At 71.6% G+C, this 96,376-nt stretch carries 80 protein-coding genes and 1 pseudogene (1 of these 81 running past the window's edge); 38 read left to right on the top strand and 43 right to left on the bottom strand.

Annotation, left to right across the window (positions count from 1 at the left end; translation table 11 throughout):
* Positions 1–505 precede the first annotated feature (505 nt).
* The 7 genes from OG242_RS32815 (at position 506) to OG242_RS32785 (ending at position 10,299) form a co-directional block, all read left to right on the top strand.
* Positions 506–3,001 carry a Helicase associated domain protein gene (locus tag OG242_RS32815; protein WP_405901458.1) on the top strand — a complete coding sequence of 832 codons (2,496 nt, stop codon included), beginning with the start codon at positions 506–508 and terminating at the stop codon, positions 2,999–3,001.
* A gap of 169 nt (positions 3,002–3,170) precedes the next feature.
* Positions 3,171–3,386, top strand: coding sequence for a KTSC domain-containing protein (locus OG242_RS32810; RefSeq protein WP_405901805.1), 216 nt, complete (start codon positions 3,171–3,173; stop codon positions 3,384–3,386).
* A 52-nt stretch (positions 3,387–3,438) separates the two neighbouring features.
* A complete protein-coding gene (locus tag OG242_RS32805; RefSeq protein ID WP_331738744.1) occupies positions 3,439–5,295 on the top strand; it encodes an AAA family ATPase in 1,857 nt (618 codons plus the stop codon).
* A 792-nt stretch (positions 5,296–6,087) separates the two neighbouring features.
* A complete protein-coding gene (locus OG242_RS32800; protein ID WP_405901459.1) occupies positions 6,088–7,611 on the top strand; it encodes a Mu transposase C-terminal domain-containing protein in 1,524 nt (507 codons plus the stop codon).
* Positions 7,601–8,377: an AAA family ATPase gene (locus OG242_RS32795; protein WP_136207106.1), complete on the top strand. Its 777-nt coding sequence runs from the start codon at positions 7,601–7,603 to the stop codon at positions 8,375–8,377. Before OG242_RS32800 ends, OG242_RS32795 begins: the two co-directional genes overlap by 11 nt.
* Positions 8,377–9,408, top strand: a complete 1,032-nt coding sequence (locus OG242_RS32790) for a hypothetical protein (protein WP_331738754.1) — start codon at positions 8,377–8,379, stop codon at positions 9,406–9,408. Before OG242_RS32795 ends, OG242_RS32790 begins: the two co-directional genes overlap by 1 nt.
* A gap of 297 nt (positions 9,409–9,705) precedes the next feature.
* The gene (locus OG242_RS32785; RefSeq protein ID WP_405901457.1) at positions 9,706–10,299 is read left to right on the top strand and encodes a hypothetical protein; all 594 of its coding nucleotides are present in this window, start codon (positions 9,706–9,708) and stop codon (positions 10,297–10,299) included.
* A 135-nt stretch (positions 10,300–10,434) separates the two neighbouring features.
* On the opposite strand, the gene OG242_RS32780 is transcribed toward OG242_RS32785, so the two are convergent.
* From OG242_RS32780 to ltrA, 6 genes and pseudogenes are all read right to left on the bottom strand, one after another.
* On the bottom strand, positions 10,435–12,690 hold the full coding sequence (locus tag OG242_RS32780; RefSeq protein ID WP_405901456.1) for an ABC transporter permease: 2,256 nt from the start codon (positions 12,688–12,690) through the stop codon (positions 10,435–10,437).
* Positions 12,690–13,394 (bottom strand): ABC transporter ATP-binding protein, encoded by a 705-nt coding sequence (locus OG242_RS32775; RefSeq protein WP_331739125.1) that lies wholly within the window; start codon positions 13,392–13,394, stop codon positions 12,690–12,692. Before OG242_RS32775 ends, OG242_RS32780 begins: the two co-directional genes overlap by 1 nt.
* Positions 13,395–13,611: 217 nt before the next feature.
* Complete coding sequence (locus OG242_RS32770) at positions 13,612–14,259, bottom strand: IS3 family transposase (protein WP_331739150.1); 648 nt, start codon at positions 14,257–14,259, stop codon at positions 13,612–13,614.
* 1 nt (position 14,260) lies between these two features.
* A pseudogene (locus tag OG242_RS32765) lies at positions 14,261–14,530 on the bottom strand (IS3 family transposase); the annotation flags it as partial.
* Positions 14,527–14,835: a transposase gene (locus tag OG242_RS32760; RefSeq protein WP_047471432.1), complete on the bottom strand. Its 309-nt coding sequence runs from the start codon at positions 14,833–14,835 to the stop codon at positions 14,527–14,529. The pseudogene OG242_RS32765 and the gene OG242_RS32760, both read right to left, overlap by 4 nt.
* A 66-nt stretch (positions 14,836–14,901) precedes the next feature.
* Positions 14,902–15,759, bottom strand: a complete 858-nt coding sequence (gene ltrA, locus OG242_RS32755) for a group II intron reverse transcriptase/maturase (protein WP_331739124.1) — start codon at positions 15,757–15,759, stop codon at positions 14,902–14,904.
* A 726-nt stretch (positions 15,760–16,485) separates the two neighbouring features.
* Between ltrA and OG242_RS32750 the strand changes: the two genes are divergently transcribed.
* From OG242_RS32750 to OG242_RS32735, 4 genes are all read left to right on the top strand, one after another.
* Complete coding sequence (locus tag OG242_RS32750) at positions 16,486–16,980, top strand: hypothetical protein (RefSeq protein WP_405901455.1); 495 nt, start codon at positions 16,486–16,488, stop codon at positions 16,978–16,980.
* A gap of 412 nt (positions 16,981–17,392) precedes the next feature.
* Positions 17,393–18,034 (top strand): hypothetical protein, encoded by a 642-nt coding sequence (locus tag OG242_RS32745; protein WP_331739122.1) that lies wholly within the window; start codon positions 17,393–17,395, stop codon positions 18,032–18,034.
* Positions 18,035–18,064: 30 nt separating this feature from the next.
* Positions 18,065–18,475 (top strand): hypothetical protein, encoded by a 411-nt coding sequence (locus OG242_RS32740; protein WP_331739147.1) that lies wholly within the window; start codon positions 18,065–18,067, stop codon positions 18,473–18,475.
* Positions 18,476–19,158: 683 nt separating this feature from the next.
* Positions 19,159–19,497, top strand: a complete 339-nt coding sequence (locus tag OG242_RS32735; protein WP_331739120.1) for a hypothetical protein — start codon at positions 19,159–19,161, stop codon at positions 19,495–19,497.
* Here the strand turns inward: OG242_RS32735 and OG242_RS32730 are convergent.
* Entirely contained in the window at positions 19,473–20,357 is an 885-nt protein-coding gene (locus tag OG242_RS32730) for an IS3 family transposase (RefSeq protein ID WP_331739117.1), read from the bottom strand. The two genes, OG242_RS32735 and OG242_RS32730, sit on opposite strands and share 25 nt — an antisense overlap.
* Positions 20,354–20,659, bottom strand: a complete 306-nt coding sequence (locus OG242_RS32725; protein ID WP_331739115.1) for a transposase — start codon at positions 20,657–20,659, stop codon at positions 20,354–20,356. The genes OG242_RS32730 and OG242_RS32725 overlap by 4 nt, the downstream gene beginning before the upstream one ends.
* A 530-nt stretch (positions 20,660–21,189) precedes the next feature.
* On the opposite strand from OG242_RS32725, the gene OG242_RS32720 reads away from it, so the two are divergent.
* Positions 21,190–23,547: a BTAD domain-containing putative transcriptional regulator gene (locus OG242_RS32720; RefSeq protein ID WP_331739113.1), complete on the top strand. Its 2,358-nt coding sequence runs from the start codon at positions 21,190–21,192 to the stop codon at positions 23,545–23,547.
* 31 nt (positions 23,548–23,578) lie between these two features.
* On the opposite strand, the gene OG242_RS32715 is transcribed toward OG242_RS32720, so the two are convergent.
* Positions 23,579–24,793, bottom strand: a complete 1,215-nt coding sequence (locus OG242_RS32715; protein ID WP_331739111.1) for a cytochrome P450 — start codon at positions 24,791–24,793, stop codon at positions 23,579–23,581.
* A gap of 198 nt (positions 24,794–24,991) precedes the next feature.
* On the opposite strand from OG242_RS32715, the gene OG242_RS32710 reads away from it, so the two are divergent.
* Entirely contained in the window at positions 24,992–26,206 is a 1,215-nt protein-coding gene (locus tag OG242_RS32710; RefSeq protein ID WP_331739145.1) for a cytochrome P450, read from the top strand.
* On the opposite strand, the gene OG242_RS32705 is transcribed toward OG242_RS32710, so the two are convergent.
* A complete protein-coding gene (locus OG242_RS32705) occupies positions 26,161–26,916 on the bottom strand; it encodes a 4'-phosphopantetheinyl transferase superfamily protein (protein WP_331739109.1) in 756 nt (251 codons plus the stop codon). The two genes, OG242_RS32710 and OG242_RS32705, sit on opposite strands and share 46 nt — an antisense overlap.
* Positions 26,913–28,574 (bottom strand): AMP-binding protein, encoded by a 1,662-nt coding sequence (locus OG242_RS32700; protein ID WP_331739107.1) that lies wholly within the window; start codon positions 28,572–28,574, stop codon positions 26,913–26,915. The genes OG242_RS32705 and OG242_RS32700 overlap by 4 nt, the downstream gene beginning before the upstream one ends.
* Before the next feature lie 149 nt (positions 28,575–28,723).
* Here OG242_RS32700 and OG242_RS32695 point away from each other — a divergent pair, with 149 nt between their 5' ends.
* From OG242_RS32695 to OG242_RS32665, 7 genes are read left to right on the top strand one after another with little or no spacing between them, the layout of a single operon-like run.
* Positions 28,724–30,388, top strand: coding sequence for an AMP-binding protein (locus OG242_RS32695; protein WP_331739104.1), 1,665 nt, complete (start codon positions 28,724–28,726; stop codon positions 30,386–30,388).
* A 46-nt stretch (positions 30,389–30,434) separates the two neighbouring features.
* Entirely contained in the window at positions 30,435–30,704 is a 270-nt protein-coding gene (locus OG242_RS32690; RefSeq protein WP_331739102.1) for a hypothetical protein, read from the top strand.
* Positions 30,705–30,757: 53 nt separating this feature from the next.
* A complete protein-coding gene (locus tag OG242_RS32685) occupies positions 30,758–31,696 on the top strand; it encodes an ATP-binding cassette domain-containing protein (RefSeq protein ID WP_331739100.1) in 939 nt (312 codons plus the stop codon).
* Positions 31,693–32,508: an ABC transporter permease gene (locus OG242_RS32680; RefSeq protein ID WP_331739098.1), complete on the top strand. Its 816-nt coding sequence runs from the start codon at positions 31,693–31,695 to the stop codon at positions 32,506–32,508. Before OG242_RS32685 ends, OG242_RS32680 begins: the two co-directional genes overlap by 4 nt.
* A complete protein-coding gene (locus OG242_RS32675) occupies positions 32,505–33,335 on the top strand; it encodes an ABC transporter permease (RefSeq protein WP_331739095.1) in 831 nt (276 codons plus the stop codon). Before OG242_RS32680 ends, OG242_RS32675 begins: the two co-directional genes overlap by 4 nt.
* A 2-nt stretch (positions 33,336–33,337) precedes the next feature.
* Positions 33,338–34,702, top strand: coding sequence for an FAD-dependent oxidoreductase (locus tag OG242_RS32670; RefSeq protein WP_331739093.1), 1,365 nt, complete (start codon positions 33,338–33,340; stop codon positions 34,700–34,702).
* A gap of 21 nt (positions 34,703–34,723) precedes the next feature.
* Entirely contained in the window at positions 34,724–35,608 is an 885-nt protein-coding gene (locus OG242_RS32665; protein WP_331739092.1) for an alpha/beta hydrolase, read from the top strand.
* A gap of 66 nt (positions 35,609–35,674) precedes the next feature.
* Here OG242_RS32665 and OG242_RS32660 read toward each other — a convergent pair whose 3' ends face one another.
* The gene (locus tag OG242_RS32660; protein WP_405901801.1) at positions 35,675–36,850 is read right to left on the bottom strand and encodes a class I SAM-dependent methyltransferase; all 1,176 of its coding nucleotides are present in this window, start codon (positions 36,848–36,850) and stop codon (positions 35,675–35,677) included.
* Between the two features lie 5 nt (positions 36,851–36,855).
* Positions 36,856–37,206 (bottom strand): VOC family protein, encoded by a 351-nt coding sequence (locus OG242_RS32655; protein ID WP_331739090.1) that lies wholly within the window; start codon positions 37,204–37,206, stop codon positions 36,856–36,858.
* A 160-nt stretch (positions 37,207–37,366) separates the two neighbouring features.
* On the opposite strand from OG242_RS32655, the gene OG242_RS32650 reads away from it, so the two are divergent.
* Positions 37,367–38,746 (top strand): FAD-binding oxidoreductase, encoded by a 1,380-nt coding sequence (locus OG242_RS32650; RefSeq protein WP_164640689.1) that lies wholly within the window; start codon positions 37,367–37,369, stop codon positions 38,744–38,746.
* A 69-nt stretch (positions 38,747–38,815) separates the two neighbouring features.
* Here the strand turns inward: OG242_RS32650 and OG242_RS32645 are convergent, their stop codons facing one another.
* Genes OG242_RS32645 through OG242_RS32615 form a run of 7 tightly spaced genes read right to left on the bottom strand, consistent with a single transcriptional unit; the run spans position 38,816 to position 55,725 of the window.
* Positions 38,816–39,454, bottom strand: coding sequence for an O-methyltransferase (locus OG242_RS32645; protein ID WP_331739087.1), 639 nt, complete (start codon positions 39,452–39,454; stop codon positions 38,816–38,818).
* Positions 39,451–40,242: an alpha/beta fold hydrolase gene (locus OG242_RS32640; protein WP_331739085.1), complete on the bottom strand. Its 792-nt coding sequence runs from the start codon at positions 40,240–40,242 to the stop codon at positions 39,451–39,453. Before OG242_RS32640 ends, OG242_RS32645 begins: the two co-directional genes overlap by 4 nt.
* Positions 40,239–41,315, bottom strand: coding sequence for a Gfo/Idh/MocA family oxidoreductase (locus tag OG242_RS32635; protein WP_331739083.1), 1,077 nt, complete (start codon positions 41,313–41,315; stop codon positions 40,239–40,241). The genes OG242_RS32640 and OG242_RS32635 overlap by 4 nt, the downstream gene beginning before the upstream one ends.
* Entirely contained in the window at positions 41,312–42,454 is a 1,143-nt protein-coding gene (locus tag OG242_RS32630) for a saccharopine dehydrogenase NADP-binding domain-containing protein (RefSeq protein ID WP_331739081.1), read from the bottom strand. Before OG242_RS32630 ends, OG242_RS32635 begins: the two co-directional genes overlap by 4 nt.
* Complete coding sequence (locus OG242_RS32625) at positions 42,451–47,847, bottom strand: amino acid adenylation domain-containing protein (RefSeq protein ID WP_331739079.1); 5,397 nt, start codon at positions 47,845–47,847, stop codon at positions 42,451–42,453. Before OG242_RS32625 ends, OG242_RS32630 begins: the two co-directional genes overlap by 4 nt.
* On the bottom strand, positions 47,844–54,431 hold the full coding sequence (locus tag OG242_RS32620) for an amino acid adenylation domain-containing protein (protein WP_331739077.1): 6,588 nt from the start codon (positions 54,429–54,431) through the stop codon (positions 47,844–47,846). Before OG242_RS32620 ends, OG242_RS32625 begins: the two co-directional genes overlap by 4 nt.
* The gene (locus OG242_RS32615) at positions 54,421–55,725 is read right to left on the bottom strand and encodes a condensation domain-containing protein (protein WP_331739075.1); all 1,305 of its coding nucleotides are present in this window, start codon (positions 55,723–55,725) and stop codon (positions 54,421–54,423) included. Before OG242_RS32615 ends, OG242_RS32620 begins: the two co-directional genes overlap by 11 nt.
* A gap of 192 nt (positions 55,726–55,917) precedes the next feature.
* On the opposite strand from OG242_RS32615, the gene OG242_RS32610 reads away from it, so the two are divergent.
* Positions 55,918–57,864, top strand: a complete 1,947-nt coding sequence (locus tag OG242_RS32610; protein ID WP_331739073.1) for an amino acid adenylation domain-containing protein — start codon at positions 55,918–55,920, stop codon at positions 57,862–57,864.
* A gap of 104 nt (positions 57,865–57,968) precedes the next feature.
* Here OG242_RS32610 and OG242_RS32605 read toward each other — a convergent pair whose 3' ends face one another.
* The gene (locus tag OG242_RS32605; RefSeq protein ID WP_331739071.1) at positions 57,969–59,210 is read right to left on the bottom strand and encodes a cytochrome P450; all 1,242 of its coding nucleotides are present in this window, start codon (positions 59,208–59,210) and stop codon (positions 57,969–57,971) included.
* Positions 59,211–59,447: 237 nt separating this feature from the next.
* On the opposite strand from OG242_RS32605, the gene OG242_RS32600 reads away from it, so the two are divergent.
* The 4 genes from OG242_RS32600 to OG242_RS32585 all read left to right on the top strand — a co-directional run bounded on the left by OG242_RS32600 (position 59,448) and on the right by OG242_RS32585 (position 62,990).
* The gene (locus tag OG242_RS32600; RefSeq protein ID WP_405901800.1) at positions 59,448–60,206 is read left to right on the top strand and encodes a thioesterase II family protein; all 759 of its coding nucleotides are present in this window, start codon (positions 59,448–59,450) and stop codon (positions 60,204–60,206) included.
* A complete protein-coding gene (locus OG242_RS32595) occupies positions 60,203–60,961 on the top strand; it encodes an SDR family oxidoreductase (protein WP_331739067.1) in 759 nt (252 codons plus the stop codon). The genes OG242_RS32600 and OG242_RS32595 overlap by 4 nt, the downstream gene beginning before the upstream one ends.
* A gap of 71 nt (positions 60,962–61,032) precedes the next feature.
* Positions 61,033–62,274, top strand: coding sequence for a pyridoxal phosphate-dependent aminotransferase (locus OG242_RS32590; protein WP_164641867.1), 1,242 nt, complete (start codon positions 61,033–61,035; stop codon positions 62,272–62,274).
* A complete protein-coding gene (locus OG242_RS32585; RefSeq protein WP_331739063.1) occupies positions 62,271–62,990 on the top strand; it encodes a tryptophan 2,3-dioxygenase family protein in 720 nt (239 codons plus the stop codon). The genes OG242_RS32590 and OG242_RS32585 overlap by 4 nt, the downstream gene beginning before the upstream one ends.
* Before the next feature lie 55 nt (positions 62,991–63,045).
* On the opposite strand, the gene OG242_RS32580 is transcribed toward OG242_RS32585, so the two are convergent.
* Positions 63,046–63,555, bottom strand: coding sequence for a winged helix-turn-helix domain-containing protein (locus OG242_RS32580; protein ID WP_331739061.1), 510 nt, complete (start codon positions 63,553–63,555; stop codon positions 63,046–63,048).
* A gap of 434 nt (positions 63,556–63,989) precedes the next feature.
* On the opposite strand from OG242_RS32580, the gene OG242_RS32575 reads away from it, so the two are divergent.
* Complete coding sequence (locus OG242_RS32575; RefSeq protein WP_331739059.1) at positions 63,990–65,186, top strand: NAD(P)/FAD-dependent oxidoreductase; 1,197 nt, start codon at positions 63,990–63,992, stop codon at positions 65,184–65,186.
* 72 nt (positions 65,187–65,258) lie between these two features.
* Here OG242_RS32575 and OG242_RS32570 read toward each other — a convergent pair whose 3' ends face one another.
* The 10 genes from OG242_RS32570 to OG242_RS32525 all read right to left on the bottom strand — a co-directional run bounded on the left by OG242_RS32570 (position 65,259) and on the right by OG242_RS32525 (position 73,567).
* Complete coding sequence (locus OG242_RS32570; RefSeq protein ID WP_331739057.1) at positions 65,259–65,639, bottom strand: VOC family protein; 381 nt, start codon at positions 65,637–65,639, stop codon at positions 65,259–65,261.
* Positions 65,640–66,226: 587 nt separating this feature from the next.
* Positions 66,227–67,816, bottom strand: a complete 1,590-nt coding sequence (locus OG242_RS32565; RefSeq protein WP_331739055.1) for an amidase family protein — start codon at positions 67,814–67,816, stop codon at positions 66,227–66,229.
* A 132-nt stretch (positions 67,817–67,948) separates the two neighbouring features.
* Positions 67,949–68,716 carry a hypothetical protein gene (locus tag OG242_RS32560; protein WP_331739053.1) on the bottom strand — a complete coding sequence of 256 codons (768 nt, stop codon included), beginning with the start codon at positions 68,714–68,716 and terminating at the stop codon, positions 67,949–67,951.
* A 35-nt stretch (positions 68,717–68,751) separates the two neighbouring features.
* Complete coding sequence (locus OG242_RS32555; protein ID WP_331739051.1) at positions 68,752–68,925, bottom strand: hypothetical protein; 174 nt, start codon at positions 68,923–68,925, stop codon at positions 68,752–68,754.
* A gap of 10 nt (positions 68,926–68,935) precedes the next feature.
* The gene (locus tag OG242_RS32550; RefSeq protein WP_331739049.1) at positions 68,936–69,142 is read right to left on the bottom strand and encodes a hypothetical protein; all 207 of its coding nucleotides are present in this window, start codon (positions 69,140–69,142) and stop codon (positions 68,936–68,938) included.
* 78 nt (positions 69,143–69,220) lie between these two features.
* Entirely contained in the window at positions 69,221–69,682 is a 462-nt protein-coding gene (locus OG242_RS32545; RefSeq protein WP_024494953.1) for a cupin domain-containing protein, read from the bottom strand.
* A 14-nt stretch (positions 69,683–69,696) separates the two neighbouring features.
* Positions 69,697–70,650: a helix-turn-helix domain-containing protein gene (locus OG242_RS32540; protein WP_331739036.1), complete on the bottom strand. Its 954-nt coding sequence runs from the start codon at positions 70,648–70,650 to the stop codon at positions 69,697–69,699.
* Between the two features lie 1,188 nt (positions 70,651–71,838).
* Positions 71,839–72,180: a hypothetical protein gene (locus OG242_RS32535; protein ID WP_405901799.1), complete on the bottom strand. Its 342-nt coding sequence runs from the start codon at positions 72,178–72,180 to the stop codon at positions 71,839–71,841.
* Between the two features lie 256 nt (positions 72,181–72,436).
* Positions 72,437–72,607, bottom strand: coding sequence for a hypothetical protein (locus tag OG242_RS32530; protein WP_203593332.1), 171 nt, complete (start codon positions 72,605–72,607; stop codon positions 72,437–72,439).
* A gap of 12 nt (positions 72,608–72,619) precedes the next feature.
* Complete coding sequence (locus OG242_RS32525) at positions 72,620–73,567, bottom strand: LysR substrate-binding domain-containing protein (protein WP_331739031.1); 948 nt, start codon at positions 73,565–73,567, stop codon at positions 72,620–72,622.
* A gap of 98 nt (positions 73,568–73,665) precedes the next feature.
* On the opposite strand from OG242_RS32525, the gene OG242_RS32520 reads away from it, so the two are divergent.
* Together OG242_RS32520 and OG242_RS32515 are read left to right on the top strand one after the other, a co-directional pair.
* Entirely contained in the window at positions 73,666–74,031 is a 366-nt protein-coding gene (locus tag OG242_RS32520; RefSeq protein WP_331739029.1) for a nuclear transport factor 2 family protein, read from the top strand.
* Positions 74,032–74,084: 53 nt separating this feature from the next.
* A complete protein-coding gene (locus OG242_RS32515; RefSeq protein ID WP_331739026.1) occupies positions 74,085–74,489 on the top strand; it encodes a hypothetical protein in 405 nt (134 codons plus the stop codon).
* Between the two features lie 15 nt (positions 74,490–74,504).
* Here OG242_RS32515 and OG242_RS32510 read toward each other — a convergent pair whose 3' ends face one another.
* The 6 genes from OG242_RS32510 to OG242_RS32485 form a co-directional block, all read right to left on the bottom strand.
* Positions 74,505–75,194, bottom strand: coding sequence for a helix-turn-helix domain-containing protein (locus OG242_RS32510; protein ID WP_331739024.1), 690 nt, complete (start codon positions 75,192–75,194; stop codon positions 74,505–74,507).
* Positions 75,191–76,423, bottom strand: coding sequence for a fumarylacetoacetase (fahA, locus tag OG242_RS32505; RefSeq protein WP_331739022.1), 1,233 nt, complete (start codon positions 76,421–76,423; stop codon positions 75,191–75,193). The genes OG242_RS32510 and fahA overlap by 4 nt, the downstream gene beginning before the upstream one ends.
* Before the next feature lie 30 nt (positions 76,424–76,453).
* On the bottom strand, positions 76,454–77,302 hold the full coding sequence (locus tag OG242_RS32500) for a hypothetical protein (protein ID WP_331739020.1): 849 nt from the start codon (positions 77,300–77,302) through the stop codon (positions 76,454–76,456).
* A 172-nt stretch (positions 77,303–77,474) separates the two neighbouring features.
* The gene (locus OG242_RS32495; RefSeq protein WP_405901798.1) at positions 77,475–78,029 is read right to left on the bottom strand and encodes a hypothetical protein; all 555 of its coding nucleotides are present in this window, start codon (positions 78,027–78,029) and stop codon (positions 77,475–77,477) included.
* Between the two features lie 244 nt (positions 78,030–78,273).
* Positions 78,274–78,930: a maleylpyruvate isomerase N-terminal domain-containing protein gene (locus OG242_RS32490; protein ID WP_331739016.1), complete on the bottom strand. Its 657-nt coding sequence runs from the start codon at positions 78,928–78,930 to the stop codon at positions 78,274–78,276.
* 76 nt (positions 78,931–79,006) lie between these two features.
* A complete protein-coding gene (locus OG242_RS32485) occupies positions 79,007–79,837 on the bottom strand; it encodes a helix-turn-helix domain-containing protein (protein WP_331739014.1) in 831 nt (276 codons plus the stop codon).
* Between the two features lie 93 nt (positions 79,838–79,930).
* Between OG242_RS32485 and OG242_RS32480 the strand changes: the two genes are divergently transcribed.
* Positions 79,931–80,770, top strand: coding sequence for an alpha/beta hydrolase (locus OG242_RS32480; RefSeq protein WP_331739012.1), 840 nt, complete (start codon positions 79,931–79,933; stop codon positions 80,768–80,770).
* 121 nt (positions 80,771–80,891) lie between these two features.
* Here the strand turns inward: OG242_RS32480 and OG242_RS32475 are convergent, their stop codons facing one another.
* Positions 80,892–82,115, bottom strand: a complete 1,224-nt coding sequence (locus OG242_RS32475; protein ID WP_331739010.1) for an aminotransferase class V-fold PLP-dependent enzyme — start codon at positions 82,113–82,115, stop codon at positions 80,892–80,894.
* 410 nt (positions 82,116–82,525) lie between these two features.
* Here OG242_RS32475 and OG242_RS32470 point away from each other — a divergent pair, with 410 nt between their 5' ends.
* The 4 genes from OG242_RS32470 to OG242_RS32455 all read left to right on the top strand — a co-directional run bounded on the left by OG242_RS32470 (position 82,526) and on the right by OG242_RS32455 (position 88,712).
* Positions 82,526–82,729 (top strand): hypothetical protein, encoded by a 204-nt coding sequence (locus OG242_RS32470; protein WP_331739008.1) that lies wholly within the window; start codon positions 82,526–82,528, stop codon positions 82,727–82,729.
* Positions 82,730–82,880: 151 nt separating this feature from the next.
* On the top strand, positions 82,881–83,204 hold the full coding sequence (locus tag OG242_RS32465) for an acyl carrier protein (protein ID WP_331739006.1): 324 nt from the start codon (positions 82,881–82,883) through the stop codon (positions 83,202–83,204).
* 745 nt (positions 83,205–83,949) lie between these two features.
* Complete coding sequence (locus tag OG242_RS32460) at positions 83,950–88,089, top strand: AMP-binding protein (RefSeq protein ID WP_331739004.1); 4,140 nt, start codon at positions 83,950–83,952, stop codon at positions 88,087–88,089.
* A 269-nt stretch (positions 88,090–88,358) separates the two neighbouring features.
* On the top strand, positions 88,359–88,712 hold the full coding sequence (locus OG242_RS32455; RefSeq protein WP_331739002.1) for a beta/gamma crystallin domain-containing protein: 354 nt from the start codon (positions 88,359–88,361) through the stop codon (positions 88,710–88,712).
* A gap of 59 nt (positions 88,713–88,771) precedes the next feature.
* Here OG242_RS32455 and OG242_RS32450 read toward each other — a convergent pair whose 3' ends face one another.
* Positions 88,772–89,227, bottom strand: a complete 456-nt coding sequence (locus tag OG242_RS32450) for a VOC family protein (RefSeq protein WP_331738999.1) — start codon at positions 89,225–89,227, stop codon at positions 88,772–88,774.
* Positions 89,228–89,376: 149 nt separating this feature from the next.
* Between OG242_RS32450 and OG242_RS32445 the strand changes: the two genes are divergently transcribed.
* Together OG242_RS32445 and OG242_RS32440 are read left to right on the top strand one after the other, a co-directional pair.
* The gene (locus tag OG242_RS32445) at positions 89,377–90,069 is read left to right on the top strand and encodes an RNA polymerase sigma factor (RefSeq protein WP_331738996.1); all 693 of its coding nucleotides are present in this window, start codon (positions 89,377–89,379) and stop codon (positions 90,067–90,069) included.
* Positions 90,066–91,127 (top strand): CU044_5270 family protein, encoded by a 1,062-nt coding sequence (locus OG242_RS32440; RefSeq protein WP_331738994.1) that lies wholly within the window; start codon positions 90,066–90,068, stop codon positions 91,125–91,127. Before OG242_RS32445 ends, OG242_RS32440 begins: the two co-directional genes overlap by 4 nt.
* Positions 91,128–91,638: 511 nt before the next feature.
* Here the strand turns inward: OG242_RS32440 and OG242_RS32435 are convergent.
* The gene (locus OG242_RS32435; RefSeq protein ID WP_331738991.1) at positions 91,639–92,922 is read right to left on the bottom strand and encodes a helix-turn-helix domain-containing protein; all 1,284 of its coding nucleotides are present in this window, start codon (positions 92,920–92,922) and stop codon (positions 91,639–91,641) included.
* Between the two features lie 240 nt (positions 92,923–93,162).
* Positions 93,163–93,834 carry a response regulator transcription factor gene (locus OG242_RS32430; protein ID WP_331738988.1) on the bottom strand — a complete coding sequence of 224 codons (672 nt, stop codon included), beginning with the start codon at positions 93,832–93,834 and terminating at the stop codon, positions 93,163–93,165.
* 260 nt (positions 93,835–94,094) lie between these two features.
* Between OG242_RS32430 and OG242_RS32425 the strand changes: the two genes are divergently transcribed.
* Positions 94,095–94,562 (top strand): DUF2871 domain-containing protein, encoded by a 468-nt coding sequence (locus OG242_RS32425; protein ID WP_331738985.1) that lies wholly within the window; start codon positions 94,095–94,097, stop codon positions 94,560–94,562.
* 19 nt (positions 94,563–94,581) lie between these two features.
* Here the strand turns inward: OG242_RS32425 and OG242_RS32420 are convergent, their stop codons facing one another.
* Entirely contained in the window at positions 94,582–95,172 is a 591-nt protein-coding gene (locus tag OG242_RS32420; RefSeq protein WP_331738982.1) for a TetR/AcrR family transcriptional regulator, read from the bottom strand.
* 162 nt (positions 95,173–95,334) lie between these two features.
* Between OG242_RS32420 and OG242_RS32415 the strand changes: the two genes are divergently transcribed.
* Positions 95,335–96,376, top strand: the 5' portion of a protein-coding gene (locus OG242_RS32415) for a condensation domain-containing protein (protein ID WP_331738979.1). The gene runs 485 nt beyond the window's last position; the window shows 1,042 of its 1,527 coding nt (coding positions 1–1,042); its start codon is at positions 95,335–95,337; its stop codon lies off the right edge, out of view.

The raw sequence follows: 96,376 nt of genomic DNA, 5'->3' as shown, positions 1-96,376 counted from the left end.
ATCGCTTCGCGATGGGAAAGCGAAACGAAACCGCTTCGCGGTTCGTGACGAAGTGTTTGGAAAGCCGCTTCGCGCCTTTCGGATTTCCGCTTCGCTCCAATCCGCGGGCTTCCGCTCCGCTCCAGCCCGAACTGCGGGGCGGGTCCGCTTCGCTCCCCCGCCCGGTTCCGGCTCCGCCGGAACGGCTGGCTACACGATGACGGTGCATCATTGCTGTTCTGTGTAGTATCCCGAGAAAACGGCCACCCCCGAACCGTGACACTCCATCATCCTGGCCCGAGTGCCGGCCCCGGGCCGTGGGTGCGGATTCCGCTTCGCTCCCCCGCACCAGACAGGCCATCAGTCGCTTCCGGGGGTGACTCCAGCGCCGGGACGAGGTGGCCTGAAACTCCCCCTGGGTACCATCGTCCCGCTACGATGGTACCTGTGCATCACCCGCATGTGCATCGCATCGTGCGTCACTGATGTGCTGTGTAGTATCCCGAACAGATCGCCACTTCCTCTGATGGCCACCTGTTCATTCCTGGATTTCCGGAGATCCGATATGCCGAGTACAGAGAAATTCACGCTCCGACCTCACCAGATCGAGGCCGTTGACGCTGTCGTGCGCGGCCTTGATATCCCTCCGGGGAAGAAGATCCCACGGGCCGGTCTGAGGGCCACCGTGGTGGCGGCCTGCGGCACGGGGAAGACGTTCATCGCCGCGCACTCCGCGCTCCGTCTGGCCCGTAACGGGCGGGTCCTGGTCCTGCTGCCGACTCTCGATCTGCTGACGCAGACCGTGCGGGAATGGCGGGCCGCCGGCCACCACGGACCCGCCGTCGCCGTCTGCTCGCTGGAGGACGACCCGCACCTGTGGGACCTCAAGGTCCGCTCCACAACGTCCGCACCGCAGCTGGCCCTGTGGCACGGACGCGGACCGGTAACCGTCTACGCCACCTACGCCTCCCTGCCCGTCCTCGCGGAAGCCCACGAGGGCGCATACGGGCTGCCCATGGACGTCTTCGACCTCGTGGTCGTCGACGAGGCCCACAGAACAAGTGGCTCGGCAGGAAAGGCGTGGGCCGCGGTTCACGACCAGGACATCATCCCTGCGATGCGCCGGCTCTACATGACCGCGACGCCCCGCATCTGGAAGGAGCGGCCGCCCCGGCCCTCCTGGGCGCAGCGGCAGGCCGGGGCCGGTCAGCTGTGGGACCCGCTGCCGCAGGACATGGCCTGCTCCATGGACGATCCCAAGGTCTTCGGCCCCGTCGTCTACGAGCTGTCACTCGCATCAGCCGTCTCCCGGGGCCTGCTGGCGCGGTATCAGATCGTCGTCGTGGAACTGACGGACCCGGTCGTCACCCCAGCCCGGCTCGCCAGACCGGAGAAGCGGGACGAGGACGTCCGCGGCGAACGCATGGGCGCGCTCCAGGCCGCACTGCTGGAGACCATGGCCGAACACGGGCTGCAGACCACCATCACCTTCCACCACCGCACCATCGAAGCAGCCGCCTTCGCCGGAGGGCTGGGCCGGGTCGCGAAGCGGCTCCACGCCGCAGACTCCGAGCGGTATCCAAAACGGGTGTGGGCGAACTGGCTGTGCGGGGACCACGAGCCCGACCACCGCCGCCAGGTCCTCGCCGACTTCGGCCGCCGCGCCGGACGCGCCGTGCTCTCCAACTGCCGCGTCCTGGGCGAAGGCCTCGACATCCGAGCCGTCGACTCCGTCGCCCTCCTCGACCCCAAGGGATCAGCCGTCGACATCGTCCAGGCCATCGGCCGGGCACTGCGGCAAAAACCCGGACAGGGGAAAATGGCGACCCTGATCGTGCCCGTCTTCCTCGCACCGGATGAAAAGCCCGAAGACATGCTCACCTCCAACTCGTATCGGCCCTTGGTGAAGGTTCTGGAGGGGCTTCGGGCACACGACGAGCGTGCTATCGAGCTGCTGGCCATTCCTCAGGAACAGCGGAAGGCGGTCGTTGATCCGTCGCCTCCGATCGGTCCCCCGCCGGAGGAGGGTCAGGAGGACACGCGGCCGCTGCTGCGGTTCGCCGCCCCCAGGGATCCGGTGGTGATCGCGAAGTGGGTACGGTTCAACGTCATCAGCACCGAACGCCAGGACTGGCAGCGCGGCTACGACGCCGCCCGCCGCTACTACGAGCGCGAAGGCGACCTGGACGTGCCCTACGAGCACACCGAGGGCGCCTACCCGCTCGGGAGGTGGCTGTCCGACCAGCGGCGTGCCTACCGCGCCGGGACCATGAACGGCGAGCGCGCCGACGAGCTGGAGGAGCTCGGCATGGTGTGGGACACCGCCGACGCCGCCTTCGAAGAGAATCTCGCCGCCGCCCGCGCCTACTTCAAGGAGGCCGGCACCTTGGCCGCGCCCCGGCACGCCACCGCCCTCGACCGGCATGTCGGGCAATGGCTCACCAACCTCCGCCGGCCAGGCGGACTCGGGAAGGACACCGGTCGGGCGCAGCGGCGGGCGGAGCAGCTCGCCGCGATCGATCCGGACTGGAACCCGCGGCTCCTCGGATGGACTGTGGACTGGCAACGCTGCTACGTCGGCCTGGCCGCCCTCCTGGACGCCGGGAACACGCTGGAGAACGTCCAGCCCGGCGTGACCTACCGGGGCGACGACATCGGCCGCTGGGCCACCCGACAGACACGGGACTGGGCGCAGCTGAACGCGGAGCAGCGGCGGCGACTGGAGGAGCTGGGTGTAAGGCCACGGGCGGTTGTACGAGCGCAGAAGGCCCCCGCGCGGGGTGCGGCGAAGGCTGGGGCTGGGAAGGGCTCCGAAGCCTTCCAACGGGGCGTACAAGCCCTGCAGCAATACATCGCACGGGAAGGAAAGACCACCGTCGGAAGGCAGCATGTCGAAGAGCTGCCGGACGGGACGTCGGTGCGCCTGGGCGTATTTCTCAGCAACCACAAGAGCCGGCGGGACCGACTGAGCGACGACCAACTCACCACCCTCGCCGGCTTGGGGCTGGAGTGGGCGGCGTAGGGGTGGAGACGGACTGTACTGCTGGTTCTCAAGCGGTGAGGTGCAGGTCTGGGCAGCCCTGCTGTTCTACGAGAACGAGAGGCTTCGGAACCTCGCTGGCACAGCCGAGTACCGCGCTATCATTTCGGTCAATCGTGCAACGCTTGGCACGTTAGCTGTAGGAGGCGCCTTGTTGCATGAGCCGGTCCGCTCCTCCAACCTCCGATCGGTGGGCTACGACCAGGCGGAGCGTGTGCTTGAGGTCGCCTTTCACGGTGGAGGGTTGTATCGCTACGAGAACGTGCCCGCAGAGGTGCACGTGGCGTTGATGATGTCCTCCGGTAAGGGCGGTTACCTAGCCCAGTTCGTGAAGGGCCGATATCGGTACCGTTTGATTTCGGGCTGACAGCCCGGTAGTTGTTCCAAAACCGCTCCATCGTTGTCGAGTCGAGGCATGCGTGCAGATCTGCTCCGTTTCTGTTGAGGGCTTCCGCTGCCTGGCGAACATCAACAATGTTCCTGTCCTGCCGCAGACGGTTCTGACTGGTCAGAACGAGGGTGGGAAGAGTGCTCTGCTGGACGCGCTGGACTTCCTGCTTCATGGGACTGCGCTGAGCGAGCGCGATCTCACCTATGTCAGCGATGGGGTCGTGCAAGAACCGGTGCACAGCGAGGACGCGGTCGCGCCGCACGCGCGGGTGCCTCAGACCACCGTGATGGGCGATTTCACCCTCAGCGCCAACGAGCAGCAGCATTTCGCCCTGCCTGAGCGGGTACAGATTCGCCGTCGCTTCCGCCCGGAAGCGGGTGCGTTCCTGGAGATCCGCCGCCGCGTCTGCCGGATCCCTGAGCTACGCGACTTGGAAGCGGTGAAGCTGGCGGGCCTTAGGGAACTCGCAGCTACCCACGGGGTCGAGCCCGTCGGGCAGTTGAATGCGCGGAACAGTTGGGAGCAGCCCCTCCGGGAGTTGGCCCAGCGGATGGAGCAGGTCGATGCGTGGGTGGCGGCGGACTCCGAGGTAGCTGCTGCGATGCCGTCCATGGTGTATTTCAAGGGCGACTCGGTCCAGGCGCCTGAGGCTGTGGTCCAGAGTCTGCTCAACTCCCGGCTGCGCGAGTACACGCGCGCCGATGAGGTGGCTAAGCGAGTGGCGGATCTTGAGGGCTATCTTGCCGAGTCGCTGACACCCGACATCGACAGCATCCGCGGGCACATCGCGCAGCGGTGTGCCCTGCCTTCGGTGGAACTGGACCCTCAGGTGCAGGTGCGTCCTGCGCTAGTCGGGGTGGAACTGAACATTGTGGACTCGCAGGGGAGGCGGTTTCCGCTCTCGTCGGCCGGGACTGGTCGCTCGCGCCGTATCTCGCTGGCCTTGTGGGAAAGCAGCAACGACCTGGGACAGGACCAGGCGCAGGAAGGACCTGCCTCGGATGTCGTGTTCGTTTACGACGAGCCTGACACCCACCTGGACTACTCCCACCAGCGGCGGATCATGGCATTGATCCAGTTGCAGTCGTCACGGCCGAACGCGCGCGTCATTGTGGCGACGCACTCACTCAACCTGATCGACGGAGTCGACATCTCGTCCGTGGTGCACCTACGCACCCACGAGGGGCAGGTTCGGGCGGAAGTCCTGAGCGAGGACAGCGCAGACATTGATGTGCGCCGCCACCTGTCGACAATCGCGACCACGCTGGGGTTCCGCAACAGTGTTCTGCTACACGAGCGGTTCTTCGTCGCGGTGGAGGGGGTGTCCGAAACATCCGCGTTCCCGATCTTGTTCCGCAAGCACGCCGGGTACCCCATTCAGTCCGCTGGTATCTGCCTGTGGGCTGGGGGAAGCAATGAGGGTGCCTTGCGATTTGCCAAGTTCCTCAAGGAACACGGCCGCGACGTTGCGTTCGTCGTCGACAAGGACAGCCGTGCGAACCAGAAGCACGTCTTCCGGGACGCCAAGCTCAAAGAGCATGGCTTCGACCCCACCGAGGAGTGCTTCTACCTCGGTTCCCCCAACGAGCTCGAAGACCTGTTCACCGACGGCGACTGGGCCGATACGGCCAACGCGCTGTGGAAGCCGAACACCGAGCGCGAGGCTTGGCAGCCTGCGGAAATCGAGGCACTGCGGTCCGGAAAGTTCAGCTCTCAGCTGCTGGGCTTGTTCAAGGCCGGCTCGGACGATGGACCTCAGAACAAGGAAGACCTCATGGTAGGCATCGCCGCGCACCTTGGTAAGGACCGCATCCCTGCTGCGCTCTCAGCAATCTTCAACTCCCTGATCGATCGCGCGCAGAACGCGGGGCCGCATCTGTGGTAGACGTCGCGCTGCCAGCCTGACGTGCCGCGCGCCGTACCTTCATACGCTTGAGTCGTTGTTCACGCGTCGGCGCCTCCCACGTGTGCAGGCCGACCGAAGCTACCCACTGTGAGCCGTGATGGCCCTGGTCATCGCCACACCAGCGGCATCCGTCAGGGGAAGGCAGGTCCTTGCGATGTACGCGTATCGTCCGCCCATCACCCATGGAACACCGCCCATATGCGTCGGAATGCCTTCGATATGAATACTTCCCCCGGAAGGTCATGCTCAAAGATTCCCACATGCCACTGACAGTCCTACGGCCCAATCCGGGCTGCCACAAGCACTGTGCCGCTGGCGGGCCAAGGTACTGGTAATTACCGCAAGCACCCTGCTGCTCGCCGGACACGATGCTGCAGACGAACTCGTTCTCCACGCGCTCCCACTAGGGCCTTCATCCTGCTCTGACCAGCGGAGATGCGAACCTGAGCAGCAACGGCGTGCCGAGCCATGATGCCGTGGCATTCCAGTGCCTCGGTCGGTCTGTCGAATGCGGAGCGATCTGCCAGACGGCTCCAGCGGTCGGACGCGGCTTCGCAACGGCGCGGCCGTAACGGATGGCAACGGTCGCTGTCAGCCGTATGCCGATTCCGGTCAGCCCGGTACCGAGGAGCTGGGATACCTGGGTCCAGGACGGCGGGGTGCCGTCTCGGACTCGGCAGAGAGGGGCCGTACATGCGGGGAAGCCGTGGTGAGATTCCCGCGGACGCCTCGATGGCCGTGTTCCCGCCCGCGTCGGGGCGTGCTGCGGCCATGCCCCGGCTGCTGGACCTCGACGGGCGTGGAGAGCTGACGGCCGCGCATGTGCGCCTGGTGGCGCAGGCGTTGGGGAAGTCGGAGCGGACGGTATGGCGGTGGCTGGCCGCTGCCCGGAAGGATCACCGTCTCGCTCGGGTGGAGTCGTCCCGTTTCACGGTCACCACGGAGGTCCGGCGGCTGCTGGCGCTGTGGGGCGGGAACGCCTCCCGGGTCCATGCCGAGCTGGCACAGCGGGCAGCCGAGGATCCGGACGCGCCCCCAGTCCCGTCGCTGTCCACGTTGCACCGGGCGATCCGGCGGGACCTGACCCGCGGGGAGCGGGCCGGACTCAGGAGCGGGGAATCCGCCCGGCGCGCGCATGACGTGTTCGGACAGCGGCCGGCCACACACCGCAACGCGGTATGGGAGGGCGACCACAAGCACGTACCCGTCGAGGTGGACGTCGAGGGTGAGCTGGCCACTCCGTGGGTGACCTGGTTCATCGACTGCGCCACCAGGGCCATCACCGGGGTGGCCGTCACCGCCCACCCTCCGAGCCGGGACGCGGTGCTGGCCTCCCTGCGCATCGCAATCACCCGCAGCGCACCGTTCGGCCCCCTCGGCGGACTGCCGGGACAGATCCGGGTCGACCGCGGCAAGGAGTTCCTGTGCCGGGCGGTCACCGCGGCGATGGGCGCGCTCGCCGTCCCCGTCACCGACCTCCCCGCCTACACCCCACACCTGAAAGGGACGATCGAGGCGCTGAACGACGCGGTGGAGGAGATGTTCCTCGTCTCGCTCCCCCGCTACACCGGCCGGCAGAAACTCACCGGCGGCCGGACCGCCGACCCCGAAGCCCCGCCCCTGACGTACGAGGCGTTCGTGGGACTGCTGCTGGACTGGGTGACCTGGTGGAACACCCGCCACCAGCCGTCCGCGCTGCACGGGCAGACCCCCCTCCAGGCGTGGCAGGCCGACGCGACTCCGCTCACGGATGTGTCCGCGGGGCAGCTGGCGACGTTCGTGCTGGAGGACAACGGGCGCACGTACACGATCAGCACGTCCGGGGTGCGGTGGCGCCGGCGCGACTACCTCGCCCCGTGGATGAACGGCCGCACAGGCACCAGAGTCTCGGTACGGCACCTGCCCCATCACGACGACACCATCGAAGTCTTCGACGCCGATACCGGCCGCCATCTCGGTTCGGCGTTCCTGGCCGCCGCGGCGAGCCGTGAGCAGATCCGCTCCGTCCAAGCCGCACGTACCGCAGCAGCCCGGCGGCTCAAGGCTGATCTGAAAGCCGCGGAAAAGCTGCGCCGCCGGCGCTTCGAAGCCTCCACCACCGCAGCCCCACCCAGGGCGCTCACCTCTTCGACCGCTGCGCAGGCCGAAGAGGAGCTCGGTGCGGCGGCTCAGACGGACCGCCGTGCGCTGGCTCGTCCCGATCTCGTACCGCACGGCCCAGCGCCCGACACCTGGGCCCGTCCCAGGCCGCCACGCACACCCACTCCTGACAAGGACCGAGCCGATGATCACTGAGCTGGACTACGGGCTGCTGCCCGACGAGAGCGAAGACCACTTCCTGGGCCTGGAGCAGGCGCAACTGGTGGGCACCGATACGCTCCTGACCACCCGGGACAACATCGAAGCCGTCATCGAGGCCAAGGCCATGATGTGCGTCTACGGGCCGGCCGGATCCGGCAAGACGATGTCGGTGAACTCCGCGCTGCGCCACCTCGCACCGGACATCACCCACCGCCTGGAACTGCGGGCCGGACCGACCCCGCGAGACATTCGGCACGGTCTCTTCCAGGCACTGGGACTGCCCGGTGAGCCGCCGGCCCGCCCGATCGAGTTCGACACCCTCCTCAAAGAGGCACTCGCCGAGGAATTCAGGGTCCTGGTCTGTGACGAGGCGCAGTGGATGAAGAAGACCGGGTTCGAGTTCTGGCGCCACCTGTGGGACGACAAGCGCACCAACATCGCGGTGATCTTCGCCGGGGGCGACGGCTGCTACAAGGTTCTGCGCCGCGAGCCGATGCTGGCCTCCCGGATCTTCATCTGGCAGGAGTTCACCCGCATGTCCAAGGACGAAGTGAGGGAGACGATTCCCGCCTTCCATCCTGTCTGGGCCGATGTGGACACCGCGCTGATCGACGCGATCGACAAGCAGGCCGCCCATGGCAGCTTCCGCAACTGGGCCAACATCACCACCCACATCCTGGCCGGCATGAAGAAACTGCACCTCAATAAGGTCGACGAAGACCTCGTGCGCTGGGTCTACAGCAAAATCGGCGGCATGTAATGACAGCCGGCAGTCTCCCAGCCGTCACCGTCGTCATCGACAAGCACGACCACCCCGACTGGACGACCGCCGCTCACCACGCGCATCACCCGGGCCTCGGACGCCTGACCATCGACCCCAGCCCCGCCAACGGAGCACCCGCCGCCCTCGCCCACGACCTTCTCTATGCCCTGGGCAAACGACTCCCCCCAGGCGGAGAAACGTACGGGACGTGGGCCGACTCCCAGCGCCCCGCCTGGGACGCCGTCGCCACCTGGATCCTCACCCACCACATCGGACACCTCATCGTCTGCCGCACCGACCGCCTCACACACGCCCGCCGGCAACAACTCCTCGCCCTGCGGGAACAATGCGGCATCCGCCTCACCCTCCTGTGGCACCGCCCCGTCACCCCCGCCCTGACAACACTCCTCGAAGCCACCCCATACCGACTCATCGACGCCCTCCCCCGAGCCCGGAACGCGCTGACCCAGACCGGGCATTCAGCGTCCAGCACCAGAAACACGGGACACTGGCACCACCGGCACATCAAGGACGACGGACAGTGGATCACCCCACCCGCACCGTCCAACGGCACGGTGACAGGCCGTCCGAAACGGGCGCAGTGCCAGGGCGCCCCCGTACTCGCCCCGACAACGAACAACGCACCACCCGCGCGAGAGCGTCACCACCTACCAACGGACGCCCTCGTCGCACGGCTGGCCACGGTGGCACACCCCCTGCACGCAACAGCGCTGACCATCCACGCGGTCACCGGAGCAGACCTCACCCGGCTCGCTCTCATCCGCGGCATCGACATCAACGAAGCAGCAACCGCTGTCAAAGTCCACGACAGCACCGCCCACCGCAGATGCCAGGTCCACCCACTCCCCACCTGGACACACCAGCTCATACGCGCCGCCGGCATTCACGGACACCTCAAGGGCCGTACCGCCGACAGTCCGCTCTTCCCACTCATCACAGTCCAGAACGGCGAACAACTCACCCGCGCCGCAACAGGGATCCGCTACCACCTGAAACCCATGCCGTAAAAGGCCATGCCTACCACCTTCGGCCAGCAACGCCCCGGCACCGCCGCACGGCCGTGACCAGCAACAACACCCACCCATCTGTACCAACCGGCAACAAACTGACCCGCACCATCACCAAAAACGTCAGCACCGGATCGGCATTCCTGACAACAACCGAGCCACCCACAACAACCCACAGAGCAGCAGAGAGCCCGCTACTCACCCACTGACATCAAAACGCCGAACCACCACCGACAAAAACTCGCAGATCATCAACCACCGACAAAAACTGGCAGATCATCAGTCAGAAGTCCCTACTTGCCGCCACTGCCGCAGCGGGATGTTTCCGCAGCGGTGCACAAGGTACGCAAGATCCTGCGTAAGGATTCACGAGGGCGAACCACCGTCCTGGACAGCCCCGAAGTCAGGGCGGACTTCGCCGCAGCGTTGGACGTCGCACGGGACACGCTGCTGGTTTCCGAAGTGGCCCGCGCTGAAGCTCTCCTCGCCCGTTGGAACACGCCGCCTCGCCGTACCTTCAACGAGGCCCCAGGTCTGAGTCCCCAAACGCTCAAAACTGTGGCCGTCGCGGTGCGCGGAGCGCTCAAGAAGGCCGCGCGGGAGCAGCGAACAACGAGCTGGGAAGGCCTGAAGCGTCAGCTCGGTTCTGCGCTCCCTTCAATGACTGCGGCCGAGCGCACCAAGGTACTGACGCTGGTCGATGAGGGCTCCGCCTCAGCCGACCAGCCCTTGCTGTCCGTACTCGTTGCGATGAACTCCCCCGCCCTGGCACAGACCTATCGTCAAGTCGCTCTGAACCTCGGTCTCGAGATGCCCAGCGACGACGACGGCCTTGCTGACGTCATCCGGGCGGACAGCGAACACCTTCATCGCTACTGGCGGGACAGGTAGCGCGCGGCGGGGTGGCTCAGCGAGTGCGAAGGGACGCCAGGCGTCGGTGCCACGCACAAGGCCATCGCTGAGGTTGGCCAGTCCTGCCTGCAGCCTTCGGCACGACTGGCCCATCGTTGCTAAGCGTGATCCTCGTCAGTCCCCTCGCGGGCGCCAGCGGCGGGCTTGCCTTACCGAGACGGTGTTGGCCCATGCCCACATGAGGATGCCGATGGCCAGGACTGTTCCTGCGGCCGCGAGGGTCAGGTCGCGTGTGAGGAAGGCGTCGTCGCTCTCGGAGACGGGGTCGGCGAGGCCTGATGCGACGGCGCTGCCCGCAAGTGCTGCCAGGACGAGTGGCATGAAGACGGTCCATGCGGCGCTGGTGCGGAAGACGTGGAGTCCGCCGGTGAGTACGGACAGCGGTGCCAGTGCCCGTCCGTGGCGGAGGAACTCTGCCATGGCACTGATGCCGGCAGTGAGGGTGAGGACGGTGACGCCGAGGAGGCCGAGGAGGGTGCTCCAGCGGCCCTGGTCTCGGTTGGGGATTCCCGCGGTCAGTTCGTCTTCGCCGGGGGCGCTGGCGCGTGCGCCGCGTGGGAGCACTTGGTGGGCCAGCTTTTTGATGGCGGCGGCGGAGATGGCGTGTCCGTCGTTGCGGACGAGGACGAGGGCGGATTCTTCGGTCGAGGAGGCTGTGCGGTGGGCGAGGGCGGGCCCGGTGGTGCGGTGGGTGTCCATCTGTAGGGGTCCGTGTGGTGTCCACCTGACCATTTCTTGCAGTCTGGGGTCTTGGGGCGGTCCGGTGAGGCGGGCGGTGCGTGAGGGGCACTTCAGGTGGAGGGCGATCAGGGCGGGGCAGTCTCCGTAGAGGCGCATGGGGGCGCTGCTGCCCGGGCCGTCGGCCGGGCCTGCCAGGAGGACGGCTTGGGTGTTGTCCGGCAGGCGGTGAAGGAATGCGGTCATGTCGGCATCCGAGACCTGGCCTCTTACGCCGACGGACAAGGCGCTGGTGCCGATGCGGTCGAGGGTGCGCTGCGCGTCGTTGCTCTGGGCTCCGAAGAGTCCTTGCCAGGCGACTGCCTGCATGAGGACGATGAGGGCCACGGTGACGCCGGTGACCAGGCGGGCGGTGCTGCCGGGATAGGTGCTGGTGCGGCGCCCGGCCACCAGGGTTCCGGCCAGGCCGCGCGACTGTCCCCAGCGGGTGAGGACCGGGCCGGCGGCTGCGATCGCGGTCGCGATCGCGGCGGGCAGGGTCAGCACGGTGCCTGCGATGCCCACCCAGCCGACAAGGGTGCGCTGTCCCGAGTCGGAGCCGACGAAGTCGGGGCCCCGTACGGCGATGAGGAACATGACGGGGAACAGACCCGCGATGCGGGGCAGCCAGCGGGATGCGCTTGGGCTGTGAGGCCGGGTGCCCGTGCCACTGCGGCGGGGGGCCAGCTCGGCCACAACAACAGTGGCGCAGACCAGGACGAGAGCAGCGGCAGGTGTGAGCCCGACCAGCCAACCGTGCTGGCGCAGGTACTCGCTGGAGAGGATGTAGTGGGTGAAGGGGATGCGGAGGTCGGTGAGCAGGGCCGGTGCAACAGCCGTGGCGCCGAGCAGGGCGCCGAGCAGGACTGGCTGTGCTGCTTCGCCGAGTGCGACCAGGGCGCGGTCGGTGCGGCGGCCGCCGAGTGCGGCGATCAGTGCGGTTCTGCGGTCGCGGGCGTGAGCCCCTGTTCGCACGGCGATGACGAGTAGGGCCAGAGCGGGCAGGCCGAGCAGGCCGGCCACAGCGATCTGGAACATCCACTCGGCTTTGTCGTCGTCCCGGCCCGATCCCGGTTCCAGGCCTGGGGCGAAGATGCCCTGGGTCGCCGGGCCGAAGCCGGCGATGACATTGGTCGGCGCTTTGTCGCTGATGCCGTCGCGTGGGCGGACATAGGCGAGCCATTCAGATGGTTCGTCGAGTCCGGAGGGCTGGATGACACCGGCCAGGCGACCGTAGCGGTGGTCGATGTCCTCGCTCGCTCCCGCCTTCCGCAACTCGGGCGAGAGCACAGCTTCTCCCGGGGCCGGCCAGTGGTCCACGCCGGGAGGCAGCGGTGCGTCGCCCTCGTGGGGGGCCAGGAAGACGAGGTGGAACCGTCGCTTGTTCTGCAGCGAATCGGAGGCCACCAGCCAGGTCGTGGAACCCTTGTCGCTCGCCCGGTCTTGCACGACCGGGGTTCGCGCAATCCGGTGTTCCTCCTTCCCCGCGTACATGGCGTGGACGGCTGCCAAGCCGGCCAGCACGACGGACAGAACGGCAGTGGCGAGGAGCAGCGCCACTACCCGGATACCGCCAGCCTCCGCCCGGCGGCCTGCGCCTCGCCCGATGCCCAGGAGTCTGCGCGTCAGCTCCCCTGCGCCTGTTGCAGCCATCAGACGGCACCTCCGGCGGCAGCGGGCTCCAGGATCCCGGCCGACAAGTGGAGTGCGCGGTCGGCGCGGGCAGCGATTCCCGGATCATGGGTGACCACCAGCAGGCCGCACGCGTACCGCCGCGGCACCTCGAAAAGCAGATCCGCGGTCCTGTCCCGGGATTCGGCGTCCAGGGCCCCGGTCGGCTCATCCGCCAGCAGCAGCGCCGGCTCGTTGATGAGTGCGCGGGCCACCGCTGTCCGCTGGCGCTCCCCGCCGGAAAGTTCCTGGCTCGTCGCAGCCGGCGGAACCCCGAGTTCCTCCAGAAGGCGCTGTGCTCGCCCCCGCGCTTCATGGCCGCGGCCGTTACGTGCCAGCAGGGCAGCCAAGTACACGTTGTCCAGAGGGCTGAGTTCCGGGAGAAGCTCGCCGAACTGGAAGACCATACCGATCGACTGTGCACGCAAACGAGCCAGCTTGGCCTGCCGCAGGCCGGATATAGGTGTGCCGGCGACTTCCACTGTTCCGCTGTCGGGTTTGATCAGGCCGAGTACGCAGGACAGCAACGTGCTTTTCCCGGAACCGCTCGGTCCCGTTACCGCAACCGACTCCCCCGCACGCAGTAACAGAGAAAGGCCGTCGAACAAAGTCCGTCCGCCGATCCCGTAGCCGAGATTCGAGATCTCCAGTACCGGCCGCGCTTCCGCCGTATCGCCCTGTGCCATGCTCACTTGTCCTGTCCTCACCGTGCTGTCCCGCGCGGCATGCAAAACGCGGTGGGGCGCCGCCGGGGCACCCCACCGCCTTAAGGTTCTTAGCGTCCGTCGCCGGGCGAGTCCGTCGGACCGCACCGGTCAGGCTTGTTGTTGAGATTGACGCAAGCCTGCACCGATGTCACGTAGTTGGTGGTGTGAGGTTCCCCCGTTGCTCGGGAGGTGCTGATCAGCTGGTCAGGGCGGGTTGGCGGGGTTTCAGGTTCGCTCGTTCGGCCGTTGCCTGCTCGGCGTAGTGCTTCTCCTCGAACTCGATCGGGCTGAGGTAGCCGAGCCGCTTCTGGATGCGCCGGCTGTTGTAGAAACCGTCGAAGTACTCGAAGAGCGCGAGGTTCGCCTCGGCCCTGGTGGCGAAGACGCGACCGCGGACGCACTCGGTCTTCGTCAGCATCCACAGATTCTCCGCGAGGGCGTTATCGTAACTGTCGCCGACCGAGCCCATCGACGCCTCAATTCCCGCTCTCACCAGGCGAGTTGTCAGCTTGATGGATGTGTATTGGCAGCCGTGGTCGGCGTGGTGGATGAGCTTGCCGGGCTCGATCTCGCGGGAGGCGAGCGCGTACTCCAGGCTGGACAGGACCAGGTCGGCGTCCGCGCGGGCGGAGGTTTCCCAGGCCACGACCCGGCGGGAGAACGCGTCGCGGATCGCGGACAGCCACAGCGGTCCCTCGGCGGTCGGGATCATCGTCAGATCGGTGACCCACAGACGGTTCGGCCCCTGAGCGGTGAAGTCCCGGTTGACGAGGTCCGGGGCGAGCGCGGCCCTGGGATCCCGGCGCGTGAAACCGCTCCGGCGCGGGGTTGAGACCCGCCAGATCGGCCTCGCGCATCAAACGCTCGACGCGTTTGCGGCCCACGTGGACGCCCTCGCGTTTCAGCATGGCGTGCACGCGCGGTGACCCGTAGATGCCACCGGACTGGGTGTGGATCGCCTTGATCTGCCCGGTGAGCTCGACGTCGCGACGCCGCCGCTCGCAGGGCTCCTTCTCGGCGCGGCGCCAGCGGTAGTAGGTGGAGGAGGCGATGGAAAGTTCCCGGAGTACGCACTCGACTCCCAGGTGTGGATGCTCGTCGAGGAGCGCGGTCACCTGGGCCGGGTCGGGTCGAGTTGCGCCGCGAAAAACGCCGAGGCCGTCCGCAGTACGTCGTTCGCCCTCTTGAGCTGGGCGTTCTCCTTCCGCAGTGCCACCAGCTCGGCGTGTTCGTCGGTGGTCAGCCGGTCATCACGCTCGCCGGCATCGGCCTCGGCCTGACGGATCCAGCCCCGCAGGGCCTCGGGGTGGACGCCGAGGTCGACGGCCAGCTTCTTGATCTGCGGCTTCGGATCCGAGGTGCGATACATCCGCACCGCACGCTCACGCAACTCCAGCGAGTATTTCCTGGGGGCAGCCATGGTCGATGTTCCTCTCATGAGAACCATCTGACCCTCTGTCATCGACTTCCGCATCTCGGGGGAACCTCAATCAGCCAGCAGACACGTCAGCTGCTCCAAAGCAGCTTCGGCCTGCGCGCGGGTCGCGCACATCACCACAGCGTCATCGGCATAGCGGACCAGCACCCCATGCTGCCGTGTCTCCCACGCCCGGTCGATCCGGTGCAGAAAGACATTGGCCAGGAGCGGGGAGACAACCCCGCCCTGAGGAGTACCGGTGACCGGCCGGCGGACCTGCCCGTCTTCCATCACTCCGGCCCGCAGCATTGCGCGCAGAAGCTTCAAAACGGACTGATCACAGACACGTTCCTCGACCGCGTGCATCAACTTCTCATGGTCAATGGCCTCAAAGCAGTTGGCGATGTCCGTCTCGACGACCCATCGCCGTCCCCGCCAGGACTCATCGATCAAGACCTGCAGGGCATCATGTGCGCCCCTCCTGGGCCGGAACCCGAAAGAGCACGGCAGCATGTCCGCTTCGAAGACCGGTTCGAGCACGATCTTCAGCGCCGCCTGCACGATGCGGTCGCGAACTGCCGGAATGGACAAGGGCCTTTGCTCCGACGTACCGGGTTTGGGAATGAACACCCGGCGAGCCGGAAGCGGCTGCCACCTGCCGTCCTTCAACTCCGCGACCAGCTCACCGAGAAGCCGGGTGACCCCGTACTCCTCGACCTGCGCGAGATCAACCAAGTCGATGCCCGGGGCGCCGTTGTTACGACGCACCGTCAACCATGCACGCGCCAGGACATCCCTGCGGTGGACTTTGTCCCCCAGCGCGTGGAACCGTCGTCCGGGACCGGCCTTGGCCGCCCGGTAGAGCGCATGCTGGAGGGCACGGACCGGATCCGAGGGAGAACGTCCCCCGACGGCGGGACTAGCCACGCGGGCACTCACCGGGCCCCTCTACTTCAGCAGTACACATCGACGAAGCAGCGGCCCTTCCTCCACCGGCGGTTATGTTGTCCGCCCGGCTCAAGCAGTACTACGGCCGCCTCCGACGCCCACCCGGCCCGCTTTCCCTTCCCGGGGCACCCCCGGTTATAGGTCGCGATGCTTCCGACAGCACTCCTGCCGCAGGCTGCCGGGCCGGGGAGGGCCTCCCCAGTTCCCGCCGTCACCTTCGAAACGTTCCATGCCCCATACGCCGGGGAGTCCCTCGCGGCTGCCCATCCAGGATCTTCACCGCTTCCATGGCCTTCGCCCTGATTTCGGGGGCTCGGCTCTCCCTGTCCCCACCCTCACGAGCAGGCCTCCAACGACGCCGCAGACTTCGCGTGATGCTACGGACCGCTTCTTCGCTCCCCCTTCACAGGGCTTTCGACGCTGGACTTCGACGCTGGGCGTTTCCCCCCGACACCGCCAGCCTGCTACCGGGCCTCCTGGCAGCTACCCGGACCGGACTCACACCGGCAGGCGACGACGAGCTTACGAACCACGATCAACCACCTACATGGCCAACCTCCAAGTTCTGCTGGGCGTACGAAAGCGCGAGGCTAGGGATTGAAGGTATCAAAGCGATCCGCCAAGATGCTCAATAGTCGGCAGGGCAAGGGGCCCTGGGTATCCAACTATTGGGGGCGGACCATGATCCACATTACGCTCGGCCGAATGCGCTACGTCAACCCGCAGGAGGACCAGCTGGGCCGCGAACACGTCGGCTGGGACCCGAGCATGGGCGACGAAGCCCTCTTCCGCGCCAACCGAGGCTGCTGGGTCCTCGGCGAGCGGGCGGAGAAGGAGCAGTACGCGCTGCTCTCCTACGAAGGGGAGGTGCGTATGGCCATCGAGATCGACAGGCTGGTTCCGGTGGCCGGAGGACGCAAGGCGATGGAGGGCAGGTTCCTCAAGCCGGGCGACGCGGTCTACGACGCCTACGTCGGCGGGAATCCTCCCGTGGAGTCGGCCCGTAACCCGATTACCTACTTCGACTCCCCGCACGACAGCCGCTTGTGCGGGTGCGGCTGTGGTGAACCGGTCGCCGGCGGCTGGTTCCTGGCCGGACACGACCAGAAGGCCCTACATACCCGAGTCGCCAAGATCGGCACTGTCCGCGAGTTCATCGACTGGTTCGACAACACCTACGTCGAGCCGACGACCGAATAGCCGCTCAGTTCTCGTCGACGGACCAGCACCCTCCCCTCTGAGGCCCGCCACCCGATGGCGGGCCTCAGTTCGTCTCCCGCTCGATGAACGGCACGCAAGGTGCACACAAGAGCCGCCATACAGATAGTGCCGCGGCCGGAAGGGGTCGGCGATGGTGAGTCGGATCTGACCTGCGATGACCCGGGGGTAGGGCGCTGATCAGCTGCCCACGCGGCATGGAAGACTGGGCCCGCCCGCCGCGCCCTGGCGGGCGGATTCTGGGAGGGCGCCGAACATGGCGAGCTGGAGAAGGCGCGCGGCGGTACTGTGCGCCGTTGTCGCGGTAAGTGGACTGGCGGGTTGCGGCGGGACCGACGAAGAGGCAGCCGAAGCCAAAGCGTCCCCGGCGCCGCCCGTGAGCGACGCGCAACGCATGACCGAGGCGCTGGAGACGTTCAAGGCTTACCGCTCGTTCGGCTTGAAGGGGGAGGTCAGGGACGAGGGCGGCACCTCGATCGATTTGCACGTCGACCGTGAGGGCCACTGCACCGGCACCTACACCCGCGCCCATGCGGTAACCCGCTTCGTCATCATCGGCGACCGGGCCTGGTCGGCATACGACGACGCGACGCTGAACGACTCCATCGTGGTCGCGCAGATTGTTGGACCCGAGGCGGTGGCCGCGGCCAAGGACGCCATCGCGAAGGCGCGCGGTAAGTACGTGGAGTCATCTGCCGCCGAGCTGACCGCTCAGACCGCCCTTTCGCTGTGCCGGATGGACACCGCCTACGCAGGAGTGCCCGCCTCTGTGACCACCGCCGAGCACAGCAACCCCCGCGTAGTGGACGGGGAGCAGCGCGTCACGCTCACGCACGCGGTCAAGGCCGGCGAGGTGGTCGTCCACGTACCGGAATCGGGCAGGCCGACACCCCGCGGCATCGAGTTCGAGATCGCGGACACCCCCGTAGTGGTCGACGTCTACGACGCCGACGTGCCGGTCGATCCGCAGAAGCCTGATGCCCCTGACGTGGTGAAGGCCAAGGACGTACGCGGGCTTTACCCCTTCCCGAAGTGACCCGCGAACAGTCTGGACGATGATCTCGTGATGTTCGATCGTCTGGAGATCAAGGCGTTGCCGCACGAACCTCGGTTCCCTGCCCAGCTGCGGTTCTGGGTCAACGGCGAGGACGTGGTCGAAGCGACGGTCGGCGAAGGCGGCCGCGGCCCGTACGCTGCCGAGGCGCTGCCGGCTGGTCTCCCCAGCCCTCTACGAGCGACCGGCGAGGCGCGCCGCCTGGAGCTGGGAGAGCCGGACTGCACCGGTGGCTGCTGCGGCTTCCTGACCGTGGTCGTGCAGCGGTTCGGGGAGATCGTGCAGTGGTCGGACTGGGAAGTTCCGTGGGCGGCGCACACCGAGATGCCCTATCCCCCGCCAGAGCTCCACTTCGACGCGAGTCAGTACGACGCCGAAGTAGCTCGCGCTGAAGCGGATCGCTGGTGGCAGGCGTACTCGTAGCCCAGCACAGAGCGACCCCGCGATGCTGGGGCTCTACCGGCGGCCCCGCGTCCTTGGTCAACGGGCGACGCCCCAGCAGGCCCAGGTGTTGTTGAGACTCGCCGCCCTCGCGGCCACGGATGCCAAGGGCCGGCCGGCGGTCCCGCAACACGTCCTCTCCGGAGCCGCTGTCGGCGCGGTCGTCCTGGTGCTCGGTCATCTGGGCGAGGAAGTGGGCGTAGCCCCGGCTCGCGCGCGCCAGGAGTGCCGCCGAAGGCGCTCCGTAGAGTCGGAGGTGGAGTCCCGGTCTGCGGGCATGCGGCACCACCCCTCATGTCCGGCCGGTGGTTCGTCGGCGCTCTCGACGCCACGACCGGTGCGCCGCTCCCTCAACATGATCGCGACGCGTTGCGCAACTCGGCCCCCGGGGTCCCGATCACGGCCCGGGGAGCAGCGCGGGCACGGGGGCGCGTGCACGGCGACCCCGGCGGATGCTCTGACCGGGTCCTCGAACTCGCACGACCGGGTCACGCGGCGGGGTCTGGTCAGCTGGCCACCGTCGGCCAGGCGCGCTGCCCCAATCCCCGTCTGTGGCCGGGTCATCATTTGGGCAACCCTGTGACCTGCGCATGTGGGGGTTTGGGTCAGCGATTGGGTCGGAGGTCCTGAGAAGCATTCACGGCATCACCTGAACAGGAGCTGCCGTGAACGGAACCCGTGTTTTTGAGTCGCTGAACGCCGAGTGGGCGGTTGTGTGCGCCGAGCCGGGCCACACCGAGATGGTGCTCGGATGGCTGCGCGAGGGCGGCGTGTACCTCAGGGACGGGGAGCTTGAGGGCGGCCTGTCGGAGGTCCTGGTCGAGCTCGGTCGCCGGGACCGGACGCAGGACCGTGGGCACAGCGACCGGTGGCTTCGGGTGCTGCTGGAGCGGGCCGTCGGCGAGGGCGCCGGGGCGCTGCTGGCGGCGCGGGTGGTTGTGCAGGCTGAAGTGACCCCTCAGGTCCCGACACTTCCGTTCTATGCCGCGAGGTCCAGCCGTTGATGGCAGCGGACCCTCGCCTGGTACGGCGTGATGTAGCCGATGGCCGAGTGGATCCGCTCCCGGTTGTAATGTTCCGCGATCCACCGGAAAACGTCCTGCCGAGCCTGCGCCCGGGTTTCCCAGGCGGTCGTCCCGATCTCTGCTTTCAGGACGGCGAAAAAGCTCTCCGCGGCAGCGTTGTCGAAGCACGAACCGGTGCCCCCGGCGCTCTGCCGAATGTCCAACTCGCCTAGTAGACAACGGAATTGGTAGGACGTGTATTGGGATCCTCGATCGGAGTGAAAGATCGCGTTTCCTGACGTGTGTCCACCCGCATGGGCCATCCGGATGGCGTCCGCAACCAGTTCGGTGCGCATGCGGTCGGCCATCGACCAGCCCGCAACCTCCCGCGTGCACAGATCGATCACCGTCGCCAGATACAGCCATCCCTCAGCCGTCGGCAGGCAGGTGATGTCCCCGACGAATTCCAGACCCGGCAGCGGCGCGGTGAAGTCCCGCAGGATCAGATCCGGCGCCGGCGGCGCCGTGCGGCCCTGTCGCGTCAGCGACCGCGACTTCCGTCGCGATATCCCGACGATTTCACGCTCCCGCATGATCCGGGCGACGCGCTTGCGGTTCACCACGTGACCCTGGTCCCGGAGTTTCCAGGTGATCCGCAGGGCCCCGTAAGCTCCCCGGGAATCCGTGTGGATCTCCTGGATGCGGCGGGCCAGGACCTCCTCCTCATCGACCTTCTCCTGCCGCGCCTCCTTGTTCTGGCGCCAGGCGTAGTAGCCGGAGCGGCCCCAGCCCAGAACATCACACATCCGCTTCACCCTGTGGGCGCCTCTGTGCTCGTCGACGAAACGGAAGCGGATCACCGTGTCGTCTCCCGCGCGAAATAGGCGGCGGCTTTCCGCAGGATCTCGTTGTCCTCCTTCAGCCGGGCGTTCTCCCGCCGCAGGCGCTTGAGCTCTTCCCTCGCGTCAGGGGTCACGCCGGCATCGCCCCCACTGTCCGCCGCCCGGACGCGGGCCCGGGCCTCCCGGACCCACTTGCGCAGGGTCTCCAGATGGATACCCAGGCCCTGAGCGATATCAGTGAGGGAACGGTCCGGCGAGGAACGCACCAGGTCCACAGCGTCCCGCTTGAACTCTTCGGGGTAGCTCTTCCGCTTCACCACCTTGGATCACTTCCCCTGGATGACGAAACATCCAGCGTCCAGGTGCCGGAATTTCGGGGGTCACTCCACCCGGCCGGGCGACCCCTGACAACGCCCCCGCGGAGGACCGGGTTCCCCGTACCGGAGCCGCCCCGCATGCCGGCGATCCGGCGTTCACATGTCACAAGGTGAGTAAGCGGACCGTCTATTTTCAGCCGATCTCACATCCACAGTGAGCGACAGAAGGCAACATTCTGGACGCCAGGTCCCGCCAAACGTACGATGATGGTCACATTTGTCCCTGCGGAGCGGTGGGCCGGATTCGGACGCGTTTGCGACCGTTGTTGGCGGGTAGCGCCGCACATCCAGGTGCATCTGGTGTCAGATTGCGGGGTCTCGGTGGTCCAGTGGGCCACTTTGTCTGCTTTCCCTTGGGTTCCCCTCCTTCCGACCAAAGGCGGGGCCGTTTTTCGTCCGTAGCTCAGCGATGTGGGGGATGGCGTGGTGCTGGAACAAAGTGGTTGTCGCCACGAGCACGCGGACGGAGAGGGATGACCGGTACGGAAGCGGGGTTGCGCTTTCAGGTGCTGGGGTCGGTCGCCGTGCGGTCCGCAGCCGGACCGGTCCGGCTGCCCGGCACCGTGGCACGCCGCGTGCTCACCCTGCTGATGCTGTCCCCCGGCGAAGTACTCAGCACTCCCCGCCTCGTCAAGGCCGCCTGGGGCCCGTGCTGTCCGGCGACCGCTTCCAACCAGGTGCGCAAGGCGATCGCCCAACTCCGCCACGCCATACCGGGCGCGGGGGCGCACCTGCTCACCGACGGCCCGAACTACCGGCTGAACGTCAGCGCGGTCGAGTCCGACCTGGTGGAGTTCAACCAGCGCCGCCTGCACATCCGGAGACTCGCGGAGAGGGGCGTGAGCGAGGGCCAGCGCATCCAGGAACTGCAGGCGGCCCTGTCCCTCTTCCGCGGACAGGTGGCGGCCGACATCGTCGACGGGGATGATCTGGAGAGCGGACCGATCCGCGCGGCCGCCCGGGTGGTGGAGGAGCGGCGGCTCGCCGTCCAGAAGGAGCTGATCGCGCTGCGGCTGCGCACGTCGCCACCGGCGCTGGTGATAGAGGACCTGCGGTACCTGGTGGCGCAGCATCCGCTCGCGGAGGATCTGCGCGCACAGCTCATGCTCGCGCTGTCCCTCTCCGGCAGGCAGGCCGACGCGCTCGCCGAGTACGCCGAGATACGCACCCTGCTCCGCGACGAACTGGGCATCGACCCCAATCACTCACTGGCCCAGGTGCACGAAGCGGTGCTGTGCGGTGACGCCCACACCTACCTGCGGGCCGGAGCCTCGCCACGTGATTACGAACGGCCCGTCATCACCGATATCGACACGGGCGGATGGCATGTGGCGTTACGGGTCCGCGAGGCGCCCAGAAGGCCCGTCTGCACCCTGCCCCACGGGCCGGCCGATTTCGTCGGACGGCGGGAGGAGGTGCACACCCTGCTGCGGACCGCCAGGGCGGGCTCCCGGGGTCCGGGACCGCTGCTCATCTGCGTCGACGGCATGGGTGGCGTCGGCAAGACGGCTCTCGCCCTGCACACGGCCCATCAGCTGGTCCAGGACTTTCCGGACGGTCAGTTCTACGTCGACCTGCGCGCCTTCAGTCCCTCCGAGCGTCCCTGCGAACCCGCCGAGGTGCTTCAGGTGCTTCTCCGCTCGCTGGGGGGCGAGGCGCAGCGCATCCCGGCGGACCCCGACAGCCAGGTGGCCATGTGGCGCGCCCGGCTGGCCGACTCCAAGGTGCTGCTGCTGCTCGACAATGCCGCGAGCGAGGCGCAGATCGTGCCGCTGCTGCCGCCGGGCAACGGTTCCCTCGTTCTGATCACGAGCCGCCGCCGCCTCTACGGCCTCGACGGCACGGAGCCCTGCCCGGCTTCGCCGATGAGCACGGGCGACTCCCGGGAACTGCTCGAACGGCTGCTCGGCGAGAGACTGGAGCCGCGGGCGGCGGAACGGCTCGTCGCGTATTGCGAGGGACTCCCCCTGGCACTGCGCCTGGCGGCCGCCAAGCTGCGCAGCCGCCCCACCTGGACGCTGTCCCATCTGGTGGAGCGCCTGGCCGACCCGCGGCGCCGGCCCGCCGAACTCCAGGTGGGCGACCGGAGCGTACGGTCGGTGCTCCGGCTCTCCTTCGACGCGGTGACCGAGGCGCAGCGACGTGCCCTGTGCGTACTGGCCCTGCTGCCGGACGCCGACATGGGGGTGTACGAGGCGGCGGCCCTGCTCGACACCGGTGCCGTCGAGGCCGAGCTGTTGTTGGAGGGCCTGCTCGACGTGAACCTCCTCGAACAGTCCCACATCGGCCGCTACGCCCTGCACGGGCTCGTGGCCGGTGTCACGACGGGCACGGAGGAGTTCGAGCAGCTCCTGCGCGGTGGCGGGCGCCGCTCGGCGCTCCACCGGCTGCTTGCCCATCACCTGGCGGTCACCTCGCGCAGCTGCCTCCTGCTCGGGCGGCCGGACGATGGGGGCAGTGCCGGTGCCGGTGCCGTTCCCCACCTCCCCGAGATCGGCAGCCGCAAGGAGGCGTTGGAGGTCTGCGAGCGGGGGCTGCCCGCGATGGTGGAGACGCTGCGCGCCTCCGGGCACGAGGGGGCCTTCCTCGCGGCGGCGCGGCTCGCGCGCAATCTGCGCTTCGTCCTGGCCCCCGAGGGCGGCTGGGAGATGAGGGGCGGGGTGGAGGACGCCGGGGCTTCCGGTTCCCGGAACGCGTACCGCAGGGCGCTGCTCGGGCTGGCTTCGGCCTGCCGGGGCGTCGGCCTGCTGGAGCACGGCGCGACGCTGACCGCCGCGGCGACGAGTACGGCCGGGCCCCGGGGCATCCGCTCCACGGGAGGCATGGCCTAGGGCCGGTGGCCCCGCCGCGGGGCCGGCGGGGTCAGGGAGCCGGCTCCAGCCTGACGGGGATGCTCCGGTAGGCCCGGAAGGTGACGCTGGGGCGCCGTTCCACGGGGCCCGCCGCGGTCGGTGTGGCCGGTGCGTGCGCCAGCCACCGCAGTACGGCACGCCCCTCCACCTGAGCCAGGGCCGCGCCCAGGCAGTGATGCACACCGCCGCCGAAGCTCACGTGCGGATTGGGGTCACGGGTGATGTCGAGCCGCTCGGGGTCGGCGAACCGTGCCGGGTCGTGGTTGGCCGCTCCCAGCAGCAGCACCAGGATGCGGCCCGCGCGCACGGTGCGGCCCTCGATGTCCACCGCCTCCTTCACATAGCGCGCGGTGGCCTGAATCGGCGCGTCGTAGCGCAGGAACTCCTCGACGGCCGACACCGCCAGCTCCGGCCTCTCGCGCAGCAGAGCCAACTGCGAAGGGTGTCCCAGCAGCCCGGAGAAGATCGTGGAGATCAGGTTGGTGGTGGTCTCGAAGCCGGCGAAGAACAGGAACACCACGTTGTCGACGAGGGTGTCCCGGTCGAAGCCGGGGTGCGTACGCCGCGCCGCCAGCAGATTGCTGATCAGATCGTCGGCGGGCCGCTTCGACCGCTCGTCCACCAGCGCCGAGACGTAGGCGCGCAGCCAGGTCACCGCGGCGTGGGCCGCCCCCCGTTCCTCCTCGGGCACGTACAGGGCGAACGCCTTGGCCAGTTCCACCGCGTGCGGCCGTACCGCGTCCCGGTCCACGTCCGGGATGCCGATCAGCTCGCAGACCACGGTGACCGGCAGCGGGAAGGCCAGGTCACCGACGACGTCCAGGATCCCGCCCGCACCCGCCCGGTCCTGGGCCTCGGCCATCAGCCGGTCCACCTGGGCGGCGACGTAGTCCTCCAGCCTGCGCATCAGCCCCGGGCTGAACGAGCGCTGCATGATGCCCCGCAGGAAGGTGTGCGCCGGCGCGTCCTGGTCCAGCACGATCCGCTTCAGGAACTCGTTGGCGGGCCCGGCCCCGGTGGAGAACTCGTGGTACTCCGGCGGGTACTCGTGGCCGAGCCGGCGGTCCTTGAGCAGCCGGCTGACGTCCTGGTGGTGCGAGACCACCCACTGGCCGGCCGCGCCCCGGGCCAGGCGGCCCGACTCGCGCAGAGCGGTGTACACCGCGTACGGGTCCGCGACCACGGCGGGATCGCGGGAGTCGAACCTGACGGGCAGCTCGCGCATGCGGCCGGCACCTCCTGTTGCTCGCGCGTGGTCTTCGGCAAGGAGCCTGACAGCGCGGGAGCGGGGGCGGGGGAACCTGTCGCCAGTCCTTCACCTCCGTCCGGCGCCCGGCCCCGGGCTCGCAGACTGGGCGCCAGGCAACCGCCGGACCGAGCCGCGCACCCGAGGGTGCCGGGAGGTGACGCAGCGTTGAACACCGTGCTGAACATGCCCCGCTTCCTGTTGGACGACGCGCGGGCCATGCGCGACCCCTACCCGGTCTACCGCCGACTGCGCGCGTACGGCCCGGTCTGCCGGGGCGGCCCGGGGCAGTGGGTCTTCCCCCGGCACGAGGAGGTCTCCGCGCTGCTCCGTGATCCCCGGCTGGGCCGGGAGTTCCCCGAGCAGTACCAGGCGGTGTCGGTGGGCGAGGGGCCGGCCAACGACTATCTGCGGCGCATCGTCGTGGACCGCGATCCCCCGTCGCACACCCGGCTGCGCCGGCTGCTCGTCAAGTCGCTCAGCCCGGCGATGGTGCGTGCGCTGCGTGAGCCCGTCGCCGGGCTCGTCGACGGCATGCTGGACCGGTTCGCCGACGAGCGCCGCTTCGACCTCGTCGCCGACCTGGCCGTACCCGTACCGATGACCGTGATGAGCGAGCTGCTGGACATCCCCGGCCCCGACCGGGCCGACATCGCCCGCCTCTCCACGTCGCTCGCGCAGGCGTTCGCGGTGTTCATCCCGCCGGAGAAGCAGCGCGAGGCGCACAGCGCCGTGGTCGAGCTGCGCGACTACATGGCCCAGCTGGTACGCGAGCGCAGGCGGCGCCCCGGTGACGATCTGCTGTCCCGGATGCTCGCCGCGGTCAAGGACGGCGAGGAGCCGCTGACGGACGAGGAGATCATCGACAACGCGCTGTTCGTCTACTACGCGGGCTTCGAGACGACCACCAACGCCATCGCCACCGGCGGCGACCTCCTCGTGCGCCAGCCCCACACCCAGCGGCAGTTGCGGGAGGACCCGGGCATCGCCGGCAGCGCGGTGGAGGAGTACATGCGCTTCGACGCCCCCATCCACGCCACGACCCGGATGGCCCTGGAGCCGATCGACATCGCCGGGCTGACGGTCCGCAAGGGACGCATCGTGGTGCTGCTGCTCGCCTCCGCCAACCACGACGAGCGGGTGTTCCACGAGCCGCACCGGGCCGACCTGACCAGGTCGCCCAACCCTCATCTCAGTTTCGGCGGAGGGGTGCACCACTGCCTCGGCGCGGCGCTGGCCCGGATGGAGGGCTCGGTGGTCTTCGAGCGGCTGGTCGCCCGGTTCGCGGACATCGAGTCGGCGGGTGAGGGGGTGTGGGAACCCAGCGCGGGCGGCTTCCGGTTCCCCTACTGGGCGCACCGCAGCGTGCCGGTGGCGGTGCGGCCCGCCTGAGCGCGGCGCGGGAGGGAGCCCGCCAGTGCCGTGATCGCGGTCACGACGAGGTCCGCGCGGGCGGTCCACCGCCCGGACAGGGCCGGGAAGCCGGTGGCGGCCGGGTCGAAGGCGGCGTCCGGGCGGCGGACCCGGCGCGCCCCTCCGGGGACCGGCCGCACCGTGAACGTCCCCCGGTCGCGGCCGGGCCGCAGGACGACCTCGGCGTCGTCGAAGCCGAGCCAGGACCCCATCGCGGGATACCAGACCTTGTAGTACGCCTCCTTGGCGCTGAACAGCACCCGGCACCACGGCACGCCGGGCCGGTACGCACGCAGTTCGGCGAGATGGGCCCGCTCGGCCGCCGAGGTCACCCCTTCCAGCACCCGCCGGGGCAGCGGTGCGCACGGCTCGGCGTCGATCCCCATCCCGTCGGCGTCCCGGGTCCGGGCCGCCGCCGCCGCCCGGTAGCCCCGGCAGTGCGTCAGGGACCCGACCGTTCCGGCCGGCCATCGGGGCGCCCCGTGGATGTCGCGCACCAGGGCGGCGGGCGGGACGCCCACGTCGGCCAGGCAGAGGCGTGCCAGCCGCCGGACCGTGGCGTACTCCGCGCGGCGGGCGGGCAGCGCGTCGGCCACCTCCGCACGTTCCGCCTCGAAGAGCGCGGGGGCCGTCAGCTCCCGGGTGCTCTCCCGGCCGGCCGCGTACGCGGGCAGCAGTGTCCGGATCACGCCGGGGAGGGCTGTCGCGCCGGGCCGTCGGGGGTGTGGCGCTCCGGTGGGCGACCGGATGCCGCCGTCGCCCGCAGCGCCACCTTGTCGATCTTGCCGACCGGGGTGCGCGGCAGCGCCGGCAGTTCGCGCACCTCGTCGGGCAGCTTGAACGCGGCCAGTCCTCTGCCCGCGAGGTAGCGTTTGACCTCCGGCAGCGAGGGTGCTTGCCCCGGCCCCCCGCTCGGGACGACGAACGCGAGGACGGCCTCTCCGAGTCCGGCGTCGGGCCGGGCCACCACGGCGACGTCGTCGATGGCCTCGTGGCCGCGCAGCTGCCCCTCGACCTCGTCGGCGGATACCTTCTCGCCCGCGCGGTTGATGACGTCCTTGGCGCGGCCGACGATCACCAGGTTGCGCTCGGGTGTGAGCCGGGCCAGGTCGCCGGTGCGGAAGAAGCCGTCGGGGGTGAACGAGGTACGGTTCGCCTCCGGCGCGTTCCAGTAGCCGTTGATCGTGTACGGGCCGCGGGTGACCAGTTCGCCCACGGCGCCCGCCGGAACCTCCCGCAACTCGTCGTCCACGAGGCGCAGTTCGTCGAACTCGGACAGCGGACGGCCCTCGGTGCCGTGCACCACGTCCTCCGGGTCGTCCAGGCGCGTGTACGTGAGCAGGCCCTCGCCGATGCCGAACCAGTTCGTGATGCGGCAGCCGAGCGCGGACTGCGTGCGCCCGGCGGCCTGCTCGTCGAACTTGGAGCTGCCCACCTGGAGGACGATGCCCTTCATGTCCACCGGCCGTTGCGCGGCGACCTTGGTCCACAGCGCCGCCAGGGCGGGGACGACGGTGGTGTGGGTGACTCCCTCCCGCTCGATCAGCGGGAAGACCTCGTCGGGGGAGGGACTGGCCGCCAGGACCGCCTTGCCGCCCACCAGGAGCGCTCCGAGTACCCCCGGGCATCCCAGGGCGGCGTTGTGCGCCGCCGGGTTCGCCGCCAGGTAGACGCTGTCCTCGCCGAACTCCAGGGCCCGCGCGCACCCGGCGATGTTGTACAGGTAGTCGTCGTGCGTCCGGGGGATCAGCTTGGGCTTGCCGGTGCTGCCGCCGCTGAGCAGGAGGAACGCCACACCGGAGGGATCGACCTCGGGCAACGGCCCGCCGCCTGCTCCCTCGGCGCGGACCCGGGACAACGGGGTCAGGTCCTCACTGTCGCCCGCCACGATCACCGTACGGACGCCGGGGAGGGACGCGGCGTGCCGGGCGAGGGCGCGGTAGTCGAAGCCCTGGAAGCGGCCGGCGGTGATGTAGCCGACCGCCCCGGAGGCTTCGATCAGGTGTCGTACCTCGCTCTCCCGGTGGCCCGGCAGCGCGAACACCGGGATGACGCCCGCCCGGAACAGCCCCACGGTGACGGTGAGGAACTCGACGACGTTCGGCAGTTGGACCATGACCCGGTCGCCGGGACCGACGCCGAGGGACAGCAGGCCGCGCGCGATGTCGTCGGCCTCGGCGCGCAGTTCGCCGTGCGTGACGCGGCGCTCGCGGTCCACGGCCGCGACGCGGTCGGGGAAGGCCAGTGCCGTCTCCGTCAGCGCGTCGCCCAGCGGCACCCCTCGCCAGATCCCGGCGGCCCGGTAGCGGGCGGCATCCTCGTCGCTCCACGGCGTGAACTCGTCCATGCCGGCCAGTGTCGTGGCCCGCCGGGCCACGCCGGGCGGGGGGAACAGAGCCGTGAAAGAGATGGAGGACGCCCCCGCGATCGCTCCTATCGTCACCAGCGTCGCCGACGAGATCCCGGCACCGGGACACCCCGCCCTAGGAGTGATGGATGAGTCACCCCCCTACGCTGAACTGGCTCGACGCACCTCGCGACGACAGCGGTGTGGAGATGTTCGACGAGACGTCCCACACCTACCGGACCTACACCGAACTCGCCGGCGCGGCGCTCCGGATCGCGGGCGGGCTCGTCGCGCGGGACGTTCCCCGCGGGGCGGTCGTGCCGCTGCTGTGCTCGCCCGGCCCCGATCTCGTCGCCGCCTTCTACGGGGTGCAGGCGGCCGGCTGCGTGGTGAGCGTGCTGGCGCCGCCCACCCGGATGTCGGGCGAGGCCGCCCGCGCCCACGTCCGTGCCGTCGTCGAGGCGGTGGAGGCGGGCACGGTGCTGGTCGACGCCGGCCAGTACGCGTACGCGGTGGACGTCCTCGCCGGGACCGGGCGGGACGTCCGCGTCCTGCGGCTGGAGGAGCTGCTCGCGGGTGACCCGGGCCGGCGGGACCCCGCCGAACTGGCCCTCGTCCAGTTCACCTCGGGCAGCTCGGGCCGTCCTCGCGGTGTGCGGGTCAGCCACGCCGCGCTCGACGCCAACACCTGCGCGATCCGCGACTGGGAGCAGGCGGGCCCGGAGGACTCCTGGTGCTCATGGCTGCCCATGCACCACGACATGGGGCTCATCGGCTGTCTCGTGGTGCCGGTCTCCGGAAACAACCGGCTGGCGGTGTGCCGGCCCGAGACCTTTCTGCGCCATCCGCTGGCGTACCTCTCGCGTTTCGACGCCAACCGGGTCGAGCGGCCCGCCACGATCACCGCCACCCCGGCGTTCGGTTTGCAGCGCATCGTGGACAAGGTGGGCCACGCCGACCTGGAGGGCGCCGACCTCTCCCGCACCCGCGCGGTGATCGTCGGGGCCGAGCGCATCGATCCCGTGCTGGTCGCCCGCTTCACGGAGCTGACGCGCCCGCACGGCCTGTCCCCGCGCACCCTCACCCCCGCCTACGGGCTGGCCGAGAGCACCCTCGCCGTCACGGGGGTGCCCGTCGAGGAGACCCCGCGCGCCGTGGTCGTCCACCGGGACGCGCTGCGGGTCGGCGCGGAGGTGAGCCTCGCGGACGGGGCAACGGAACGGGCGACGGTCCAGGTGATGAGCTGCGGCCGGGCCCTGGACGGCCTGGCGGTGGAGGTCGTCGGTGAGGACGGGGCGCCGCTGCCCGAGGGCCACGTCGGCGAACTGGCCGTCTCGGGCTCCTCGGTGGCCGACGGCTACCTCGCCGGCGGCTCCGCCGGGGGCACCTCCTTCAGGGCGGGGCGGCTGCTGACCCGCGACGTCGCCTTCCGGCTGGCCGGCGAGTTCTACGTGCTGGGCAGGCTGGGCGACAGCGTCAAGGTCCACGCCCGCTCGCTCTTCGCCGAGGACGTCGAGCTGATGCTCGCCCGGGCCGGACTCAACCCGAGCAGGATCTGCGTCGTGCTCGGCGAGGCGGACGGGAGCCCGCACGCCGTGGCCGTCCTGGAGGAACTCGACGCCCGGGCCGCCGAAGTGGCCGAGGACGTGCTCGCCACGGTCTGCCCCGGCACCCGCCGGCACGTGGCCCGGGTGCCGCGCGGCGCGATCCCCCGTACCAGCAGCGGCAAGAGCCGTCGCCGCCAGCTGTGGCAGCGCCTCAGCCAGGAACACGCCTTCGACGGGGTGCCCGCCGCGACCGACGGACCCGCCTGACCGGCCCGCACACCACCGCCCAACCTGCCCCAGAACAGGAGTCCACATGTCCTACTCCGGTGAAGAGGTGCGCGAGACAGTGCTCGCGATCATCGAGCAACTCGCCCCCGAGCGGGAGCGGTTCAAGGCGGGCGAAGACATGCGTCTGGTCGAGGACCTGGGGTTCCACTCCCTGGCCCTGCTGGAGATGGCGTTCGCGATCGAGGACGACTTCGACCTGCCGCCGATCGACGAGCAGACCGGACGTGCCATCAGGACGACCGAACAGGTCATCAGCTACGTCCTGAGCCAGGTCGAGATCGCGACGCCGTCGTGACCATCACCACCGATCCGGGCACGACGACGCCATGAAGCAATGAAGGAGCCACGATGACCGAGGCGATCCTCCTCGCGGACCTCACCAAGCGATTCGGCGAGCAGACCGCGCTCGACCGCGTGTCGCTGGGGATACCGGCGGGAACCGTGGTGGGCCTGCTCGGCCCCAACGGAGCGGGCAAGACCACTCTCATCAACTGCCTGACGACGCTCATGCGACCCGACGGGGGCACCATCCGGGTGCTGGGCCACGACCCCGACGCGGACCCGTCCCTCGTACGCGCCAACATCGCCGTCACCGGGCAGTTCGCCGCCCTCGACGAACAGATCAGCCCGCGCGAGAACCTGGTCTTCTTCGGCCGGCTGCTGGGCCTCGGCAAGGGCGCGGCCCAGCAGCGCGCGGGGGAGATGCTGGAGCGGTTCGAACTCGGCGAAGCCGCGTACACCCCGGTCGGCTACCTCTCCGGCGGCATGCGCCGGCGCCTCGACCTCGCGGTGAGCCTGGTGGTCCCGCGGCCGGTGCTGGTGCTGGACGAACCGACCACCGGTCTCGACCCGCGCAGCCGCAAACTCCTGTGGGACATGGTCAGGGCCGAGGCCGCCCGGGGCGTCGCCGTCCTGCTCACCACGCAGTACCTGGAGGAGGCCGACCAGTTGGCCGACCGCATCGTCGTCATCGACAAGGGGCGGGTCCTGGCGGACGGTACCTCGGACGAACTCAAGCTCGACGTGGGCGGCCTCATGTGCCGCCTGACCCTCATCGGCGCCGCCGACGCCGAGGCGGCCCGCCTGGCCCTCGGCGGCCTCCCCGGTGTGACGGCCGAGAGCGACCAGGTGGCCGTGCCGGTGGCGCGTCCCGAGGACGTGGGCACCGTGCTGGGCCGGCTGGAGGGCGAAGGGCTGCGCATCACCGGTATCGAAGTGACCAAACCGACGCTCGACGAGGTCTTCTTCGCCCTCACCGAGCCCATGTCGAAGGAGACCACCCGATGAGCGCCGCACCGGACGTCGCGGCGCCCGGCGCCCCGGTGTCCCCGGGCCGCCCGGCCGGCCGGGGGCACGACTTCCAGGTGCTCTTCGACCGGTTGCGGGTGCGCTCGTTCTCCCGGGGCGGGCTGGTGGCCACCGTGGTCCAGCCGCTGGTCTTCTTCGCCATCTTCTACTGCACCTTCGCCGTCATGCTGGACGAGCAGGGCATCGAGTTCGGCCCGTTCGTCACTCCCACCGTCCTGGTCCAGGCCCTGATGTTCGTGGCCATCGGCAGCGCCACCGACCTGGCCGCCGACCGCTCCAGCGGCTTCTTCTCCCGCCTGCTGACCAGCCCGGTCGACATGGGTGCGATGAGCCTGGCGCACCTGGCCGTGGTGGCGCTGCAAGGGCTCCTGTCCAGCGTCGCCGTCGTCCTCGCCGGACATCTGGCGGGCTTCCGCTTCGACCACGGGGTGTTCGCCGCGCTGGGCTTCGTCCTGTTCGCCGTCCTGTTCACCGTGGCCCTGTCGCTGGCCACGGCCACCATCGCGCTGCGCCTGCGCAACCTGGAGGCGCTCAGCGCCGTGCTCCACCTGCCGTACCTGCCGCTGCTGGTGCTCTCCACCGGCTTCGTCGAGGCGGACCTCTTCCCCGGCTGGCTCCAGCCGGTCGTCAGCGCCTCCCCGGTGTCCGGAGCGATCGACACGCTGCGCGCCCTGTCGACCACCGAACTGTCCTGGAGCGCGACGCTGCCCGGTCTCGCGTGGGTGGCGGGCCTGCTCGTCCTCTTCTCCTGGACCACGACCGTCGCCTTCAGGAAGGTGGCCATCCGATGACCGTGCAGTCACCCGGCACGGCGGCCCCGTCGCTGTCCCCGTCCCCCTCGCCCGCCCCGGCCACCCTGGCCGGCGCCTCCCTGGTCATCGCCGGACGGGTACTGCGCCAGTTCGTGCGGAACCGGATGATGATCATCGTCACCATCGCCTTTCCGCTACTCCAGCTCTTCATGCTGCTGGCCGCCTTCAACGTGCTGGTGCGCGACACCCAGGACGTCGACTACGTGCGGCGGCTCGCTCCGCTGATCGTGCTCATCACGGCGTTCTCCTCGATCCTCACCACGGCGATCGCCCTGTGGAGCGACATCCGCAGCGGGGTGTTCAACCGGCTGCGGGCGATGCCGCTGGACATGCGGGCGTACGTCATCGGGCGGATGGCCGGCGACTTCGTCCGGATCATGGGCGTGGCCCTCCTGGTCACGCTCGTCGCCCACACGGTCGGGTTCCGGTTCTCCCGGGGGCTGTGGGCGACGCTCGGATTCTTCGGGATCGTGGCGCTGTTCGGCATGATGTGCAGCGCGCTGGCCGTCGCCGTCGCCCTCGTCGCCCAGCATCCCGGCATCATCGTGCGCTACGTCCAGATGCCGACGCTCGTACTGACGCTCATGTCCAGCGGTTACGTGCCGCTGGACGCCTTCCCGGGATGGATCAGGCCGGCGGTCGCCGTCAACCCCGTGTCGCTGGCGGCCGACGCGCTGGCCGGGCTCTCCGACCGGGGCGCGCTGACCGCCCCGGTGCTCGGGACCGCCGCGTGGACCGTGGGCGTCACGGCGGTCTGCATGGCCGTCGCCACGCGCCGCTTCGCCCAGCTCGTGAAGCGCGGCTGACCGTGGCGGACATCGTCGTCCTGGGCGCTGGGGTGGCCGGTCTCGGGCTCGCCGCCTTCGCCGCCCGCCGCGGACACCGGGTGACCCTCGTGGAGCGGGACGGGCCGCCCCCCGGGGGCGGGGCCGACACCGAGGTGGCCGACTGGGAGCGCCGCGGCGTGCCGCACGCCCGCCAGGGGCACGCCCTGCTGGGGCTGGGCATCTCGGTGCTGCGCCAGGAGTGCCCCGGGGTACTGGACGAGCTGACCGGCCGCGGCGCGGTCGCGGTGGCCCTGGAGACGGGCGGCGACGACCTCGGCCTGCTCAGCCGCCGGCTGGTCTTCGAGGCCGCGCTGCGCCGCCGGGCCCTCGCCGACCCCGGGGTCACGTTGCTGCGCGACCGGGTCACCGGCCTGTTGGCCGCCGGAGCGCCGCACGAGTGCCCGCACGTCCACGGGGTGCGGCTCGCGGAGGGCGGCGACCTGTCCGCCGACGTGGTCCTCGACGCCACCGGCCGCAGATCCGCTGTGGCCGCCTGGCTCACCGCACTCGGCGGCGCGCCGCCCCGGGAGACGGTCCAGTCGTGCGGGTTCTCCTACATCGCGCAGGAGTTCGCGCTGGACCCGGGCGGCCGGTTCCCGTCCCTGCGGGCCCCGGTGGTGCACGAACTCGACTTCGCCACCGTGCTGGCGTTCCCCGGCGACAACGGCCGCTTCCACCTGTCGACCACTGTCTCCTCCCAGGACCCGCTGCGGACCCGGCTGCTGGACCGCCCGGTCTATCTGCGGTTCCTCGCCAGCGTGGACGGGGCGCGGGACTGGCTCGACCGGGCAACGCCGGTCCGCGAGCCCATGCCGATGGCCGGCCTGGAGAACCGCCGCCGCTGCCTGGTCGCGGACGGGGCGCCACTGGTCACCGGTTACGCGCTGGTGGGCGACGCCTGCGTACAGACCAACCCCACCTTCGGGCGCGGTGTGTCCCTGGCCCTGGCGCACGCCAGGACCGTCGCCGACCGCCTCGACCGGCTCGATCAGGAGCCGCACCGCTGGGCCGTGGAGACGCACGAGGCCACCAAGGGGTGCCTGGGGCTGTGGTTCGAGCAGCAGGTCGCCACCGACGCCGCGCGGCTCGCCGAACTCGCGGGCCGGGGGCACGACGACTCACTGGCCGCCCGCGTCCTGACCGCCCTGGCCGTGCTGCGCGAGGAGGACGAGCAGGTCCGCGTCGCCGCCGAGCGGGTCTACCACATGCTGCTCACCCCGGCCGAGCTGATGAAGGACCGCAAGGTGGCCCGCCGGGTCCTCGCGTTCCTGCGTGAGCACCCCGATCTCCGGCGCGAACACGTCGGCCCCAACCGCCGGGACTTCGAGCGCCTGGTCACCGGCTGAGCGCCCACAGAAGGGAACACCATGAAAGTCACCCTGCCCACGGACGTCACGCTGAGCTACGACATCTACGGTCCCGAGGACGGCCCCGTGGTCGTCCTCGTACCCGGACAGCACCAGGCGTCCCTGTTCGAGACCATGCAGGTGCCGCAGCTGACGAAGGCGGGATACCGCGTCGTCACCTTCGACCTGCGGGGGGTGCACCCCTCGGAGGAGACCCCGCCGCCCTACACGGTGGAACTGCTCGGGCAGGACCTGGCGGCGCTCAACGAGGCGCTGGAGCTCGGCCGGTGCACCTACATCGGCTACTCGGTGGGCGCGATGATCCTGCTGGAGCTGGCGATGAAGCGCCCGGAGCTGATCGAGCGCGCCGCGCTCATCGGGGTTCCGTGGAAGCCCGGCAAGCTGCAGCAGGCCATCCAGGCCGAGGCGGTGGACCGGCTGAAGAACGGGCACAAGGTGCCGGCCCTGCTGGAGGGGACCTTCCGGGCGATGTACCTGTTCGGGCCGCGGGCGCTCAACCGGGACCAGTTCATCGCACCCTATCTGGACGGGCTGGCGGGTCTCGCGGAGTCGGGCGGGCACGGTGCCATCGGGCACGCCGAAGCGAGCACCGCGTTCCGGCCGAGCGACGAGGAGGTGTCCGCGGTGCGGGTGCCCCTGCTCGTGGTGGGAATGGAGCACGACATCGTCGCGCCCCGGCACCTGTCGCGGGAACTGGCGGACCTGATCCCCACCGCCGAGTACACCGAGATACGCAACTGCGGGCACGCCTCCCTGCTCGAGAAGCCCACCGAGGTCAACGCGCTGGTCGCGGACTATCTGCGTTCGGGCAAGGTCGGCACCCCGCGCGGCTCGCGCCGGCCGTCCGCCGGCGATGCGGAGGAGAGCCGTACGGAAGTGGGCTGACGCCCCGCCACAATCCGACGGCGCCCGGCCTGTCCGCGCAGGCCGGGCGCCGTCTGCCGTGCCGCGCTACGGCCGCGCCGTGAGCCGGTACAGCCGGTGGAACGGATGCCCCACGTCGATCACCCGGGTGTCCAGGCCCGCCTCGGCGGCGTACCGGCGCACGGTGTCGGGCCGCATCACCGTGCCGGTGGCCGCGCTCGGGGTCCGGCTCATCCCGACCGGCAGGCAGTGCAGCACGCTGACCGCGTAGTGGAAGCGTTCGCTGTCCGGCGCCGCGGGGGTGAACCGCTCCCCCACGGACGGTTCCATCAGCAGCACGGCTCCCCCGGGCGCCAGCAGCCTGCGGCAGGCCCGGAGCACGTCCACCGGCGCCGACATGTCGTGCAGGGCGTCGAACACGCACACCAGGGTGTGGGCCGCCGCCCCGTCCCCGTCCTCCGCCGCGTCCCCGGCGTGGAAGCGGACCCGGTCGCCGAGCCCTTCGGCGGGATCGGCGGCGGCGAGGTTGGCCTCGGCGTCCCGGATCGACGCCTCGTCCAGGTCCAGCCCGTGCACCTCGGCGTCGGGGAACATCCGGGCCAGCGCCAGCGTGGAGAGGCCGGAGCCGCACGCCACGTCGGCGATGCTGCTCCCCGGCACCCTCAGCCGGGCGTCGATGTCGGGCAGGTGGCGGCCGATCCAGCCGGGGAGGTGGTGTGTGAAGACGCCTTGGTTGAGGCCCGCCTGTCCCCCGCGCAGGGCCTCGCCGTAGGCCGCGTACGGAAGGCCCCGGCGACCGCGGTAGGCGTCCACCAGTTGCGGCAGTACGGCCGCCATGCCGCCGATGGGCATCACGACGAGCGGGGCGATCCAGTTCGGGCTGTCGGAGTCGAGCAGCGCCTCCGCGTGGGCGGGCGGCAGGGTGAACCGCCGGTCCGCCGGCGGCGCCTCGGGGGCGTCGACGGTCAGGACACCGGCACAGGTCTGCTGTTCCAGCCACTCCCGCACCATGCGGGCGTCGAGGTCGCCGTCCTCGGCGACCTCGGCGGCGGTGGCGGGGCCGGTGCGGCGCAGGGCTTCGTACAGTCCCAGTTCCAGGCCCAGGTAACAGGTCATCAGCTCGGCGGAGGCGAGGCCGGCCCCGAAGAGCCGCAGGGAGAACGACTGCGTGGAGTCCGCGGGCGCCTCGGCCGGTCCCCCGCGTGCGGGGGGCACGCCGAGTCCGGCACGGGCGGGGGCGGGGTTGCGGAAGACGGGCGGCACGGCGGTCAGAGGTGGGCGAGGACGTTGACGACGTTGCCGTCGTGGTCCCGGTAGAAGAAGCGCCGTACGCCCCACTCCTCCTCCGCGGGCCCGTACAGGATCTCCAGGCCGGCGGCGCGGGCCCCCGCGAGAGCCGCGTCGAGGTCCTCCACCTCGATGGAGGCCGCCGGGTTCACCGGCCCGGTCGGGTCCTTGGTGATGAGGCTGACCTGCACGGAGTGGTCGGACGGCGGGGCGAGGGTGGCGATCCAGCCGTGATTCATGATCACTTCCATCCCGGTGGCCCTCATGTGGGCCTCCACTGCGGAATCGAGGTCACCGACCGTGAGCAGCGGCATCGCGCGGAGTGCAGACATGTCCGCCAGCGTATCCAGCGCGCCCCGCGCCCCCGGGGGCCTTTCCGCCCTCTTTCACCCTCGTGTCGCCGCCCCTCCGGCGGCCGTACGTTCTCCTCGCATCGGCCTCCTCGCGTGGGGGCGCGCGGGCCGAACTCGCCAACCCCGAAGGAGGACTGACGTGGGACTCGTCACCGCGACCGGTACGGCCATTCCGGAATCCAGGCTCACGGAGCTCGGTGAGGCGGTCAGGGGCCGAATCATCACCGCGCAGGACGCCGACTACGAGGAGCGCAAGCAGATCTGGAACGGCTACTTCCAGAAGAGCCCCGGCGCGATCGTCCAGGTGGACGGCGCTTCCGACGTCGTCAAGGTCGTCAATTTCGCGCGCGAGAACGACATCGAACTGGCCGTCAAGGGCGGCGGCCACTGCTTCGCGGGCACGGGCACCGTCGAGGGCGGCCTGCTGCTCGACACCTCCCGGCTGCGCGGCATACGGGTCGACCCGGCCAAGCGGCGTCTCGTCGTCCAGCCGGGCCTGGAACAGGGCGACGTCGACGCGGAGACCACCAGCTTCGGGCTCGCCGTCACCGGTTCCCAGGAGTCGTACATCGGCATCGGCGGCCTCACCCTGGGCGGTGGCCTCGGCTGGCTCGCCCGCTACCGGGGCCTGCTCGTGGACAACCTGGTCTCCGCCGACATCGTGCTCGCGAACGGGGAGCTGGTGACCACCACCGCCGAGGACCACCCCGACCTGTTCTGGGCGATCCGGGGCGGCGGCGGCAACTACGGCGTGGCCACCCGCTTCGAGTTCAATCTGCACCCGCAGGGCGACTGCATGGCGGGACTGCTCGCCTTCCCCATCGACCAGACCGTGGACGTGGCTCGCCGGCTCGACGAGTTCAACCGGACCGCGCCCGACGAGCTGACCACGTCGTTCGCCTTCCTCACCGCCCCGGGCGGTGCGCCGGCGATCGGCCTGGGCTTCGTGCACGCCGCCCCCGACGAGTCCACCGAGGCCCTGATCGGCCAGATGCGCGGACTCGGCACCGGGGCGCTCCTCGACCACTGCGGCCCGATGCCGTACGTGGCCGTGCAGCGGATGCTCGACGAGAACACGGTCGCGGGGCACCGGTACTACCCGCGCTCGTTCCTGCTGCCCGAGCTGCGCGACGAGCCTCTGCAGATCCTCGCCGACGGGTTCGTCAACGCCCCGTCGGAGCGGAGTCTGGTCGGCGGCGGCCTGATGGGCGGCGTCATGTCGAACGTGCCGGCGTCCGAGACCCCCTTCCTGCACCGCGAGGGCTACCTGACCAGCATCCTCACCTCCTGGACCGACCCGGCCAAGGACGAGGAGGCCGTCGAGTGGACCGAGAAGGTGTACGCGGAGCTCCTGCCGTACACCACCGGCGCGGTCTACGCCAACCACCTGGGTGCCGACTCGGCCGAGCGCATCGAGGACGCCTACGGCTCCAACTACGAGCGGCTGACCCGTATCAAGGCCGTCTACGACCCGGAGAACTTCTTCCACACGAACAACAACATCAAGCCGGCGGGCTGAGCCCCGCGCGTACGGCGGCGCCCGGACCCTGTTGCGGTCCGGGCGCCGTCGCGTGTGCGGCGGGTCGGGTCAGCCGGCCCGCCGTATGACGCTCACGCCTTCCCGCACGGTGAGCACGCTCTGCCGCACCCGGGGGTCGGCCGCGACGTGTGCGTTGAACGCGCGCATCGCGACGGTGTCGGGCTGCTGGTCCCGCTCGTTGGCGACGCCGCCGAACTGGAGGACGTTGTCGGCCAGGATCAGCCCGTGGGGGGACAGCTTCGGCAGCACCGCCTCGTAGTAGTCGATGTACCCGGGTTTATCGGCGTCGACGAAGACCAGGTCGAAGGGGCCGGGCAGGTCCCCGACCGAGGCCAGGGCCGGTCCCTCCCACAGGTGGATCCGCCCGGCCCAGGGGGAGGCCGCGAAGTGCTTGCGCGCGATCGAGGCGTGCAGCGGGCTCAGTTCGCAGGTGTGGAGTTCGGCGTCGTCCGGCATCGTCTGGGCCATGCAGAGCGCGGAGTAGCCGGTGAAGGTGCCGATCTCCAGGATGCGGCGGGGCCGCAGGGCGGACACCAGGGAGGCCAGGAACTCCCCCTCCAGGCTCCCCACCATCATCGCCGGCAGTTCCGTCTCGGCCTCCGTGTCGGTGACCAGGTCGGCCAGCCAAGGCGGCGCGGGAGAGGACAGCTCCTCGGCGTACTTGTCCACGACGGGTCGTACGATCATTCCCGGTTCCTTCCCGCGGGGTCGGTGTCGGTCTGCCCGCGCCCTCCGCGCAGCCGCGCGGCCAGCCAGTGCGTCAGCTCCTCGTGGGCGGGGTCGCGCAGGTAGAAGTGGCCACCCGGGAACGCCTTCAGCTCGGTCCGCTCCGTGGTGGCCCCGGCCCATGCCTCGGCGTCGGGCGTCTCGACCTCGGGGTCCTCGGTGCCGTAACAGACACTCACCGGCACCGACATGTCCCGGCCCGTGCCGGGGCGGTAGGTGCCCACCAGCCGGTAGTCGGCGCGGAGCATCGGCAGGGTCATCTCGCGCAGGCCGGGCAGCTCCAGCAGCCGCGCGTCGGTGCCGCCGAGCCGGCACACGTCGTTCCACAGCCGTTCGTCGTCCAGGTGCTTGTCGTCCGGGCGCTGCCGGGCCGGTCCCGGCCGACCGGAGACGATCAGCCGTTCCGGCAGCGCTTCGCCCGCCGCGCCGAGGAGCAGGGTGACCTCGTGCGCGACGGAGGCGCCCATGCTGTGCCCGAAGAACCACACCGGCCTGTCGTCCAGCTGGGTCAGCGACTTGGCCAGCGGCTCCGCCAGGCCGGGCATGTCGGTGCAGCAGGGCTCGCCGATGCGGTCCTCCCTGCCCGGGTACTGCACCACCATGCCCTCGACGTCCTCGGGCAGGTCGCGGGTGAGCCGGCGGTAGAAGCTCGCCGCTCCGCCGCCGTGCGGGAAGAACACGAGGCGCCGTGCGGCCCCGGGCCGGGGGAAGTAGCAGCGCAGCCACGAATTCGGGACACCGGTGCTCATGGGGCCTCCCGCAGGTCCGAGGCGGCGAGGAGTTCCGGGGGTGCCTTCGGGTGACGCAGGCGCACCGGCCCGCAGGCCTCGCTCACGCTCATCGCCAGCTTCGCCAGGGCCATGTGGTACTGCACGTGCCCCCGGCTGTCGGCGTGCGAGCGGGCATCCTCCCAGGTCGCCGCGATGGCCCGGGCCGTGGCCTGGGGCCACAGGTCGCGCAGCACCTCCCGGTACGAGGCGCCCTCCGCCGGTCCCAGGTGCTCCACGCTCGGCGCCTCCAGATGCGGGGCGGCGGAGTCGCCGAAGCGCACCAGGTCCCGCATGTCGCCTGGCATGTGGGGGCGCATGCTCCACTGCACAGGGCCGTGGGTGTTGGCGAGGGTGAGGTGTCCGCCGTCCGTGCCGAGGGTGATGCGGTGGAAGAGGTGACTGTAGTTGTCCGGGTCGGAGGGCACCAGCTCGTTCTGGAGCCGGAAGGACATCGGGACACCGGCGAAGCGGCCGGTCAGGCTCCGGTACGGCGCCTCCGGCGTCTCCGCGAGCACCCCGTCGACGCCGTGCGGACGGATCGACCCGAGCACCCGGCCCAGGATGTCGAAGACCGTGTAGAGCACCTGGAAGGCGCAGGTGACGTCGAGGAAGAGCGGCTGCTGCCGGGCGACCAGATCGCGGGCGGCGCCGATGAACCGGCGCACCGGCTCGACGTGCGGGTAGTGCGTGTTCAGCCGGAACACCACTCCGGACGCGGTGGCGGCGCGCAGGCACTGGGCCAACTCGTCCGGATGCAGCGGGTGTTCCTGTAATACGTGCACACCGCGACGCATCAGCTCCTGGGAGATCCGGGGTCCGGGGCCGCCGTTCATCACCCCGCCGATCACCACGCAGGCGAGATCGATGCCGTCGGGCACCTCCTCGACCGTGTTCCACAGCGGTACGCCGTAGTGGGCGGCGCAGGCGCGGCTGCGGGCGCTTCCGGACGCGAGGATGCCGGCCAGCTCGAAGTCGAAGGCCGCCCGTTCGAAGGCCGCCAGGTAGGCACGGCCGAAACCGGTGCCGGCCACCAGGACGCGCGGGCGGGTCACAGCTCTCCCTCCTCCATGGCACGGTCCGCGAGGATCGGCCGGTCGAGGAGCTCCAGCAGCTCGACCGCGGGCTCGGCCCGCAGGGCGGCGAGCACGGTCCCGGCGTCGAGAACGTCGGAGCCGAAGTGCACGCCCGGCTCCGTCCCGCCGTCGAGCACCGCCAGGACGGCCAGCGCGGCGGCGAGCCCGGTCAGCGCGTAGGTGTCGCCGGCGCGCAGGACCAGGCTGCGGGTGGCCGGCCGGCCGGCGTCGTCGGTGCCGGACACCTCGAACAGCATGAGCTGGAAGGGGTCGCGGCCGAACAGGTCGAGCGCCGCCGCGCGGGTGAGTTCCCCGGCCGCCTCGGCGAGGGCGGACTCGCCGCGCATCGCTCCCTGGAGCCTGCTCAGGCAGTTCATCATGTGCGCGCCGCCCTCGAAGACGTTGTACCAGTCGATCTCCGTGAGCCCGGTGATCTCGGGGAGCCTGGCGGACTCGAAGCTCAGGTACGGGTAGACGTCCACCCGGCCCCGCGCGTAGGCCAGTTCGACGCCGGTACGCGGCTCCAGTTCGCGTTCCACGCGGATGCCGCCCCTGATCGCGCCGCGGGCCTCCCCGTACGCGCCGCCCATGGACAGCAGGTAGTCGGCGGCCCCGGCCGGGGTGAGCCGGTCCATCGTGCCGATGTAGGCCGTCAGCCGTCGCGGGTGGCTCAGGGTGGAGCACAGATGGCGCGGGAGCAGACCGGTCAGGCCCGGCTGCATGCCCGCCGTGATGACCGCGGTGCCGGTGAAGGTGCCCGGCCGGGTCAGCGCCTCCAGGAGGGGTTCGTCACCGCCCGGGTCGACGTAGTCGGCGCCGGCCGCCGCCGCGGCCCAGGCCACCCGGTCGAGGACCTGGTAGGAGGGGCCCGCGCAGTTGAGGACGGTCCGCGCGCCGCGGCAGAAGGCCGCCAGCGACCGGCCGTCGTACAGGTCCACCTCGGCCGCCTCGCCGCGCAGCCCGGACTTGGCCAGCAGGGTCTCGGCCCGCTCTCGGTCGCGCCCGCCGAGCCGTACGACGGCGTCCGGCATGCGGTCGGCGATGACTCGTACGGCGGCCTCGCCGACGGCACCGTAGGCGCCGACCACCGCGACCGCGGGGGTGCTGTACTCGCTCACGCGTCCTCCTCGTCGGGCAGGTCGATCACCTCGGAGGTGACCAGGTCACGGCAGGTGAAGTGGTCGCCGGGCACGGTCCGCCGCACGAGTCCGCCCACGCAGACCGACTCCCACAGGGCGGTCATGTCGGCGGCCATCGCGGGCCAGAGGGGGGATTCCTCCTCGTGGACCAGCAGCCGGGCCTCCCCGGTGTACAGGCCGGGGTCGTGGGCGGCGACGGCGGCGGCCAGCGCCCGGCCGCGCGCGAGGCGTTCGGCGAGTTCCTCCGCACCGGTCCCCACGGTCGCGGCGAGGGCGGCCAGCCTGTCCTCGCGCGGGCGCGCGGCGAGTGCGGCGGCCGTCTCGCCGACGGCCCGCAGCCGAGGCTCGTCGCGGCCCGCCAGCCCGGCCAGCGCGCCGGGCGGTATGTCGCCGGCGGGGGCCAGCTCGGCGAGCGCCGGCCCTAGGGCGGACGCGTCCGGGTAGCCGAGGGCGGCCGGGTCCTGCCCGCGGTTCAGGCAGAACAGCGCCTCCTCCAGGAGGTCGTCGCGGACGGTGGCGGGCAGCGGGTAGCTGCTCAGCACGGTCAGCCCGCACACCGGGGTGCCGAGTTCGGTCAGCTGCTGGGCGACGGCGAGCGCGAGCACACCTCCGCTGTGGGCACCGGCCAGGTGGAACGGCCCCGGGCTCAGCACCTTCAGCCGTGCCACGATCTCCTGCGCCACGTCGTCCAGGCTCTGCCCCCCGGTCACCTGTACCGGCGGTACCACCACCACCGGGTCGCGGGTCCCGAGGCCGGCGGCGAGCCGTTCCCCGTTGCCGCCGAGGTCGTCGCCGACCAGGACGTGCACCGGGTTGCCGAGTGCGTCCGCCGTGCCGGTCAGCACCAGTTCGTCACCGGCGCCGCCGTCCTCGGCCGTCTCCTGGCCCTGCTGGAGGAACGCGGACAGCTCGCCCACCGACGCGCCGCCCAGCAGCTCGCGCAGCAGCTCGTCGAAGAAGACGTCGGCCGCGGCCGGCACCTGTGCGCGCAGCGCGGTCACGAGTTGGGCGGCGAGGAGCGAGTCCCCGCCCAGCGCGTAGAAGTTGGCGTCGAGCGGTATGTCCGTCTCGCGGAGCACTTCCGCGTACACGGCGGCGACGGCCTGTTCCAGTTCGCCGGCTTCGCGGGCGTCCTCCCCGGCGGCCGTGGCGCCCGCCGTGCCGTGTTCCCCGGCCCACCGGGCCAGGGTGGCGCGGTCGATCTTGCCGTTGTCGGTCAGGGGCAGTGCGTCCAGCACCTCGAAGCGCGACGGGATCATCTCCGCCGGGAGCCGTTCGGCCAGCCGCCGGGACAGTTCCCCGGTGTCGAGCGGCTCGCGGTCGGTCTTGAAGCGGGCCGCGAAGACGTGCATCCCGATGCGCGCCAGCTCGTCCTCCGGTGCCGGGACGCACAGCTCCAGGTCGGCGCCGGCCTCGGCGAGCAGGTCGTACCACTGCCCTCGGCCGATGAAGGTCTGGTCCTTGCCGTGGCGCACGTCCTGGAAATCCCCGGCGGTGGCGTCGAAGAGGAACTCCATCGAGGTGAGGATCTGGTAGTTGTCGCGGGTCGTCTCGATGAAGACCAGCCATCCGCCGGGCACCAGCGCCTCGCGCATGCGGCGCAGGACCGCGCGGGCGTCCTTGGCGTAGTGCATGACGTTGCCGCACAGGATGACGTCCACCGAGTTCGGCCTGACGCCCTGTTCGCGGTACGGCTCGTTGAAGTCGAAGAGCGCGTAGTCCACCCAGGGGTGTTCGGCGAACCGCTCGCCGGCCTTGTTGAGGAAGAACTGCGAGACGTCGCTGAAGGTGTAGCGGACGTTCTCGCCGTCCAGCGCCGGGATGGTGTCGACGCTGGTGCCGCCGACGCCCGCGCCGACCTCGAGTACGCGCAGCGGGCGGTCCGAGGTGTTGCGCCGGGCCACGCCCCGCACGGTGGAGGTGGCCAGCCGGTTGAGGTAGCGGGAGAGGAAGCCCTCCATGTAGGCGGCCTCGTGGATGCTCAGGTCCCCCTCGGGGAAGAGCATCCGCAGCGGGTCGCGCTCGTCGCGCATCAGCTCCGGCAGGTGGGTGGCCGCGAGCTTGAAGTAGTCCACCAGCTCGGGGCGGTCGTTGGCCTCCGGCAGCAGCCGGTCGACCTCGCGCCACGCCTGTTCCACGTCCTCGGGGGTCACCAGGCGCAGACAGCCGAAGGTGCCGTCCGCTGCCCGGTCCAGGTAACCGTTCTCCACGCAGGCGGCCAGCCAGCGGCGCACCAGCCGCTCGTGCCGGGGCGCCACCCTGGCCAGCCGCATGATCTCGGAGGTGCTGTGCCGCGTCGCGGTGTCCGGCCACACGCCTTCCCGGCGCAGGACGTCGACCATGCGGCGCAGCGCCGCGTCGTCGAGCACGGCCGCGAACTCGACCACCTTCGCCACGTCCACGCCGTCGCGGATCTCGTCGGCGGCGGCCAGCACCTCGGGGACCAGCTCCGTGTCCACGGCGCGGCCGGCCGGGTCGGCGGGTGCGGGCGAGACGAAGGCGACCAGCCTGCGGTCGTTGCGCTCGCCCTGCGTGGCCACCGCCACCGCGTCGACCTGCGGATCGGCGGCCAACGCCGATTCCACCTCGGCCAGTTCGATGCGGTGGCCGCGGATCTTGACCTGCCGGTCGTCGCGGCCGATGAACTCCAGGGTGCCGTCGGGCAGGTAGCGGGCGAGGTCGCCGGTGCGGTACACCCGCTCCCCGTCCGGCAGTGCGAAGAAGCTCGCCGCGGTCTTCTCCGGGTCGCCGAGATAGCCCTTGGCGAGTCCGGCGCCGACGATGTACAGGTCGCCCACGACGAGGTCGGGGCAGGGCCGCAGAAACGCGTCGAGCACCTGGAAGCGCTGGTTCTCCAGCGGGGTGCCGTACGGGATGCTCGCGGCCGCCGGGTCGACCTCGCCGATCGGGTGGAACACCGACCAGATCGACGCCTCGGTCGCCCCGCCGAGGCTGTACAGCTCCACCCGGGGCAGCCGGGCGCGGATGCCGTCCGGGAGCGTCACGGGTATCCAGTCGCCGGACATCAGGCCGAGGCGCACGCTCGCGCAGTCGCGGCCGTCACCGCGCAGGTACTCCTCCAGCAGCATCATCTGGGCGGGCACCGTGTTCAGGACCGTCACCCCGTGGCCGGTGATCAGTTCGGCCCAGTGCGAGGGGTCGCTGCGCCGCGCCGGGTCGGGCAGCACCAGGGTGCCGCCCCGGCCGAGGACGCCGAAGACGTCGAAGACCGACAGGTCGAAGCCGAGGCTCGACAGGCCCAGCGCCACGTCGTCGTCGCCGATCGCGAACCTGCGGCACACGTCGTCCAGGGTGTTGACCGCCGCGCGGTGGCTGATCTCCACGCCCTTCGGCTCGCCCGTCGAGCCCGAGGTGAAGATGACGTACGCCGAGTCGTCCGGGGAGACCACGACCTCGTCGAAGTCGGCCGTGGACAGGCCGTCCACGTCGATGCGTCCGACTCCTTCGGGCAGTTCGGCGGTGACCGCGCTGTGCGCGACCACCAGGCCGATCCCGGCGGACTCGATGATCCTGTTGCGCCGGGCGTCGGGCTGGCTCGCCTCGACCGGCACGTAGGTGCCGCCGGCCAGCAGGACCCCGAGCGCGGCGGCGACCTGCTCCCAGCCCTTCTCCAGCACGACCGCGACCCGCTGGTGGGGCCGGTGGCCCCGCGCGGTGAGGGCGGCGGCCACGGCGGCGGCCCGGCCGGTGAGCGTCGCGTGGTCGACGCTCCCGCGGTGGTCGGTCACCGCGGGGGCGCCGGGGGTCCGGGCCGCCGTGTCGAGCAGCGCCCGGTGCAGCAGCGCGTCGCTCAGGGGCCGGTCCGTGCCGTTGACGGCGGCGCGCCGGCGCTCCTGGTGGGCGGGCAGGGCGAGCGGGTCGCCCTCCCACGCGTCGTCCCCGTCCGCGAGGCGGTGCAGGAGGTCGCGGAACGCGGCGAACATGTCGTCGAGGACCGGCTGCGGCACGGTGTCGTCCCGTACGTCCCAGTTGACGAGCAGCGCGCCGCCCGCCTCCATCGCCTGGCAGTCCACCCAGACCTGCGGCGTCTGGCTGATGCCGTTGCGAATGCGGGAGCGCATCATGCCCTGTGGGGCGAGGCCGTCGGAGAGGCCGATGGCGCTGGTGAACACCACCGGCATCAGCGAACCCTGCTGGCCCCGGCGGCGGGTCAGCTCGCGCAGCACCTCCACGCCCGAGAAGAGGCGGTGGTCGAGGTCCTCGAAGAGCTGCTCGCCCGCCCGGCGGGCACGCCCGGCGAAGGTGCCGGCGCAGCCGCCGTCGACGGCCAGCAGCTCGACGGAGGTGAAGTCGCCGACGACGTCGCCCACGTCCGGGTGCAGCGGGAGCCTGCTGAGCACCGTCACGTCGAGCGTGAACCGGGGGCTGCGGCTCCAGCGGCCGATCACTTCGGCGTACGCGGCCATCACGGCCGTCGAGGCGGAGATCCGCTGCTTCCCGGCACGGTTCTTGAGCGCCGACCACCGCGCGGGCTCCAGCTCCAGTTCGCGCCGGGTGAATCCGGCCGCGCCCTGCCGGCTGGGCCGGTCGGTCAGGGGCAGCTCCGGGGCGGGCGGCAGACTGTCCAGCCGCGCCGTCCAGTAGTCGCGGTCGCGTTCGTACGCGGGCCCCTGGCGCACCGCCCGTTCGGCCCGGAGGTAGTCGCGGAAGGTGATCCCGGGGGCCGGGAGGGCGGCGTCCGGGTCCTCGTAGAACCGGCCCAGCTCGTCCAGCAGCCGGTAGATGCTGACGTAGTCCGCGATCAGGAAGTCGATGGAGAAGTGCAGGACGGCCCGGTCGGCGAGCTCGGTGACCTCCAGCGAGTACAGCGGGCATTCGGTGACGTCCTTGGACTCCGCCGACAGCCGGCCGCGGACCTCGCGGAGGATCCCGTCGCCCGCTGCCGGGGGCAGCGCGGTCGCGTCGTGCCACGGGATGACGGGGGCGGGCGCGTCCTTCAGTACCCGCTGGAAGCCGTCGTAGTCGATGACCACGCGCAGCATCTCGTGCCGGTCGACCACGCGCTGCCAGGCGGGCAGCAGCCGGTCGCGTTCCAGCGCGGGGAACTCCAGCTCGCCGTAGGCGTGGCAGGGGACCGAGCCGTACTCGAAGGCGCCCCGGCGGCCCAGCAGGTAGGCCGACTGGACCTCGGTGAGCGGAAACGGCTCGTGGGCCGCGTCGGGGTCGGGCCGCACCTGCTGCGGGCTGCGCTCGCGCAGGACCCGCAGCACGTCCTCCCGGGAGCCGGAGAGCAGGGCACGGCGCTCGGGCGTCATGACCCCTTCCGGGCCGCGGAAGCGGAGTCTGCCCTCGTCCTCCCACAGATGCAGTCCGGCCTGTTCGAGTTCGCTGATGATGTCGGCGGCGGTCACAGAACACCTTCTTCCAGTCGGACGGAGGCTTGGCGCGGGTGGCTGCCGGAGATCTCGGCGTCGAGGACGGCGGCGATCCCGGCGATGGTCGGATGGTTGAACAGCTGGCGCAGCGTCAGCTCCACGCCGAAGCGCGTGGTGAACTGCTGGATCATCCGGGTGGCGGTGAGGCTGTCACCGCCGAGGCCGAAGAAGTCGTCACCGCGGCCCGCCCCGGGCGCCTCCAGCAGTTCGGCCCACACCTCGGCCACCGCGCGTTCGGTGTCCCCGCGCGGACGGTCGTCCACCCCGGGTTCGCGCGCCGTGTGACGCAGTCCGTACGTCCGCGCGACGGCGGCGCGGTCGACCTTGGCGTTCGCGTTCAGCGGCAGCCGCTCGACGACGGTGAGGTGTTCGGGGAGCATGTGGGCGGGCAGCCGCTCGGCCAGCGCGGCCAGCAGCTTCCCCGCCGCAGCGGGTTCCGCGCCCCGCTCCGGGGTGGCGACGGCGGCCAGGCGGTGCACGCCCGCGCTGACGTCGACCCAGGCCACCGCCCCCGCCACACCGGGCAGTTCGCGCAGCCCGGTCTCGATCTCGCCCAGTTCGATCCGGTGGCCGCGCACCTTCACCTGGTGGTCGCGCCGGCCCAGGAACTCCAGCGCCCCCGAGGGGTGGTAGCGGCCGAGGTCGCCGGTGCGGTACCACCTCTCGCCCCCGGCGGTGACGAAGGAGGCGGCGGTGCGGTCCGGGTCGCCGCGGTAGCCGAGCGCCACACCGGAGCCCCCGATCCACAGCTCGCCGGGCACGAAGTCGGGCCGGTCCCGGCCGTGCGGGTCGACCACGCGGAAGCGCTGGTTGCCCAGCGGGCGCCCGTACGGGACGGACACCCAGGCGGGGTCGACGGCGGTCACTTCGTGGGCGTTCGACCAGATCGACGCCTCGGTGGCGCCGCCCATGGCGACGAGCAGGGCGTTCGGGGCGTCGGCCCGCAGCCGGTCGCAGAGGTCGAGGCCGACCCAGTCGCCGGAGACGATCGCCACCCGCAGCGCGGGCAGGCTCACGCCCGACTCGCAGGCCACCAGCAGCATGTCGAGCAGGGTGGGAACCGTGTTCCACACGGTGACCCCGTGTTCGGCGGCGAGCCGGGCCCAGACGGCCGCCTCACGCCGGACGTCCTCGGTGAGGGTCACCACGGTGCCGCCCACCGCGAGCAGTCCGAACAGGTCGTAGACGGACAGGTCGAAGTCGAGGGCCGAGACCTGGAGGGCCACGTCGGCGGGCCCCACGCCGTGGCGGGCGTTGACGTCGTCGATGGTGTTGGCGGCGGCCTCGTGGGTGATCTCCACCCCCTTGGGCTCGCCGGTGGAGCCCGACGTGTAGATGACGTACGCGAGCTGTCCGGGGTCGACGGACACCGGTTCCGCGAGTGGTACGGCCGCCGACGCCTCGGCCACCGGCACCGGCCGCACCGCACCGTCCCAGTCCCCGCCGGACGCCGGGCGGTCCGCGACGAGGGCGAGCCGTGCCCCCGCGGACCGCACGATCCGGTTGCGGCGCGCGGCCGGCTGCTCCACTCCCACCGGTACGTACGCGCATCCGGCGGCCAGGACACCGAGTACCGCGACGACCTGGTCGGGACCCTTCGGCAGCGAGACGACGACGGTCTCGCCCGGCCGCGCACCGAGCGACACGAGGTGTCCGGCGACGGTGAGCACCCGCCCGGCCAGTTCGGCGTAGGTCATGGCCTCGCCGGACGGGGTGCGCACCGCCACGGCACCGGGGGTGCGGCGGGCGATGCCGAGGACCGGCTCGTGCAGCGTGCGCGCGACACGGGGCACGGCGGTGGCGTTCGCCTCGGCTCGGACGGCCGCCTGCGTTTCGGGCAGGGCGATCGGCGGGGCCGGGCGGGACCAGTCGCTGTCGGCGAGCGCCACCAGCAGCCGGCGCATCGCCTCCAGGGCCGCCGGGATCACCCCGGGGCTGTAGAGGCCCTCGACGTGGTCCCAGTTGACACTGAGCCCGCCGTCGCGCTCGACCACTTGGCAGTCCAGGGCGACCTGGGGGCTCTGGGAGAGTCCGCGGCGCAGCTCACCGAAGCCGAAGGTGAGGTCCTTGAAGCCGGCGCTCACCCCGAGCGTGGAGGTGAACACCACCGGCATGAGCATCTGCCCGCCCCCGGAGCGCCTGGCCAGTTGCTGGAGTACCCAGGTGGCGGAGACGTTCCGGTGCTCGATGCCCTGCCACGCCTGCTCCTGCAGCCGGCGCACCGTGTCGGCCCAGGAGCGGCCGGGACTGCTGTGGTGGCCGAGCAGCAGCAGCGAGGTGAAGTCGCCGACCACCTGGTTCACCTGGGGGTGCACGTCCTGCCGGTCGAAGACCGTCAGGTTGAGCGTGGTCGAGGTCTCGGCGCTCCACACCGCCAGCACCTCGGCGAAGGCCGCCGCCACGACCATCGACGCGGTCAGCGCCTCGTCGGCCGTGCGGCGGCGGAGCTTCTCCCAGGTCGCCGCGTCGATGCGGAACTCGTCGCGTGTGAACCGCGGCCGGTCGACGCGCTCGGGGTCCAGGGCCGTGGGCAGAGCCGGAGCGGGGGGCAGCTCCTCGATCGCCTCCAGCCAGTACGCCTCGTCCCGTGCCTTCGCGGCGGGGTCGGTGCGCTGGGCGAGCAGGTAGTCGCGGAAGGACAGCTCCAGTGGCGGGAGTTCCCGGCCGGGGTCGGCGTAGAGCGTGTTGAGCTCGGTGAAGATGGTCATGATCGACAGCGCGTCGAGCACCACGTAGTCGAAGCCCACCCCGAACACCGTGCGCCCGTCGTCGCGTTGCACGGCGCGCACGTCGAACAGCGGCCACGAGGTCACGTCGAGCACCTGCTGCGCCATGTCCCCGAGCGCCGTGACCGCCTCCTCGTGGCCGGCCTCGGTGGTGCGGGTGACCGTGAACCGGTAGTACGGCACCTCGGGCAGGATGCGCTGGCCGCCGTCGCCGTCCAGCACGGCGCGCAGCATCTCGTGCCGTCGCACCAGCGTGTTCCAGGCGGCCTCCAGCCGGTCCAGGTCGACCCGGTCGCTCTCGAACTCCCAGTACCAGTACGAGGCGACGCCCCCGAGGACGAAGTCGGGGTCGCGGCCCAGCCAGTAGGCGCGCTGCACGTCGGTGAGCGGGAAGGGCTCGTACCGGCGTTCCGGGTCGGCCGGGACCGTACCGGGGACGCGGGCCTCGGTGCGCGTCAGCGTCCCGGCGAAGCCGCTCACCGTGGGATGGGTGAACAGATCGCCGAGCCGGGCCTCGTACTCGTGCCGGCCCAGGGCCGCCAGGAGACGGGTGGCCTGGAGGCTGTCACCGCCGATGTGGAAGAAGTTGGCGGCGCGGCCGAGGGGCCCGCAGCCGAGGAGGTCCGCCCACAGCGCGGCGACCGTTTCCTCCGCCGCGCCGCACGGGGCGTCCGACACTCCGGCGGACAGCCGCTCCCCCACTTCCGCCGCCAGCAGCCGCGCCGCCCGCGCGCGGTCCACCTTGCCGTTGCGGCTCAGCGGCAGCTCGCCGACGGCGACCGCACGGGCGGGGACCATGTACGGGGGCACCTGCCGGGCGGCGGTGGCCAGTACGGCCTCCGTGTCGACCGTGCCCGGGGTGACCAGGGCGTACAGCGCTCCGCCGTGCTCGGCGACCGGCATCACCACGGCGTCGCGCACCCCGGGGTGCAGGCTCAGCGCCCGCTCGGCCTCGCCGAGTTCGATCCGGTAGCCGTTCACCTTGACCTGGAGGTCGGCGCGGCCGAGGAACTCGATCACGGCCCCGGGCCGGTAGCGGGCCCGGTCGCCGGTCCGGTACCAGCGCACGCCGTCCGCCTCGACGAACTTCGCGGCGGACAGCTCCGGTGCGCCCACGTATCCCCGGGCCACCCCGGCGCCGCCGATCCACAGCTCCCCGGCGACCCAGTCGGGGCGGTCGCCGCCGTACTCGTCGGCGATCCGGCAGCACTGGTTGGGCAGCGGCACGTTGTACGGGATCGAGGCCCAGGAGGGGTCCACCTCCGTGACCTCCTGGACGGTCGAGTGGATCGCGGTCTCCGTGGTGCCGCCCAGGACCACGACCACGCTGTCCGCGCGCAGCGCGTGCACCCGGTCCGGCAGGTCGAGCCCCGCCCAGTCGCCGCCGAGCAGCTGGAGCCGGAACGGCCAGCCGCCCGGCTCCGGCCGCGAGGACGCCGTGGTCAGCGCCATGTCGAGCAGGGCGGGCACGCAGTTGAGGACGGTGGCCCGGTGCTCGGCTGCCCTGCGCAGCCAGGTTGCCGGGGAGCGCCGCTCCTCGTCGTCGACCAGCACGAGCGCGCCGCCGCGGGTGAGCGGGCCGAAGATGTCGTAGACGGAGAGGTCGAAGTCGAGCGCCGACAGGCACAGGGTGCGGTCGGCCGGGCCCATCCCGTAGCGCTCGTTCAACGCGGCCACCGTGTTGTGGGCCGCCGCGTGGGTCAGCTCCACGCCCTTCGGTTCCCCGGTCGAGCCGGACGTGAAGATCACATAGGCGGGGGCGTCCGGCGAGACGTCCACCGGGCGGTCCAGCGAGGGCAGCGCGCGCTCGGTGGCGCACGCGACATCGATGTGCGGGACCGCTCCGCCGGCCGCCGCGCCGGCGGTCACCACGCACCGGGCGCCGGACACCGACTCCACGGTGCGCCGCCGCGCCTCGGGCTGTTCCGTCCCCACCGGCACGTACGCCGCGCCCAGCGCGTGCACGGCCAGCACCGCGACCACCTGGTCGACGCCCTTGGGCAGGGTGATCACGACCCGGTCGCCCGCGGTGACACCGGCGGTGCGCAGGGCATGGGCCAGCCGCAGGGCCCGCTCGGCCAGCTCCCCGTACGTCAGCATCCGGCTGTCGCCCCAGAGCGCCGCCGGCGCCCCGCCTCGCTCGCCTGCACGCCGGAAGAACTCCTGGTGCAGCGGCCGGCGGGGCAGGTCCGCGCGGGTGTCGTTGGCGCTGCGGCGGGCCTGGAGCTGCGGGGCGGGCGGGCGTACCGGCAGGCTCTCCCACCAGGCACTGGGCTGCGACGCCAGGAGCCGCACCCGGTCGACGAAGGCCCCGAACATCGCCTCGGGCACCTCGGCCTCGAAAAGGTTCTCCGCAGTCTCCCAGTTGATCAGCATGCCGTCGTCGAGCTCGGTCAGCTGCACGTCGATCCACACACCCGACGTCTGCGAGCTCATCCACACCGGGGCGCCGAGCACCGCGCGGGTCGCGCCGTCGAACAGCTCGCCGAGGCTGAGCGCGCTGGTGAACACGGCGCCCGCCCGCCGGTTCGCCCCGGCGGTGGTCCTGGCGAGGTCGCGCAGCACCGAGGTACCGCCGTACGCCGCGTGTGCGGCGTCGTGCCGGTACTGCTCCTGCACCGTCCGGGCCCGCTCGGCGAAGGGGCTGCGCATGTCCGGCGCCACCTGGAGCAGCAGCAGGTCGGTGAAGTCCCCGACGATCCGGCCGGCCTCCGGGTGCACCGGGATGCGGTTCAGCACCGGCAGGTTGAGCAGGAACTCCGGGTCCTCGCTCCAGGCCGCGAGGACGTCCGCGTAGGCGGCGGCGACGGCCATCGACACCGTCAGTCCGTTGCTGCGCGCGTGCTGGGAGAGCCGTTCGTAGGTCTCCGGCGCCAGCCAGGCGTGCCGCCGGACGGTGTCCACCCGCTCGACACTCTCCGGCCGGGCGGCCAGCGGCAGGCAGGGTGCCTCGGGCAGGTCCTCGGCGCGGTCGCGCCAGTAGGAGACGTCCTCCGGGCGGGGCTCCCGGCCGTGCTCGTCGACCAGGCGGCGGTACTCGGGGAAGGTCAGTGCGGCCGGTCCGGGTGCGGCGGCCGGGTCCTCGTAGCAGCGGGCCAGGTCGCCGACGACGATCCGGAAGCTCGACGCGTCGCAGACGACCATGTCGATGTCGAGGAAGAGCCGGCCCTTCCCGGCCGGAAGCAGCGCCAGCCGCACATCGAGCCCGCCGCGCTCGGAGAGCGGCAGCGTCTGCTGCGAGAGGGTCGCGCGCAGCCGCGCGAGGCGCTGTTCGCGCTCGGCCCCCTCCAGCCCCCGCAGGTCGACGACCTCGTCCAGACCCCGGCATTCCGGCAGAATCCGCTGGCCGCCCTCCGTCACGACCGCCCGCAGCATGGGGTGCCTGCGGCGCACCGCGGCCACCGCGCCGTCCCAGCGCGCGGCGTCGGCGGTGACGTCGAACTCGAAGTAGAAGTGCGAGCCGGTATTGAGCGGCATGCCCGGCTGACGGCCCGACCAGTAGGCGTGCTGCATCGGGGCCAGCGGGAACTCCTGCGTCCCGACGTCCGTGTCCCCTTCCGCCTCCGCGCGCGGACCCGAGCCGTTGTCGGCCCCGGACAGCAGCACGGCCCAGGCCCGGACGGTGGGCTCCTCCACGAGGTCGCCGAAGGTGACTTCGACACCGGCCTCCTGCCAGGAGGCCGCGAGGTTCATCATCCCGAGGGAATCCAGGCCGAGCGTGACGAGGTCCTCGTCCGGCCCGATCTCCGCGACCGGTATTTCCAGCAGCGCGGCAACGGTCTCGCGGATCTCCTCGGTGGACAGCGCGCGTCCAGTCGTCACCTCACTGGTCATCGTGGCCTCCCATGCGCTGCCGGGGACGCGCCCCGGCGTGGTCGGTGTGGGGCTCCGCGCCGCGGGCGGCGGTCGTGCAGATGTCCACGTACGCGGCGAGCAGCGACTCGGCGAATTCCGGGGTGAACCGGTCGGGGTTGTAGAACAGCAGCACCCGGACCGTGTCCCGATCGGGCACGGCGACCAGCTCCAGTTCGAAGCGGGTGGCGACGTCGTCGGGCACCAGGACCTCGATGTCCAGACCGCCGGCCCGGGTGGAGTACACCGGGTCCGCCATCATCTGGAACACCACGTCGTCGAGCCTGCGTTCGGTGTCGCCCGGACTGATCGGCAGCATCTGGAACGGCAGCGCCTGGTGGACGAACGCTTCCATCACCGTGCCGTGCGTGGCCCGCAGCTGCGCCGCGAAGTCGCCGTCGGCGAGCCGGGTCCGCAGCAGCACCATGTTGGCCAGGAACCCCACGGTGCGCCGGTGCTCGGCGCCGCGATTGGCGAACAGGGTCGCCACCGCCAGGTCCTCGGCGCCGCTGAGCGACTTCAGGGCCCGGTAGTACGCGGTGAGCAGGGCGACGAACATCGTCGACCGCTCCCGCTTGGCGAGGGCGCCCAGCGCGGCGACCGTCGGCGCGTCCAGGACGTGCTGCACGAGCCTGGTGTCGCGCGGCGCGCCCGCGGTGGCCGGGCGCATCGGCAGCGGGGGCAGCGTAAGGTCCTTCAGCCGCTCGCTCCAGAAGGCCCGCAGCCGCTTCCCGGAGGGTCCGGCCAGGGCCTCGCGCTGCTCCTCGGCGAACCGCGAATACGCGAGGGCGTCGCCGCAGGGCTTCCCCTCCAGCGCGGCGCACAGGTCCTCGAAGATCACGTTGCAGGACCACGAGTCGGTCACCATGTGGTGCATGTTGAGGCAGAGCACGTGGTGGTCCTCGGCGAGCCGCCACAGGGTGATGCGCACGGCGCACTCGGTGGCGTCGATGCGGGTGCCCAGTTCCGCGGCCACCTCCCGGTCGGCACACGTCTCGGGATCGGGCTCACCGCTCAGGTCCACCTCGCGCACCGGTGGTGACACGGCCGGGTGCACCAGCGCCTTGAGGCGGCGGCCCCCACCGGTGAAGGTGCTGCGCAGCGCCTCGTGCCGGGAGAGCACCTGGGCGATCGCTTCCCGGAGCCGGTCGTGGTCGAGCGGGCCACGCAGCCGGCACAGCACCGGGCAGTTGAGCGCGCCCTCCTCGCCCCGGTAGCGGTCGAGGAACCACAGCAGCGTCTGGCCCACGGACGGGCGGATCTCGGTGGCTGTCACGTCCGGCAACGTAACGCCGGCCGTCGTCAGGGCCGTCGCCGCTGAAAGAAAGCTGAGAGGACCTTCGGATTCCTTTCCGGCGGTACGGGCCCGCCGCCCGCCCGCGTCAGGGTGGAGCTCCCTGTGTCGCGCGCGGCGCCCTCGCGGGGCGCCGGACCGATCCGGCGGCACCGTCACACAGGAGGTCGCTCGATGCCAGCCAACCCTTTCGAAGACCCCGCCACGGGATACCGGGTCCTGTGCAACGAGCGCGGCCAGCGGTCGCTGTGGCCCGCCCGGCTTCCCGTCCCGGACGGCTGGCGGGTGGAGCTGTCCGAGACCTCCCTCGACAACGCCCGCGCCCACGTCGAACGCGTCTGGCCGGACGTGCGCCCCGCCCCGTCGGCGGCCGCCGCGCCCGGCACGGCCGGGACCCTTCCCGTGCTCTTCGAGCGGGTGGTGGCCGGACACCGGAACCTGCCGGCGGTCGAGAGCGGGTGCACCGCACTCACGTACGGCGAACTGGCGGCCCGCGTCAACCGGCTGGCCCGGCGGCTGATCGCCGACGGTCTCGGGCCCGGCGACCTCGTCGGGATCTGCGTACCCCGCGGCACCGACCAGGTGACGGCGGCGCTCGCCGTGACGACCGCCGGGGCGGGCTACGTCCCGCTGGACCCCGGTTACCCCGCGGAGCTGCTGCACCGCATGGCGGCCGACTCGGGGCTGCGGACCCTGCTGTACACCGGCCGTCCGCCGGTGCGCGTGAGCGGACTGGAGACCCTCGACCTGGCCGCCCCCGACCCCGATTCCCGCCCGGACCGGCCGGTCACCGACGAGGAGCGGCGACGGCCGCTGCGCGTCGAGGACACCGCGTACGTCATCTACACCTCCGGCTCCACCGGAACGCCCAAGGGTGTGGTGGTCCCGCACGCGGGCATGGCGGCGCTCGCCGAGACGCAGCGCCGCTGGATCGGCCCCGGGCCCGGCGACCGGGTCCTCCAGTGGGCCTCGTTCAACTTCGACGCCGGGTTCTGGGACCTGACGCTGGCCCTGCTGTCGGGGGCGACCCTGGTGCTCACCGACGACCGCGCGGTGCTGCCGGGCGAGGAGCTGCGCCGTACGCTGATCGACCGGCGGATCAGCCACGCGGTGCTGCCGCCGGTCGCACTGACCGCCACCGACCCGGACGGTGTACTGCCCGGCGGGGTGGTGCTCTCCACCGGCGACTCCTGTACCCAGGCACTGGTGGCCAGGTGGGCGCCCGGCAGGCGCATGTTCAACGGGTACGGGCCCACCGAGATGACCGTCGGGGTGACCATGGCGGGCCCGGTGCGGCCGGGTGAGCCGGTCAGCATCGGGGAGCCGTGGCCCGGCAACGAGGTCCGGGTCCTCGACGTGGACCTGAAGCCGTGTCAGCCCGGCGAGGACGGCGAGCTGTACCTGGTGGGCGAGGGCGAGGCTCTCGGCTACCTCAACCGGCCCGCCCTGACCGCGGAGCGCTTCGTCGCGGACCCGTACGGCCGCCCCGGGAGCCGGATGTACCGCTCCGGCGACCTCGGCCACCAGGACAAGGACGGGACGCTGTACTTTGCGGGCCGCGCCGACCGCCAGGTCAAGCTGCGCGGCTTCCGGGTCGAACTGGGCGAGGTCGAGGCGGCGTTGGAGTCGTGCGAGGGGGTCAGGATCGCCGCGGTGGTGGTGGCCGGCGAGGTGGACTCGGCGCGTCTCGTCGCTTTCGCGGTGCCCGGCGCGGACCCGGCCGACGGTCTCGCGGAGGAGCTGCGCGGGCGGCTCGCGGCACGGCTGCCCGCGCACATGGTGCCCTCGCGCGTCGAGGTGGTGGACGCCCTGCCGATGACCAGCAACGGCAAGATCGACCGGCGTGACCTGGAGCGGCGTGCGGCCGTGCGCGCCGCCACGCCGGCCGCCGCCGTCGACCTGTCCGACCCGGTGGCCGCGCTGTGCGCGCTGACCGCCCGGATACTCGGGGTGCCCGTGATCGCTCCGGACGACAACTTCTTCGACCAGGGCGGCCATTCGGTCCTGGCGGTGCGGCTCGCCAAGGCCGTACGCGACGAGTGGGGAAGGGACCTGCCGGTGCGCGCCGTCTTCGAGCGGTCCACCATGGCGGAGCTGGCCGGACTGCTGACCTCGGACTGAACCACGACGGAGCACGGGCCGGGAACGGCGTGCGCCGGCCCGTGAGCCCGTACGGCCCGCGCCGGTCCGGCGCGGGTGGCCGGGAAGCCGGCGGGCGGACGCGGTCAGTCGAGCCGCAGACGCAGGGCGCTGTGGCCGAACAGGAAGGTGGAGTAGACGCGCGGCGGTTCCGCCAGAATCTCGATCCGTTCCACGCGGCGTACCAGCGAGTCGAGCACGGCGGACAGCTCGAGCCGCCCCAGGAAGGCGCCCAGGCAGAAGTGGGGGCCGTGTCCGAGGGCGAGGTGCGGGTTGTGCTCCCTGCCGACGTCGAACTCGCGGGGCCGCTCGAAGACTTCGGGGTCGTTGTTGGCGGAGGTGTTCCACAGGGTGACGATGTCGCCCGCCGCCACCTCGGCGTCCCCGATCCGCAGCCCGGCGGTGGCCGTGCGGGCGAAGTGCATGGCCGGGGTCACCCAGCGCAGTACCTCCTCCACCGCGGACCGCACCGCCACCTCACCGGTGCGCAGCCGACGCCACTGCTCCTCGTGGGTGCCCAGCGCGTGCAGGGCCCCGATCGTGGTCACCCGCGTGGACTCGTCGCCCCCCAGGATCAGGCTGTAGCAGTTGAGGGCGAGATCGTCCTCCGTCATCGGCTCGCCCTCCACCCGGGCCCCGGCGAGCATGCTGATGACGTCCTCGCCGGGGCGGCGCCGGCGCTCGCGGACGACGTCCACGAAGTACGAAAGGATCTCGTTGCGGGCCTCCAGCGCGTCGAACGGGTCGTCCTCGGCGCTCTCCGACGACAGGGCGCGCTTGTTCCAGCCCAGCAGAGCGGGCCGGTCGGCGGCGGGCAGCTCCAGCAGGTCGCAGACCGTGTTGAGCGGCAGGTGCTCCGCGATGTCCCGGGCGGCGTCGGCCTCTCCCCCACCGGCCACCGCGGCCACCAGGGTGTCGGCCCGCTGCCGCACCGCCTGCTCCACCTGCCCGAGCACCCGTGGCGAGAAGGCACGCAGCATCGCCCGGCGCAGCTCGCGGTGGCGGGGCCGGTCCATCACCGCCAGCATCCGCCCGCCGGCCGAATCGCCGCCGCCCAGCAGGACGTCCAGCACCGTCCCTCGGGCCGAGCTCAGCCGGGCGGCGTCCTTGTAGCAAGCCTGGACGTCACGGTGCCGGGCCACCGCCCAGAACCCGGGGCGCCCGTCCGCGGGCGGATGCCAGCTCACCGGGTCGTCGCGCCGCATCCGGTCCCAGTACGCGTACGGGTCGTGCTCGATGAACGCCGCCGGGTCGGTGAGGTCGAGAACCGCACCGGAGGTGTCGTCGTCCGGGCCGTCGCAAACGGCGCCGCGGGCGGAGGAGACCACCAGGAGACTCCTTTCGGCCCGGGCCCCGGGCCTGCGCGAAGGGCCGGCATGGGCAGCGGGCCGCTACGGAAGTGCTCGTATCCGGCCTCGATCCTCGCCCTTCGCGCCCACGCCCCGGGCGGCGCTGAATGAATGATGAAGGATTCCGCGGCGGTCCCGGGCGGCCGTGCGATTCTCGCTTCCGAGGCGGAGAAGGGGGATTCGGCCATGGGCGTGCACCGCGGATCAGTGCGCACGGTGGCACACACGGAACGCCCCGCGCTCCGGTTGCTCGGGCTGCCGCACTCGGGTGGCCGCGCGGAGAACTTCGCCGCCTGGCGAAACGCGCTCCCGGCTGCCTTCCCCGGCACCGCCGTCGAGCTGTGCGCCGCGCAGTACCCCGGGCACGGCGACCGGCTGACGGAGCCGCCGGCGGAGGACGTCGGCGCGATGGCCGAGGAGATCGTGGCCGACCTGGCCCGGCTGCCACCGGCGGACCTGCTGCTCTTCGGCCACAGCTTCGGCTCGGCCGTCGCCTGCGAGGTGGCCCGGCGCTGTCCGGGGGCGGGCCTCGACCTCGTCCTCCTCGTCGCGTCCGGCGCCTGGGCCCCCGGGGACCCGGCCCGGACCCCCCGCGACGAACACCTGCTGCCCGACGAGGAGTTGTGGGAGCGTCTCGTCGCCCTCGGCGGCATCGACCCCGACGTCGCAGCGCAGACCGAGCTGCGCGACCTGCTGCTTCCCGCGATGCGGGCGGACATCGCCGCGCACGAGCGCTACCTCTCCTGCCGGGACCCGGTCGGGCTCGACTGCGACGTACACGTCTGCATCGCCCGGGGAGATCCCCTGGTGCCGGGCCCGGCCGGCCGCCACTGGGGCCGGCTCACCACCGGCAGCACGAGCCTCACCCTCGTCCCCGGAAGCCACTTCCACGTCTTCGACGATCCCGCGCCGCTGCTGGCGGACCTGGCGCGGCGGATTCCCGTACACACGAGAAGGAGGCGGTCGGGCACATGAGCAGTCCCTGGGCAGGCCTGCGGCTGGTCGTCACCGGCGGCGGTTCGGGCATCGGTGCCGCCGTGGTCACCCGCGCGGCCGGGCTGGGCGCCGACGTCCTGGCGGTCGGACGACGGGCCGACCGGCTCGCGGAGGTCACGGAGAAGGCACGTGCCGAGGGCGCGGGCACCGCGGTGCCGTACGCCGTGGACATCACCGCCCCCGACGCCTCCGAGCGGATCGCGGAGCGCGCCGCAGAGGTGCTCGGCGGCGTCGACGCCCTGGTCAACAACGCCGGGCACGCGGTCTTCGACCGTCTCGAGAACGCCGCCGAGGCGGATCTGAGAAAGATGATCGACACCAATCTGGTGGCTCCCGCCCTGCTCATCCGGGCCCTGCTGCCCCTGCTGCGCGCCAGTCGGGGCTGTGTGGTCAACGTGTCGTCCGTCGGCGGGGTCCTCGCGATGCCGGGCCGGTCGTTCTACGGGGCCGGCAAGGCCGCGCTGAACTCCCTGACCAGGTCGCTCGCCGTGGAGCTGGCCCCCGAGGTACGGGTGAACGCCGTGCTGCCCGGACCGGTCGACACGGGCCTGTGGGACCTGGCGGCGGGCGGGGACGCGGACGCCCTGCGCGACAACATCGTGGCCGGCACCCCCTTGAGACGTTTCGGCCTGGCGCATGAGGTGGCGGCCTGGGTGTGCCATCTCGTCGACCCCGAGACCTCGTCCTGGGTCACCGGCTCCCTGGTGTCCGTGGACGGCGGGCGCACGGCCTGAGCCAGGCCCCGCAGCACCACCCGGCCTGCCCGACCCGGCCGGCCCAGCCCCCAGCGGAAAGGCATGTCCAGATGACGCAGACCGCTTCACCGTACTTCGCCCCGGCCTCGGCGATCCCCTCCTCCTGGCTGTACGAGTCCTTCCGGATCGCCAACGAGCGCGAGCGGGAGCACCCCGGCCAGATCAAGCTGCACGTGGGCGAACCCGCTTTCGGCCCGCCGGACTCCGTGGCCAAGGAGTTCGCCGACGCCGTCCAGGAGGGCCGGGCGCGCTACATCGACGTACAGGGGCTTCCCGAACTCCGTGAGCGCCTCGCGGAGAAGCTCGACACCGTCAACCGCATAGACACCGAGCCCGGCCGGCTCTTCGTCTCCCCCGGGTCCTGTCAGGGGCTCAGCGCCCTGATGCGCTGTCTCGCCGGCTCGGGCGCGGAGATCCTGATGCCGGAGATCCACTGGCCCGTGCATCTGCAACAGGCCCTCCTCGCCGGGTTCCGCCCGGTGTTCTACAAGCTCGACGAGCACTTCGCGCCCGATCCCGAGTCGATCCGGCAGGTGGCCACGTCCGCGACCCGGGTGCTGCTGCTCAACACCCCCGCCAATCCCACCGGTGCCGTTGCCGGCCTCCCGCTGCAGCAGACCCTGTACGAGATCGCCGACGAGCGGGGCTGGCAGATCATCAGCGACGAGGCCTACGAGGACTTCGCCTTCTCCGGCCCCCACCTGTCCATCGCCGCCCTGGAGCGCGACCGCCCCGCGTCGCAGCGCATCGTCAACAGCGTCTTCACCTTCTCCAAGGGGTCGGCGATGACCGGCTACCGGCTCGGGTACGTCGCGGTGTCGCGGCCGGAGACGGCCGCCGCCATGCGCAGCGTCCAGGAATCCTGCATCATCGCCCCCAACGCGCCCGTCCAGTACGCCGGTCTGGCCGCCCTGGACGCCTCGGGGGCCCTCGCCGACAACCACGACTTCGTGCGCGGGAACCGGGACGCCGCACTCGCCCCGCTGGTCGAGGAGGGGCTGCTGCCCGCCCTGCCCGGCGGCGGCTGGTACGCCATGGCCGACATCTCCTGCACCGGCCTGACCGGTGAGGAGTTCAGTGCCGAACTCATGCTCCGCCACGACGTCGTGGTGGTCCCCGGCAGCGGTTTCTCCGCGCAGCCCGAGTTCGCCGCCGACGGCACGATGCGACCGCTGAAGCCCGGCGGTGCCGCGTCCGGCCTGGTCAGGATCGCGTTCTGCGTCGAGCGGGAACAACTCGTCACCGGAGTGGAGCGCCTGGTCGCCCTCGTCCGTGAGAAGCGGCAGCGGTGACACCCACCGAGGTGACCTACACCTCCTACCTGAAGCTCGACGAACTGCTGACGCTCCAGCAGCCCCGCACTCCCAAGGACGACGCGGACCTCGCCACGCTCCTGTCCGAACAGTTCTTCATCGTCAGCCACCAGACCTGCGAGCTGTGGCTGAAGCAGATCCTGGGCGATCTCGCCGCCGTGGAAGGCTACTTCCTGACGATGACCACGTCGGACCTGGAGCGGTCCGTCGACCTGCTCTACCGGTCCAGCGAGCTGCTGCGCCTGCTGCACGAACAGCTCATGGCGCTCGAACGGCTGCCGGTGGTGGACTTCGCCGAGTTCCGCCAGTACCTCGGCAGGGCCAGCGGCGCCCAGTCCAGCCAGTCCCACCAGCTGGAGCGGGTACTCGGCAGCGCCGACCGGACCGGTTCCCTCTTCCTCGCCTTCCGCTCCGGGCTGGAGCGGACCGGCCACGACCTGGAGAAGATCGTCGCCGCGGGTGTCGAAGCCGGCTCGTTCCACCGCGTCATCGAGGCGATGCTCAGGGTCGGCAACGGCTACTTCCAGTGGAAGATCGGGCACGTGGGCCTGGTCATGAAAATGCTCGGGGAGCAGCCCGGCACCGCCGGCACCTCGGGGGCGGCGCACCTCATGGGTCGCGCGACGATGCCGTTCACCGAACTCCACGAGCTGCGCGGCAAGGTGCACGAGGTGCGCCGCCCCCGGGCGGGCTGACCGCGCAGAGCAGCGCCCCGGAACGCGCAGGTGCGCGTTCCGGGGCCCGGCCGGATCAGGTGGCGGCCTCCAGGATGTAGCCCCGCCCCCACACGGTGCGCAGGTTCAACCGTACGCCGTCCAGCCGCTGGCGCAGCCGCATGATGTGCAGGTCCACCGCGTTGCTGGTGACCTTCTCGTTCCTGATCCGGCCCAAGGCGTCCTTCAGGGTGTCCCGGTGGACGAGATGCCCGAAGTCGGCCAGGAAACATCGCATCATCTCGCTCTGCGCCTCGGACATGGGCACCGACTGACCGCCGTAGTAGAGGATCCCGGTGGGGTCCAGCGCGGGCACGAAGTCGGGTCCGGTGCGCCGCTGGAGCGTGTGGACGCGGGCCGCCAGGTCGAGGCGGTCCACCGGCGGACGGACCCAGTCCTCGATGGGGGAAATGTCGCTCGGCGGCGCCGTCCGGCCCTCCAGGACCAGCAGGCACGGCAGTCCCGCCTCGCGCAGCTGGTCGCGTTCGTAGCTTTGCACCGGCCAGCGGAGGAACCTGATTTCCTTCTTGTGCGTAAGCGTGGCCATGGTCCTGCCCCTGTTCTGTCCCGTAACAAGTGACAAATCGTGGCCGCGGTCCGGCGGCGGCGTCGGGCCATGCGGACGTCCCTGCGGCATCGCCGCGAAAGGGCGGCCGACGGTGCTCCCGGAACCGTTCCGGGGGCGCTCGCATGAGGTTCTGCCAGTGGCATCGACACCGGAATACCGCGGTGACGTCGTCACCGGACCCCGTGGGTCCGATCCTGCCGCGTCTCGATTCCGAGCCGATGCCGGGTGGATTCTGCCTCGACGGAAACTGGATTCCGGCCGGAGAGCGACGCCCGTTTCCCTGCGACGGACCTGGCTGAACGCCGAAAGAACCGCGACACGTTCGCGTGGGAGGGCCCGTTGATCGGCAAAGCATGCCGGAGTGGCGGCGACATCACCGGCCCCACCACTCCGGCCACGATCAGGAGCACACGATGACCAACGAGAACACCGCACCGAGCCAACGCGTCGCCGTCGTCGGCGCCGGCATCACCGGCCCCCTGCTCTCACTGTGCCTGGCCAGGCTGGGTTTCGATGTGGACCTGTACGAGGCCTACGTGCGGCGGGCGCAGGACGTGGGCTCGTTCCTCAACCTCGCCCCGAACGGGCGGGCGGTACTGGAGCGGCTGGGGCTGGCCGACCGGATTCTCGAACAGGGCGTCGTGGCGGCATCCATCGACTTCACCAACCACAAGGGTTGGGAACTCGTCCGGAATCCGGAACGCACCACCAACATCATGCGCGGCGAACTCAGCGGCGCCCTGCGGGAGTCGGCCACCGACAGCGGGGTGAAGCTGCACACCGCCAAACGCCTCGTCGCGTTGGACGAGACCGGTGACGGCCGCTGGCGCATCAGCTTCGAGGACGGCACGCACGCCGAGGCCGGCATCGTGCTCGGCTGCGACGGCGTGAACTCCGCCGTACGGAGCCTGCTGCTCCCCGACGCGCCCCGGCCCGCCTACACCGAGGTGGTCGGCTCGGGCGGCCGGTCGGAGATCGGCACCGGCGAACTGCCCGTCGACGGCCGGTTCCACATGGTCTTCGGGCTGCGCGGGTTCTTCGGGTACCAGGTGGTTTCGCCCGGCGTCGTGTGGTGGTTCGAGAACCACCAGGAGGCCCGTGAACGCACCTTCGGTGAGCTCGCCGAGATCGACGACGCGCGGTGGGTGGCCGGGCTGGCCGACCGGCACCGTCCCGACCCCGCCGTGGTCCGGCGCATCCTGAACGCATCCGCCGGTCCGGTCGGCCGGTGGCCGGTGCACGAGGTGCCCCCGCTGGACACCTGGCACCGAGGGAGCGCCGGGGTGCTGGGGGACGCGGCGCACGCGGTGGCCCCGCACCTGGGAGCGGGCGCCGCGCTCGGCCTGGAGGACGCCTACGAGCTTGCCCTGGCACTGCACGAACACCCCTCCACGGACCGGGCGTTCACCGCGTTCGAGGAGTCCCGGCGGGGACGGGTCACCGCGATGGCGAAGCAGGCCCGGCAGACGGGGGCGGTGATGACCCCCGACCGGTGGATCACCCGCGTGATACGTGACCTGATGCTGCCGATGGCTATCAAGCAGGGGGTGCGCAAAGGCACCGAGGCCTATTCCTACCGGCCTTCGCCGTGGCCCGTGACGGGCGCCTGAAAGGGCCCCGGGAAGGGTCGCTGACACCGGTTCCTCGCGGGGGCGCGCCCCCGCGAGGAACCGGAAGGTGTCTCAGCGCAGAGGACCGGTGACGATCCACAGGTGACCGAACGGGTCGCGCAGCCGTCCCTCCCGCTTGCCGTACGGCCGGTTCTCCACCGGTACGACCACGGAGCCGCCGCCGGCGACCATCCGCTCGGCAACGGCGTCCTGGTCGGTGAACTCCGCCTCCAGAAGGACCGGGGAGCCGCCGACATCGTCGGGCGACAGCCAGCCCCACTCGGACACGGCGGGGGAAAGGGAGAGCGGGGAACCACCGATCCGTAGGACAACGACCATCAGTCGGCCGCTGTCGTCCTCGGCTCGGAATACTTCCTCGGCGCCCATCGCCTTCTGGTAGTAGGTCGCAGCGGTATCGGGATCCGGGACGATCAACCGTGGCGTCAGACTCATGTGTTGACCCTATCCGCCGCCTGCGGACGCCCGCAGGATTCGACGCGATCAGTTCACGCCACGTCCTGCGGCCCCGCCCCTCCGGGCGCCGAACGAACGGCCATGGGCGAGCTTGCTGCGAGCGGGAGCGACGGAACACGGAGAAGTGGGACGGAACCGGAGCAGGGCCATGAACGGATCGCCGCAGCCCTCGCCCACGCCCTCCAGCTGCCCGGGAGCGACGGCGCCTGAACGCTGTCTCTGCAGCCCCGGGCCAGGTCCACCGACCCCACTCGCCGAGCACGCCGAGCACACCGAGCGACGAAACGGCGCCTCGGCAGAGGCCTGGCAGTTAACGGCCATGGGCCTTCCAGGCACGCAGCAGCGTCTTCTGCACCAGCACCGTCCTAGGTCCTGTCTGGGGTTCCAGCGCGGGAGAAGGAGCGGCGTCTGGTGCCGTCGAATCCGAGGCGGAGGAGGGAGCCGAATGGGGTCTCCCCTGTTCGAGCGAAGCCGAGAACTCGGGGAAGGAGCGTCGGCGACCGACGACAACGCCGGAGGCGGCGGTGCCGGACGCCGCGACGCCGCGGGGGAACTCCAGACAGGACCTAGCCCACCGTGGGCAGGTACCGCGGCGCACGCCGGCCGTCCAGCCGGTGTTCCACCGCCGCGCCCAGGGACAGCAGGTCGGTGTCCTGGCCGTTGCCCGCCATGAGGAGCAGACCCACCGGCAGCTCGCCCACGAAGCCGGCGGGCACCGACAGTGAGGGGTAGCCGGCGACGGCAGCGGGGGTGGACGACGGGATCACGTCGTTGTCGCCCCGGGCGCAGTCGGTGGTCCACGCGGGCGGGTTCGCCGGGGATGCGATCGCGTCCAGGCCGTGCGCGGTCATGACCTCGTCGATGGAGCGGCGGGACAGGTTCGCCAGTTCCGCGCGCATCTCCACGTACTCCGGATCGGTGGTGGGCGGGGCGGCGAGGGCCTGTTCGAACAGTTCTTGGCCGGCGAAGCAGGTCTGCTCCTGCGGGTGGGTCCGGTTGAACTCGATCAGCTCGGCCAGGTCGCGCGGGCCGTTCCGGGTGGCGAGGTAGGCGTCGATGTCCCGGTGGAACTCGCTGAGCAGCGCCGGGAACTCGAGTTCGGCCAGTCGTGCCTGATACGGGAGGTCCACCTCGACGATCTCGGCACCCGCGGCTCGCAGCCGCTCGGCCGTTCGCGTCATGAGGGCGTCCACCTCGGTGCCGAGCACCGGCAGCCGCCAGAGGCCGATCCGTTTGCCGTGCAGTGAGCCGGGACGGGCCGCCGCGTCTGCGAGGTCCGCAGCAGTGTCGGCGCGCACGGTGTCACCGCCGCTGAGGACGGACAGGGTGAGCGCGGTGTCGATCACGTTCCGGGCCATGGGGCCCGCGGTGTCCTGTTCGGCGGAGATCGGTACGACACCGGACTGGCTGACCACGCCGAGGCTCGGCTTGAGGCCGACGACGGCGTTCATCCCGGCGGGGCAGACGATGGAGCCGTCCGTCTCGGTGCCGATCGCCACCTGTGCCAGCGACGCGGCGAGCGCCGCGGCCGAGCCGGCGGACGAGCCGCAGGGGTTGCGGTCCAGGACGTACGGGTTGTGGGTCTGGCCGCCGACTGCCGACCAGCCGGATGTCGGCCTCGCCGCGCGGAAGTTGGCCCACTCGGAGAGATTGGCCTTGCCCAGGATCACCGCGCCGCCCGCCCGGAGTTTCTTGACCAGCTCCGCGTCGTTGCGCGGTGGCTTCCCGGCGAGAGCCAGGGAGCCGGCGGTGGTCGGCATGTCGCGGGTGTTCACGTTGTCCTTGAGCAGGACGGGGATGCCGTCCAGCGGGCCGCGGGTCCTGCCGAGACGGTGCCTGAGGTCACTGGCCGCCGCTTGGCGCAGGGCCGTCGGACTGGCGTGCAGGACCGCGTTGATCCTGGGGTCGACGGCCTTGATCCGCCGCAGATAGGCGAGGGTCAGCCGGACCGAGGACAACTTCCCGCGGGCCATGCGGGCCTGCAGTTCGGGGATGGTGACCGTGTCGAGGTCGACGCCGCCGACCAGTGTCGATTCAGCGGATCGCGCCGAGTCGCCGGGGCGGGAGGAAGCGGCTGCCCGCGGGCCGGGCGCCACCGCGATCAGGGGGGCCACGACCAGGATCGCGGTCAGGGCCGCCGTGCTACGCATCTTCATGGCCGACAGCTCACTACACGGGGCCGTGCGGCACAAGGGGACCCGCCCTTCGCCGCGGCGTGGCGCCACCGGCGGTCCCGTACGCCCAACTCCGCCTTCGCAAGGGCGAGTTCTTTCCGCGCCCGGGCGCCCTCACGTCGCCGTCCCGCGAGTCCCCCGGCTCGCCGTCCTGACCGCCGGCGCCGAGACCTCCGTGCTGAGCATGGCCGCCCTGGTCGCCGCCGTGCGCGGCACCCTTCCAGATCGCCCAGTACCGCAATGAACGGCGGGTCGGCGGCATAGCCGTGATCGAAGGCTTCGCTGCCCACCTCGTCGGTGACGACGAGCAGCAGTTCCATGTCGCGCTGTTCCATCGGGTTCAGCGTGAGCGTGTGGGGTCAGTTCGTTCTGTCCCTGGGCCTCTCCTCCAGTGGTGGTGTCCTTCAGGGACAGCCAGGCCGAGGCGTTGACCGGGCGCAGGCGCTCGTCGTTGGGGATGTTGCCCCACAGTTCCCGGGGCATCGGGCGGACGCCGATCTGATACGTGACTTCGTCGTCCGTCGGGTTCGTCGCGAGGAACGCGAAGGGTTCCGGCGCGGCGGGGGCGGCCGGCAGGACGGCCAGGTTGTGCTGGGCCCAGTGCCTGTCGTTGACGGGGTCCGCGAGGCCTCCGGCGGCCACGTTGTCCAGCGGATGCCAGACCTTGGCCAGGAGGCAGATGTGGTTGCCCGAGCTCGCCGGGATACGCGCGGTGAGGGGTGCGGTCTCGGCCCGGCCGCCGTGCGGGGGCACCTCGACCGGCGAGAACCCCATGAACTTCGACGGGTCGGGGATGACCGGCCCGCTCACCGGCTTGGACCACCACAGGCCGACGTACGCCATCGAGGCGCTGTTTCCGCCCTGCCAGTTGCCGATGGCCACCTGGGCGGTCAGGTCCTGTCCGGGCTGGAACGCCGTCAGCGGCTGGATTCCCGAGCAGAGGTACCAGCAGACGCCGTTGGCACGGGCCGCTCGCCGTGGTCCTCCCCCACGTCGGGCAGGTCGGGCGGCGGGTAGCTGTGGATGTAGAGGTAGGGCCGGTCGTTGCCCCCGTCGTGCGGCTGCTGCTTCCGGCCTCGATCGGTGTCCATGGCTGGGTCCTCACAGGTCCTGGTAGGCGAGGATGTCGACGCCCACCGGGTCGTCGTCGATCGAGCCGCTGGTGGACCAGCACGGGTGCGCGGTGCCCCGGTCCGCGTCGAGGTCGAGGTTCCTGTCGCCTGGTGTGCCCCGGGCTACGTCCTCCCACCTGCGTACGCGGTCGGGGCCGGTGGCTGTGAGGACGATGGACGCGGACGAGAACCTCATCCGGACCCGGGCGTGGTGACTCGAACTCAGCGAGCCGCATCACCTCCGGGCCGCCGTAGCGGTCGTATTGAAGGCGCTTCACGAGGCGTATTCGTTCGAGATCTCGGTGGCGTAGTTCTTCCAGAGCGGTTGCATGGTCTCGGCGTTGACCGGCTGCCCGGAATCGATCATGGCCTTGAAGTCGCGGAAGTACTGCACATACAGGTCCGGCGTGAAGGTGTTCAGCATGACCGCGTTCTCGTCGCCGACGTTGGCGAACGTGTGCGGCGCCCCGGTCGGCACGATGACCCAGGTGCCCGGCCCGGCGTCGTATTGGTCCTCGCCGACGGTGAACCGGAAAGTTCCCGCCAGCACGTAGAAGCCCTCGTCATGCTGGGCGTGGCGATGCTGCAACGGGCTCGGGGTGCCCGGCGGAATGGTGACCTCGGCGAACCCCAGCCGGTGGTCGGTGTGCTCGCCGTTCTCCAGGATGCGGATCTGCTGCGCCCCGCTGCCGAGGATCTCGCCCTCACCGGGGCGGACGATGTTTACCTTCGCCACGACTTCTCCTATTGCTATTGCCTGCCTTGGTCACCACCATCCTTGTCCGGGCCGGCTGTGCGCGTCTTGGTCGTCTGTGCACGGTTGCTGGTTACCAGTGCACGGGCGTTGTAGCCGTACGTCGCCTTGAAGAGCTTGCTGAAATGGGTGGGATCGGAGAATCCCCACCGGGCGGCCACGGCGGTGACCGTACGTCCGCTTCCGGTCAGCTCGGCCCGGCAGCGCTCCAGGCGGCGACGGCGGATCAGGGCCGCGACGGTGAGCGGCTGGTCCTCGAACAGCTTGTGCAGCCGGCGTACGGATATGTTGTGGGTGGCGGCGATGCCAGGCGGGGACAGATCGGGATCGGCCAGCCGGGTCTCGATGTAGCCGGCGATCCGGCTCCGCAGCCACTCGTCCGGGGCCGGCTGTTCGTCGCCGAGCCGGGCCTCCAGTGCGACCGCGATCAGCTCGACGACGGCCGCCGCCGACCGCAGCGCCTCCGCCTCGCGGAACTCGGTCGCCGACCACGCCGACTGCCGGGCCAGCACGGAGACGAGAGCGCCCGGGCCGTGGCTGCCGTCGATGCGTACGCCGATGAGCCGGTCGATCTGCGCGGGCCGGATCCGAAGCTCCCGGCGCGGAACCAGGATGGTGACGTGCGCCGAGGCAGTGCTCTCGAACCGGAGCGTACGCGTGGGATCGAGCAGTATCAGGTCGGTCGGCCCGAGTTCGGCGTCGCCGCGCCCTTGCTCGATCCGCGTCCGGCCCCGGGTCATCACCTTGACCGCCAGGTTCTCGCCGTCGGAGGCGTCGCGCTCCCGCCCGATGCAGGCGCTCGCGGGCGTGTCGAGGGAAACCAGCCGCAGCGGCCCGAGGTCACGGGTGGCGATCCCGCCCCGGAAGCCGGCCCCAGCCAGCTTGTTGATCAGCGGCGGAAACCCGCTGGCGGCCAGCTCGTCCTGGAACGACTCAAGGTTGCCGATCATCGGTCAATGATAACGGCGACACTTCTGCTCAGGCACGGTGTTCGGCGGGGGGTTACAGCGGCACCGGCCCGCATCTGCTCTACCAGGCTCTGGTGCGCGCGGTGGACCGCTACACCGGCCGCAACGTCGTCGAGCGCTGCTTCAAATCGACTCAAACCGTTCCGCGCGATCGCCACCCGCCACGCCAAACGCGTCACCTGCTACCGCTCAGAAATCATCATCGCCGCCATCGTGTTATGGCTGCGTGCCGACCTACAGGACACGCCCTAGCTAGTTGTAGTCCATACCAACCGTCGCCTCAACGGGGCCTGGACCCAGCGCTACGAACACGGCGTTCCCGTCAGTGACCTTGAACCCGTCGAGGTCGATGGCACGACCGGGACGCCGGCCCATTTCAAGCCGGACGAGTCGCTGGGTTCGGTGCCCTGCCGGAGGATGGCGATCTTTCGCGCCTGGCCACAGCCTGGCCTCATCCAGAGGTTCAGGTCAATGACCAGCGGCTGCGGCGTCACGGGCCGAGGCCCGCCGACTGGAGCCGCCATCAGTGAGCGGCCGTTGGTTCTTCCGTTCGCTGAGGAAAATGACACGAAAGCGGGACTGTGTCACTGACACGACCGCGGAATCCGGCCTGAAAGTGCAGGTCACTGCAGCTCCAGAGGACACGGCTCGCCGGTGAAGCCCGTGCCGACAAGGCGTACTTCACAAGCTTCGTGATCCGCCACGACGACCTGGCAGCCGCCCGGGTGGACAGGGCGCTGGCCGTGACCGGCTTCGAGGCCCCGTGACCAGGCACCGCGCACCCCTGCCGGTGTTGCGCACGAGCGCGTGATACGCGTCGTAGGGGCCCTGATCGCCGCCCGGCACCAGTTGCCTGGCGCCCGGCCCCTGGACGATTCGGTCCTCTCCGGCGGCTGATCCGCCGGCCTTCCACGATGGGGACGGCATCCCCCGGTGCACGCCGCCCGAGGCGATCCGGTTCACAGCACGTGCGTCCTGGGCGCAGAAACCGGGACGCACACAGCCGCCCGCGACCTCACCGCACGGTCAGCGGTCATACGATTCCGCCGCCCACAGATTCGAGGGGGCGGCCATTTCCGTGCTCAGAACGAATGCCGTGGTGAACGACACGGTTGCGATGAGCTTCGTCGTTCTCTGTGCTTCTCATAACGGAAAAGCCGACCGCTTGGTCTAAGCGCGGCGAATCGTTCCTGCCTGCCTCTTCATCACGCGGACGATCGTTTCTGCGGGTGGCGCTTCATCGAAGAGCCGAGTGACCGGGCCGGCGAGCCCCTTCTCCTCGCTTCTCTTCACCGGCTCGGCCGACGGGTACTCGTCGGTCCAGAGCGGTCGCAGCCCGAGCGGGTACCGAATCTCCTCGAACTTGTCCGGGTGCGAAGTGTGCCCGTGTTCGGTGCCGGCGCTCGGCACCGGCGCGGGCCAGGCCTCCCGTTCGATGTCCTCCAGGCGTCGGCGGAAGTCGACGTGCAGCTCGTCCATCGTGTCGTAGAAGCTCTCCAGCAGAGAACGCATCCCATACCTCCTGTAGCCACGCCGGCCGTCGGCTCTCACTGTGCCGATACGGCAGAGGGGACCTGGGCTGTACAGGGACGGCGGTGCGTTGTTCGCTCGTGACGTTTACGGATTCCAGACTCCCCAACGACTCCCACCGCCGAAGGGGAACGTTCCAATCGGGTGATCCCGTCCGGAGTTGACACCACGTGACCGGTTTGTCCGACCACGAGCCTTCCGGGTTCTGTGACGGCCTCTCACAGAACCCGGAAGGGAGTCACCGCCTGCGGGGCGCCCAGCCGTTGCCCACGCCCGCCACGTGCAGGGCCAGAGCCGTGAGCCCCAGCAGCATCACGTTCGTCGAAGAGAACACATCGTTGGTACTGATATCCGCCGCGTTGATCAGGAACGAAACGAAGAACAGCACTGCCGCGACTATGCCGAGCATGACGAACCCCTCTCATCGAAAGTTCACCTCCTGTACCCCCTCGCCGGATACATAGGCGGCCTCCTGGCCCTGCGTCGCCGGAAGGCCCGCGAAGGATCGTCGGCTGTGCGCGAGGAGTTCGCGTACCGCGGGGATGTGTGGGCTCTTCCAGATCAGGGCGAGCAGTGCTGGTGCTTCGACGTCGTCGATGGTGCGGGCGGTGAGGCGGTCGCGGTGGGTCGCGGCCATCGATTCGCTGAGGACGGCTACGCCGAGGCCGCGGGCGGCGAGGTCTGCGATGGCGTCCGCGGCACCGGCCTGCATCGCGATCGAGGGGTGGAGATGCTGTGCGGCGCAGGCCTGGTCGAACACGGCGCGCAGGCCGGTGCCGGGCGGCATGCACACGATGGGGTGGGCGGTCAGGTCGCTCAGGGTGACCCGCCGCTGTTTCGCCAGGGGGTGCCCGGGCGGGACCGCCGCGACGAGCCGTTCGCTGATGATCGTCAGCGCGTGGAGTCCGTCGGGGGCGGCTGTCGCGGTTCCGATGAGTGCCAGGTCGACGGCGCCGGTTCGTACCCCTTCGGTGAGCCGGTCGGAGCTGTCCTCCAGCAGGGAGATCTCCACGCCGGGGTGCGCCTCGTGAAATGCGGCGAGGGCTTCGAAGAGCGGGGTGAGGGTGCAGCCGACGACCATTCCTACGGTGAGCCGGCCCCGTATCAGGTCGGTCACCTCGTCCACCGACCGGCCGATCGCTCCGACTGCGGCGAGCGCGGCGCGGGCGTGTTCGAGCGCGGCCCTCCCCGCGACGGTGAGCGCGACGGTCCGGGCCGACCGGTCGAACAGCTCGGCACCGAGTTCTCGTTCCAGTTGGCGGATCTGGGCGCTGACGCCGGACTGGCTGATGTGCACCCGCTCGGCGGCGCGGGTGAAGTTCCGCTCTTCGGCGACTGCGACGAAGTACTCCAGTTGCCTCAGTTCCATGCCTCTGGATTCTAGTTTACAGAAGAACCATCTGTTGGACTTCTGATAAGTGGGCGATCACGCTGGGGAGTGCCGGAACCACACGTGAGGAGGAACCCATGCCGGAGTACGAGAAGGCCATGCGGCCCGAGGACATCACCCGCTTGTTCGTCGACCGGTCCAATGCCGGTGACGCGGCCGGGGTCGCCGCGCTGTACGAGGAGGACGCGGTGCTGGCCTACCCGCCCGGCGAGCGGACGGTCGGGCGCGACGCGATCCGTGCGCTGTGGGAGAAGGTGCTGGCCAACGGGCCCCGCTTCGAGCCGGAGCAGCCGCTGCCGACGCTGATCAGCGGCGACATCGCCCTCACCTCGACCCCGCCCAGGGACGGGGCCGGTGCGCGGGCGCAGGTCGTCAGGCGCCAGCCGGACGGGAGCTGGCTGCGGCTGCTGGACCAGCCGGAGTTCGCCCCGCCCAGCCGCTGACGTCCGCAGTCGCGGCGGGGGGCCGGGTTTCGCATCCCCGTACGCTCGGTTCCATGCCCCGAAACCCGAGGAAGCCCCGGCGGCTGGTCGCCGACGGGCGCGTGTACATGTGGACTCTGGGTCACAGCCACGGTGTGACGGACAGCGGTCAGTCGTGCTGCGAGACGCTCACGCTGTCCCCGCAACCCCCGGGTACCGGTGGGCCGCTGCGCATCGTCTTCGGCCAGGGTCCCGGCCGGTACGTGCCGGGTGGGGCTCCCCTGGGTTCCGGGGATGTGGGGTACGTCCGGGGGGCCTCCCTCAACCTGCATGCGCCCGGCGCCGTCCGGGCCCTGCTCGACGCGGCGTTGGACCGCGGGTGGCAGCCGGAGGAGCGGGGCCCGGTGGAGATCGACGGCTGGTCCCTGCTGGAGGCGGCCGCCGCCGCGCGGGACGGGGGCGTGGGCCCGGAAGAGTGACCGCCGCTCGCGTCCTCAGTGGTGGTCGTTCGGGGTGCCTATGGCGGCGGCGGCCTCCCGTACGTGCGGGATTGCCCGTTCGGCGAGGTCCGGGTCGGATGTGACGACGTTGATCGCCGCTCGGACCGGCCAGCCGGGCAGGGGGGCGGCGACGCCGTGTGCGCCCACGTTGACCTCACTGTGGGTGATGACGTAGCCGGCCTCGCGGATCACCTGGACGCGGTCGGGTTCCGAGGCGCGCGGAGGGCCCGAGGCGAGAGTGGCGAGGCCGCCCGAGCCGTGGTCGAGGGGGTCGCGGCTGCCCTTGCGGTACCAGAACAGGGGGCCGTCGGTGGGCGGTTCGGCGACCACCGTGGTGACCGCCGCGGTGCCGATGGCCTCGACCAGGCTGGCGGTGGCGTCCAGTTTGCGGGCGAGGCGGTGGAGGACCGGTTCGGCGATGGTGCGCAGGCTGGGGCCCGTATCGCCGAGGAGTCCGGGCACGGCCGGGCCCACCACGTAACGGCCCTCGTCGTCGCGCGTCGCGAAGCCGGTCCGGTGGAGGGAGACCAGCAGGCGGTGCGCGACGGAGCGGTGGAGGCCCGTCGCGGCGGCGACCTGGCTGGTGTTCAGCCCGTCCGGGTGGCGGCTCAGTTCGACGAGGACGGCGAGGCCGCGCTCCAGGGTCTGCGAGCCGCCGCTCTCGGGGTCGTTCGGCGGGGTCATGGCGCCTCTTCGGGGATCGGCCGGATCGTGGGGAGGATCCTGCCACGGACCTCGCCCAGGCCGATGCGGCCCCGGGCGCCCGGTGCCGAGTAGCGCAGGACCACCTCGTCGCCGTCCTGGAGGAACGTGCGCTCCTCGCCGCCCGCCGTCCAGGTCTCCTTGCCGCCCCACGAGAGTTCCAGGAACGAGCCGCGCTGGTGCTTGTCCGGTCCGGAGATGGTGCCGGAGGCGTAGAAGTCGCCGACCCGCAGCGAGGCGCCGTTGACGGTGAGGTGGGCGAGCATCTGCGCGGGCGACCAGTACATGGACGCGTACGGGGGGCGTGCGACGACGGTGCCGTTGACCTCGACCTCCACGTCGATGTCGTATCCCGACGGGCCCTCCTCCCGCAGGTAGGACAGTACGGCGGGCTCCTGGCCCGGCAGGTCGGTGCGGGCGTGTTCGAGGGCGGCGAGCGGGGTGACCCAGGCGCTGATGGTGGTGGCGAAGGACTTGCCGAGGTTGGGGCCCAGCGGGACGTACTCCCAGGCCTGGATGTCGCGCGAGGACCAGTCGTTGACGCCGGTGACGCCGAAGACGGTGTCGGTGAACTCGGCGGTCGTGACGCGCTGCCCGAGCGGGATCGTACGGCCGACGACGAAGCCGAGCTCGGCCTCGATGTCCAGGCGCAGGGACGGGCCGAACGTGGGTGCCGGGTCGGTGGGGGCCTTGCGCTGGCCCGCGGGGCGGTGCACGGGTGTGCCGGAGACGACGATGGAGCCGGCGCGGCCGTGGTACGCGACCGGCAGGTGACGCCAGTTGGGCATCAGGGCGTCGCCGTCGGGGCGGAAGATGCGTCCGACGTTGGTGGCGTGGTCCACGGAGGCGTAGTAGTCGACGTAGTCGCCGACCTCGAACGGCAGGTGCAGGGTGATGTCGGCCAGCGGGACCAGGCGTACGCGGTCGCGGTGCGCGGTGTCGGTGAGCAGTTCGGTGGCCCAGGCGCGGACCTCGGCCCAGGTCGCCGGGCCGGCGGCCATGAGGGGGTTGAGCGCGGGGGCGTCGAGCAGCGGTGTCCAGTCGGGGCGCAGGGCGGCGGCCGCGGCGGCCAGGTCGAGGGCGTGGTCACCGATCCGGACGCCGATGCGCGGGGTGGTGTCGTCGGTGGAGAACACGGCGTACGGAAGGTTGTCGACGTCGTACGCGCTGCCGGCCGCGGCCTCTGCCCAGGTGGCGGGGTGGGTACTCATGTGCGGTCCTTCGGAGTCGGTGACGGGCGGTCAGGGGGTGGCGGGGTCGAGGAGGCCCAGGGCGGCCAGGTCCTCCAGCGGTTCGAGCACGCTGCAGGACCCGTACGAGGTGAAGGCCGCCCGTGCGGCGGCGGTGTCGGCGGCCGGGGTCGCGGTGACGGCGCGGGCCAGTGTGTCCGGGTCGCGCTCGGCGAGGGCGGCGCGGATGGCGGTGAGGGGTGCTCCGGAGCAGGCTCGCGTGGTCGCGAGGAGCACGTTGAGGTAGCCGTGGTGCTCGAAACCGGTGGTGGGGGCGGTGTGCCGGACGGCGTGGTGGAGCCCGGCCGTGCACTTGAAGGCGGCGCCGGCGGCGACGGTGTCGTGGATCCACGCCGCCACCTCGTCCTCGGTCGGGAACGCCGCCGCCTCGGTGCCTCCGGTACGGAACTTCAGCCGGAAGCCGTGGCGTACGGCGGAGGCGAGGGCCTGCTCCCAGGCGCGTGTGACGGGGCGTGGGGCCTCGACGTACACCGCGCCGGGCAGGCTCCGCGCGGCGAGGGCGTCGATCTGGTCGCGGATGGGCGGCGCGGGGTCGGGCTTGACCTCCAGGGCGGCCGGCACCAGGCGATCGGTCGCGGCGAGGGCGGCCAGGACGGCCGGGATCGCGGCGGGTGCGGTCACCACGCTTACCCGGAGCCCGTTGGTGAAGAGCTCCGGTCCGGCGAGCTGGGCCAGTTCGGCGAGCCGGTCCGCGCCGATGACGAAGGGGCCGACGAGAGCGGCGTGCGGGGAGGCGAGGTGCTCGGCGTGTTCGGTCACGGCGCGTGGCAGCGGGGCGAGTCCGGGCGGGAAGACGGCGGCGTCGTCCACGAGATGGCGGAAGGCGAGAGGGAGAGGCACAACCGGCACCCTAGCCGAGGCGCTTCGACATGCGAATGCTCAATGTTCTTTTATCGAATACCCGATTTATCGAACACCCGGGGTTTCCGGGCCGTACTCCGCGGGAACGGACCGGGCCCGCACGACCGTCCCCCGTCACCGATTCGGTGACGGGGGACGGAGAAGGCGCGTTTCAGCAGGGGCGGATGTGGAAGACCGGGGTCCAGGACGCGGTGCCGGTGCCCTTGGCCACGTGGGACCAGCGTTCGCTGCCGTCGCTGTTGTAGAAGCGGGCGCGGGTGCCGGAGGTCTGGTTGTTGTTGAAGGTGCCGTCGCCGACGCCGTTGAAGTCGTAGTAGCCGCAGCGGTAGTAGTCGTAGTTGACGCCGCGCCCGTCGGTGATGCACAGGTGCCCGTTACCGCAGGCCAGGGCGGTGGCCGGGGAAGCCAGGCGGCGGGTTTCGGTCTGGCCGGGGGCGGGAAGCGTGACGGTTCCGCCGGGGACGGCGAGTGTGTTCGCCGAGGTCTGGCGGGCCTCGGGGTCCTGGGCGAGAGCCGCGTCGACCTGTCGCTGGAGCTGCCCGGCCTGCTGGTCGGTGAGGCCGGCGCCCCGGGCCTGCTGGGCGTAGGTCTGCTGGGTGGCCGGGGCGGCGGGGGTCATGGCGTGGGCGGACAGGGCGGGACCCGCGATCAGGGCCGCGACGGCGGCCAGCAGTCCTGCGGATCGGCGGAACGAGACACGCTTCAAGGTCTTCTCCTGGGGTCGGCCGTGCACCTCTTTGAGGAGCACGGCGACACTTTCCAACTCACCGCCGTTTCAAGGGATATAGCAGCCATGTTCACCGTTTAGTGGTGCAGATGCCTTTTTTCGTACGCGCAGGGATCCACCGAGCAGCTGTGCCGTTCACCGGCACCGGTGGAGGTCAACGGGCCCCGCGCCCCGGGGCGTGGTCGGACTGGGCGGCGGGCTGAGGGGCCGTACAGCTGGTGGGTCAGCCGAGGATCAGCGGGAGCTTCGCCGCCAGGTCGCCCAGTTCCGCCGTCTGCGCGGGAGTCGGTGTGCTGCGGCCCGTGCCGATCCGTAGCGCGTCGGTGTCCGGGAGCGAGGCGGGAAACGCGGCGTCGGCGACGGCCTCCAGTGCGGTGCGGGCCACGGCCAGGGTGTCGGCGGGCGGTTCGGGGACCGAGGACAGGTGGGCCACGAGGTCCAGGTGGTGAAGGGTGCCTTCGAGGACGTACGCCGCCAGGTAGTCGGCGACGGTGCGGACCATGTCCTGGGTACGGACGCGGGCGGCCGGGTCGGCGAGCCCGGCGGCGCGGACGGCCGCCGAGCCGACGTCGTCGATGTGGTGCTTGAGCCACCTCGGCTCGCCGTACGCCGCCGCCAGCCGCGGGATCAGCGCGTCCAGCGGGTCGTCGCCCGTCGGGGGTTCGGGGAGCAGAGTCCAGTAGCCGGGCGCGTCGGTCGTGGCGGGCGCGTCGGCAGGGGTGACCAGGGTGATCAGGACGTCCTGCGCGTCGATGACCAGGTGGCACACCAGGTCCCGGACGAGCCACCCGGTACAGCCGGAAGGTTTGCCGAAGTCCTCGTCGGGAAGACCGGCCACGGCGTCGAGCAGCGCTGTCCAGGTGCGCGAGAAGGGATGCATGAGCCCACGCTAGGGGGTACGCACGCTTCGTCCGTAGTGGCGGAGTTGCTGCCCGGAGGTGCCGGGCGGGCGCCCTTCAGCGCCCCGGCCAGGCGATGTCGTCCACCGCGAGGAACGGCTCGCCGGCCACCTTCGCCGGGGTCGCCCCCGTGAACGCCACGACGTCCCGGTGCAGATGGGACTGGTCGGCGTAGCCCGTGTCGGCCGCCACCCGGGCCGCGCCCTCGCCCGCGACCAGGCGGTGGGCGGCGTGGTCGAAGCGGATCAGCCGCGCCGCGCGCTTGGGCGGCAGGCCGAGCTGGGAACGGAAGCGGGACCACAGCCGCTTCCGGCTCCAGCCGACGTCATCGGCGAGTTCGTCGATCCGGAGCATGCCGCGGCCGGCGGTGATCCGCTGCCAGGCCCGGGACACCTCCGGGTCCACCGGGGCCCCGGCCGCGTACCGGCGGGTGAGCAGCGCGTCCATGAGCGCGAAGCGGGCCTGCCAGGACGGGGCTTCGCCGAGCCGTTCACGCATCCGGGACGCCTCGCGGCCCCACAGGGCGTCCAGCGGGACGACGGCGCCGTCGAGCTCGGAGGGCGGTACGCCGAGGACCGCCCGGGCGATCACCGGGGACAGCCGCACCTGCACGCACTCGACGTTCTCCCCGCGCACCCGGACCGCGCCGCCGGAGCCGAGGCCTGGGCCGGCGACCAGGCACCCGCGCTGCTGCTCACCGGTCGCGGTGTCGAGGACGGGGACGCCGGCGCCGAATTCGAGGAGCAGGGTGGCCGCCGGGTGCGGGACCATGCGCAGCGCGTCCAGGTCGTGCACGCGGAACCCGGCCATGGTGACCCCGGCCACCCGGCTGGGTCGCCGCGGGCGGGAGACGTCCCACGCGGCCGTACCGTGCATGAAGGTTCGCACCCTTCCATGCTACGAGCGGGCCGCCGCGAGCAGGGCGGGCCGGGCGGAACATTCGTTCAATACGCGGGCGGGGCCGGTGGCGACAGTGGGGTCATGACTGTTTCTGAGACCACCCGGTTCTCGGCCGTGGCGCTGGACGACGGCGACACCATCCATGTGTGCCAGGACGGGTCCCGTGAGGCCCCCGTGCTCCTGCTCATCCACGGGTCGGCGTCCTCGGCACGTTCGTGGGACGCGCTCGTTCCGTTGCTGGCCGCCACGGGGGCCGGGGCCGAAGCCCACCGCGTCGTGCGGATCGATCTGCTCGGGCACGGCCGTTCGGACAAGCCGGACGACGGCAGCTACGCGATCCCGGACCAGGCGCGGCGGGCCGGAAAGGTGCTGGACCGGCTCGGTGTCGGGCACGCCGTGGTGGTGGGCCATTCCAGCGGCGGGGTGACCGCCACGGCCCTCGCCGAACAGCGGCCGGAGCTGGTGTCCGCTCTGGTGCTCGTCAACACGGGGCCCGGCCTGGGGGCGTTCATCGCCACCGGCTCCGGCGCCCCCGCCGGGCCCACGCAGTGGCCGCCGAGCGACGAGCAGATCCGGCAGCTCGCGAGCACGGGTTTCAGCCGCCCCGGTTACCGGGTGCCGGACGCGCTGCTGGACGAGGTGCGCGCCATGACGCCGCACTCGTTCACCGCCACGATGCAGGGCACCCGGGCCTATCTGGAACAGCGGGTGCTGCCGGACCGGCTGGCGGGACTCGGCAAGCCGTTGCTGGTGCTGTTCGGTGAGGACGACCGTCGTTGGCGCTCCTCGTCCGCCGCCGATTACCGCGTCGTCCCGGGCGCCCGGGTGGAGTTGCTGCCGGGGCTGGGGCACTCGCCGATCCTGGAGGATCCGCCCCGGGTCGCCGGGCCCCTGCTGGACTTCGCCGCCCTCCACGGCTGAGACAGCTGGTCGCGGGGCCAGGTGCCGCTCGTCGGGGACGCGGGCTACTGCCCCGGCCCGGCCGTCGGCGGCAGCATCACGCCGGTGGCGGCCGGCGCCGCGCCGCTGTGACCGCCGGGGCCTACCGCAGCAGCGTCAGGTGGCCCCGGCTGCCGCGCGGGGCACGGCTCGGGACGGCCGTCGCGGGGGTCGGGGAGCCGCCCACGGCGCGCGGGAGGACCACCTCGGTGGGGTGGTGGGCGCTCACGATCGCGTCCAGGGCCTCCGCGAGACGGGCGAGGTCGCGGGCCGTGGTGTCGTGGCCCAAGGAGGCGTGCAGGGCCGTGGTGATGCCCCGTTCGGGCAGGTAGAGCGGCAGCTCCTGGGCGACCGTCTTGCGCAGGACGATCCCCCGCGCGCGCAGCTCGCGGCGGAGCTGGGCCGCCGTCAGTTCGTCGTGGCGGAAGGCCAGAGCACCGGCCTGGACACGGCCCGGGGCGATCAGTTCGGTGCCGGGGACCCGGTCGACGGCTTCGCGCAACTGCGGGTAGAGGTCCTCCCGCGGTGCGGCGGACGCCTCCTTCTCGTGCAGGAGGAGCGCGGTGTTCAGGCCGGCGACGGACGCGCTGTGCGGTGTCCCGGGCAGGTCCTGGTCGTACCGCGCCGGGGCCGGGTCGGTGAGCGCGGACCGCAGGCGGGGCGTGGTGCAGGCGAAACCGACGTCGGCCGGCCCGCCGAGGTAGCGCCAGCCGTCACCGGTGAGCAGGTCGGCGCCGATGCGCGCCGCGTTCACGGGCAGGTGGCCCACGGCGTACGACACGTCGACCGCGTACAGCGCGCGGTGCGGGGCGAGGATGCGGCCGATCTCCTCGACCGGGTTGACGATGCCGCAGCCGGCCGGGACCTGGGCCACGCTGACCAGGGCCACGTCCTCGTCGATGTGCGCCGCCATCCACTCCAGGTCCAGGTCGCCGTGCGCGTCCAGCGGGACGACGTCGAGGCGGCAGCGGGTGCGGTCGCGCAGCGCGAACAGCGCGGTGAGGCGTGCGACGTCCTCGTACGGCGTCGTCCAGATCCGGTCGCCCGGACCGACGGGCAGCCGGTCGAGCGTCTCCCGGAAGGCGTCGGATCCGCCCGTGACCAGGGACGTCACGCCGGTGGCGGGTACGGAGAGCAGGGCGCCGAGGCGTTCGTGGACCTCGGTGTGCACGATGTCCTCGACGTACTCCTCCAGTTCGTGCGTCCCGTACTCGTCCTCCCTGCGCAGCAACTCCGCGACGACCGCTCGCACCGCGGCCGGCGTGTGGCCTGCGGTGGCCGCGTCGAGACGGACCGTTCGTTCGACCTGGGGCGTCTGCACGTTCACTTCCGGGTCCTCCCCCCGTTGTCGGGGAACCGTGACAAGCCATTGCCTGACCTCTGGCAATATGTTGCCCGGCGTTTGGATAATTTGGCAACGGCCGCTCCAGTGATACTCAAGCGGAGAGGCCCCGGCCGCTTCCCTGGCCCCGGTTTCGAGATTTCCTGGCTCGCTTCTCCAGGGTTTGCCAAGCGCTGACAGAGCCAGCGGAAGCGCGACGATCCGGCATGTAGCAGCAGGTCAGGGCGGTGCGGACGAGCGGCCCCTGCCCGGAGTGGCGCCTTCGCGATCTCACCCCTCCATTTCCTCCACCCGTTCACGAGGAAATTACGAGCGAATTCCTAGGGAGCGTTGCCATCTTTTAGGCAAGAAGTTGCCAGCACGGAACGCAGAACTTGTCACAAGGGAGCCCAGCCATGAAGAGCATCGCCCGCGTCCTCGTCAGCACCGCCGCCGTCGCCGCCGCCGTTCTCACCTCCGCCGGCATCAGCGCGGCCGGCGGCGAGGACATCGGCCGGCCCCTCACCGGCGGTTCGACGCACGTCTCCGCCGACATCGGCTGGCCCGTGGCGCCCCAGGGCGGTGGCGACATCGGCTGGCCGTCCGCGCCCGTCGCCTGACCCGCGCCCGGCCCGCCGAAACCACCGCACGAGCACCCTTCCAAGGCGGCTCAAGCGGGACACGGCACCGTGGCTCACGTACGCACGCAGGCTCGTACGTCCGGCCTCGCGTGCGGCCAGAAGTCCCGGCAGCCGGAAGGAAGTCCGCCCCATGGCACAGACACCGTGGAACGCGAGGTTCGAGACGATTCTCCGGCAGGGCCTTCCCGGCCTGGGCAAGGGGAAAACGCCCGACGCCGACGTCCCGATGGAGAGCTACGGGCTCGACTCCATGGCGCTCATCGGCATCGTGAGCGCCCTCGAATCGGCGTACGGGGTCAGCCTCGCCGGCCAGGTCGTCGTTCCCGTGCACACCCTCACCGCCGGACAGCTCTGGGGCATCGTCTCCGCCACCCTCCAGCCCTCCTGGGACGCCGGCCTCTACCCGCCGTCGGACACCGCCAGCCGTGGGCGTACCCCGTGGGCCGTCGCCTGACAGGTCTCCCCGCTCTCGCAGGACCCGAGAAGCCCCCGCCGCTCATCGAGCAGCAGCGGGGGCTTCGGTCGTGTCCGGCCACCCCCGCAGACCTTTGTGACGCAGGCCACAAACGCGCCATGTCACATCCGAGGGCCCCGCTGCCATCCCCTGGTTGTCAGCAAACCGGTGAGGAAGGACCCATCATGAGCGCGCAGCAGGAAACCCGTACGACGGCCACGCACCGAGTGGTGATTCTGGGGGCCGGATACGCGGGCATGGCGGCCGCAATTCAGCTGGCGGCCCGGACCAGGAAGCACCGCGACACGGTGCATCCACAACGTGGCCAACCCGGACAAGCTGCGGGCGGTCGCGGAGGGAGCCCCGTACGACATCGGGGCGCGGTAGCCCGTACGGGTATGGAGCGGGTCCGCACACGACAGCAGCCCGCCCGGGCAGGACCGGGCGGGCCACGGAGGGGGGACCTCCGGTCGATATCGACCCGTGTGTCGCATCAACGACGTTGCCGTACGCGCCCTGAGCATCGCCCCAGAGCCGCTGGAGCGGTCGCCGGCGGACGCTCCCGGCCACACTCCCGCACCGCGTCCTGGCAACGGCCGGGGTCCTTCACGGCCCCTGCCGACCCGCACCGACCTGCGGCTAAGGCGGGGCTCCAGCCGGTCCGGAGAAACCTTCGAGCCCCTTCTGCCAACGTCCTGGCAATGTCTTGCCAAGACGCAAGCCGCTGTCGAAGGAGCTCGCCACGATGTCCATTTCCGGTCTCATCGAGCAGCAGGTCCTCGCACGCCCCGACACCATCGCCGTCCACGCTCCCGGACGTCCCGGCGACGAGGTCTCCCTGACCTACCGTGAGCTGATCCGAGCGGCCGACCGGCTGGCGCGCGACCTGGCGGCGCAGGGCGTCGGCCGGGGCGGCCTGGTGGCGACGAGTCTGCGTCCCGGGCCCCGGCTGGTGACGGCTCTGCTCGCGGTGCTGCGGACCGGAGCCGCGTACGTGGCGCTCGATCCGGCCGATCCGCTCGCGCACCGCCGGTTCGTCGTGGGCGACAGCGGGGCCCGTACGGTCCTGGCCGAGACGGCGGATGCCCTGGACTACGCGGGGCTGGGGGCGGCTGTCGTCAGCCCGCAGGAGACGGGACCCGACGGTGAACCGCACCGTGCGGTCCCCGTTTCCGATGACGACCCCGCGTACGTCTGCTACACCGCGCGTTCCGGCGGGGGCTCCCCCGTCGGCGCCGTCGTCTCGCACCTGGCGCTGGGCGAGCTGCTACGGCCGGGGGCGGCGTTCCGGCCCGGCCGGGACGATGTCGTCGCGCAGGCCGCGAGTCCCGCGTCCGCCGCGAGCGCGTTCGAGATCTGGGCGACGCTGGCTGCCGGGGCCCGGCTGACCGTCCTGTCCTTCGACACCTTCGCCGGTCCGGAGCGGCTGCGGCGCGCCCTCGTCGACCACGGGGTGACCGTCGCCCTGCTGCCGGCCGCGCGGTTCCACCGGATCGTCCGCGACCGGCCCGACGCGTTCGACTCGCTGCGCGCGCTGCTCGTCGGCGGGGTCTGCGACCCGCACCAGGTGCGGCGGGTCCTGCGGGCCGGGGCGCCCCGGCGGCTGCTCCAGGTGTACGGGGCCGCGGAGACGGGTGCGTTCGCCCTGTGCCACGAGATCGGCGGCGAGGCGGCGGACCCGGTCCCCTACGGGCGGCCCGTCGGGGCCACCGCCGCCGTGGTCGTCGGCGCCCACGGCCTGCCCGCCGAACCCGGCACCGTCGGGGAGCTGCTGCTGGGCGGGCCCGCCCTCGCGGACGGGTACCTCGGCCGCCCGGAGCTCACCGCCCGGCGCTTCGTCGAGGACCGGTTCAGCGGGGTCGGCGGGCGGCTGTGGCGGACCGGGGACCGGGTGCTGCTGCGGACGGACGGCGCGCTGGAGTTCGCGGGCCGGACGGACGACCACACCACCGTGCACGGCCTGCGCGCCGAGCTCCGCACGATCGAGTCGGCGCTCGCCGCGCACCCCGCCGTCGCGGAGGCGGTGGTGACGGTGCATACGGACGCGGAGGGCGAACAGCGGTTGGTGGGGCATGTGGTGGCGGGGGACGGCCCCGCCTCTTCCCCCGCCGTCCGCCTCGAAACCGCTCTCCGCGCCCATCTCCACCACCACCTGCCCGACGGGCTCGTGCCCTCTTCCCTCGTACTGCACCGCGTACTCCCCCTCGACGCCGAGGGCCGCATCGACCGTGCCGCGCTGCCCGCGCCCGGGCCGGTGGCGGACGTGGTGGCCGGGGCGCCGCCGGGCACGCCCGTGCAGGAGATCGTGCGGGACCTGTTCGCGGAGGTGCTGGGGCTGCCGCGCCGGCTGATCGACGCCGACTGCGACTTCTTCCGCGTGGGCGGCCACTCCCTGGCGGCGGTCCGGCTGCTGGACCGGGTGCGCGAGACGCTGGGCACCGGGCCGGCCGGCCCCGACGCACTGCGCGCCGCCCCGACCCCGGCGGCCCTGGCCTCGCTGCTGGGCGAGGGGCCGGCCGCCGCGATCGGGCCCGGGGCGTCCGGCTCGGCCGGTACGGACAGCGTCGTGCTGGCGTTCCGGCTGCGCGGGCCGCTGGACGTACGGGTGCTGGACGAGGCGCTCGCCGTACTGGGGCGGCGGCACAGGGTGCTGCGCAACTCCCGTATAGGCACCGCCGGGACGCGGCTGCGGTCCGCGGCGCCGGACGACCACCTGCTGGAACTCTCGCTGCCCGCCGACGGCGTGGACCTCTGGTCGCAGCTGCCGCTCGCCGCCGATCTGGCCCGGGTCCACCGGGAGCTGGCCGCCGGCGGCAGTCCGTCGCCGGTACGGGAACTCGTACGGAACGCGCCTCGTTCTCCATACGGCGACCGGGCGCCGACCCCGCTGCCGGGCAGCGGGCCGCAGGTCTTCGACACGGCCCCCGGGCGGCTGGACACGGGCCTGGACGAGGCGCTGCACGCGCGGCTCACCCGGTTCGCGGCGGCGCACGGGGCGACGGTCTTCATGGTGGTGCACGCGGCGCTCACCGCCGTACTGCGTCAGCTGGGCGCGGACGGGGAGATCACCGTCGCGGCGCCGGTCCCGGCCCGGGACAACGCGACCCTGCGCGGGGCCGTGGGCGCGTACGGGCGGGTGCTCGCGCTGTCCGTCGACGCGTCGGGCGACCCGGCGTTCAGCGAGCTGGTGCGCCGGGCGCGGGAGCGGGACCTGGCCGCGTACCGCAGCGGCGACGCGCCGCTCGCCGGTGCCGGGGGCGTCGCGCTGACGGTCCTCCAGGAGACGGCGGCGGCCCAGTTCGCGTCCGGCGCGCTCACTGTGCAGCCGGAGCGCGCCGGGCTGCCGCTGCCCGCCACGGACGTGGGCTTCACGCTGACGGAGCGGCAGAGCCGGGCGGGCGCGCCGGCGGGCGTCGCGCTGACGACCACGTACCGGCGCGAGACGGTCGGCGAGACCGTCGCCGCCACGCTGACCGGCCGGCTGACCTCCCTGCTCGCGGCGGCCCTGGACCACCCGGAGCTGCCCCTGAGCACGCTGCTGCCTCCGGCCGGGCGGTCCGCTGTCCGGAGCGGGGTGTGGGAGGGCGGGCGCCGGCACGAGCTGCCCGTCACGACGGTCGCCGACCTGTTCGCGGAGCGGGTGCGGCGGGCGCCGGGGGCGGTGGCCCTGTCGGGGGCGATCGGCGTGGCCGAGGCGTCCGGCACGGGCGAGGGGGCGCGCGTATCCGTCATGGACTACGCCGAGCTGGACTCCCGTTCCGACCTGCTGGCGCACGCGCTCGTCACGCACGGCGCGGGTCCGGGCACCACGGTCGTGACCGCGCTGTCGTCGCCGACCGGGTTCGCGGTGGCCGCGCTGGCCGTCGCGAAGACGGGGGCCGCGTGCGTACCCGTCGATCCGACGCGGAAACTCCCCCTCTCGGTGCGACCGGTGGTGATGCTGCTCGACGAGACGGCGGATCTGCTGCTGGGTCAGGTGCCCGCGACGGTACGTCTGGTGCGCGACGAGGCCGCCGGTCTGCTGCCCGCCGACGGGAAGTGGCCGCTGCGGGACTCGGACCGTACGCGTCCGTTGAGCGCGGACGACCCGGTGCTGTGGGCACTGGGCGCGCCCGGCACCACGGTCGTCGGCGCCGGCCCCGTCGTCGCGGCGACGCTGGCCGAGCCGGTCGACGCCGCGTGGCTGGTACGCGGCTACCCGGACGCGGACGCGACGATCGGCCTGCTGGGCGCGCTGGTGCGGGGCGTCCGGGTGCACGTGCCGGACGTGTCGCTGCGGCACGCCGTACCGCAGGAGCTGTTGCGCTGGCTGCGCGAGCGGGACGCCCGGACGCTGCTCGGCGGCAGCGACGAGGTGCTGGTCGCCCTGGTCGCGCTCGCCCGGGAGGAGGGCATGTCCCTGCTCACCAGCGGCGGCTGGGCCGAGGGCCACCTGGTCGTCGAGCACCGCGGTACGGGGACGGCCCGGCCCGCCCCCGGCTACCGGGCGTACGTCCTGGACGCCGGGCTGCGGCCCGTGGCCCCCGGCGCGGTCGGCGCGCTGTACGTGGCGGGGGCGGGCGTCGCCCTCGGCTACGCCGACGCCCCGGCCGCCACGGGTGAGCGCTTCCTGCCCGACCCCTTCGGCGGCCCGGACGCCACCGCCCGCATGTGGCGCACGGGCCGGGCCGCCCGGCTGGACTCGGAGGGCAACCTCACGGTTCTCGAGGGCCCGGCCCCGGACGACCCATTCGCCGACACCCCCTCGACCTTCGTGGTCGTCGACGACGGCTCGGGCCGCCGCGCCCTGTGGCCGGCCGCGGCTACGGTCCCGGCGGGCTGGTCGGAGATCCACGCGGAGAGCCGGTACGAGCTGTGCCTGGACCACTTGGACGAGTTGCCGTAGCGGGCGGTGGGGGCGTACGCCACGCGGGGGCTCGCGCGCGGACCGGCTACCGCCGCACGTCAACTCTGCGGCGGCGGAACGGGCTTGGCATCCGCCGATCGGGTCGAAAACGGGTGGTGGCGAGCCGCCTTCCGCGTCTTGCGGAGGCGTGGCCACAAGATCGTTTACGGGTCGGCCTCCGACCCGGCGGAACGCGATCGGCATGTCGTGGCGCGTCCGTCACCCGACACGGCCGGGCCATGGGCCGGGCTCGTACGAAGGAGATTTTCGTGATCGCACAGGGTAAGCGGCTCCTCGGCTCCCTGGCCATGGCGTTCGCCGCCGCAGCCTCGCTCACCGTCGCCGTACCCGCCGGGTCCGCCTACGCCATCGATCACGTGGAGTGCGTCGGCGGCGCGGACTTCCTGAAGATCTACTCGCACCTCGACGGCCGGAACAGCGTCGACTGCTACGCCAACGCGGGCAGGACCGACTTCGGCGGCTGGTGGGCCGACCGAATCATCACGGGCAACAACGACCTGATCTACTACGACGTCAACGGCGACTCGGTGCGGATCAACCGCTGGACGGACATCACGTTCCCGAACAACCCGCCCCGGATCAAGAGCATTCAGATCCTCTGAGCGCCCGGACGTGAACCGCCGGCCGCCGCCGTGGGCGAACGGCGGCGGCCGGTGCGCCGTCACACCACGTCGAACTCGTTGCCCTCGGGGTCCAGCATGGCGGCGGCGTAGAACTGCATGTCCGGCTCCTCCCGGATCCGACCCACCGTTGCACCGGCCTCGACCAGCCGCCTCACCGTGGCGTCGACCCGCTCCTTGCGGACCTCCAGCGGCACGCCGCGGCCCCCGCCGACCTTGAGGTCGAAGTGCCACCGGTTCTTGGCGGCCTTGGGCTCCGGCACCCGCTGGAACCACACCCGCGGCCCGCGCCCCGCGGGATCGACGACCGACTCCGGGATGTCCCCGGCTCCCGGGGGCAGCTCTTCCTCGGGCACCCCCATGTCCTCCCAGTAGGCCCGCCACGTGGCGTGCCCGTCGGGCGCCGGCTCGGGCACGTAACCCAGGGCCTCGGCCCAGAAGGCCACCATTCGCTGCGGATCGGCACAGTCGATCGTCAGCTGCACTGTCATCTCCATACCCGGAGCATCGCAGGCGGGTCTGACAGCGGGCGGCCCACGCGTTCCGCACCAAGGACGTCGGCGCCGAGGGGCGGCCCGTCGTGACCGCTCCGGCGGTGTGGCGGGGGTCACCGGAACCCCGCGGGCCGGCCGGAGAGGTAGGTGGTGTGAGATGTGATGAGCAGGAAGACCGGGAGCACACGCGCGCACGTATCAGGGCGGGCGACCGCCAGGCGTTCGCCGTGCTCTACGAGGCGTACGCGCGGCCGGTCTACAACCATGCCTACCGGCTGACGGGCGACTGGTCGACGGCCGAGGAGGTCATGTCCGAGACCTTTCTGGCCGCCTGGCGCACCCGGCAGGCCGTCGAGCCGGAGGGCGAATCGCTGCTGCCGTGGCTGCTCGGGATCGCCACGAACAAGGCGCGCAACGCCAACCGCGGTACCGGGCGACGCCTCGCCTTCCTGGCCCGCCGCCCCGCCCCGGAGCCCGTCGCGGACATCGCGGACGCCACGGCCGGGCACGTCGACGACACCCGGCGGCTCGCCGCGGTCCGGCAGGCGCTGGGCGGGCTGCGCCGCCAGGACCGCGAGGTGCTGGCCCTGTGCGTCTGGTCCGGTCTCGACTACGCGGAGGCGGCCGAGGCTCTGGGCGTCCCGGTGGGCACCGTGCGGTCGCGGCTGTCCCGCGCCCGCGAGCGGCTGCGGCGGCTCACGGACGAGCGGCTCGGCCAGGAGCGGAAAGAAACCATTCGTCCCACCGAAAACATCCGCCCCACCACGGAACCCCGTCGCCGTCGCGGAGAGGTAGGGGGCAGGGCCGCGTTCGTGGCCCTGCCCCTCCAGGAGGAAGCCCGATGAACGACCGCACCTCCGGCCCCGACCGGGCCGAACGCGAGGAACTGGCCCGGCTGCTGCCGGCCCCGGCCGAGCGGGACCTGCCTCCTGGCCGACTTCTCCACCACAAGGAAACCCTGATGCAGCTGATCGACCAGGACGGCGACCGCGCCACCGTCCGCCCCCGGCCCCGCCTCCTGCGCCCCGCCGTCCTGCTGCCCGCCGCCGGGCTGGCCCTGGGCGGGGTCCTGTTCACGACCCTCGCCGTGACGGGCCAGGACGAGACCCCCCGCACCGCCTCCACGGCCACGGCCCCCCGCGGCGCGGCCGTGCTGCTGGACCGGATCGCCACGGTCGCCTCGAAGAGCGACGCGATCCAGGTCGGCGACGGGCAGTTCGTGTACGTCCGGACGCTGCAGATGGAGAACGAGGGAAAGTTCGGCGACCCGGTGAAGCTGGGCAAGCCCGGTGAGCGCGAGGTGTGGATGACCCAGAAGTCCGGGCCGGTGATCGACGAGGGCCTGATCCACCAGGACGGCCGGTACTACCCGATCACGGTCGGGGTGCCGGACGGCGAGAAGCCCGTCGGCTACCCGGCGGGCCTCAACCGGCCGACGTACACCTGGCTGGCCTCCCTGCCCACCGACCCCGACGCGCTGCTGCGGCGGCTGGCCACCGAGATCACCGCGGACCAGGACGCGCGGGACACCCCGGCCGACGAGCGGGACCCGGACCAGGACGCCTTCGACGCCATCGGTGAGCTGCTGCGCGAGACGCTGATGCCACCGAAGACCGCGGCCGCCCTCTACAAGGCCGCGGCGAGGATTCCCGGCGTCAGCGTGGACTCGGACGCGGTGGACGCGGCCGGGCGGCACGGGATCGGGGTGGCCCGGGACAACACCCGCGCCGGCTGGCGTACCGCCTGGATCTTCGACTCGGCCACCCTGGGGTACCTGGGCGAGCGGACCTACCTCATCAGGGACAGCTCCCTGGGCAGGAAGGGCGCCGTGACGAGCCGGTCGGCGGTCCTGGAGCGCGCGGTGGTCGACGCCCTGCGCGAGAAACCGTCGACGAAGGCCTGACCGGCAGCCGGGGCCCCCGCCGAAATCGCCGTGCGGGGGCCCCGGCTGCTTCGTAGGGTCGCCGGTGTGACGGGCGACGATGTGCTGGAGATCCTGGACGTACTGCGCAGCCCGGTGAGCCGTTCGCGTACCCGGCGGAGAGCTTCGTCACCGGCACCGTCCGCGGCCGCACCGTGCCCTGCCTCTCGGCCGGGCAGCAGGTCTTCTTCCACCAGGGTTACGAGCCCAGGGAGCGGGACCTGCTCGACATGGCGCGGCTGCGCGAGGCGGTTCGGGATCAGTACGCACTTCTGAAGCGGCAGAGGCGGCATACGTGGGCGCGGCGGCGGGAAAGCCTGCGGCCGCGTCTCAGGGCGCTGCCGGAGCCCACCGGGATGCGGGTGCAGCGTCGAGCCGGCACCGTACGGGCTCCGTCAGCACGCCGACAGGGCCGCCATGATGGTGGTCGCCCGTCCCGGTTCGGGGCTCGTCGGGGCGGCGGTTTCGGGGGTGTCCGTGGCCGTGGTGTGGGTCATGTCGCGCTCCCCGTGCGTGTGGGTGTCTGGGTCGTCACGAGGGTGCTCCCGGCCGGTGCAGAACGCGTCGAGGGCTGCTGGATCTGGGAGAGGGCGTCGGCAAGGACACGCCAGATCTCGGCCGCCAGGTCGATGTTGGCGTCCTGTTGTGCCTGCTGTGCCAGGGCCCGCAGCCCCTGCACCCCGGTCTCGTCGCCGGCCAGGACGCGCAGCTGGTTGCGCAGGATGTCGAGGCGGAAGCGGTCACGGTAGGTCATCATCGGTTCCTCGGCCGCCAGCTCGCCGAGGAGGGTGCGGGCTTCCCCGTAACGGCCCGTCATGAACGCCAGGTCGGCCTTCAGTGCCGAGAGTTCCTGGCGCGTCCCGGGTGTGCCGACGAAGGCCATGGCCTGTTCGGCGGCGGTGACGCACTTCTCGGCGGCCTCCGGCTCGGCCGGGACCTTCTGCAGGTGGAGACGGCCCGCCGCGAGGCGCAGCCGGAGCCACAGCACGAGGTCGTCGGTGCCGGCGAACCGCTCCAGCGCCTGCCCCAGATACCGCTCGGCGCCCGCGTGGTCGCCCTGGCGCATCCGTACGGCCGCCGCCGTCCACATCGCCTCCGCCCACAGCGCGTCGGCGCGGCCCTCGACGAGCGCGGTCAGTTCGTCGGCGTACGCCCGCGCGTCCGGGAGCCGGCCCGCCTCCGCGCGTACGGAGACCAGGGCGAGCAGTACCGCGGCGTGGTCGTCGACGCCGAGCCCGGCCTGTCGGGCGATGCGGTCGGCCTCCATCGCGGCGTCGGCGGCCTCGTTGATCTCGCCGAGGGAGCGCAGGCAGCGGGCGAGGCGGGTCAGTCCGCGTACCTGGAGTTCGGGCAGGCCGACGTCGTCGCCGAGGCGCACCAGGCGCTCCAGGTGGTCGCGTTCGGCGGCGTGGTCGCCCTGGAGTCTGCGGTGCCGGGCGAGCAGCCACAGGGCCTGCCAGCGCAGCACCGGCAGTTCGTGGCCCTCGGCGGACAGCGCGTCGTGCAGGGTGGTCAGGGCGTCGTCGGAGCCGGTGGAGGCGGCGAGGGTGAGGGCGTGGGCGAGGGAGCCGCCCGCGGGGTCCTCGAAGTCGGCGGGTTCGATGCCCAGGCGCTGGGCCAGGTAGCCGACGGCGCGTTCCGTGGGCTGGCGGGCGCCCGACTCCAGGCGGGAGAGGTAGCCGGTGGACATGCCCTCTCCGGCCAGCGCGGTCTGCGAGTAGCCCTGGGCCATGCGCAGCTTCTTCAGACGACGTCCGAACGAGGGTTGTTGCAGCATGTGACCATTCCCCTGGAGTTGACGCGCTGTCGAGGCGGGCCGCCTGCCGGGCAGCCGCGGGCGAGTCGGACGGGTCGGGTGGGCGCCCTGGACGCGTTCGAGCGTAGGACCGGGGCAAGGGAGTGGGCAAAGCTTTGCCTGCGTATGTGCCTCCGGTCTCGTGCGCGTCTCTTGCGGGTCTCGTGCGCCGCTCCAGCGGGTGGGCGCCCACCTGCGGGGGCGCGTGGACCGGCGTTCCGGTCAGCTGGTGGCGCGTACACCCGATTCGAAGGCGTAGATCGCCGCGTGGACGCGGTTGCGGAGCCTCAGCTTGTGCAGCATGTTCTGCACGTGCGTCTTGACGGTGTGTTCGGAGAGGGTGAGCGAGCCGGCGATCTCGGCGTTGGACAGGCCGCGGGCGAGGAGTTCGAGGACCTGGCTCTCGCGTTCGGTCAGCTCGTCCGGGCTGACGGTGGACAGCCGGGGGCCGGGCGGCGGGAGGCCGCGTGTTCCCTCGCCGACGAGGGTGTAACCGGCCGCCGCGAGCACCACGGCCGAGGTGAGCTCGCCGGCCGTCGCCGTGCCGGGGAGGTGTCCGCGGGTGGGCGCGCCCGCGCCGCCGGGCGCCTCGCCGACCGTGAGCACGCTGACCGTCTCCGGGGCCGGGCGGTCCTCCGGTGGCAGGGTGCCGTGCACGACCAGGACGCGGGGCCGGGTGGCGTGCAGGGCGCGGGCCAGCGGGGGGCCGGGCGGGCTCTCGCCGGTGACGTGGATGGCGGGGTGGTCCGCGAGGAGGGTGCGCAGTCCTACGCGGGCCAGCGGGTCCGTTCCCACGACGTGGACCCGGACCGGGTGGGGGCCGGGTTCCGGCACCTCGTGCAGCTCCGGCCGCCGGGCGGGCAGGACGCGCAGGGTGGCGTGCTGTTCCTCCATCGCGGCCTCCTCACACCTCGGCAGGTCACCGTAGTGCGAGGTCCGGGAGCCTCCCGGCGGATTCGAGCGGTCCGCGACCGTTCCCCGATTCCGCCTCGTACAACCATGTGCACGCGACCGTCCGGGTTCGTACGAGACGTGCTCGAAGGTCGCTCGAAAGTGACTGGAGAGGTCCTCGTGAAGTACCCCGACGGGCGGGGGCCGGGTGCTTGAATGGCCTTGATCGGTACGGCAGTCGACCCAGGGGAGCGGACGCCGCCATGCGGAAGTCGTATTACGCAGCGCACGTCTACATGATCGTCGGAGTGATCTCGGGGCTCTTCTACCGGGAGTTCACGAAGCACAACGACTTCCACGGCGACACACAGCTGGCGCTGATGCACACCCACCTGCTGGCGCTGGGCATGACCGTCTTCCTGATCGTCCTCGCCCTGGACAAGGTCTTCTCGCTGTCCGGCTCGAAGCTGTTCACGGCGTTCTTCTGGTTCTACAACACCGGCATCGCCATCTCGACCACGATGATGGGCGTCCACGGCATCCTGACCGTGCTGGGCCGCAGCGAGGACGACATCGCCGTGGCCGTGCCGCTGACCGCCGGGTTCGGTCACATCCTGCTGACCGTCGGGCTGATCCTGCTCTTCGTCCTGCTCGGCAAGCGCGTCAACGAGCACGTCAACCCGACGGCCACGACGAGCAAACCGGCCGCGGAGACCGCCGGCACCGTCTGACCGAGGGGCGCGCGGCCCGTCAGGCCGGCTGGGCCGCCGGGTGGGCCAGGGCGTCGGTGAGCAGCAGCAGCCGCTCGTCCGTGCCGGCCTCGGTGAGCCTGGCTCCTCCGGTGAGGGTGACCAGTCCGTGCCAGGCGCTCCACACCACCTCGGCCAGCACCCTGGGGTCGCGGCCCTCGGCGAGGGGCTCGACCGCTTCCTGGATCTCCGCCATCACGTCGAGCAGGGGCTGCGGTTCGCGTTCGTCGCCGCGCTCCTCGCCGGTGTCCAGGACCAGCATCGCCTGGTAGAGCGCGGGCCACCGGGCGGCGAACGCGGTGTAGGCGCGGGCCACCGCGTGCAGCGCCTCGCGGGGGCCGCCGGACTCGGGGCGGGCGGCGCGCAGCACGGAGGCCAGCTCGACCATGCCTTCGGTCGCCACGGCGTGGACGATCGCGTCCTTGTTCTTGAAGTGCTGGTAGAGCACGGGCTGGCTGTACTCGATGCGGTCCGCGAGGCGCCGCGTCGTCACGTTGTCCCAGCCCTCCTCCTCCGCCATCTCACGCGCGGTGGCGAGGATGAGCTGATGGCGGTTGGCCTGCTCACGGAGGCGGCGCTCTCTGGCGGTCATGGCCCCGATACTAACATTTCAGCGAAACTCTAGCTAGCACTGATAGGGTTCCTGTCTCCGAAAGAAGTGAGGTGCGGCCGCCTTCCGTGCAGCCGGGTTCGAGTGGTCTTCGAGGCGGGGTCGCCACCATCGGCGGCAAGACCGCCACAGAAGGGCCACCTCATGCCGACCCGGACCCCCTCGGAGGCACTGCTCGACCTGGCCGCGGACGTGATGGGCCTCGACGCGCGCACCCTGGCGGCCAGGGCCGCCGGCTCCCCCTTCATCACCCTGGGCGGCACCTTCGACCGGGCGGCGCGGCTGCGGCTGCGTGCCGGTGAAACCCTGGGCCTCGGCCTCGAGTTGCATCAGCTGATGGGCCCGGCGCCCCTCGCGGACGTACTCGACTGCACCGTCCCGGCCGCTCCTCCGGCACTCCCGCAGCCGTCGTCCGCGTGGCGTCCCCTGCTCCCGGGGCAGCGGGCCGCGCTCGGCTCCGGGCACCGCGCGTACCGGGTGCTCAGCGCCGAACTGTCCGGGCCGCTCGATGTCAACGCGCTGCGGACGGCGCTCGACGCGCTCTGCGACCGGCACGAGGGGCTGCGCACGGTGTTCGCGACGTACGGGGACGGGGCGGGCCGGCGCGTACTGGACCGGCACCCCGGCCCGCTGGCCGGACTCTCCCGCACCGCCCCCGGGCCCGACCCCGTCGCCGCCGCGCACTCCCGGCTGGCGGCGGAGCTGCGGCAGGTCGCCGGGCAGCCGGGCCGGCCGCCCGTCGCCTTCGCCCTGGCCATGCTGGGGCCCGGCCGGCATCTGCTGTCCTTCGTGCACCACGAGGCCGTGGCCGACGGCTTCTCCGCCGCGCTGGTCTGGCGCGAACTCCTCGCCGGCTACGAGCGCGTGGTGCGCGGGTCCGCGCCGGGGTACGCGGCGGCTCCGGGCCCGGACGCGGTGGAGGCGGCCGGTGCGGATGCCGGGACGGTCCCCGGCGCCGCTCCCCGGTTCAGCACCGAGCGCCTGGCCTTCGCCCTCGACGACGCGTTACGGGACGCGGTCGACGCGACCGCCCGGCGCGCCGGGGTGCCGCACAGCTGTGTTCTGCTCGCCGCCTGGGCGCTGGTGCTGGGGCGGGACTCCGGCGCGGACGCGGTGCCGGTCGGCGTCGAGCTGCCCCGGCATCCGGGCGCGGCGCCGGTGCGGGCCGTCGCCGGGTGCGGGGCCC

This window comes from Streptomyces sp. NBC_00727, from assembly GCF_045161745.1.
In the GTDB taxonomy this organism is placed as follows: Bacteria; Actinomycetota; Actinomycetes; order Streptomycetales; family Streptomycetaceae; genus Streptomyces.
The sequence above is the reverse complement of the archived record's forward strand: the minus strand, read 5'-3'. Positions and strand labels throughout refer to the sequence as shown.

What these genes read in the sequence shown, in the direction of transcription:
- OG242_RS32565 (WP_331739055.1), bottom strand. Translation starts at nt 67,816, where the DNA reads ATGAAGATGCGTAGCACGGCGGCCCTGACCGCGATCCTGGTCGTGGCC.
- OG242_RS32655 (WP_331739090.1), bottom strand. Translation starts at nt 37,206, where the DNA reads ATGTCTGCACTCCGCGCGATGCCGCTGCTCACGGTCGGTGACCTCGAT.
- OG242_RS32700 (WP_331739107.1), bottom strand. Translation starts at nt 28,574, where the DNA reads ATGGACGAGTTCACGCCGTGGAGCGACGAGGATGCCGCCCGCTACCGG.
- OG242_RS32440 (WP_331738994.1), top strand. Translation starts at nt 90,066, where the DNA reads ATGAACGACCGCACCTCCGGCCCCGACCGGGCCGAACGCGAGGAACTG.
- OG242_RS32435 (WP_331738991.1), bottom strand. Translation starts at nt 92,922, where the DNA reads ATGCTGCAACAACCCTCGTTCGGACGTCGTCTGAAGAAGCTGCGCATG.
- OG242_RS32760 (WP_047471432.1), bottom strand. Translation starts at nt 14,835, where the DNA reads ATGGCTGCCCCCAGGAAATACTCGCTGGAGTTGCGTGAGCGTGCGGTG.
- OG242_RS32570 (WP_331739057.1), bottom strand. Translation starts at nt 65,639, where the DNA reads ATGAGTCTGACGCCACGGTTGATCGTCCCGGATCCCGATACCGCTGCG.
- OG242_RS32515 (WP_331739026.1), top strand. Translation starts at nt 74,085, where the DNA reads ATGCCCCGAAACCCGAGGAAGCCCCGGCGGCTGGTCGCCGACGGGCGC.
- OG242_RS32430 (WP_331738988.1), bottom strand. Translation starts at nt 93,834, where the DNA reads ATGGAGGAACAGCACGCCACCCTGCGCGTCCTGCCCGCCCGGCGGCCG.
- OG242_RS32680 (WP_331739098.1), top strand. Translation starts at nt 31,693, where the DNA reads ATGAGCGCCGCACCGGACGTCGCGGCGCCCGGCGCCCCGGTGTCCCCG.
- OG242_RS32490 (WP_331739016.1), bottom strand. Translation starts at nt 78,930, where the DNA reads ATGCATCCCTTCTCGCGCACCTGGACAGCGCTGCTCGACGCCGTGGCC.
- OG242_RS32610 (WP_331739073.1), top strand. Translation starts at nt 55,918, where the DNA reads ATGCCAGCCAACCCTTTCGAAGACCCCGCCACGGGATACCGGGTCCTG.
- OG242_RS32525 (WP_331739031.1), bottom strand. Translation starts at nt 73,567, where the DNA reads ATGGAACTGAGGCAACTGGAGTACTTCGTCGCAGTCGCCGAAGAGCGG.
- OG242_RS32780 (WP_405901456.1), bottom strand. Translation starts at nt 12,690, where the DNA reads ATGGCTGCAACAGGCGCAGGGGAGCTGACGCGCAGACTCCTGGGCATC.
- OG242_RS32480 (WP_331739012.1), top strand. Translation starts at nt 79,931, where the DNA reads ATGACTGTTTCTGAGACCACCCGGTTCTCGGCCGTGGCGCTGGACGAC.
- OG242_RS32465 (WP_331739006.1), top strand. Translation starts at nt 82,881, where the DNA reads ATGGCACAGACACCGTGGAACGCGAGGTTCGAGACGATTCTCCGGCAG.
- OG242_RS32580 (WP_331739061.1), bottom strand. Translation starts at nt 63,555, where the DNA reads ATGGCCACGCTTACGCACAAGAAGGAAATCAGGTTCCTCCGCTGGCCG.
- OG242_RS32815 (WP_405901458.1), top strand. Translation starts at nt 506, where the DNA reads ATGGCCACCTGTTCATTCCTGGATTTCCGGAGATCCGATATGCCGAGT.
- OG242_RS32420 (WP_331738982.1), bottom strand. Translation starts at nt 95,172, where the DNA reads ATGACCGCCAGAGAGCGCCGCCTCCGTGAGCAGGCCAACCGCCATCAG.
- OG242_RS32750 (WP_405901455.1), top strand. Translation starts at nt 16,486, where the DNA reads ATGCGCTACGTCAACCCGCAGGAGGACCAGCTGGGCCGCGAACACGTC.
- OG242_RS32530 (WP_203593332.1), bottom strand. Translation starts at nt 72,607, where the DNA reads ATGCTCGGCATAGTCGCGGCAGTGCTGTTCTTCGTTTCGTTCCTGATC.
- OG242_RS32555 (WP_331739051.1), bottom strand. Translation starts at nt 68,925, where the DNA reads ATGGACACCGATCGAGGCCGGAAGCAGCAGCCGCACGACGGGGGCAAC.
- OG242_RS32715 (WP_331739111.1), bottom strand. Translation starts at nt 24,793, where the DNA reads ATGCGCGAGCTGCCCGTCAGGTTCGACTCCCGCGATCCCGCCGTGGTC.
- OG242_RS32675 (WP_331739095.1), top strand. Translation starts at nt 32,505, where the DNA reads ATGACCGTGCAGTCACCCGGCACGGCGGCCCCGTCGCTGTCCCCGTCC.
- OG242_RS32550 (WP_331739049.1), bottom strand. Translation starts at nt 69,142, where the DNA reads ATGAGGTTCTCGTCCGCGTCCATCGTCCTCACAGCCACCGGCCCCGAC.
- OG242_RS32685 (WP_331739100.1), top strand. Translation starts at nt 30,758, where the DNA reads ATGACCGAGGCGATCCTCCTCGCGGACCTCACCAAGCGATTCGGCGAG.
- OG242_RS32450 (WP_331738999.1), bottom strand. Translation starts at nt 89,227, where the DNA reads ATGGAGATGACAGTGCAGCTGACGATCGACTGTGCCGATCCGCAGCGA.
- OG242_RS32575 (WP_331739059.1), top strand. Translation starts at nt 63,990, where the DNA reads ATGACCAACGAGAACACCGCACCGAGCCAACGCGTCGCCGTCGTCGGC.
- fahA (WP_331739022.1), bottom strand. Translation starts at nt 76,423, where the DNA reads ATGAGTACCCACCCCGCCACCTGGGCAGAGGCCGCGGCCGGCAGCGCG.
- OG242_RS32460 (WP_331739004.1), top strand. Translation starts at nt 83,950, where the DNA reads ATGTCCATTTCCGGTCTCATCGAGCAGCAGGTCCTCGCACGCCCCGAC.
- OG242_RS32425 (WP_331738985.1), top strand. Translation starts at nt 94,095, where the DNA reads ATGCGGAAGTCGTATTACGCAGCGCACGTCTACATGATCGTCGGAGTG.
- OG242_RS32775 (WP_331739125.1), bottom strand. Translation starts at nt 13,394, where the DNA reads ATGGCACAGGGCGATACGGCGGAAGCGCGGCCGGTACTGGAGATCTCG.
- OG242_RS32665 (WP_331739092.1), top strand. Translation starts at nt 34,724, where the DNA reads ATGAAAGTCACCCTGCCCACGGACGTCACGCTGAGCTACGACATCTAC.
- OG242_RS32790 (WP_331738754.1), top strand. Translation starts at nt 8,377, where the DNA reads ATGACAGCCGGCAGTCTCCCAGCCGTCACCGTCGTCATCGACAAGCAC.
- OG242_RS32590 (WP_164641867.1), top strand. Translation starts at nt 61,033, where the DNA reads ATGACGCAGACCGCTTCACCGTACTTCGCCCCGGCCTCGGCGATCCCC.
- OG242_RS32795 (WP_136207106.1), top strand. Translation starts at nt 7,601, where the DNA reads ATGATCACTGAGCTGGACTACGGGCTGCTGCCCGACGAGAGCGAAGAC.
- OG242_RS32535 (WP_405901799.1), bottom strand. Translation starts at nt 72,180, where the DNA reads ATGCGTTCTCTGCTGGAGAGCTTCTACGACACGATGGACGAGCTGCAC.
- OG242_RS32720 (WP_331739113.1), top strand. Translation starts at nt 21,190, where the DNA reads ATGACCGGTACGGAAGCGGGGTTGCGCTTTCAGGTGCTGGGGTCGGTC.
- OG242_RS32740 (WP_331739147.1), top strand. Translation starts at nt 18,065, where the DNA reads ATGTTCGATCGTCTGGAGATCAAGGCGTTGCCGCACGAACCTCGGTTC.
- OG242_RS32540 (WP_331739036.1), bottom strand. Translation starts at nt 70,650, where the DNA reads ATGATCGGCAACCTTGAGTCGTTCCAGGACGAGCTGGCCGCCAGCGGG.
- OG242_RS32745 (WP_331739122.1), top strand. Translation starts at nt 17,393, where the DNA reads ATGACCGAGGCGCTGGAGACGTTCAAGGCTTACCGCTCGTTCGGCTTG.
- OG242_RS32510 (WP_331739024.1), bottom strand. Translation starts at nt 75,194, where the DNA reads ATGACCCCGCCGAACGACCCCGAGAGCGGCGGCTCGCAGACCCTGGAG.
- OG242_RS32620 (WP_331739077.1), bottom strand. Translation starts at nt 54,431, where the DNA reads ATGACCAGTGAGGTGACGACTGGACGCGCGCTGTCCACCGAGGAGATC.
- OG242_RS32690 (WP_331739102.1), top strand. Translation starts at nt 30,435, where the DNA reads ATGTCCTACTCCGGTGAAGAGGTGCGCGAGACAGTGCTCGCGATCATC.
- OG242_RS32800 (WP_405901459.1), top strand. Translation starts at nt 6,088, where the DNA reads ATGCCCCGGCTGCTGGACCTCGACGGGCGTGGAGAGCTGACGGCCGCG.
- OG242_RS32695 (WP_331739104.1), top strand. Translation starts at nt 28,724, where the DNA reads ATGAGTCACCCCCCTACGCTGAACTGGCTCGACGCACCTCGCGACGAC.
- OG242_RS32595 (WP_331739067.1), top strand. Translation starts at nt 60,203, where the DNA reads ATGAGCAGTCCCTGGGCAGGCCTGCGGCTGGTCGTCACCGGCGGCGGT.
- OG242_RS32640 (WP_331739085.1), bottom strand. Translation starts at nt 40,242, where the DNA reads ATGAGCACCGGTGTCCCGAATTCGTGGCTGCGCTGCTACTTCCCCCGG.
- OG242_RS32645 (WP_331739087.1), bottom strand. Translation starts at nt 39,454, where the DNA reads ATGATCGTACGACCCGTCGTGGACAAGTACGCCGAGGAGCTGTCCTCT.
- OG242_RS32520 (WP_331739029.1), top strand. Translation starts at nt 73,666, where the DNA reads ATGCCGGAGTACGAGAAGGCCATGCGGCCCGAGGACATCACCCGCTTG.
- OG242_RS32470 (WP_331739008.1), top strand. Translation starts at nt 82,526, where the DNA reads ATGAAGAGCATCGCCCGCGTCCTCGTCAGCACCGCCGCCGTCGCCGCC.